The sequence below is a fragment of the Paracoccus endophyticus genome (assembly GCF_003286075.1).
GTDB classification, from domain to species: Bacteria; Pseudomonadota; Alphaproteobacteria; order Rhodobacterales; family Rhodobacteraceae; genus Paracoccus; species Paracoccus endophyticus.
Genome location: NZ_QLUV01000005.1, coordinates 1 through 112,496 on the forward strand (window position 1 = coordinate 1; position 112,496 = coordinate 112,496).

Consider the following 112,496-nt stretch of genomic DNA (forward strand, 5'->3'; position numbering starts at 1 on the left):
ACACCGCCCTCGGCATGCCTGTCACTGAAGCTGTGGGATAGCTCTGACCGGGAGAAGGGCAACCTCGGCCATCACCCGATTTGTGCAACAGAGCCCTTGGAAACACGAAAATCCCAGTTGCTTCTGCGCTACCAAAGTATGTAACTCGGATGAAAGACCAGGCAGAGCGTAGACATGCTGATTTCCACAATTCTCGAATATATCGACAATCGGAATTATCCCGCTGACACATCAGCCCCTAAATCTTGTGTCTGCGCGGACTTCGTTTCCCTGACGGATCGCCAATGTGGGTGGTCATGAGCCAGGTCCATCGCCCCGTCCGCCGCAATCCGCATGATATCACCTTCGCCGCGATCAAGATGATCGTGTCGGACGAGGCGGCATGCCTCACGTTTTTCAAGGCCATTCGCTTTCCGAGTGGTCTGACCTGCGACAGCTGCGGCGCCGATGAGGCCGAGGGCGCGCATTTCACTCACCATCGCTCCCGCCCTGGCCTCTATACCTGCGCCAGCTGCCGACGGCAGTTCTCCATCAGCTCCGGCACCGCCATGCATCGCACACGGTTTCCGCTCGGACAATGGTTGCGGGCGATCTGGTTCCTTGCGTCTTCCAGCAAGGGCATCTCGGCGCGCAAGCTGGGAGAGATGCTCGGCCTCAGCTACAAGGGCCCGTTGGGCCTTGCCTTATCTCGAAACGCTCCACTGCGCCCCGGCGATTGCGACCCAGCAGTGGCGCCTGTTCTTCGAGACCGGCCTCTTCAACAAGTACACCCCAGCGGCGGCCGATCTCGCGGCGCCCGCGCTCATGGGCGCGAAGGCCATCCTCGGTGCCCAACGTCTGCAGATGCTGCGCTTCCAGGTGGTGTGCCGGCTCGGGAGCTTCATGAGCAACCGGGCCAACGACTTCGCGGACAGGGTGCTGGGTTCGTCCCGGGACGAGACCACCCGCCACCAGCTGCTGACGATCAACTGCGTCGAGGCCTGGTTCTCGCGCGAGCCCGTCTCCATGATGTCGGGCCCGCTGCAAGGCCAGGTCATCCCGGAAGAGATCCGGAAGCTGGCCCGCTTCATCATGCGCGCCGTGCTGGCTCGGCACCGCAGGCCGCGCTTTCATCGGATGAACCCCAACATCGACGAAGCAGGTGAGCGTTGCGCTGGGCCAGGCGACCAGCCATGGCGATCTGTGGATCAGCATTGCCGCGCTGGCGCCCCTCGACGGCAAGACCGCCCGCTGGCTTACGGCGCAGGTCGAGGCCCGCGCCATCCGCCAAGGGCGGGAGGCGGAGGCGTTCCGGTCGGGCAGCCACCGGATGATCCACCTGCCCGTGAAGAGCCACGGCCGTTTCCGGAGCCGCAGCGGTGATCTGGCGAAGACCATCCAGCTGATCGAGCGCCCCGCAGGCCCGCGCAGCATCAAGCTCGGCCGCTGGACCCACCGCCTGGCGGACGGCCGTCCGGGCGAGCTGGTCATCGGGCTGGTGTCGGACATGAAGGCGGCCTTCAGGGAAGGCCGCAAGGCCTATGCCCCGCGCTGCAAGGAGCTGTGTGTCGACTTCGGGCTTCGCACGATGCTGGCGACGGACCAAGGCGATCTGCTGGGCCGCGCCTGGATCGAGCAGCTGATGTGGCATGATGCCCGCATCTCCGGGCTGGCGGCGGAGCTGCAGGCCCGGAGCATCCGACCGAACCGGTCCCCGCGCTACCGCGCCATGGTGGAAAGCCTGCGGGGATACATCGAGACATCTGTTGGCCAGGCGCTGAACCGGCTCGTCGCCATCCGGGCGCCCGCGCATCTGGTGCTGGAACGGCTCGACTTCCGCGGCGCGGATCTGTCGCGCCGGATGAACCGGCTACTGACCAACTGCGACCGCTCGGTGCTGCGCGCAAAGCTCAAGGATCTGAAGGAGCGCTTCGGGATCACCTCCGCCGAGGTGAACCCGGCCTGGTCCTCGCAGACCTGCTCGTGCTGCGGCTATGTGAGCAAGGCCAACTGCAAGGCGCAGGACAGGTTCGTCTGCGGCGCCTGCGGCACAACCATCCATGCCGATGTCAATGGGTCCCGGAACCTCGGGGGCGGACGTTCCGCCTTCGATCGGGCCGCCCGCATGACAAGGGCGGAAAGCCTCCAGGCGACGGTGATCCGTCATCTGGAGCGCCTTGGGGCGGCAAGGGAGGGGGTCGTGCTCGACCCCGCACTCTGGCGGGCCCGAACCCGGGCTCGGGTGATCCCGGAGCGAAGCGCGTATGTGTCGAACCGATACTTCGGCGAGGCCCTGGGGAGCGTCATCCCCGACCCGGGCCGCATCGTCGAACGGGAGACACCACTGGCGCGGCGCTTGAAGTCCAATCGCGGCGCATCTGAACCGGAAACTGTGGCGGCTCAGCCGACACAACATCTGGCGGCTGATGTGTCAAAGGGATAATCACCATCGGATTGGAGGAGATCCTCTCCGGCCATTACCGCATCTGGGCTCAGGAATACGGGACGCACACGAGGGCTACTGCAAGCCTGCGACATCAAGAAGAATGGAGTCCGTATGGGCTCCCTCGCGGCAGGCATGCCAAAACCGGCCTTCGTTTATATACTGGATCAGTTCCGTGCCCGGACCGGTGCTGCCGAGACATGCCTGAAGGCCCTCAAAGCCGCATGCAAGTGGGGCGAGGATCGGGGTTTCCCGGCGGACTCGCCAGTTCTCCGTGTGACCTCGCCGCACAAGTCGATGGGCGGCGCAACCGCTTGGGATGTCGACGACGACAAAAAGTTTCTTGAGAAACACGGACCGGGCACGATGGCTCGGCGTTGGTTCTATCTCGCCCGCAACACGGCGGGCCGAATCGGCGACATGAACAAGCTGGAAGTGCACAACATCGTCCTGGAGGGCGGCAGGGCGTTTCTCACATGGCAGCCGGCGAAGAAGGGGTCCAAGCCGGTTACACCCCCCATCATGGACGAGCTCGCCGCCGAGTTGGCCGATGACACAGGTGAGAAGGCGACGTTCCTGCGGACGGAGTACGGCCGCCCTTTCGCGTCCTCGGGGTCCCTGGACAACAAAGTCCGGGACTGGATCGTCGCGGCAAAGCCTATCGGTGCAGACGGCAAGGCGGTGCGCTCTCAGCACGGCATTCGGAAAGCGACCGCGCACGAACTTGCCAAGGCTGGCGCGAGCGTGTTCGAGGTTGCCGCGCGTCTCTCGCATTCCGACGTCAAGTCCAGCGCCCTGTACGTGAAAGACGTCGAGCGGGCAGGCCTGGTGCTGTCTGGTTTCGAGCGCGTCGAGAAAGCCCGCAAGGCGGCAGGTGTCCCACAGCCCCAAAAGGGTGGGACCCTTCCCAAGGGAATGTCACTGAAAACCATACTTTCAGGAGGAAGGTGGCAGCCCGTAGGGGAGTCGAACCCCTCTTCCCAGGTTGAAAACCTGGTGTCCTAACCGATAGACGAACGGGCCACCGTCGCATCATCGCGGTCTGTGCCGCGCGGCGTGGGGCGGTGTTTAGGCGAGGGCGCAGCGGGGCGCAAGCGCAAAATGCGCGGCGCGCACGACTTCCTTGTGCAGGCGCCGCTCAGGCCTCGGCAGCGTCGTCCAGGCGCAGCCGGATGCGCTGGCGCCCCCCCCAGACCGACAGCTCGAGCTTGCCGGCCAGGTGGAACCGGCGGCCTTGCGCACCCAGCAGCGAGGGACCCAGCGGGCCTGTCATCGCGCCCCAGCCCACGGCGTCCAGCGGGGGCGCGCCGGCGCTGCGCAGGCGCAGGCGCAGGTGGCCCTCGCCCATGGTCCCGACCTGATCGACGATCTGGTCGGCAAAGGCAAAGCGTGGCGCCGGCGCCCCCGCCCCGAACGGGCCGGCGCGGTCCAGTGCGTCGATCAGATCGACCGAGGCCGCGGCCGGCTCCAGCAGGCCGGAAATGCGCAGGGTGCCCGCCCCCTGCCGCCCGGCCGCCCCGATGGCCAGCAACTCCGACAGCCGCGCCATCGCGGCCGGGATCATCGCCGGATCGACGGTCAGCCCTGCCGCCATCGCGTGGCCGCCGCCCTTGAGGATCAGCCCTTCGGCCGCCAGCCTGCCCATCGCGCGTCCGATGTCCACGCCCGGAACCGAGCGGGCCGAGCCCTTGCCCAGGCCCCCTGCGACACCGATCACCACGGCAGGCAGGCCGGTCGCCTCCTTCAGGCGGGCAGCGACGATGCCGACCACGCCGGGGTGCCACCCGTCGTCGGCGGCCCAGGCCAGAACGGGATCGCCGCGCGCCTCGACCTGGGCCAAGGCGGCCTCGCGCACGCCCGCCTCGATCGCGCGGCGGTCGCGGTTCAGATCGTCCAGTTGCGCGGCCAGTTGCGCCGCCTGCTGCGGGTCCGAGCAGGACAGGCAGCGCGCGCCAAGGTCGGCGCGTCCGACGCGGCCGCCCGCGTTGATCCGCGGCCCCAGCAGATAGCCAAGGTGAAAGGCGGACGGGGCGCTGTCCAGCCGCGCCACGTCGGACAGCGCGACCAGTCCCGGCCGTTGCCGACGCGCCATGATCGCAAGCCCCTGACGGACGAACGCGCGGTTGACGCCCACAAGCGGCGCCACGTCCGCGACCGTCGCCAGCGCGACCAGATCCAGCATCCCGATCAGGTCCGGCTGGGCGCGGCCCTGCCCGCGCAGCACGCGGTTGGCCTGCACCAGCGTCAGGAACACCACGCCTGCGGCGCACAGATGGCCCAGCGTGCCGTCCTCGTCGGCGCGGTTGGGGTTCACGACGGCCAGCGCGGGGGGCAGCGTCTCGCCGCCCTGATGGTGGTCAAGCACCAGCACGTCGGCACGGCCGGTGGCGGCGGCCAGCGCCTCGTGGCTGAGGGTGCCGCAATCGACGCAGACGATCAGGTCATGGTCGGCGGCCAGGCCCGCAATGGCGGGCGCGTTCGGGCCATAGCCCTCGTCGATGCGGTCGGGGACATACAGCGTCGCCTGGCGGCCCAGGGCGGCCAGCCAGCCCAGGATCAGCGCCGCAGACGCGCCGCCGTCCACGTCGTAGTCGGCGAACACCGCGATCCGCTGGCCGCCCAGCGCCGCGGCGACCAGCCGGTCGGCGGCGGCTTCCATGTCGCGCAGGGTCAGCGGGTCGGGCAGCAGGTCGCGCAGGCGGGGTTCCAGAAAGCCCGGCACGTCGGGCGCGGTGACGCCGCGCGCGGCTAGCACCCGCGCCACCGGCAGGGGCAGCCGAGTGTCCTGCGCCAGCGCCTCGGCCAGCCGGTCCTGTGCAGGTTCGGGCCCGACCCAGACGCGCCCGGTCAGCGAGCGTTCGACGTTCAGAAATGCGGCCATGGCAGGGTTCTGGCCAAGGGGCGCGGCCATGGCAAGGGTCTTGATGCGCAGGGCAGCCTTGCCGAAAGCGGGCGTCGCCGGGGCGCCCTGCCCTGCCAGGATGCAAGACCCTGCGCCGGTCGGAACCGGGGCAGCGCCCTTGTCCTGCAGGCACAGGCACGCGCAGGTCCGGCGCCGGGCCAGCGCCCGGCACCGGTCGGTGTCACTTGATCGGGTTGCGATAGAACACCCGGCGGACCGATCCGGTCTTGGACCGCATCAGGATGGTTTCCGTCTCGATGAAGTTCGGCTCGCGCCGCAGGCCCTGCACGATCGAGCCGTTGGTGACGCCGGTCGCCGAAAAGATCACGTCGGCCGTCACCATCTCGTCGCGCGAATAGATGCGGTTCAGGTCGGTGATGCCGGCCTTGGCCGCGCGCGCGCGTTCGTCGTCGTTGCGGAACATCAGCCGGCCCCACATCTGCCCGCCCATGCACTTCAGCGCCGAGGCGGCCAGAACGCCCTCGGGCGCGCCGCCGGACCCCATGTACATGTCGATGCCGGTCTTTTCAGGCTCGGCCACGTGCATGACGCCCGCCACGTCGCCGTCGGTGATCAGGCGGATCGCGGCGCCGGTGGCGCGGACCTCGGCGATCATCGCCTCGTGGCGCGGACGTTCCAGGATGCAGACGGTGATGTCCTCGGGCCGCACGCCGCCCGCCTTGGCCAGCGCGTGGACGCGCTCGCTGGGGGTCATGTCCAGGCTGACCACGTCCTTGTCATAGCCGGGACCCACGGCCAGCTTGTCCATGTAGACGTCGGGGGCGTGCAGCAGCGTGCCGCGCGGGGCCATGGCGATCACGGTCAGGGCGTTCGGCATGTCCTTGGCGGTCAGCGTGGTCCCCTCCAGCGGGTCCAGCGCGATGTCCACCTCGGGTCCCTGGCCGGTGCCGACCTCCTCGCCGATGAACAGCATGGGGGCCTCGTCGCGCTCGCCCTCGCCGATCACCACGACACCGCGGATGTCCAGCATGTTCAGCTGCTCGCGCATGGCGTTGACCGCGGCCTGGTCGGCGGCCTTTTCGTCGCCGCGCCCGATCAGCCGGGCCGAAGCATGGGCCGCGGCCTCACTGACGCGGGCAAGGCCCAGGGACAGCATGCGGTCGTTGAAATCCATGGGGGTGGTCATGGCTGAATGTCCTTGATTGGCCTGCGCTGGCCGGCTTCTAGGCGCGGCACGGGGCAGCGGCAAGACTGGGGGCGCTAACGGCAAGCCGTGAGGACCCCCGGCCCTGCACGCCACCCCGACCCGGTGTCCGCCCTTGGGCGCGACGCTGCGATCACTCTGCCGACAGTTCCAGCGCAAGCGCGTGGATGCGCGGCACGATGTCGCCCAGCGTGCGGTTGACCAGCCGGTGCTGCTCGACCCGGCCGAGCCCCGCGAACGCGGGCGACGCCATGCGGATGCGGTAATGGGTCTGCCCGCCCTCGCGCCAGCCGGAATGGCCGTGATGCTGCTGGCTTTCGTCGATCACCTCAAGGCGCGAGGGCGCAAGCGCCATCAGCCGGTCGTGCATTTCCTCTGCGATCCGCTGCGCCATTGGCCCCGCCCCTCTTTCAAACCCGTGCAAAACCCCTACACTCTCGGTCCCGAGTCGCAAAGAAGGCCCCTGATGTCCAGCAACGACCCGTTCGGTTTCGATATTTCCGCCGCCTCTGACAAGAAGCGGCGGGCGAAGGGCCGTCGCGGGATGTCCGGCGCCTTCGAGACATCGACGCGGCGCTGCGACAAGGCCGGCTGCGATCTGCCGGGCCAGTATCGCGCGCCCAAGTCGCCCAAGCAGCTCGACGATTACTATTGGTTCTGCAAGGACCACGTGCGCGAGTACAACCTGAACTGGAACTATTTCCAGGGCCAGTCCGAGGCCGAGTTCCAGGAGTTCCTGGACAATGCCACCGTCTGGGAACGCCCCACGCGCCCCTTCGGCCGGGCCACGCAGGAACAGGCCTGGGCGCGCCACGGGGTCGAGGACCCGCTGGAGATTCTGGGCCAGAACGGCACCAGCCCCGAGGCGCGGCTGCGCGCCGCGCGCAAGCTGCCGCCCACGGAACGCCGCGCGCTGGACATCCTCGAGGCCAAGGACAGCTGGACCAAGCAGGAAATCCGCAAGCAATACAAGTCGCTGGTCAAGGATCTTCACCCCGACATGAACGGGGGCGACAGGTCCGACGAGGATCGGCTGCAAGAGGTTGTCTGGGCCTGGGACCAGATCAAGGACAGCCGCAGCTTCAAGGAATAAGCCTTGGCCCGGCCATGAAAAAGGCCCCCGTCTCCGGGGGCCCCTGGATGCCGTCAGGCGGCGGTCACTCGGTGATCGTGACCTTGGCCATGTAGTCGGGCTTGTCCACCGCGCCGTTCGCCGCAGAGTCGCCCTTTTTCACCGCGTTCAGCACGTCCCAGCCGTCCACAAGCTGGCCCACGACGGTGTATTGCCCGTCCAGGAAGGGCGCCGGGGCCAGGTCGATGAAGAACTGGCTGTTGGCGCTGTTGGGGTCCTGGCTGCGGGCCATGCCGACGGTGCCCGCCTGAAAGCTGACGTCGTTGAACTCGGCCGCCAGGTCGGGAAGGTCGGACCCGCCCATGCCGGCCATGGCGGTGTCGCCGCCCTGCTTGCCGTGCTGCACGTCGCCGGTCTGGGCCATGAACCCGTCGATGACACGGTGAAACACCACCCCGTCATAGGCGCCCGACTTCGCCAGCGAGACCAGCCGCTCGACATGGCCGGGCGCCTTGTCGGCGAACAGGTCCAGCACGATCGTGCCCTTGGGCTGGCCGGCCGCGTCCGCGACCTCGATCACCATGTTGGGGCCGGGACCGTCGGTGATGCCGGGCAGGCCTTCGGCGGATGCGGCCGACGCCGACAGCGCCAGCAGGACGGCGGTCAGGACCTTACGCATCGGCGGCCACCTTGACCGAGATCATGCGGTCGGGGTTCGCCGGCGGCTCGCCCTTGGCGATCTTGTCCACGTGTTCCATCCCCGAGATGACGCGGCCATAGACCGTGTACTGCCCGTTGAGGAAGTCGTTGTCCTTGAAGTTGATGAAGAACTGGCTGTTGGCGCTGTTGGGGTTCTGCGACCGTGCCGCGCCCAGCGTGCCGCGGGAATGCGGCAGCTTCGAGAACTCGGCCGGCAGGTCGGGCATGTCGGACCCGCCCGTGCCCGCGCGCCCGGGGTTGTAGTCCTTTTCCATGTTGGCGTGCTGCACGTCGCCGGTCTGCGCCATGAAGCCGTCGATCACGCGGTGGAACGCCACGTTGTCATAGGCGCCGGCGCGGGCCAGCGCCTTCATGCGCTCGACGTGCCTGGGGGCCACGTCGCTCAGCAGCTCGATCACCACCGGGCCGTCCTTCAGCTCGATGATGATGGTGTTTTCCGGGTCCTTGATCTCGGCCATCCCGCTCTCCTTTTCGGTCGGTGTGACGGGACATAGGCCCCGCCGTTCGCCAGCGCAACGCGCGCGGACCGGCACCGGGTCCACCGCGCGCGGCCAATCCCGCGTCTGGCTGGTTGACGATAATGTCATCATCCCGCAGAACCGCGGAAAGTCGTTCCGACCCGCAAAGGATTGCGCGCATGGCCCGTTTCAACACCATCGACGACCTGGACATGGACGGAAAGGTCGTGCTGACCCGCGTCGACCTGAACGTCCCGGTCGAGGACGGGCGCGTCACGGACGCCACGCGGATCGACAAGGTGGTCCCCACGATCAAGGCGATCCAGGCCAAGGGCGGCATCCCGGTGCTGCTGGCGCATTTCGACCGGCCCAAGGGCCAGCGCGTCGATGCCATGAGCCTGCGCCAGATCGTTCCCGCGCTCGAGGCGGCGCTGGGCCAGCCCGTGCGCTTTGCCGACGAGGCGGTGGGCGGGCCGGCCAAGCGCGCGGTGGCGGACCTGTCCAGGGGCGACGTGCTGCTGCTGGAAAACACCCGGTTCTATCCGGGCGAGGAAGCCAACGACGCGCATTTCGCGGCCTCGCTGGCGGCGCTGGGGCAGGTCTATGTCAACGACGCGTTCTCGGCCGCCCACCGGGCCCACGGCTCGACCGAGGGGCTGGCGCGGCTGATGCCCTCGGCCGCCGGCCGGCTGATGGAGGCCGAACTGAACGCGCTGGACGCGGCGCTGGGCACGCCCGAGCGCCCGGTCGTGGCGGTCGTCGGCGGGGCCAAGGTCTCGACCAAGCTGGCGCTGCTGTCGAACCTGATCACCAAGGTCGATCACCTGGTGATCGGCGGGGGCATGGCCAACACCTTCCTGGTGGCCCAGGGGGTCGAGGTCGGCACAAGCCTGGCCGAGCGCGACATGGCCGACACCGCCCGCGACATCCTGGCCCGCGCGCAGGGGGCGGGCTGCACCATCCACCTGCCCCTGGACGTGGTCGTCGCGCGCGAGTTCAAGGCCGGCGCACCCAGCGAGACGGTGGCCGTCACCGCCTGCCCGGCGGACGCGATGATCCTGGACGCCGGGCCACAGACCGTCACGGCCATTACCGATGTCTTTTCAGCGTGCCGCACGCTGATCTGGAACGGCCCGCTGGGCGCGTTCGAGATCGAGCCGTTCGACGCCGCGACGAACGCCGCCGCCAAGGCCGCGGCCGAACTGACCCGCGCCGGCCGGCTCGTGTCGGTGGCGGGGGGCGGCGACACCGTGGCCGCGCTGAACAAGGCGGGGGTCGCGGCGGACTTCACCTTCATCTCGACGGCGGGCGGCGCGTTCCTGGAATGGATGGAGGGCAAGGACCTGCCGGGCGTGGCGGCGCTGGTCGCAGCCAAGCGCTAAGGAACGCCGCCGACCGGGCAAGGGCCGCAGCCCCTGCCCGGTCGCTGCGCGCCTTTGCAGCCGTCAGGGCTTGGCAGGCGTCGGTGCGGCGCCCTCGGGGCTGACCGCCGGGGCATCGCTGGTCGTCGTGCCCACGGCCACGCCCCCTGCTGGGGTGACGGCGTGCTCATCGGATTGCCACGGGACGAACAGGAAAAAGGCCGTCGCGGCCAGCGCCAGGGCGACCAGGATGCCGATGATGGCCGGGCGGTGACGGCGCGCCGACCGCTCGACGTTGTTGTCGTTGTACGACATGTGCGTTTCCTCGCCAAAAACCATCAACGCGGCAGGCCGGGACGCGTTCCGCCGGCACCGGCCCCGCCGTTAGCGCAACCGCACTTTCCTCTGCGCCGCGGTCTGATAAGGCAGGCCATCCCGAACAAGATGCGGAGCCTTCCGATGCAGATGACCGAAACCGTCAAGACGATCCTCGCCAAGTACGAGGGCGAAAACCCCGGCGTCAAAGGCAACCTTGCCCGCATGCTGATGACCGGCAAGCTGGCCGGCACCGGCAAGATGATCATCCTGCCCGTGGACCAGGGGTTCGAGCACGGCCCCGCCCGCAGCTTTGCCAAGAACCCGCTGGGCTATGACCCCCACTATCACTATCAGCTGGCGATCGACGCGGGCCTGAACGCCTATGCGGCCCCCCTGGGCATGATCGAGGCGGGCGCCGACACCTATGCCGGCCAGATCCCGACGATCCTGAAGTGCAACTCGGCCAACTCGCTGATGTCGGACACCGCCGGCAAGAACCAGGCCGTGACCGCGACCGTGCAGGACGCGCTGCGGCTGGGCTGCGCGGCCATCGGCTTCACGATCTATCCCGGTTCGGACATGGCGCTGGACATGTTCGAGGAGATTTCCGAGATGCGCGCCGAGGCCGCATCCGTCGGCATCCCGACGGTGATCTGGTCCTATCCGCGCGGCGAGGCGATCAGCAAGGACGGCGAGACCGCCATCGACATCGCGGCCTATGCCGCGCAGATCGCGGCGCTGCTGGGCGCGCACATCATCAAGATCAAGCTCTCGACCGACCATCTGGAAAACAAGGACGCCAGGAAGGTCTATCAGGAACAGGGCATCGACATCTCGACCCAGGCGGCCCGCGTGCGTCACTGCATGGACGCGGCCTTCGGCGGGCGGCGCATCGTCGTCTTCTCGGGCGGCGCGGCCAAGGGGTCGGATGCCGTGTACGAGGATGCGATCGCAATCCGCGACGGCGGCGGCAACGGCTCGATCATCGGCCGCAACAGCTTCCAGCGGAGCCGCGCCGACGCGCTGGAGATGCTGGGCAAGCTGGTGGACATCTATCTGAACAAGGCCTGACGCATCGCGGGCGCATCCTGCCCGCGACGGATCGGCAGCACGGGGCGGCAGGCGACTGCCGCCCCTTTTCCGTCTGCTGCCTCCGTCTGCTGCAACGGGCGGCCGAACATCGACGGGAACCATGACGCGCCCTTCCTGTTTCCGTTCGGCAACCAGCAGGAAAAACCAGTCATGCGCGCGATCACCTTCCACGGAACGGGCAAAGTCCAGGTCGATACCCATGACGATCCCACCATCAAGGATCCGGGCGACGTCATCCTGCGCGTGACGCGCACGGCGATCTGCGGATCGGACCTGCATCTTTACGACGGCTTTGTTCCCGAGATGCGCAAGGGCGACATCCTGGGCCACGAGTTCATGGGCGAGATCGTCGCTGCGGGCCCCCAGGTCACGCGTCACAAGGTGGGCGACCGCGTGCTGGTGCCCTTCAACATCGCCTGCGGGCACTGCGATTTCTGCCGCGTCGATGCGTTCTCGCTGTGCGACAACACCAACCCCGACCATGAAAAGGTCGAGGCGCTGTACGGCCAGTCCGGCGGCGGGATGTTCGGCTATTCCCACCTGTTCGGCGGCTATGCCGGGGGCCAGGCGGAACTGGTGCGGGTGCCGTTCGCGGACGTGGGCCTGCTGGCCGTCCCCGAGGCGCTGGACGACGACAAGGTCCTGTTCCTGACCGACATCTTTCCCACCGGCTATCAGGCGGTCGAACAGATCGGGACCGGGCCGGGCGATCTGGTCGCCGTCTGGGGCTGCGGCCCGGTGGGCCAGTTCGCCATCCGCTCGGCCCTGATGCTGGGCGCAGAGCGCGTCTTTGCCCTGGACTTCGAGGCGGGCCGGCTGGCGCTGGCACGCGAGGCGGGGGCCGAGACGATCGACCTGTCCACCGAGGACAGCTATGACCGCCTGATGGAACTGACCGGCGGCAAGCTGCCCAACCGCTGCGTCGATGCCGTGGGGATGGAGGCGCACGGCGCATCCGTCATCGGCAACGTCTACGACAAGGTCAAGACGGCCCTGATGCTGGAAACCGACCGCCCCAACGCGCTGCGCGACGCCATCCTGTGCTGCCGCAAGGGCGGCGCGGTGTCGATCCCCGGCGTCTATGCCGGGATGGTGGACAAGTTTCCCATCGGCGCGGCCTTCGGCAAGGGGCTGATGCTGCGCGGCGGGCAGACGCACACCCGCGCCTATATGGACCGCCTGCTCAAGCGCATCGTCGCGGGCGAGATCGACCCCAGCGTCATCATCACCCATCGCGGCACGCTGGACGACGGGCCCGGGTTCTATGACCTGTTCCGCAACAACCGCACGGACTGCTTCAAATGCGTGATGACGCCCTGATGCGGCGCGGGGGCCAGGGGACGGCGCGGGGGGGTCGGCCATGACCCCCAGATGGCCCGAACGGCTGTGGATCGTGCGGCACGGCGAAAGCGCGGGCAACGTCGCCCGCGACGCCGCCTATCAGGCGCAACTGGCGCGCATCGAGCTGACCGGCCGCGACGTGGACGTGCCGCTGTCGGACCTGGGCGAGCGTCAGGCGCGCGCGCTGGGTCACTGGTTCGCGCAGGGGCACGAGGAGGGGCGGCCGAACGTCCTGCTGTCCTCGCCCTATCTGCGGGCGCAGGACACGGCGCGGCTGTTTCGGGACGCCGGCGGCTGTCCGGCCGACACCTGCATCCGGCTGGATGAACGGCTGCGGGAAAAGGAATTCGGCATCCTCGACGGGCTGACGGGGATCGGCATCCGCGCCGAGCATCCCGAACAGGCCGCCCTGCGCGCGACCCTGGGCAAGTTCTATCATCGCCCCCCGGGCGGAGAGAGCTGGTGCGACGTCATCTTCCGCCTGCGGGCGCTGCTGGACACGGTGGGACTGCACCACGGCGGCTGCCGGGTCATGATCGTGGCGCATCAGGTCGTCGTGCTGTGCCTGCGCTACATCATCGAAGGGATGACCGAGGAGCAGGTGCTGGCCATCGACCGCGAACAGGATGTCGCCAACTGCTCGATCACCGAATACCGCTGGGTGGCCGGGGCGGCTGATACCGACGGCGCGATGGAGCTGGTCCGCTATAACGTCACCGCCCCGATGGAGGCCGAAGACACGCCCGTGACCCGCGAGCCCGACCCGATCGTGGGGAGCCGCGGATGAGCCCCCTTGCCCTGGATGCCAAGTGGCTGCGCCACCATCCCCTGCCCCACCACCCCGAGGACACCGACAAGAACAGCCGCGGCCAGGTGATGCTGGTCGGCGGCTCGCGGATGGTGCCGGGCGGCGTCGTCCTGACGGCCGAGGCGGCGTTCCGCGCGGGCGCCGGCAAGGTGCAGATCGCCCTGCCCGAGCCGCTGGCGATCCCGGCCGGATTCTCGCTGCCCGAGGCGGGGTTCTTTCCGCTGCCCGCGACGCTGGATGGCGAGATCGCGGGTCCGGGCGATCTGGCCGAGCGGGTCGGCCGCTGCGGCTGCCTGGCGATCGGGCCGGCCATCGGCTCGACCCCGGCGGCGGGCCTGGTGCTGGACGCACTGCTGCCGGTGGCCGACATGACCGTCATCCTGGACGCGGCGGCGGTCGCGGCGGCCGCAGACCGCCACGGGCAGGTGGCGGCGCTGGATGGGCGTGCGATCCTGACCCCCCATGTGGGCGAGATGGCGCAACTGACCGGGCTTGCGGCCGAGGACATCGAGGCCCGGCGCGACGAGATCGTGGCCGATTACGCCCGTCGCCTGCGCGCGGTGGTGCTGATCAAGGGGGCAACGACCATCATCGCCAACCCCGAGGGCGAGCTGATCGTCTATGCCGGCGGCGGCGTCGGCCTTGCGACCGGCGGGTCAGGGGACGTGCTGACCGGGGCCATCGCCGGGCTGTCGGCGCGCGGCCTGCCGCCGTGGGAGGCGACCTGCTGGGGCGTCTGGCTGCACGGCGAAGCGGGGCGCAGGCTGGCCGAGCGGCTGGGCCCCATGGGCTTCATGGCGCGCGAACTGCCGGCCGAGTTCCCCAGCCTGATGCGGGGCGTCTGACGCGGACCCGGCCGGACTGGCGGGGCCGGCCGGGAAGGCGCGAGGTCAGCCGCACCGCCCCTGACCAGACGGCAAAGCCCTGGCCGTCGGCGGGGCGGTCGCGTCAGGCCACGACGCCGGGCTGCTGACCGCCCTGATCGGACGAGGAGTCGGCCTTGATGACGCTCAGCCGTCCGTCGCCTTCCAGATGCGCGACCTTGACCTGATCGACGCTCTCAAGCCCCTCGAGCCGCAGGTGGGCCTTCAGTTCCCCGTCGGTCAGCGCCTCGCGCCGCAGGTGATCCGGGATCGTCTTGCCGTCGCGGATGACGACCAGCGGCCCATGCTCGACCAGCCTCTCGATCCAGCGGACATGGAACGACAGCTTGTTGATCGCCCAGTTCAGCACCACCATCGTCAGGATCTGCACCGTGCCGTCGGTCAGCGACGAGAAATCCCCCAGCGCGTGCGAGGCCGCCTCGGTGATCAGCAGCAGGAACACCAGGTCCATCGGGCTCATCTCGCTGGCCGTGCGGCGGGGCAGGATGCGGAACAGGACCAGGAACAGCACATACAGGAATGCCCCGCGCATGACGAGTTCGAGGAAGGGGGTTTCAAGCTGGAACATGATGCGTCTCGCCTTGTGTTGCCGGAAGGGGGCCGAACCCCGCGAACCGGCACGTGCCCGGCCCGCCGATGCCCTGCCCTGCGGCCGATGCCGGGAATGCCGCGCGTGGACGCCGTCTGGTCAGCGGACGCGTGATCGGCCCTTGTGCTGCAACGCGCCAGCGCCCCTGCGGGTCCCATTCCGCGGCGCAGGCAGGCCTGCGAAGGGCCGGGCGGGCACGGTGGCGTCCCTTGCGGGTGCGCCGGACCTCAGCGGTTGCTGGTCAGCGACAGGAACACGTCCTGCAGGTCCGGCTGCTCGATCCCCACATCGACGATCGGCACGCCCGCCCCGCGCAGGATGTCGATGATCTGGTCGGCCTGGACCCGGCCCGGCGCATAGGCCAGCGCCAGCCGTCCGTCGGCGCGGCGTTCGGGCGTCACCCCCGGCGGCAGCGGCGGGACGGTCCCCGACCAGGCGCCGGGGTCGATCACCAGCGTCTTGCTGTCGGCATGGGCCAGCAACGCCGTGGTGCGGTCGCGCACGACCAGTTCGCCGTGGTTGATGATGGCGATCTCGTCGCACATCTGCTCGGCTTCCTCGAGGTAATGGGTGGTCAGGATGATCGTCATGCCCTGCGCGTTCAGGGTGCGCACATTGTCCCACAGCATCTGGCGCAGGGCGATGTCCACGCCAGCGGTCGGTTCATCCAGCACCAGGATGCGCGGGCGGTGGACCAGCGCCTTGGCCAGCAGAAGCCGCCGCTTCATCCCGCCGGACAGCTGGCGGGTATAGCTTTCGGCCTGCGCGGTCAGCCCGACCAGCGCCAGGATCTCGTCCGTCCAGCGGTCGCGGGGAGCCACGCCGTACAGGCCCGCCTGCACCTCGAGGCTGGCGCGCGGGGTGAAGAACGGGTCGATGTTCAGTTCCTGCGGCATCACGCCGATGGCGGCGCGCGACTGGCGCGGATTCACGTCCTGGTCATAGCCCCAGATTTCCACCCGGCCGGCCGTCTTGTTCACCAGACCGGCCAGGATGTTGATGATCGTGGACTTGCCCGCCCCGTTCGGGCCCAGCAGCCCGAAGATGGCGCCGCGCGGGATGGTCAGGTCGATGCCCTTCAGCGCGGTCTTGGGCGGAACCTTGCCCGAGGCTGCATAGGTCTTTTGCAACCCGGTCAGGCGGATCGCGGCATCGGGCAAGGCGCTGGGGGAACGAACGGTCATGGCGGCTGTCCTTGGCGGCCCGGCTTGCCGCAGGGCGCGGGATGGCTAGAATGGCAAGGCCTTAATCCATGGCCGTTAAACCGGCCTTTGCCCGCCAGCACAAGAGAGCCACAATGCGCCATGTGATCACCGAAACGCCGCTGTCCACCAATCAGGACAATGACGCCGAGACCCTGCCCCCGCCGGAAACTCAGGTCGTGACACGCTGGAAGGTCCTGTGCGAGGGGGACGAGGCGCGTGGACTGGGCCATCCCCGCGTGTGGCTGGCGATTTCCCCCGCGACCGGCTGGGTGGATTGCGGCTATTGCGACAAGCGTTTCGTGATCGACCGCGACCACGCCGAGGATTCGCACTGACCCTGGCCGCTGCGTCCTGATCAGGGGCGCAGCGCATCGTCGGCACAGCCCGAGCCGGTGGTTTCCAGTTCGATCGTGGCGTGCGCGATGGCGTGATGCGCCCCCAGCGCCGCCTTGACCGCCCGCAGGGTCGCGGCAGGGTTCGCCCCGTCCGACAGCACCAGATGCATGTCGGCCGCCGGCCGGCGTTCGTCGATCTGCCACAGATGCAGGTGATGGACCGACCCGACGCCGGGCACCGCCGTCACGGTCCGCGCCACCGCCTGCGGATCGACGCCGCCGGGCGCGCCCAGCATCAGCAGCCGCAGCACCCGCGCCAGGTCGCCCCGCAGGTGCCACAGGATCACGACCGAGATCCCCAGCGTCAGCAGCGGGTCCGCCATCCGCCAGCCAAAGGCCCAGATCAGCGCGCCCCCGACCAGCACCGCGACCGAAACCCCCGCATCGGCCAGGTTGTGCAGGAACGCCGCCCGGATGTTCAGGCTGTCGCGGGCCAGCCGCATGGTCAGCCCGGCGGTGCCCAGATCCACGACCAGCGCCAGCCCCGCCAGCGCCATCACCAGCCCGGCGGCGACGGGCGGGGGGTCGGCCAGCCGGCCCACCGCCTCGATCATCAGCCACACCGACACGGCGATCAGCGCCAGATAGTTCGCGAACGCCGCGACGATCTCGGCCCGCGACCACCCGAAGCTCATCGTCGGGCTGGCGGGCCGCCGGGCCAGACGGCGGGCGCCGAAGGCCAGCAGCAGCGCCAGCGCGTCCGACAGGTTGTGTACCCCGTCCGCGACCAGCGCCACCGAATCGGCGGCGAGGCCGCCCAGCACCTGCGCCGCGGTCAGCGCCAGGTTGATCGCCACCGCCCAGATCAGCGCCCGCTCGCCCAAGGCGGCGCCGTGGTCATGGCCATGTCCCCCGTGCCCATGACCGCCGCCATGGTCCCCGGTTGCGGGACCGGGATGGCCGTTGCCCGCGGGGTGATCGTGGTGGCGGTCCCGGGGATCGCGGTCGTGCCGATGCGTGACCGGCCCCTGCCCGTCCCGCGGCGCCATCAGTGCGCCTCGGCCCAGGTGACGCCGGACCCGGCATCGACCACCAGCGGCACGGTCAAATGCACCGCGGGGGCGGCGGCGTTTTCCATCACCGCGCGCGCCGCCGCGATCAGCGGCTCGACGGCGGCCTCGTCCGCTTCGAACACCAGCTCGTCGTGGACCTGCAACAGCATGCGCGCATCCAGCCCGGCGATCGCCTGCGGCATGCGGATCATGGCGCGGCGGATGATGTCGGCCGCCGTGCCCTGGATCGGCGCGTTGATCGCCGCGCGCCGCGCGCCGCCCGCCGCCGGACCGCTGGACGAGATGCCGGGCGTGTGGATGCGCCGGCCGAACAGCGTGCGGACGAACCCGTCGCGCCGGGCGTCGCGGACCGTCGCGTCCATGTAGGCGCGGATTTCCGGGAAACGCTGGAAATACGTGTCGATGAAGGCCTGGGCGTCGGCACGCGGTATCCGCAGGTTGCGCGACAGCCCGAACGACGAGATGCCATAGATCACGCCGAAGTTGATCGCCTTGGCCTGCCGCCGGACCATGGGGTCCATCCCCTCGACGGGCACCCCGAACATCTGGCTGGCCGTCATGGCGTGGATGTCGATGCCCTCGGCAAAGGCCCGCTTCAGGGCGGGGATCTCGGCGATATGGGCCAGGATGCGCAGTTCGATCTGGCTATAGTCCAGGCTGACCAGCCGGCGTCCCGGCGGGGCGACGAAGGCTTCGCGGATGCGGCGGCCTTCCTCGGTCCGCACGGGGATGTTCTGCAGGTTCGGGTCGGTCGAGGCCAGCCGCCCGGTGTTCGCCCCGGCGATGGAATAGCTGGTGTGGACGCGCCCGGTGTCGGGGTTCACATAGGTCGGCAGCGCGTCGGTATAGGTCGATTTCATCTTGGAAATCTGCCGCCAGTCCAGGATGACGGCGGGCAGCGCATGCCCCTCGGCGGCCAGATCCTCAAGGATGTCGGCGCTGGTGGACAGGGCGCCCGACTTGCCGGCCTTGCCCGCGGTCAGGCCCATCTGGCCGAACAGGATCTCGCCCAACTGCTTGGGCGAGCCGAGGTTGAACTTGCCGCCCGCCAGTTCGTGCGCCTGATCCTCAAGCTGGGCCATCTTCTGTGCGAAGGTGCCCGACATGCGGTTCAGGTGCTGCGCGTCGATCTGCACGCCCGCCATCTCCATGTCCGCCAGAACCTCGATCAGCGGGCGTTCCAGCCGTTCGTAGACGGTGGTGACGGCGGCGGCAGGCAGTTGCGGGCGAAAGATCTGCCACAGCCGCCAGGTGATCTCGGCGTCCTCGGCCGCATAGCGGGCGGCTGCCTCGATCGGCACCTGGGCAAAGGTGATCTGGCTTTTTCCCGTGCCGATCAGCTCCTTGATGGGCTGGCAACGATGCCCGATGTATTTCTGCGCCAGCTCGTCCATGCCGTGATTGTGCAGGGCGGCGTTCAGCGTATAGCTCATCAGCATCGTGTCATCGACCGGCGTCATGCGGATGCCGTAACGCGCCAGGATCTTCCAGTCGTACTTGGCGTTGTGCAGGATCTTCAGCACCGCCGGGTCCTCGAGCACGGGCTTGAACATCGCCAGCGCCTGGTCGCGGTCGATCTGCCCCGCTGCGCGCTCGCCGCCGCCGAACAGGTCGGCAGCACCCGCGACATGCCCCAGCGGCACATAGGCCGCCATGCCTACTGCCGGACACAGCGAGATGCCGACCAGTTCCGCCTGCATCTCGTCCAGGCTGGTGGTTTCGGTATCCAGCGCAAAGACCCCCTGCTCGCTCGCGGCGGCCAGCCAGCGCCCCAGCGTCTCGGTGTCGGTGATGGTCACATAGGCGCTGCAATCGACCTTGGGAAACGCGGGCGCGGCAGGCGCCTCGGCCTCGGGCGCGGGGGCCACGGGATCGGGCGGCGGCGCGCGGAACCGTTCCGCGACACGGTTGGTCAGCGTGCGGAAGTCCATCGCGTTCAGGAACGCCATCAGCGTCGCCGGGTCGGGATCGCGCACCTCCAGCGAGGCCATGGCAAAGTCGATGGGCGTGTTGCAGTCCAGCTGCACCAGCCGGCGCGAGACGCGGATCTGCTCGGCATGGTCGATCAGCGTCTGGCGGCGCTTGGGCTGCCTGATCTCCTCGGCGCGGGCCAGCAGGCTGTCCAGGTCGCCGAATTCGGCGATCAGCTGCGCGGCGGTCTTGATGCCGATGCCGGGCGCGCCGGGGACGTTGTCGACGCTGTCGCCGGCCAGGGCCTGCACGTCCACCACGCGGTCGGGCCAGACGCCGAACTTTTCGAACACCTCGTCGCGGGTGATGCGTTTCGACTTGATCGGGTCCAGCATCTCGACCCCGTCGCCGACCAGCTGCATCAGGTCCTTGTCGGAACTGATGATCGTCACCCGCCCGCCCAGGTCGCGTGCCTGGCAGGACAGTGTCGCGATGATGTCGTCGGCCTCGTAATCCGCGATCTCGATGCAGGCGACGTTGAAGGCGCGGGTCGCGTCGCGGGTCAGGGGGAACTGCGGCTTCAGCTCGTCCGGCGGGTCGGGGCGGTTGGCCTTGTAATCGGCATAGATCGCATTGCGGAAGGTCTTGGACGAATGGTCGAAGATGACGGCGGCATGGGTCGGGGCGTCGGGACCCTTGGCCTCCTGGATGTATTTCCACAGCATGTTGCAGAAGCCGGCGACCGCGCCGATCGGCAGGCCGTCGGATTTCCGCGTCAGCGGCGGCAGCGCGTGATAGGCGCGAAAGATGAAGGCCGAGCCGTCGATCAGGTGCAGGTGGCTGTTCTTGCCGAACCCCTCGTCCCCCGTGGTGCCGGGGGCGGGCTGCGCGGGGGGCCAGTGTGCCGGAGGCGTGGTGGTGTCGGTCATCGCGGTCCCCTGTCAACCCTGGGGCTGTTCTGCCACGGCCGGACGGGCGGCGCAAACCAGCCCTGCGATCCGGGGCGCGCGCTTGAGGGGCCCCAGGCCCGGCGGACACGGGCCGTCCTGCGGGTGCAAGCGGGCGACCACGACGGGTCGGGGCGACGGGCGGGCGGTGCCGGAAAGCGCGTCGCCGCAGGGCGACGTCCCGCCCTTTACTGCGGAAAGCCTTTCCATACCCTTCGACTTTCCTTAAGTCCCACCTTCAACCTGCCAGGGGCCGGTTCGGCTGACCCCTTTCTTGCCCGCCCGGAGTCGACCCATGCCGCGGACCACCTCGTCGCAACGCCTCAGCACGCTCCAGCTCGGGCGCGCGTTCGCGGCGGTCAGCGTCGTCGTCGGGCACACGCTGCACGAAGCCGCCAAGTGGGAGGGCCTGTCGCCCGCCCTGCGCTGGGCCGATGGCTTCGTGCCCTTCGGCCAGGGGGTGGACGTGTTCTTCGTGATCTCCGGCTTCATCATGTACCACGTCTCGCGCGGGCATCTCGACCGGCCGGGCTACTGGCGCGAGTTCGCGCGCAACCGTGTCGTGCGCATCGTGCCGACCTACTGGTTCTACACTTTCGTCATGGTCGCCCTTCTGGCGATCCTGCCGTCGGCCTTCGACACGGCGAGCCTCGATCTGGGCCAGGTCGTGCGCTCGCTTCTGTTTCTGCCCGGCCTTGACGAGGCGCGAGGCAACCCCATCCTCCAGCTCGGCTGGACGCTGAACTACGAGATGTTCTTCTACGTGCTCTTTGCAGGGGCGATCGCCGCGTTCGGGCGGCGCGCCGTGCCGGCGCTCGCCGTTCTGCTCGTCGCGCTGGCGGCGCTTCACCCCATCCTCGCCGACGCCCCCTATGCGTTGCAGGTGTGGACGCGGCCGATCATCCTCGACTTTGCGGCGGGCCTGGGAATCGGCGCGCTCTGGTCGCGGGGGGTCCGCGTGGGGCGGGGGGCGGGCAAGGCTCTCGTGGCCCTGTCGCTCGCGACCTTCCTCGCCATTCCGGCGCTGGGGCTGACCGTGTCCATGGGCGTCTACGCCGACCTGCCCTTTCTCCTCGCGGCAACGCTCTTTGTCGCGGGGCTGACGCTGGTGCCCGACGCGCCGCCGCGGGGGGCCGTGGGCCGGGCGGGGGTTCTCGTCGGCGACGCGTCCTACAGCCTCTATCTGTCGCATCCCTTCGTGCTGACCGCGATCTTCCTTCTTTGGGACCGCGTGCCGGCGTTGCGCGACCTGGGCGGCTGGGTCTACCTCGGCGTGACGACAATGGCCTGCGTGGTCGCGTCGATTCTCGCCTACTGGTTCATCGAGCGGCCGCTCACCGCGCTGGCCCGCGACGGACGGCTCCATCGCCCCTCCCGCCCCCGTCCCGCGCCCTGACGCCGGCCTACTTGCGCCGTGCGGGCGGTCCGGGGGCCCTGGACGGGGTCAGCCCCGCCGGCAGGACCTGACCCGAGGGGGGGCACGGCCACGCAACGGCGGCGGGTGCTGTTCGGTCGGACCGGCGTGCCGTAGCGTGACCGCGCCGCCCTGCCGCGGAGTCCCGAAAGGCGTTTTCCCATGATCGTCACCCTTTACCACAACCCCAAGTGCAGCACGTCGCGCGCGGTCCTGGACCTGATCCGGGGCGCGGGGGTCGAGCCGACCGTGGTCGAGTATCTCAGGACCCCGCCGTCCCGCGACCAGATCCGCGCCTTGGGCAAGGCCACGGGACTGGGCGTGCGCGGGCTGCTGCGCCACAAGGACAAGGCCTATGCCGAGTTGAACCTGGACCGGCCCGGGCTCTTGGACGACGCGCTGCTCGACGCCATCGAGGCGTGCCCGGCGCTGCTGAACCGTCCGATCCTTGTCACACCCCTGGGCGCGCGTCTTGTCAGGCCGCCCGAGGTGGCGCTGGACATCCTGAACCCCTCGCCGGTTCCCCGGGGACCGGGCGGCGACGACCCCGCCACGTCAGGTGCGGGCCGCGTCGTCAGCGCGGGCGGTCCGCCCAAGGGATAGGATAGGCTTCAGGAGGGCCGCGCCTTGTCCAGACGCCCACCGCACCGGCGGGTATGGCGCGGGACCGCACGGGCCACCTCGGTTGCGCTGCGGGTCGCCGTTGATGCCAGCGCGCCATCCTGCACGGGCGGGCCGTTTCAGACGGGCATGAGGACAGCCGGCGGGAACGGCCCGTGCCCGGGACGCCCCCGCCGCGTGGTCGCCCCGTTACCGGCCGCCCCTGGCCGGGCGCGCCGCCGGCAGGCCGAAGGCCTGGATCGTGGCGGCCTCGAACTCGGCGTCGCTCAGGCTGCGGCGCAGGGGAACGAAGTGATCGGCCTCTTGCCCGACCATCACGGCGATGTCGCTGTCCTCGTTCTCGATGATGTCCTTGACGGCGCGGGCGATCGGCTCGGGGGACGGCCCCTCGTTGATCGCCTTGGCGACGATCGGGACCAGATAGGCGACCAGATCGCGATAGGGGGACGTCTCGCTCGTGGTGGCGGGGTTCGCCACCAGACCCTTCTTGACGAAGTTGGTTCCGAACAGCCCGGCCAGGATGGAATGAACCCGGATGCCGAACGGCCCGACCTCCAGCCGCAGCGAGTCTGTGATCCCCTCGACCGCGTATTTGCTGGCGTTGTAATGCGCCAGCAGCGGCAGACCCATCCGTCCCAGGAACGACGAGATGTTGATGATGACGCCCTGTTCGGCCTGTCGCATGTGCGGCAGCACCTCGCGCGTCATGCGGATCAGGCCCAGGACGTTCACGTCGAACTGCTGGAAGATCTCCTCGTCGGTGCCGTCCTCGACGGTCGAGAGAAGGCCATACCCCGCATTGTTGACCAGCACGTCGATGCTGCCGGCCCTGGTCATCACGTGATCGACCGCCGCGCGGATCGTGGCGGTGTCCTGGACGTCCAGGGGCACCACGGTCTCGATGTCGAGATTGCGGGCCTGCGCTTCGGCCATCAGCTCGTCCGCCGGGCCGCGCACGCCTGCAAAGACGCGATAGCCGTTTTCGGCCAGCATCAGCGCCGTCGCCATGCCCATCCCGGATCGTGCGCCGGTGATCAAGACGTTCTTGGTCATGAAAACATGTTCCTCTCGGCCCCGCTCGGGGGCAGCCATTCCGTCCGGCGTCCCGTCTTCGTTGCGGCCGTGACACGCCGCATCTTGGCGTCCCGGGCCGGGGCGTCAACGGGGATCACGCGGCCCGGCGCCGAAATGGTGATCCGTGCCTGGAATGCAGGGCGCCAAGGGGGGGTACGGCCTTGCGGCCCTGGGCGCGGCCTCGGGCCAGGGTCGCGGCGGCCGCGGTGCCGGGGTCCCCTTGTGACCCGGACGACCCTGGGGCAAGAACGGGGCACCCTTTGCAGCCGGCGGCGCACGACAGATCGCTTCCGGTCGCCCGATGCCTTGTGTTCGCCGGAGCCTGCCGCATGTTCAAGATGCCTGTCGTCGCTGACCGCCGCACCGCCGCCAGCCAAGGCCGCAGACCGTCGCTGGCGGTTCCCGGCCGCCCTATCCTGGCGGGACTGGCGGCGCTGATCCTTGGGCTGGGCGGACCGCAGGGGGCGGCGGCGCAGGGCACCGTCATCCCCAAGGACGCCGTGGGGCTGGCCGTGGGCCTTGACGCCCTGCGCTGGCAGGACAGCCTGGATCTGCGCGCCGAGCTTGCCGACTATGCGGCCATGGGCGTGCGCTGGCTGCGGACCGATCTGAACTGGGGTTCAGTGCAGAAGGACGGGCCGGACAGTTTCGACTGGACCGAGATGGACCGGATCGTCGATCTTGCCGCGGCGGTGGGCATCGGCCTGCTGCCGGTCGTGGGCTCTGCCCCGGAGTGGGCCTGGAGCGACCCCGAAGGCCCCTCGCCCCCGCGCGATCCGGCGGAGTTTGCCCGCTTTGTCGCGGCGGCGGTGGACCGCTATGCCCCGCGCGGGATCAGCACTTGGGAAATCTGGAACGAGCCGAACCTGGATGGCCCCTTTCCGCCCCGACCGGATGCGGCGGCCTATGCGGCGCTGCTGAAGGCGGCGGCGCCGGCGATCCGCGCGGCAGACCCGGACGCGACCATCATCCTGGGGGGGCTTGCCGCGGTCACTGACACCGACAGTGCGGGCGAGGCCATTGCGGCCGTCGAGTTTCTGGAGGCCGTCTATGCCCAGGGCGCGGGCGGTTCCTTCGACGCGGTGGGATTTCATCCCTATACGGGCGAGGACCTGCCGGACCTTGCCGCGCGGGGGAATTCGTGGCGCCTGATGGCCGGGCCGATCCGGGACATCATGGTGGCCCAGGGCGACGCGGCCAAGCCGATCTGGATCACGGAATACGGCGCCCCCACGAACGAGGCCGACGGCGGGGTGTCCGAGGCGCGGCAGGCCGAGCTGTTGACCGCGGGGGTCGCCGTGGCGCGCGCGACGCCGTGGCTGGGGCCGCTGTTCTGGTACAGCTACCGCGACCTGGGCGACGATCCCACTTATCCCGAGGACTGGTTCGGCCTGATGGACGGCGCGGGCCGCGCCAAGCCCGCCCGTGCCGCTCTGGAGCGCGCGGTCCGGCCCGCGGCGCAGGCGGATACGCGATAAGCCAGGGGCCGCAGCCGCCCTCGTCCTTGGCGTCCCGCAGGAGAACGCCTGCACCACGAGACACGAACCCTGCCGTCCCGAGTGTTGCCAAACCGCCATGCCCGCACCGCACCGCAGGGGCCGGCCTTGAGCGGCATCGCGCCAGCCGCTATGGCCCGGATCAGGTGCGGCACGTGTCGCAGTCGCTCGGCCATGCTGGCGGGTGACGTCCGGGGCCATTGTCGCCCAGGCCGCGCCGGAACCGTGATGCGGCACTGAAAAGGGGGAGGCACCCTTCGACCACGCGGGTCCGGCCCGCACATGGCCAGGACGCACAGGCCGTCCGCCGGCCCGCGCGGCGGCGCTCTGTCCTGGGTTGCCGCCGAGGCGCCGGACAAGCTGGCTCTGCCGAGACAACGTGGCACCGGCACGCCGTCTGCAAACCCCTGTCCATGCACCGCACCAGCCCGCCACCCCCAGGACCCGTCAGGGACTGGCCCATCCGTTCAAGACCCAGGAGCATCCGATGTCTCACCCATCGCCGGACCACATGGACCGGTTCCCCGTCCGAACCTATCTGTATGCTGCGGGGCTGCTGGGTTTCGCCGTGGCGGCGCTGCTGGTGGCCGCGCATCTGCGGGGGATACCCATGATCCGCATGCTGCGGGATCCGGCCTCGTTCTATGAATACTCGCCGTTGTCGGGCATCGTGTCCTATGGCGGCATCCTGCTGATGACATCGACGGCCGCAATCTCGGGGTTTGCGGCGTATGTCGGTTTCCGCTGGCGTGGCCTGCTGGTCGCGGTGGCCACGTTTTCAGGCTACTTCGCGCTTGATGACCTGTTCATGCTGCATGATGGGGTCTGGCCGCGCTTTGGCATCCCCGAAGAGGCGATCATGGTCGGGTTCGCCTCGGCCGGGCTGGGCATCCTGCTGGCGGCCCAGACCCATGCACGGCCCTGGCGGACATGGGGCCTGTACCTGGCCCTGGCGCTGATGAGCGGGTCCATCCTGATCGACGTGAGCCTGCAGAGCGACTATGCCACCGTGGCCGAGGACATCCTGAAGTTCCTGTCCATCGGTATATGGGCGCTGTTCTGGACGGGGGTGTCCAGCCGGGCGGTCGGGGTCCAGGCGCGCACCCATGCCGTACAGGCCTGAGAGGAACCCATAGCCCTTTTGACGGTTTTGTGACAGGCTGCCGTCAAGACCACGGGACATCGGAATGCCGCAGGTTGCGCCCGACCGGCTGGACAGATTCACCCCCCGGACCTATCTGCTTGCGGCGGCGTGTCTGGCCGTCGTCGTGGCCGTGCTGCTCGAGGCAGCCTTTCTGCGACAGGTTCCCCTCATGCAGATGCTGGACGACCCGGCGTCCTTCTACGAGGTGTCGCCGCTGTCGGGGATCGTGTCCTATGGCGGCGTCTGGCTGATGAGCTCGGCGGCCGCGGTCTGCGCCTTTGCGGCCCATGTCGGCCTGCGGCATCGCCGCCTGCTGACCGGCGTCGCGGCGTTTTCCCTGTATTTCGCCATGGACGACCTGTTCATGTTTCACGAGGCCGTGTGGCCGCGGGTCGGAATCCCGGAAGAGATCATCATGCTGGCGTTCGCGGCGGCGCTGCTGGCGATCCTTCTGGCGGCGCGGGCGCAGGCCGCGCCCGGCAAGGCCTGGGGATTGTACCTAGCGCTGGCCCTGATGGCCGGTTCGATCCTGATCGACGTGGGGCTGAACCGGGATGCCGCCAGCGACGCCGCTACGGTGCTGGAGGACGTGCTGAAGTTCCTGGGCATCGGGATCTGGGCGCTGTTCTGGACGGGCGTCGCCAGCGGGGCCGTCGCCCGCCCGATCCCGGACGACGCGCGGGCCTGACCTGCCGCGCCGGCGGCGCCCCCCTCAGATCAGCTTCATCCGGCGCAGCCAGCGCATGGCCTGCGTCTCACGATGCAGCTGGCGCATCCCGCGCAGCAGGGTCCGGGCGGCCTGGCGGCGGCTGGGCCTGACCGTGGGCCGGCCCGTGGCCTGCGGAACCTCGATCCAGGCCCCCGCCCCGGCCGGCGCCGTGTCGGCAAGCCGCGTCATGGCGGCGATCCAGTTCGAGACGATCCGCTCGGTTCCCTCGCGGTCCTCGCCGGGCACCCGCTCGGGCGGCTCCAGCCACGGGTTGGTGTTGATCTCGAAGATCTGCGGGCGCCCGCCGACGACGGCATAATCCGCGCGGCCATACTGGATGCGCGCCGCATCAAAGGCCGCCCTCAGCGCCGCGCCGTCGTCGTCGCTGTGCAGGAACGCCAGTTCCCGTTCGGGATCGGGGACGTTGTTGGGATCGCTGTATTCACCCTTGCAGACCCACGCTCTGCTTTGACCCAGACCCGAGGGGAAGAGATGGTCGCCGATCCGCGTATAGGCGCGTCTCTGGTGCAGGCCCTGGTCGTTGCGGGTGTCGATATACTCGGTCACGGCAAAGCGGTCGCGCAGTGCCGGGTCCAGTGCGGCGATTTCCTGCTGCAACGCCGCGGGCGTTTCGATCAGCTGCGACTTGGGCCCCTCGTGATCGTCCAGCCGGCGCAGGAACACCGGATAGCGAAAGCTGTCCGGCGGCGTGTCGACCGGCAGCATGCGGAAATCGTTGACCCCGGCCTCGTGCAGGCGGCGCATGATGTCCTGCCGCGTGCCGATCTGGTCGGGCAGGTTCAGCATGACGCAGTCGGGGCATGCCTTGCGCAACGCCGCGATCCGCGCCGTGACGGCGCGGGCGTCCGCCTGGTTCAGCCGTTCGTGATCGGCGAACACATAGGTCGAACGGGGCAGGCGTGGATAGGCGAGCAGCTCGTCATAGCTGAGAATGACGATCCGCCCGTGCAGCGGATGGTCGCGCGTCTCCAGCACGTCGCGGATCGTGTACTGATGGTCGGCGGTGGTAACGAACGTGATCACAGTCATACTTCCCGGTTGCGCAGTAGAGAGACAAAGCCCCGCAAGCAGGACCGACACGTGACCAGCAGGGCCACGGGATAGACGACAGCGCCGGTCAGGATCATCAGACCCAGCGTGGGCAGCGACAGGATCGGCAAACCGTTGCGGAAAAACAACCCCGCAATGGCGGCGGCCATCGCCAGTGCCGCCAGCCAGATCCGGCCGATCCGGACCGAGGCCGGCCAGGCCGCGCCGGCGGCGAGATGGCGCGCGTAGATCAGGGCCACGACGATCGTCGTGATCTCATAGATCAGAAAGGCGATGGCCGCGGCGGCGTGACCGTCGATCCTGTCCACGACGACGAACCCGACGCTCATGGCCGTCAGGGCGGCCGTGCTGCAGATCAGGCCGTATTCCGGCCGCCCCAGGGCCGAATAGGCGGAGTAGTAGAAGCGATAGGGCACCGCCAGGGCCACCGACAGGCACAGGATCTGCGACAGCGGCACCGCCGGTTCCCAGCCCGGGCCGACCAGCAGGGGCAGCAGCACGGGCGCGATCGCTGCCATGCCGACAAAGGCCGGAACGGCGGCCACGGCCACACCGGCCGCGATGTCGCCAGCGGTGCGGACCAGCCGCGGGGGATCGGCCTGCAGCCGGACCAGCACCGAGAAGGCCAGGTTGTGCCCCACCCCCAGCAGCGCCATGCGAAGCGGCTCGACGATCCGCAGGGCGATGTTCAGCTGCCCCAGGATCGCCCCCCCGAAAAAGGCGTTGACCAGAAAGGCCAGCACCGCCGGGGCCGCCGAGGCCACGCCCACGTCCGCAAGGAACAGCCACGAGAAGCGGAAGATCTCTCGGAACCGCTCGGCGTGCCAGCGGACCCTGATCCAGATCGGCTGCCCCCGCCACATCAGGAACAGGGCTGACAGCATCGGATAAAGGACGTTCGGCAGCAGGCGTTGCAGCAGCAGCGAATAGACCCCCCAGCCCGCCATGGCCGTCACGATCGACACCAGCGAGGCGATGACCGTGCTGGCCGCCTGGCAGGTGGAAATCTCGACAAAGCGCCGGCTGCGCCGCGCCATGGCCCGCGCCACCGCCCCCGGTCCCTGCCACAGCAACAGCAGGCTTGAGACGACGAGATATTCGGTAAAGCCCGGCGCCCTCGCCCCATGCTCGATCAGCGGACCCAGCAGCACCGACACCACGATCGCCACGCCGGTCAGCACCACCGAGACGAACAGCGCCGTTTCCAGGTGCGTGGTCTGCAGCCTTCGGCGCTGGCTCAGCGATTCCTCGAACGGCAGGCCGATGAAGGCGGCCATGACGGTGTTCACGCCCAGCACCAGCGTCGCCATGCCGAATTCGGTCGGGGACAGAAGACGGGCGACGACGACGGTGCTGATCATCTGCGCCGCAAGACGCACAAGGGCGTCCGCCGCCGAAGCCCCGATCCAGATCCTGAACATTGCCATCCTGCGTGCTTCCGACGCGAGTCGGGGTATCGGGTCGAACCCACGGTGTCGGGATCGCCATAGGGGAATAGTGGACGTTTTCAAGGTGGACAGATGCAGACGTTCCCGCCATTGGAGGAAACCCGCCTGCCATTTGCCGTCAGCGTCGCAAGGTCAGGGCACCTCTGCTGCCAGCCGCCGGACAGGGCCAATCACAAACCCGTAAGGACAAGGAACACGCGGTGATGTTGGCAACAATTTTTTCTTTGATATCAATCCTCTGAACGAACTTTTCTGACACAACAACCGCATGGGTTGTATCGCTTACGAATTGCTCAACTTGGCACTCTTGGTTAATGAGATTTTGACCATAGTTAACGACTCATGGTCCTCTTAGTCATCTCAAAAGTGAGCGGTTGTTAGATCAAATGGAAGATGTGGACAATAGGTCGTCTTCTCGTGCCGCTCGGACCCTGAAATCAGCGTCGGGCGACGAATTTGTCGATAGAAAGACGTTGTATCCTCGTCACTTGAAGAGGGTATTCGACATAACATTCTCGCTGATTGTTTCGCCGATCGTTCTTCTGCTCGTGATTGTCCTTGCGGTCCTGATCTATCTGTCGGATCGCCGCAATCCCTTTTTCGCGCACAAGCGTGTCGGCCAGAACGGCCGGATGTTCGGCTGCCTGAAGCTGCGCACTATGGTCGTGGGCGCGGAAACCATGCTGCCCGAACTGCTCGACGCCTCGCCGGAACGGCGCGAGGAATGGACCGAATCCCAGAAGCTGACCGACGATCCCCGCGTGACGCGGTTGGGCGCCATCCTTCGCAAGACCAGCCTTGACGAGATCCCGCAGCTGCTGAACGTGCTGCGCGGCGACATGAGCCTGGTCGGCCCGCGGCCCATCGTCCCGGACGAGCTGCGCCGCTATGGCCCCCATGCCAGCACCTATCTGCGGCTGCGGCCCGGCGTCACCGGCATGTGGCAAACAACGGGGCGCAACGACGTGTCCTATGTCGAGCGGGTCCGCATGGACGTGGAATACGAAAAGACCATCTCGCTGTGGATGGACATCAAGATCATGCTGATGACCATCCTGTCCATGCTCAGCAAGACGGGCCGCTGAGGGCGCCGCGCCGCCCGGATCTCTATCCGGGTTGCGCCGCCGGGCGCCGGGGGGTGCGCCACAGCGCCAGCCCCACCCCCAGGGCGATCCATCCGCCAAAGAACCTGAAGGTGTCGATGCTGGCCCCCAGCATCAGCCACCCGCTGAGCGTCATGGCCACGGCCAGGTGCAGCCGCCCGACATAGCTTGTTCCGTTCGAGCGCCACAGCGACCGCCACAGCAGCGGCACGATCATCGCCAGCCACAGAAGATAGCCCAGCAGTCCCGTTTCGGCCAGCAGCCGCACATGCAGCGAATAGGTGGGCGGCCAGCCCAGCATGGTGTCGCCCGATGTCGCATAGCCCCGGACCTCCCAGCTGCGCAGGTCCTCGGCCCGGATGTGATAGGGATAGTGAAAGCCGTACTGTCCCAGCCCCACGCCCAGCAGGGGGCGTTCCTGAAACATCGAGACGCCGGCCCGGATCGCCGCCAGCCGGGTGACGTTCGAGGCGTTCTCCGACGCGCCCGGCGTCGGGTCGATCAGCCCGTCCATGCTGCCATAGCGGATCAGGTTGCTGCCCTTTTCCAGCACCGATGTCTGCACGCTGGGGATCAGCATCATCGCCAGCACGCCCACGCCCGCCACGGCGGCCCCGTGCAGCAGCCAGTCCTTGCGATGGCGGAAGAAGCCCAGAAGGAACAGCATGAACTGGACCGCGATCACCAGCATCGCCGTGCGCGATTGCAGCAGCACGATCAGCACCGCAACCACCGCGGCGACCAGCGCCACCCGCCGTGGGCTGCCTTGGGTCAGGGCAAAGGGAAAGACAAAGGTCAGCATGCCCGCCGCCCAGGACGCCTCGAACGCGGTCATGCGCAGGCGGGTCCCATAAAAGTCCTGGGTTCCCGCGTGGATGACCAGCGACAGCGCCTGGTACAGGTCGGACAGGCCGGGCAATCCGACCCAGCTTGCCACCTCCAGCACCGCGACGCTGGACATGACCAGAAGCGCCACCCAGGCCCCGCGCGAGATGGCGGGCAGGCCGCCACGCAGCGCAAAGTTAAAAAACAGCAGCGTCACCACAGGCCCCAAGGCCACGGCCATGCCCTGGGTGATGACCCGGCTCATCCCCGAGCGGTCCTTGTACCAGGCCATCGAGATTTCATCGAAGTTGAGGGCGACGCCCAGCACGACCACGACCAGAAAGGCCAGCGTCACCAGGAAAAAGACGCTGGGGATCGCGAACCGGCCGGGGCGGCGCAGGAAATACAGCAGGGCAAAGGGCAGAACATAGACGAAGCCGTCCTTGGACAGCTCGCCTGCCGGCAGCAGCGGCATCAGGTCGTTGAACACCGTCGCCACGACCAGCGCCATGACCAGCGGCACCGACCAGTCGCGCACGGCCGCCAGCCGGCCTGCCTGTGCGTTCACCGCCACGCCTTCTTCTTGATGGCGGTCAGCCAACTGAAGGGGATCGCCATGAACAGCAGCGTGCGCGCGATCCCCGCCCAGGCGTGGGCGTCGGCCGGCGAGAAATTGTCCCGCTGGACCCGGAACCGCGCCACCAGGTTGCGCTTGCGCTTGGCGGCGGTCGTCCCCGTCTCGCTGACGATATACTGGGTCAGAACCTCGGGGATGTTGGCCAGCCGCCAGCGACGGCCCATGCGGACGAACAGGTCGTAATCCTCGGCCGTCTTGTAGCGGTCGGAATACAGCCCCACGTCGCGCAGCGCCTCGGCGCGGATCATGATCGTCGGATGCAGCAGGGCCGGGACATAGCGCTGGCGGCGCAGCATCCTTGGGTGTTCGGTGGGAAAGCGCAGGGTGAACAGGTAGTCGCCCGCGTCGTTGACGCAGCGCGCCCAGGTGCCGACCATGCCGACATCGGGGTGGGCGTCCAGGAACTCCTGTTGCCGCTCGAACCGTCCCGGCAATGGCAGGTCGCCGCAGTCCAGGCGGGCGATGTGGCGATACCCGCGCGACAGGATCGTCTCCAGCCCGGCGTTCAGCGCGTGTTCGATGCCACGGTTGCGGTCCAGCCGCTGCAGGGTGACGTCATGGCTGCCATAGCGGGCCGCGCAGCGGATCGGTTCGGGCGAGCCATCGTCCACCACCACGATGTCGAAAGGATGCGGCTGCCCGCCCAGCACCTCCAGCGTCTCGGTCAGCCCGGCCTGGTCCCTGAACACCGGAATAAGGACGCAAAGATCAGGCCGCAGGTCAGGCATGACCGATCCTGCGGTTTTGGCGGCGACGCCGCCAGGCATTGCGCAGGATGGCCAGCGACGCCCCCATCAGGAACCCCGCCGTCAAACCCAGCGCCAGGATCACCGGCTTGGCGTTGAACCCCGCCGGGCCGAGCGGGACGACCGCAGGCGCAAACAGCTGCACGGCCAGTTCCGGGGCGCCGATCCGGCTTTGGATCTGGCGGTGCTCCAGCAACAGCTGTTCATAGACCGCGGCCGTCGCCTCGACCTCGCGTTCGGCCTCGCGCTGCTGGGCATAGACATTGGCGCTGGCCGCGATGGCCTCGTCCTGCTTCTGCCCGGTCAGCGCCTCGAAGCGCATCGACAGCAGCCGGCCCTCTTCGCGGGTGGTCTGGGCGCGGCGTTCGGCCAGTTCCAGATTGTTGGTCAGCTCCTCGATCTCGCGTTCCAGGTTGACCAGCATCTGCCCGTAGACGTTCAGGCGCAGGTCCGACCGCGACTTGAGATAGCCCATCGCGACCGCGTTCGCGACGGCCGCCGACAGCGTGGGACTTTCCGAGTTGTAGCTGATCTCGATCACATAGGACCGGCCGCTGTGGCTGACCTCGAGGTTGTTGGACATGTGCCGGATCACGCGGGCGCGCCGCAGCGCCTCGTCCGTCCGCGCCTCGGGCGGAAGCTCGATCGCGGCAAGCAACTGGGCGCGCTGTTCGGCGGGCAGGGCGTCCAGCGCGTGCCCGAGGGCCACGGGCGTGTCGATGGTCTCGACGATGGTGGCTGTGGCGGAATCCTCGGCCGTGGACAGCGACTCGGCCCCGCCCAGCGCGATGATGCCCGAGCGGTCCGCATCCGAGATCAGCGTCGCCGTGGCCGTATAGGTCTCGGGCATGACCTTGGCGGCCATGTACGCCCCCCCGCCCCCGATCGCCGTCAGCAGGATCACCAGGAACGGGCTGCGGCGGATCGCGACGAAGACGTCGCCCAGCGTGAAGGCTGCCGCGGGCCTTGCCAACGCAGCCGACTCTGCCGGCCCGCCGGACCGTTCGGTCGGAATGTTCATGTGGTTCATCGGCTGGCCTCTTGCCGCCCCCCGGCCGGACGCTGGTCCACCGCAGCGGGCAGCGCCACAGGCGCGGCCGAGGCCAGGTCGGCCGACTGCGGGACGCCGTAGAAGCTGTCCGGCAGTTCGACCTCGACCAGGTCGCCGGGCTCAAGGACGGTGTCCTCGTCCGCGGCCATGGGCTTTTCCTGCCCGTCCACCATGCGATGCACCGTGATCCTCAGAGGATCGTTCCCGCCCAGGCCGAATTGCGTCAGCTGTGACGTGACCCCCCTGAACCGGGCGTTCAAGGCGGCGATTTCGGTCAGCGCGGTCTGGACCTCGCCCTGCAGCGTGGCGGCCCGGCGCGCGTCGTGGCGCTCAAGCTCGTGCATGGCGGCCTCCCGCGCGCGCCGGACATCGGCGATGTCGGCCTCGACCTGGGCGAGGTTGCCGCGCAGTTCGTTCAGGGTGCGGTATTCCTCGGACACGCGGGTTTGCGGGGTCAGGCCGCGCTCTTGCATGTCGGTATAGCGCGTGACCTCTTCGGTCTGCTGTTCGACAAGCGCCTTCTGGTGCTCGCGCTGCTCGCCCAGCCGCTCGATGCGGTTGTCGATGATGGCGAGGTCACGGCTCAGGAAGGCCTTTTGCGATTCGCTTTCCGCCCGTGCCGCATCCAGCAGGCTGTTGGCGAGCGTCAGGACCGCGGCGCGGTCGTTGCCCGCCAGTTCGGGAAGATCCTCGGGCACAAGGTCCGCGACGTTGTCCAGTTCGGCCTGCGCCCGCGCGCGTGTCGCATGCTTGGCCACAAGCTCGGCGGCAATGGCGTCGCGTTCCGCGCGCAGCTCGGTCACCGCGCCCATGGACGGGCGCAGCGCGCCCAGGCCCCCGCCCAGCGCAATGGCGCGCCGCACCGTCAGGCCCGGCTGGTACGGCAGGGCGCCGGGCTGAGCCACATCCCCCCCGATCACGATCGGACGGACGGCGGTCAGCCCCACCGTCACCTGCGCATCCAGCAGGATTTCCAGTCCGGCCAGCCGCTGCTCGATCGCGGCGGCAATCTGATCGACGGTCTGCCCCGCGACGGCGATCTGCCCCAGCGGCGGAAAGGCGATCTGGCCGTCAACGTCCACGACGGCCTGCCGGGTCAGTTCGGGCACGCGAAAGACGGCGATGTCCAGTGTCTCGCCCGGGGCGACCGTGTGCTGCTGCGCGCTGGCGGGCGCCGCCACAAGCAGCGCGACGAGCCACAGGCCCGCCAGACGAAGGGGCAGGCTCATGACAGGGCCTGACGCACGCGCGACGTGTCGGCGGGCGGGACCGCGGCGACCGGCATGGGGTCCGCGGACCTGTCGTGAGCCGCAGTGCAAAATGCCTTTGCCCGTGCGTCCATCATGCGCCATTCCCTGTCCGCCGCCAGCTGGATGCCGTCCCCCTTCCTGCCAAGGGTCCGCGCCGCGCCTTGATAGGCCCCGCGGACCCATTCGTAAAGCTGCGGGCCGATCAACATGCTGAGTCCCCGGCGCGCCGTTTCGCGCGGGCATACCGGCGGATTGAGACTGCGGGCCAGGGCCGCCACGGCCTCGCGCCGGCGGCCCGCGTTGGCCAGGCGCCAGACGCGGTCCTGCAGGTGATAGCCGCTTTTCGCCCCCGGCGACCAATCCCCTGATTCGCGTTTGTACCACGCATACGAGATGTCGGCCGTTTCGGCCTGGATGCTCAGCCGCCCGGACCGGGGCGTTTCCTCCTTGATGACGCCCGCCACGGGGTCGAGGCGAAACGCGACGCCCGCCCGGTCCATCCGCATCGCCAGGTCGGTGTCCTGGTTGACCCGCAGATCCTCGTTCCAGGGGATGTCGCGGACGACATCGACGGGCATGTTCATCATCGAGGTGTGGACCCGACCATTGTCGCAGTAGACAAAATCGACCAGAGGACGGCCCATGGGCCAATCGGGCTGTCTTGGCGCCCGGATCCGCCCATCGACATGCATCAGCATGCCGCTGAGCAGGACGGTCCGCGCGGTCTGTGGCAAATCATAGAACCGACGGACCCGGTCATGGCGGCCGGGCAGCCAGACATCGTCCGAATCAAGAAAGCTGACGTGCGTCCCCGAGGCCTCGCGCACGCCACGATTGCGCGCTGCACCCCCGCGCCTGTGACGGTCCTGTCGGAAAACATGCACGCCAATGTCACGCAATCGCCCGTATTCTAATGACAGGTCCATATCCGAGCAGTCATCCACCACGATGATCTCGATGTCAGGGCTGTCTTCTCGCACGGAAAGCACCGCCCGAACAACGGATTGCGCCCGATTTCGATTGGGAATGACAACTGAAAGGCGAAATGGAGATGACATGAATTACAATTTCTCAACCCTTGATTGTTTCGATCACCTGTCCGGACAGGACAGATAGTGCTTCTTGCATGAGTGTATCGGCTTCCCCGAGATTGTGACAGTGCCCTTGCCGGTCCATCAACGTTTGTTTGTTCACTATTTAGGCGGATCAGGTGCGCGTCTGGATGATTTGCGGGCAACCCGGGCATGGGCTAAGACAGGCGTCATAGAAAATAATGGAAGAGTCACCGGATGGGCACCCAATCCCAGAATGCGCCGCTTCCCGCATCAGGGCAGACGGACGAGCCGGCCCCCCGTTTCTCGATCGTCATTCCAGCCTATAATCGGGCCGATCAGATCGGTCGAGCCATCGCCTCCTGTCTTGGGCAGACATTCCATGACTTCGAGGTCGTCGTCGTGGATGACGGATCGCGCGACGGCACGGCCGAGGTGGTCGAGGCGGTCGGCGATCCGCGTGTCCGCTGCATCCGGCAGGCCAACGCCGGGGCCTCGGCCGCCCGCAACACCGGCGCGCAGGCCGCGCGCGGGACCCACCTGGCCTTTCTGGACTCGGACGACGAATTCCTGCCCCACAAGCTGGAACGGCTGGACGCGGCGATCGGTGCCGACGACCAGCCAGAGCGGACGGTCTGGTATTCGCCCCTGTTCTTCGACCGCGGCCAGGGAAATCGCATGGTCAAGCCGCCGCGGGCCATCGCGCCCGACGAGCCTGTCGGCGACTATCTGTTCGCGGATGACGGGCTGATGCAAACCTCGACCCTGGTCGTTCCGCGGGCCCTGTTCGCGCGGGTGGGCTTTGACAGCGACCTGCGCTGCCTGGAGGACCTGGACCTGTGCCTGCGGCTTGAGGAGGCGGGCGCCCGCTTTCGGATGCTGCCCGAGCCCGAGGTGATCTGGCACGACGATCGCCCCCAGGGCCGGCTGAGCTATACCACCTCCCCGGCCGAGGTGCGCGACTGGGCCTCCCTTCAGGCGGACCGGCTGTCGGCGCGCGCGATGCACGGCTATCTCGCGCGGTTCCTTGCACCGCAGATCGCCCGCGCCCAGCCGGTCCGCGCCCTGTCGATCCTGCTGGCCGCCGTGCGCCACGGCGCGCTGGCGCCCCGCCGCGCCGCCATGCTGCTGGCGCGGGGCGCGGCGCCCGGGCTTTACGGCCGTGTGCGCGATGCGCTGACGCGGTCGCGCCATGCCTGAGACACGCCGCACCCTGCGCCGTATCGTCCATGTCACCGAAGCGCCCCTTGGGGGGGTCGTGACCTATCTTGACGAGTTGGTGGGCGCGCAGTTGCGCAGCCTGCCGGACGTGCAGATCGACCTCATCACGCCCGAGATCAACAGGGATGCGCTGGCCGGCCTGTCCGGGCCGCGCTTTACCCTGATCGCCTTTCGCCACCGCCGCGGATCACCGCGCGCGCTGCTGTCGATGGCGCTGCGAACGCTGCGCCATGTCCGCGCCACCCGGCCGGACATCCTGCACATCCATTCGACCTTTGCGGGCGCGGCGATCCGTCCCTTTGCCCCGCTGTTCCCCAAACAGACGCGGATCGTCTATTGCCCCCATGGGTGGGCGTTTTCGCGGCAGGGTTCGGGGCGGGCGCAGAAGGCGGCCGGCGCGGTGGAACGCTTTCTGGCGCGAACCAGCGACCGGATCGTCTGCATCTCGGACCATGAGCGGCGCGAGGCGGAGGCGTTCGGCATCCCCGCAGACCGTCTGGTCGTCATCGAAAACGGCATCAGCCCGCCCGCCGCGGCACCGGCCACGGGTCCCGTCACCGGGACGCCCCCCGCCCCGGCGCCCGGCCGCAGGCTGATCGCCTTTGCGGGGCGGTTCGACCGCCAGAAGGGCTTCGACACCTTCCTCGAGGTGATGCGCCAGCTGGGCGCGCAGGCCGACGGCATCGCCATCGGCAGCGCCATCACGTCGGACGAGACGCTGCCGGACTGTCCCGACAATGTCCGGATCCTCGGCTGGCAAAGCCGGGCGGCGGTGTTCGACCTGTATCGCCGGGCGGATCTTCTGCTGGTCCCGTCCCGGTGGGAGGGTTTCGGCCTGGTTGCCGCCGAGGCAATGCAGGCGGGGTGCGCAGTGTTCGCAAGCCGGGTCGGCGGGTTGCAGGACATTGTCGTGGACGGCCAGACGGGGCGGCTGTTCCAGCCCGACGACGTGGCGGGCATCGTCGCCCTGATCCGCGCCACCTCGGATGCCGAGCTGGCCGCCTATGGCAAGGCCGGGCACGATCGCTATCTGGCGCGCTATACGACCGAACGGATGTCGGGAAAGATCACGGCGCTTTACCAGGCGCTGCTGTCGCCGGACGCCGGGCGCTGAGCACCCGGCGTCCGGTCCTTGTTCACAAGCCTGCGGATCAGAAGATGAAGTCGCCCGCATCCACCTGATGGACGCCGCTCAGGACGATGTTGACCTCGAACTCGCGGTCGCCATCGACGTTGGCCTGAACATACGTCTTGTTGTGCGTCCGGTCCACATAGACGCCCAGGTCGCCCGCCTGCTTCAGCCAGTTGGAGCCGATGAACCGGAAGGCCTGGTCGCCGGACTGCCACTGGTTGGCATCGATGCCGCGCAGGTCGATCATGTCGCTGTCGCCCCAATCCTGGATCAGGTCCCACAGGCCGGTTTCCTGGAAGACGAAGGTATCGCGCCCGCCGCCGCCGGTGAACCGGTCCTCACCGCCGTTGCCGCGCAGCACGTCATCGCCGCTGCCGCCCTGCAGCACGTCGTTGCCGCGGGTGCCGTCGATGGTCCTGCCGGTGCCCGGATTGACGGGGGGAACAGTCGGGACCTTGGTGTCGGGCTGCGTCACGGTGCCCGGCCCGTTGTCCTTGTTCGCCAGATCGCGGAACGTGTAATACGCCTCGCGCCGGCTGCCGTTTCCGTCGCGCAGGCCGAAGCCCGGCTCGAAGTTGGAGTCCTGGTAGGAGAACCACATGATCGGCCCTGCCCAGGAATAATCCTGTGCCAGATCGACGGCTTCGCCGAGCATGCGCGCCTGATCGCCCTGGCTGACGGTCAAGCCGCCGCCGGTCGTCTTGGCGCCGAACTCGGTCATCCAGACCTGCTTGTCGCCGTCGCCGTTATCCACCATGGTCTTGCGGATACCGTCTTCCATCATCTGCCAGCCGTTCCACGCTGCCCCGTCACTGGGCATCAGCGGAAAGCTGTAGGGGTGATAGCCGACAGCGTCGAAGTAATCCCCTGCACCGGCCTGATACATCTGCTTCAGGTAATCGACCGCGCCCCACATGCCGTTGCCGGTGGACGGCACGGCTGCGGTGCCGCCGGTGATGACGACATCGTCGCCGTCGACGGCCTTGATGGCGTCATGCGCCTGCTTCAGCATCTGGGTATAGTTCTGGGGGGTGATCCCGGCCTTGTTCTGCTCGTTGAAGATCTCCCAGTGATCGACAACGTCCTTGTAGCGGCTGGCCGCGGCCCCGGCAAAGCGTCCGAACGCCTGATGGTCGGACCAGCTGGACATGTCGCGGTTGACCCAGTTCGGGGTGTTGTTCAGGACCGCCGTGATCTTGATGCCCCGATCCTCGATGGCGTTGAACACCCGGTCGACCAGGGTCCAGTCGAACCCGCCGCCGCCGTTGCGCTGCACGAGGTCCCAGTGGATGTCGATGCGGACCCAGTCCACCCCCATGTCCACATAGTCCTGCAGCTCTGCCTGCATCTCTGCTGTCGAGTTCCCCAGCAACTCTCCGAACGGAGTCGCGATCCCCAGCTGTCCCGGTCTGACGTTGGCTGCCATGTTCAAGCAGTTCCTTTTGTTTGATTAGCCTGCGTTGCGCTACGCGATCACCGGGGCTGCTGTCAGCAGTCACAAAGTAGGACGGGCGGCATTCTGCCATATCGTAGGCGAACTCCCGCTTAAGGCGAGTAAGCGAGGGAACCTTTTGTCATTGAAGTTGAGACGACTGTTGTTGCAGCGCAATCCAGTCCGTCCCGCAGGGCACTTAAGGTGCAGAAGAGCGCGTCAAGCCTGAAGGCAGACGCCCGGCCGCCGCCGGTAACGACCCGCCGGGGCATTTTCGAAAACTGCCGATTCTGCAGACGCCCGCCGGCGCAGGCCTGCATTTTCGGCGGCATTTTCCGCCGGTTCGGCGAAGGGTCTGCGCGAATCCCCGCCGCACCCTGGTGGGGAAGCGTCTGCAGCAGCCCGCTTGCGAACTGCCCCCACGCGCCATGCCTCAGCCTCAGGCGCGCGCCACCCCGGCGACGCTGCAGGGTGCGCCGGCTACAAGCCGGGAACGCAGGGCGGCGTCCACATGCGCGGGCAGGAAAAGATAATCCCAGGTGTATTGCCCCGTGCGGAACAGCCCGTCCAGGTCTGTGACGGTCACCGTGCCGCCGCCGACGGTGCAGATCCCCTCCTCGCGCAGTTCGACGATCATGCGGTTGGCATGCACGGATGTCATGCCGCAGGCCTCGCCGATATCGCTCTGCGTCAGCGGCAGGTCGAACCGGTCAAGTTGACACAGGCCCCTCGCATACTGCCGCACCATCATCTCGCAGAAAAAGCTGGCCACGCGGGCGCGGCCCAACAGGCATCCGACCCGGAAGATCCAGTATCGGTGGATGGCCGCGTCCAGCAGCGACACCCGCCACAGCTTGTGCAGCAGGTGCGGCGCCTCGACGTGAAGCCGGTCCAGCCTGTCATGGGGGATCATGCGCTGGGACACCGGGCTGACCGCGTCGATGTCATGGTCCAGATGACCCAGGACATAGGAGGGCAGGTCCACGAAATCGCCGCCGATGTGCAGGCTTTGCAATTGCCGCCGCCCACTGCGGTCGGACCGATAGCGTCCGGCGAAGCCGGTGTCGAGAAAGGCCGCCGTCGTCAGCCGCACGTTCGCCCGGGCGATCCGGTGGCGGGCCCGAATGTCCTGCGGCGGCCCCATCATCGTGTCGATCAAGACCGCTTCGGTGGGGCCGAACAGGTCGGGATAGGCGCGCCGGACATCCATGGATCAACCCGCTTTCCCTGGCGCCAGCGAGAGAGCGGGTGCAGGGCCAGTGTCGCCCTCTGCCGGACCCGCGTCAACCGCGCTTGTCGGGCAGGGTCCGGCGGGCGGACCTGATCTGAAGACGGCTGCCGCGCCATCGGCCTGCAAAGCGCAAGGGGGTCGCGCCTCCCACGACGGCACGGCGGGCCGCCGGGTGGCGTCACGCGGCCCTCCCCCGAACCCCGACGCGGGCCGGCGCGCTGGGCTGCGGCCCCGATCGCCTTACCCCCCGGCACATTCGCCGCACCGCGGCCGGCCTTGAGCGGCCCTGCGCGATCGGCCACCATCGCCCGGTGCGACGCCGCAATCGGGCGGCCCCGGCACAGGCGCGGATTGAACCATCGTGGACAGGCTTGAATCGGATCGGATGTTCGTCGCGGTGATGGAAGCGGGCAGCTTCACCGCCGCGGCGCAGCGCCTGGGCACCAGTTCGGGGCAGGCATCCAAGCTGGTCTCGCGGCTCGAGTCCGAACTGGGCGTCCGCCTGCTGAACCGCACCACGCGCGCGGTGGCCGCGACCGAGGCCGGCCAAGCCTATTTCGACCGTCTTCGCCCCCTGCTGGACGAGTTCGAGAACCTCGACGCCGCGATCCGCGATGCCTCGCACGCGCCGCGCGGACGGTTGCGGCTGACCGCACCGCTGACCTTCGGCGCCATCGGGCTGGTGCCGGCGCTGAACGCGTTTGCCGCCCGCCATGACGGGATCGAACTGGACGTCAGCTTTTCGGACCGGGTGGTGAACCTCGTGGACGAGGGCTTCGACATGGCGGTGCGCGTCGGATGGCCGGGCGATTCCAGCCTGATTGCCCGCAAGCTGTGCGATGCGCGCATCCTGGTCGTCGCCGCGCCCGACTATCTTGCGCGCCGCGGCCTGCCGCTGACCGTGCAGGACCTGGCCGACCATGACTGCATCATCGACACCAACTATCGCGAACCGGGGCGCTGGCCCTTTCGCGACGCGAACGGCGCGCCCGTCAGCGTGGCCGTCACGGGGCGCATCCGCTATTCCAACGCGCAGGCCTGCCTGTCCGCGGCCGAGGCGGGGCTGGGCCTGGCCTGCGTTCCCGGCTTTGTCGCAGGCGCGGCGATCCGGGCCGGGCGCGTCCGGCAGGTTCTGGGCGGGCATGAACCAGACCCCTTTCCCGTCCACGCGCTGTATCCCCACAGTCGCCATCTTGCCGGCAAGCTGCGGGTGCTGGTGGAGTTCCTGGCCGAGCATTACCGCACGGGGCCCGCATGGGATGAGGGCTGATCCCTTCCGCAACGGATGCAGTCATCTTCCCGCGCGCCCGATTATCAAGCGATCCGACAAGGGCCATCTTTCACGCATCGCCGGTCAGACGGCCGCCCCTGACGGAAGGAACCCTGCCATGACGACCCACGCCGATGCCTTCGACCTTGCCGCGGCACCCTTGCGGATCGGGCGCGTGCGGCTGCGCGTGCGCGATCTGGACAGCGTGGCCGCGTTCTATCGCCGGGTGCTGGGGCTGGACGTGCTGGCATCAGGGCCGGACCGCGTGACGCTGGGCACGGGCACGACGGCGCTGCTGGACCTTGCCGGCGATGCCCGGCTGAAGCCGCGCGACCCGCGCGACGCGGGGCTGTTCCACACCGCCTTTCTGCTGCCCGGCCGGTCCGATCTGGGGCGCTGGCTGCGTTTTGCCATCGACAGCCGCATCCCGCTGCACGGGGCGTCGAACCACATCGTCAGCGAGGCGATCTATCTGGCCGACCCCGAGGGCAACGGGATCGAGATCTATGCCGACCGGCCCCCGTCGGCCTGGCGCGGCAGCGACGGCGAGATCCACATGACGACCGAGGCGCTGGACAGCCAGGGGCTGCTCGCCTCGGCCGACGGCGCCTGGACGGGGTTTCCGCGGGGCGGAACCGTGGGCCATGTCCACCTGCAGGTGGGCGACACGGCGGCGGCCGACCGGTTCTATCGCGACGTGTTGGGCTTTGACATCGCCAGCCGTTATCCGGGGGCCAGCTTTTTCGGCAGCGGCGGCTATCACCACCAGCTGGCCGGCAACGTCTGGAACAGCCGTCGCGCCGGGCCGCGCCCGGACGACGCCGCCGGGCTGGATGCGGTCGAGATCGTGCTGAACGACGCGACCTTGCGCGACCCGATCCTGCGCCGCGCGGAGGCCGCCGGAGTCGCGCTGTCCATGGCCGGCGACGTCCCCGTCCTGCGCGACCCCTGGGGCACGCGCATCGCACTTAGCGCCTGAAGGGGGACCAACCATGCTGATCGACGGGAAATGGGTCGCCGACTGGCAGCCGGTGCAGGCCAGGGACGACAAGGGCGGGTTCGTGCGCCAGACCTCCAGCTTTCGCCACTGGGTCACGCCGGACGGCAGCGCCGGGCCGACCGGCGAGGGCGGTTTTCCGGCAAAGGCCGGGCGCTATCGCCTTTATGTCGCCCTGATCTGCCCGTGGGCATCGCGCACCCTGATCGGGCGCACGCTGAAGGGACTGCGCGACGTGATCCCCGTGTCGGTCGTCCGGCCCGAGCTGGGCGAGCAGGGCTGGCGGTTCGACGACGGCGTGGACGCTGGTGCGCTTTGATGCGGCCTATCACGGGCTGTTCAAGTGCAACCTGCGGCGCATCGCGGACTATCCCGCGATCAGCGGCTATCTGGCCCGCGTGCTGGCGCGGCCGGGCGTGCGCGCGACGGTCAGCATCGACCACATCAAGCGCGGCTACCATTCGATCAAGGCGCTGAACCCCACGGGCATCGTGCCGCTGGGGCCCGCTCTGCCCTGGGCCGAGGCGTGACGCGGCCGATCCAGCGGGTCCGCACGGCCCGCTGATCCGTTGCGGCGGCGGGACTGTCCCGCCGCCGCAACCACGCCGTCCAACTACGTCCCGCCTGTCCGCCGCGGCGGTGTGGGCGCAGGGGCCAAATCAGACCAGCGGCTTCAGCCCCGCCTCGATCTGCGCGCGGCGCGGTTCCAGGAACGGCGGCAGCGACAGCGTCTCGCCCATCGTGTCGAAGGGCTCGTCCACGGCAAAGCCGGGGGTGTCGGACGCGATCTCGAACAGGATGCCGCTCGGCTCTCGGAAGTAGAGCGAGCGGAAATAGAACCGCTCGACTTCGCCCGACGACCGCACCCGCAGCCGGTTCAGGTGCTGCGCCCAGTCGTGGATCGCCGCAGCGTCGGGGACGCGAAACGCCACGTGGTGGACCGCGCCCGCGCCTTGCCGCGCCTTTGGCAGGCCGGGCTGGACCGCGACATGCAGCTCGGCCGAGGGGCCGCCCTCGCCCATCTCGAACACATGAACCTGGCCCTGCCCGTCGGGGCTGGCGTAGTCGCGGACGCGGCGCATGCCCATCACGTGCGTCAGCACGACCTCGGTCGGGCCGAGATCCGGGACGGACAGGGTGATCGGCCCCAATCCGCGGATCTGGTGTTCGGCGGGCACCGGGCTGCGGTCCCAGGGGTGCGCAGCGCCCGGCTGGTCGGCGGTCAGGCGATAGCGCTGCCCCTCGGGGTCCTCGAAGTCCAGCGTCGCCCGGCTGTCCAGCGTGGCGATCTCGCCCACGGTCAGGTTTTCGCCGCGCAGGCGGGCGGCCCACCAGTCAAGGCTCGCCTCGGCCACGCGCAGCCCGGTCCGGCTGATCGAATGCGTGCCGCGACGCGCGCGCGCGACGGGCCAGTCGAAGAACGTCAGGTCCGTTCCCGGCGTCCCCGCCCCGTCGGCAAAGAACAGGTGATAGGCCGAGGTGTCGTCCTGGTTGACGGTCTTCTTGACGCGCCGCATCCCCAGCGTCTGGGTGTGAAAGCGGTTGTTGCCGGGGGCGTCCGCGGTGATGGCCGTCAGGTGGTGAATGCCGGTCAGGGTCATGGGCGTATCCTTTCGTTGACCCCGATATCGGCCTGCCGGGGCGGCGGCGCCAGACGGCGGCGGACGAAGCCGGTGTTCTGCGATTGCGAACGCCCGGCCCGCGCCTATGCTGCGCGCGATGCGCTATTCGCTGGACGAGATCGAGACGTTCCTGACCGTGATGGAGCTTGGCACCATCTCGGCCGCGGCCGCGCGGCTGAACCTGTCCAAGTCGGTGATCAGCAAGCGTGTCTCGGACTTCGAGGCGACGGTCGGGGCGGCGCTGTTCCGGCGCAACGCGGGCCGGATCACCCCGACCGAGGCCGCCAACCGCCTGGCCGAACGGCTGCGACCGGCGCTGGCCGAGCTGGTCGCCGCCACCGAAAGCGCGGCCTGGGGCATGGACGGGGCGGCGCCCCTGCGCGGCACGCTGTCCATCGCCGCGCCGATGAGCTTCGGCACGATGTACCTGTCCCCGATCCTCGCGCGCTTTGCCGCCGACCATCCGGGGCTGGACCTGCGGATCGACTATGACGACCGGGTGCGCGACCTTGCGCGCGAGGGGTTCGACATCGGCATCCGCATCGGCGAGGGCCGCGACGGCGCGCTGAAGGCGCGCAAGCTGTGCGAGGACCGGATGGTCGTCGTGGCCAGCCCCGCCTATCTGGCGCGCGCGGGCACGCCCGACGGTCCCGCCGACCTGAACGGCCATCAGGTGATCGGCTATTCCCATGTGTCGGACACCCTGGCCTGGCAGTTCCGGCAGGGCGGGCGCAGCCTGTCGCCGCAGCTTTCGACGCGGCTGACGCTGAACAACGGCGAGGCGATCCGCGACATGGCCGCGGCCGGGCTGGGGCTGGCGATCCTGCCCGGGTTCCTGGTGGCGGACGCCCTGCGCAACGGCAGGCTGGTCGCGGTGATGCCGGGGGCGGACACCCGCGCCCTGCCGATCCTGGCGGTCTGGCCCCCGGTCGCGCCCTTGCCGGGCAAGCTGCGCGCGCTGATCGACCATCTGGCGGCCGCCCTGTCGGGCGCGCCCTGGCGGCAGCCGGCCGATCCGGCCCGGCCGCCGCCCTGATGCGGCAACGTCTCAGCCGTCCAGCCTGATCCGTGCGTTCTGCGGGTCGAACGGGCTGTCCTCGGTCACGACGGCATCGTACAGGTTGCGCAGCATCCGCACCTGCAGCCGCGTGCCGGGCGCCGCCAGATCGGGGCGGACATAGCCCATGCCGATCTGCTTGCCGAAGGCGACAGAGTATCCGCCCGAGGTCAGCCGCCCGACCTTTTGCCCGTCCAGGAACAGCCCTTCGCGCCCCCAGGGGTCGGCGTCGGCAGGGCCGTCGATCAGCACGGTGACGCACATCGACCGGATGCCCTTGGCGGCCATCGCGTCCTTGCCGCGGAAGTCCTTGTCCATGTCCACGAAACGGTCCAGCCCCGCCTCGAGCGGAGTCGCATCGCGCCCCAGTTCGGTGCCGAAGGCACGATAGGATTTCTCCTGCCGCAACCAGTTCTGCGCCCGCGCGCCGACCAGCCGCAGCCCGTGCCCCTCGCCCGCCTGCACCAGCCGGTCCCACAGATGGCGGCCCATCTCGATCGGATGGTGCAGTTCCCACCCCAGCTCGCCCGTATAGGCCACGCGGATCGCGCGCACCGGCACCATACCCAACTGGATGTCGCGCGTGGACAGCCAGGGAAAGCGCTTGTTGCCCAGCACCGTCGCGGGGTCGGCATCGCGGACCAGTTCGTTCAGGATGGCCCGGCTGTTCGGCCCGGCCAGCGCGAAGACGCCCCAGTGGGTCGTGATGTCCTGCACCTCGATCCGGCCGAAGTCAGCCTCCTTGTCCGCGGCCAGCTTGCGCAGGTTGTCCAGGTCGTAATCCGCCCAGGCGCCGGCGGACACGAGGTAATAGTCATCCTCGGCCAGCCGCACGACGGTGTATTCGGTCCGCGTCGTGCCGGCCTCGGTCAGCGCATAGGTCAGGTTGATCCGGCCGACCTTGGGCAGCTTGTTGGTCGTCAGCCAGTCCAGGAACGCCGTCGCCCCCGGCCCGGCCACGCGGGTCTTGGCGAATGCGCTGGCGTCGATCAGGCCCGCGGTTTCGCGGATGGCACGGGCCTCGGCCTCGGCATGGTGCCACCAGCCGCCGCGGCGGAAACTGCGCGCGGCGTGGTCGTCGAACCCTTGCGGCGCGTAATAGTTCGGCCGCTCCCAGCCGTTGACCTGCCCCATCTGCGCGCCCGCCGCGATCTGGCGGTCATAGGCGGGGGCGGTGCGCAGCGGGCGGCAGGCCGGGCGCTCCTCGTCGGGGTGATGCAGGATGAAGACGTGCTCATACGCCTCCTCGTTCTTTCGGGCGGCGTATTCGGTCGTCATCCACTGGCCGAAGCGGCGGGGATCAAGGCTCGCCATGTCGATCTCGGCCTCGCCCGCCGTCATCATCTGCGCGAGGTAATGGCCGGTGCCCCCCGCCGCGGTGATGCCGAAGGAAAATCCCTCGGCCAGCCACATGTTGCGCAGCCCCGGCGCGGGTCCGACCAGCGGGTTGCCGTCGGGCGTATAGCAGATCGGCCCGTTGTAGTCGTCCTTCAGCCCCACTGACTCCGACGACGGAATCCGGTGGATCATGGACATGTATTCCTCCTCGATCCGCTCCAGATCCAGTGGGAACAGGTCGGCGCGGAAGCTGTCGGGCACGTCGTACAGGAACCGCGCCGGGGCGTTGCGCTCGTAGGGTCCCAGAATCCAGCCGCCGCGTTCCTCGCGCACATACCACTTGGCGTCGGCGTCGCGCAGGACGGGGTGTTCGGGATTGCCCTGCGCCCGCCATGCGACCAGCGCGGGGTCGGGCTCGGTCACGATATACTGATGCTCGACCGGGATCGCGGGGATCCTGATCCCCAGCAGGCGCGCGGTGCGCTGGGCGTGGTTGCCGGTCGCGGTCACGACATGCTCGGCCCGGATCTCGAACGGCTCGCCTGCGGGGACCAGGTTGCCGCCCCGCTCGACCATGCGGTCGCAGGTAACGATCCATTCGTCGCCCGTCCAGCGATAGCCGTTCACCTGCACCTTGCGCTCGATATGCGCGCCCGCCATGCGCGCGCCCTTGGCCATCGCCTGCGTCACATCGGCGGGGTTGATATAGCCGTCGGTCGGGTGGAACAGCGCGCCCTTCAGGTCCTCGGTCCGCACCAGTGGCCAGCGCGCCCCGATCTGCGCGGGGGTCAGGAACTCATGCTCGATGCCCACCGTCTCGGCGGTCGAGGAATAGAGCCTGTATTCGTCCATGCGCGCGTCAGTCTGCGCCATGCGCAGGTTGCCGCAGCGGGTAAAGCCCGCGTTCAGGCCCGTCTGCCCCTCCAGCCCGGCATAAAGCCGCACGGAATAGTCGTGGATATGCGTGGTCGCATAGTTCATGTTGAACAGCGGCAGCAGCCCCGCCGCATGCCACGTCGATCCCGCCGTCAACTCGTCGCGCTCGACCAGCATCGTGTCCCAGCCCGCGCGGGCCAGATGCAGGGCGATGCCGGTGCCGACGGCACCGCCGCCGACGACCAGGGCTTTGACTTGGGTCTTCATGGCGTCTCCTTGCGCGCGTGTCGCGGCCTGTGTGACACGATGACGCAACCCCGCCCCCTGCCGGCGACGACATCGGACGTGCGGAAAGCGACATGACGGCATCCCCGGGGGCTGCCGCTTGACGCGCGAGCGCGGGCGGCATCTGTTCGGGGCAGCGCGACGGCACGATCAGGGGGCGGAATGGCGATCAGCAGGGGCGACAGGGCCACCGCGGCCGACCGAAGGGCAGGGGTGACGCGCGCCAACCCGCCGGTGCCCCTTGACCTGGGCCCGGTGGCGCGCGCGACGGTCAACCGCTCGGCCACCGAACGCCGCGCGGCCCAGATCGGCACGCGGCGCAGCGTCAAGGGGCTGCATCAGGCCGCATGGCTGGTCCATGCCATCCGCTGCATCGACCTGACCACGCTGGCGGGCGACGACACCGCCGATCGTGTGCGCCGCCTGTGCGCCAAGGCCCGCCAGCCACTGCGCCCCGATCTTCAGGCGGCGCTGGGACTGGCGGGGCTGACGACCGGCGCGGTCTGCGTCTATCCGACGATGGTGCCCCACGCCGTGGCCGCGCTGGACGGATCGGGCATCCCGGTCGCCTCGGTCGCCACCGGGTTTCCCGCGGGCCTGATGCCCCTGCCCCTGCGGCTGGCCGAGATCCGCTGGGCCGTCGATCAGGGCGCGGCGGAAATCGACATCGTCATCACCCGCGAACTGGCCCTGCGCGGCGACTGGGCCGCGCTTTACGACGAGATCGCGGCCATGCGCGACGCCTGCGGACCTGCCCACATGAAGGCGATCCTGGCCACGGGCGAGCTGGGCACGCTGACCACCGTCCATCGCGCCGCGACCGTCGCCATGCAGGCGGGCGCGGATTTCATCAAGACCTCGACCGGGAAAGAGCCGCAGAACGCCACCCTGCCCGTCGCGCTGACCATGATCCGGGCGCTGCGCGATCACCAGGACGCGACCGGCCATGTCGTCGGCTTCAAGCCCGCCGGCGGCCTGCGGTCCGCCAGGGAGGCGACGGTCTGGCTGTCCCTGATCCGCGAGGAGCTTGGCCCCCGCGCGATGCAGCCCGACCTGTTCCGCATCGGCGCCAGTTCCATGCTGGGCGACATCGAGCGCCAGCTGGAGCATTTCGTCACCGGGCGCTATGCCGCCCAGTCGCATCATCCGGCGGGGTAGGCCCATGACGATCCACGACATCCTGTCCGCCCTGGACTATGGCCCCTCGCCCGAATCCGCCGCCCCCGCCACCGCGTGGCTGGCCGCCCGCGCCCCCGGCATCGGGCATTTCATCGACGGCGCGTTCGACGCCTTCACCCCCGGCGCGTCGTTCGTCACGGAAAACCCGGCGACCGGCGCGCCGCTGATCGCCGTGTCCCAGGGGACGGGCGCGGACGTGGACCGCGCCGTCGCCGCGGCCCGCGCGGCCTTTCCCGGCTGGTCGGCCCGGCCCGCGGCCGAGCGCGCGCGCCATCTGTATGCGCTGGCCCGCGCGGTGCAGAAGCACGAACGCTTTCTTGCGGTGCTGGAGACGATCGACACCGGCAAGCCCATCCGGGAATCGCGCGACATCGACCTGCCGCTTGTGGCGCGCCATCTGCATCACCACGCCGGATGGGCCGCCGCCCTGCCGATGGAGTTCCCGGGCCATGCCCCCCACGGCGTCTGCGCGCAGGTGATCCCGTGGAACTTTCCGCTGCTGATGCTGGCGTGGAAGGTCGCCCCCGCGCTTGCCGCCGGCAATACGGTGGTGCTGAAACCGGCCGAGCAGACGCCGCTGACCGCCACCGCCTTTGCCGAGATCTGCGCCGAGGCCGGGTTGCCGCCGGGCGTCGTCAACATCGTGCAGGGCGACGGCGACACCGGGGCCGCGCTGGCCGCGCACCCGGACGTGGACAAGGTAGCCTTCACCGGCTCGACCGATGTGGGGCGCGCGATCCGCGCCGCGCTGGCGGGATCGGGCAAGGCGCTGACGCTGGAACTGGGTGGCAAGTCGCCGTTCATCGTGTTCGACAGCGCCGATCTGGACGCCGCAGTCGAGGGGGTGGTGGACGGCCTGTGGCTGAACCAGGGGCAGGTCTGCTGCGCCGGCTCGCGCCTGCTGGTGCAGGAAAGCGTGGCCGAGGCGTTCACCGCCCGGTTGCTGCGGCGCATGGAGACGCTGCGCGTAGGCGATCCGCTGGACAAGGGCACCGACCTGGGCGCGATCATCTCGGCCGGGCAGCGCGCGCGCATCGGCCGCCTGATCGACATCGCCCTGGCCGAGGGGGGAACGCTGGCCACCCCCGACGCCCCCCTGCCCGACAATGGCCACTGGTGCGCGCCGGGCATCCTTGCGGGCGCAGCCCCCGCGGCCACCATCGCACAGGTCGAGGTCTTTGGCCCGATTGGCGTGCTGATGACCTTTCGCACCCCGGCCGAGGCGGTCGAGATGGCCAACAACACCCCCTATGGCCTTGCCGCCTCGATCTGGGCGCAGGACCTGGACACCGCGCTGGACGCGGCGGCGCGCGTCCGCGCGGGCGTGGTCTGGATCAACGGCGCCAACCTGCTGGACGCGGCCGCGCCCTTTGGCGGGACCAGGGAAAGCGGCTTCGGGCGCGAGGGCGGCCGCGCCGGGATGGCCGCGTACCTGCGGCCGGACGGGGCCGCGCCCACCCGCGCCCTGCCCGACCGCCCGGTCGATTTTGCCGCCGCGCCAGCGGCCGCCGCCCCGGCCGGCAACCAGCCCCCCGGCATCGACCGCACGCTGAAGCTTTACATCGGCGGCAAACAGGTCCGGCCCGACGGCGGCGCAAGCTATGGCTTGCGCGGTCCCACGGGCGCGCGGATCGGGGCGGCGGCCACCGGCGGGCGCAAGGACATCCGCAACGCGGTCGAGGCGGCGCACAAGGCCGCGGGATGGGCCGCGCTGTCCGGCCACGCCCGCGCGCAGGTCGTGCATTTCATGGCCGAGACGCTGGCCCAGCGGCGCGAGCAGTTCGCGGCCTCGCTGGCGGCCGGCGGATGCGCCGATCCGGGGGCCGAGGTCGAGGCGACGCTGGACCGGCTGATGCTGATCGGCGGCATGGCCGACAAGCTGGACGGGGCCATCCCGTCTACCCGCGCGCGCCACCTGACGCTGGCGATGCCCGAACCCTGGGGCGTCGTGGGGCTGATCTGCCCCCTTGGCCAGCCGCTGATCGGGATGGTCACGCTGATCGCGGCGCTGATCGCGCAGGGCAACCGGGTCGTCGCGGTGCCGGACCCGGCGCAGGGGCTGGTCGCGGGCGATCTGGCGCAGCTGTGCGACAGTTCGGACGTGCCGGGCGGGGTGGTGAACCTGATCACCGGCGATCCCGCGGTGCTGGGCCCCGTGCTTGCGGCGCATGACGCCGTGGACGCGCTGTGGCACGCGGGCGACGCCGCCCTGCTGGCGCGGCTGGAGGCCGAGGCCGCGGGCAACCTCAAGCCCGTCCGCGTCCACCCTGCCACGCTGGACTGGGCCGCGCTGCCCCTGTCCCTGCTGCGGTCGGTGATCGCGGATGCCGTGCAGATCAAGACGGTCTGGCTGCCCTACGGCGCCTGAGGGGCGGCCCGCCGGTCAGCGCGGGGTGTCCGCGACCAGCGGAAAGGCGATGGTGACGTGCATCCCCTGCGGGCCGAAATCGCGGCTTATCCGGCCGTTCAGGTCGCCTTCGACCATCGCCTCCATCAGATGGGTGCCAAAGCCGCTGCGGGCCGGGTCGGCGGGGGCGGTCGCCTTCGACTCGATCCAGTCGAGTTCCAGCCACTCGCGCCCGGCACGGTCAAGGACCCGCCAGACGATCAGCATCTCGGGAATGCCGTCCGTCGTCTGGCCATATTTCATCGCGTTCGTGGACAGCTCATGAATGACCAGCCCGACGCTTTGGGCCTGACGCGCATCAAGCTGCACCACGGGGCCGTCCATCACCCGGGCGGCCTGTTCGGGCGACATCACCTGCTCGATCTCGCGCCGGATCAGGTCCTGCAGGTTCGCCGTGCCGTACCGGTCGCGGGTCAGCAGGTCCTGGGTGCTGGCCATCGCCGCCAGGCGGCCCGAGAAGATCTTCTCGAACTCGTCCAGGTCTTTCGCGCTGCGCCGGGTGTGGCGGGCGATGGCCTGGATGCGGGCGATGTGGTTCTTGATCCGATGCTTCATCTCCTGCAGCATCAGGTTGCGGTCCTCGGCCATTTCGGCCGACATCCGCGCGGCCTGGCGCGCCCCCGAGATGGCGCGTGCGTTGACCCGCACCAGCGCCGTCGTGGCCAGCGCCAGCAGCAGCGACAGCGCCCCCACGAAGATCGTGGCGATGTGGTCCGAGGGACGGGCGAAGCCCGGCGCCTCGGTCACGGTCATCTGCCAGTTGCGCCCCGCGACATCCAGCCGTCGCACGACCTGCCGCGGGTTCACGACGCTGCCCGGCCCGTCGTCGTCGAACAGCGGCGTGTCGGGCGCGGCCAAATCAATGGTGCGCAGCGTGACGGGCAGCGGCGCCTCGCCGTCGCGGACGGCGGCGGCGTGCAGGTCGCCGGCGCGGAACGGCGCATAGACAAAGCCTGCGACCTGCGCAAAGGGCGCAGGCGCGGTGCCGGGCGCACCCGCCCGCACCGCGAGATAGACCAGGAAACCCGCCTGCTTGCTGTCGGTGATTTCCTGCACCAGCTGCACTGGGCCGCTGGCCTGCGCGCTGCCGGTGCGGGCGGCCTCGGTCATGGCAAGGCGGCGGACAGAGCCGCTGAACATGTCATAGCCCAGCGCCGCGGCGTTGCGGTCGTCCTGCGGTTCCAAAAGCACGATGCCGGCGGCCACGGGCTGGTCTGTCGGCGGGTGCAGCGGAACCGCCTCGCCATAGTTCCGGGCGATCTCGGCCGGGATACCGGCGGTCGCGGCGGCCGTGGTCATCAGCCGGGCGAAACCGATTCCCTGAATCCCGCTGTAATCGTCGCGCAGCCCCAGCCCCGAGACATAGCGCGAGAACGTCGCGGCCTCGACCTGACCCCCGGTCGACTCGAACGCTGCGGCGGTCGCGCGCAACAGCGCGACATGCTGGTTGATGCGTTCATGCAGCCGCCCGGCCACCAGGTCGGCAATGCGGTCGAACCGCGCCGCCGCGGCACGGGATTCCAGTCGCATGATCGTGCCGGTCAAGACCGCGCCGACCCCCAGCGAGATGATCAGCACAAGGGCTGGCAGGCGGCGATTGGTGAGCAATCAGGTCTCCGGCTGGGCCGCCCGCGGTCTCTGGCGAGAGCGATACATACCCCGAAAAGTTGATCTGGCAACCGGGAAGTGCAAAGCATTCAACGCCCCGGCGGGCGCACCGGCCGGGCCGCCACAGGTCTGCGCCCCGGTTCCCCGCGCGGCAGCCGCGGGGACGGTCGCGACCAGCGCCGTCGCAGGGCGGGCGCGTCGTCAGCCCTTTGCCGGATCCCTGACCTGGGGGAATGTCTGGAACGCGACGTTCCACAGTTCGCCGTCGATGCGCTCGACGCGGCGCATCGAGATGTCCTGCACGATGTCGCGGGTGTCCGGGTCGATCAGGATCGGACCGCGCGGCGATTCAAACGCCATCCCCTTCATCGCGTCCACCAGCGCGGGGCCCGCCGCATCCCCGCCCGTCGCCGCCAGCGCCTGAAACAGCAGATGCGCGCCGTCATACGCCGCAACGGCCATGAAGTTCGGCCGCCCCCCGGTGCGGGCCTGAATGTCGCGCACAAAGTCGCGGTTCAGGGGGCTGTCGTGCCAGGCGGTGTAATGGAACCCCGTGACCAGCCCCAGCGCCGCATCCCCCATCTGCGGCAGCACCATGTCGTCGGTGACGCTGCCGTCGGCGACCAGCCGGGTGCCGGACCGGTCCAGCCCGCGTTCCACCCATTGCTTCAGCAGCGGCGCCCCCATCCCCGACGGCACGAAGACGAACAGCACCTGTGGCTTGCGATCGGCCACCCGCTGCAGAAAGGGCGCGAAGTCCGGGTTCTGCATCGGCACCCGAAGGCTGTCGATCACCTGCCCGCCCCCGGCGGTGAAATCCGCCACAAACGTCGCCTCGGCGTCCGCGCCGGGCCCGTAGTCCAGCACAAGCGTCATCGCCGTCGTGACGCCTTCGGCGATCACCCAGGCGGCGATGCGGCTGGTGACCTGCGGCGTCGTATAGCTGGTGCGCACGACATAGGGCGACGCCTCGGTCACGGCCGAGGTCGCGGCGACCATGACGATCTGGGCCACGCGGGCGCGGGTCGCGATCGGGGCCGCGGCCAGCGCCAGCGGGGTCAGGCCGAAGCCGCCCAGCACCTCGACCCCCTCGCGCGTGACCATCGACTGCGCGATGCGCTTGGTGGCATCGGCAATGCCCCCGTCGTCCTCGACCATGACCTCGATCCGACGGCCCGCCACGCGGTCGCCGTGGCGATCCAGATACAGGCGCAGCCCCGCCTGCACCTGCTGCCCATAGGCCGCGAAAGGCCCGGTCAGGGGCAGGACCATCCCCAGCCGCAGAGCCGCGTCCTGGGCCCGCGCGGGCGCCGCCGACAGCGCCGCCGCAGCCCCCGCGCCCACCATCAGTTCACGTCTGTTCATCGCGCCATTCCCACCCTGCCCAAACCGACGTGTCACAGCCGCACCTGGCCGGCCGCCCACACCCGGCGGCTGCCCAGACCCGTCAGCGAAACAGCACCAGCGACCCCGGCGACCAGATGACGCGCGTCCGGGTGCCCACGTCCGGCACCTCGCGCCCGAACAAGTTGCGCATGGACACCCGCACAGGCCGCGCGATCCCGTCATAGCGGGCCGACCCGTCCATCAGGACATCGTAATAGGTCATGTCGCCGTAATACACGACCTCTTCGATGACGCCGCCGGTGACGCGATCCACGGCGCGTTCGGGGCCGCGCCCCACGACCGGGGCCAGGGTCACGGCCTCAGGGCGAAAGCCGACGGTCGGCTCGGCGTCGCCGGGGTTGGCCCGGCTGACGTTCCGGGACGGCACCTCGACGATGCCGAAGCCGGGGGCATCCACGGTCACGGCCTGATCCGTCTCGCCCAGGATGCGGGCGGGCAGGAAGTTCATCACCCCGATGAAATCGGCCACGCGGCGGCTGGCGGGTCGGGCATACAGCGCCTCGGGGCCGTCAAGCTGGGCAATCTCGCCCTCGAACATCACGGCGATGCGGTCGGACATGACCAGCGCCTCCTCCTGGTCATGCGTCACCAGGACAAAGGTGATGCCGACCTGTCGTTGCAGCTTGATCAGCTCGACCTGCATCTGCTCGCGCATCTTGCGGTCCAGCGCGGACAGCGGCTCGTCCAGCAGCAGCACCTTGGGCTTGAGGATCAGCGCGCGGGCCAGCGCGACCCGCTGGCGCTGGCCGCCCGACAGGGCGTGCGCCGCCCGCCGGCCATAGCCGCGCAGGCCCACCATCTCCAGCGCCTCCTCGACGGCGCGGGCCTTGTCGGCGGCGCTGCGCGGATCGCGGCGCAGGCCGAAGCCCACGTTCTCGGCGACGGTCAGATGGGGAAAGATGGCGTAGGACTGAAACACCATGTTCGTCGGCCGCACGTTCGCGGGCACCCCGCGCATGTCACGCCCGTCGATCAGCACCACGCCGGAGCCGATCTCCTCGAACCCCGCGATGGTGCGCAAGAGCGTGGTCTTGCCGCAGCCCGACGGGCCCAGCAGGGAAAAGAACTCGCCCTCGCGGATGGTCAGGTCGATGCCGCGCAGGGCGTGATAGTCGCCATAGTACTTCTGGACCTGCCGACATTCGATCATGGGCTTGCGGTCGGCGATGGGGGTCAAAGAAAGCCTCCGGTGTCCTTGGCGCCGGTCCGGGCGATGCCCCGGCGGCGGAAATACTCGGCGATGCCCAGCAGCACGATCGACGCCAGGACCAGCAGGGTCCCCAGCGCCATGATGACCGGGATCGACTTGGGAAAGCGCAGCTGGCTGAAGATGTAGGTGGGCAGCGTGGGCTCGTTCCCGGCCAGGAAGAACGCGATGATGAACTCGTCCAGGCTGACCGTGAAGCACATCAGCATGGCCGAGATGATCCCCGGCATCACCAGCGGCAGGATCACCAGGCGGAAGGCGCTGAACCTCGTCTCGCCCAGGTCATAGGCCGCCTCCTCCAGCGACTTGTCCAGCGACGAGAACGCCGTCGTCATGATCGCCACCGCATAGGGCATGCAGATCAGCGTGTGGCCCAGGATGACGGTCAGGATCGACAGTTCGATCCCCACGGCCAGCAGCACGACCAGAAGCGACATCGACACGATGATCTCTGGCATGACCAGCGGCATCATGATCAGCCCTATCGCCGCGCCCTTGCCGGGAAACCTGAACCGGGTCGAGGCACGGGCGGCAAAGGTCCCCAGGCAGGTGGACAGGATCGAGGCGCTGAACGCGATGATCAGCGAGTTCGTCAGCGCCTTTCGCAAGGCCGCATTGTCCCACATCTGGACGAACCAGCCGGTGGTGAAGCCCTTGAGCGGAAAGGCGACGATCGTGCCGGCATTGAACGCGAAGATCGGCAGCAGCAGGATCGGGGCGTACAGAAACAGCAGATACAGGATGGCATAGGCCCGCAGGCCCCCGCCCTGGAACCGCCCGTTCATTGCCGCACCCGCAGAAAGCGGCGGTTCGCCAGCAGGAACAGCAGCGAGGCGATGGCCACCACCAGCATCGCGGTCACGGCCATGGCGGACCCCAGGGGCTTGTTGTCGATGTCCAGCATCTGCGCCTGGATCATGTTGGCGACCATCGGAATCTTGCCGCCGCCGATCAGGGTGGGCGTCACGTAGTCGCCGATCACGGGGATGAACACGATCAGGACCGCCGCCAGCACCCCCGGCATCGCCAGGGGCAGCGTGACGCGCCAGAACGTCATCAGCCGGCTTTCGCCCAGGTCGCGCCCGGCCTCCAGCAGCGAGCGGTCGATCTTTTCCAGCGCGACATAGATCGGCAGGATCGCGAACGGGGCATAGGCGTGGGACAGCGTCATGACGATCGAGCCGGTGTTGTAGAGCAGGAACGACAGCGGTTGCTCAATCACGCCCAGGCTTTTCAGGCCCGAGTTGATGACGCCGTTGTAGCCCAGGATCACCTTCCACAGGAAGACGCGGATCAGGTAGCTGGTCCAGAACGGGATCGTGATGAGGAAGATCCACAGCGCCTTGCGGTCCGGCGTCACGACGAAGGACAGGAAGTAGGCCACCGGGAACGCCAGCAGCACCGTCGCCAGCGTCACCATCGCCGCCACCGACAGCGACCGGATCATGATGGTGCGAAAGATCGGGTCGGCCCAGACGGCGCGATAGTTCTCCAGAGTGAACTCGCGCACGATGGTCAGATAGCCGTCCTTGAAGAACGAATAGGCGAGGATCGTCAGCAGCGGGATGCCCAGCATCAGCACCGCATAGGTCAGCGGCGGCGCCACGATCCGCAGGCCCTGCGCGGCCTCTTTCCCGTCGGCTGTCGCCATCCACGTCCCCCTGACCCGCGCCCGGCTGGCCCTGCGCGCCGGCGTGGACATTTCCACAGTCGCGGCCAAAGGAAAAGGGCCGTCATGGCGGCGCGCGCGTGCGGCCGGACGGTGCGGTTTTCGGGGAACGCCGCGTCCGATCAGTGGACAGACCGACGGCCCCCGTGCAATCTGCCCCCTGCCAAGGAAAGGGATCCGGCCAACGATCCGCGGTCCCGCAAGCGGAGGATGAAGATGACGAAGAAGACCACGCTGGACCGCCGGTCCTTTCTAAGCCGTGCGGGCATCGGCGGGGCGGCGGCTGCGGCCGGCGCGGCGCTTGCGGCCCCCGCCATCGCGCAGGAGGCGCCGACGATCAACTGGCGCGTCGCGTCGTCCTTTCCCAAGTCGCTGGAAACGATCTACGGCAGCGGCGTGGACGTGTCCGAGCGCGTCAAGGCCATGACCGACGGCAAGTTCAACCTGCAGGTCTTTGCAGCGGGCGAGATCGTGCCCGGCCTGCAGGCGATCGACGCGGCAACGGACGGCACGGTCGAGGCCGCGAACTCGGTCGGCTATTACAGCTGGGGCAAGGACCCGGCCTTCTCGTGCGGGGCCGACCTGCCCTGGACGTTCAACGCGCGGGGCAAGGCCGCCTACAACTATCACGGCGGCGGGATCGACAGCTACAACGAATTCCTGGCCAAGCACAACCTGCTGAGCCTGCCGGTCGGCAACACCGGCGCGCAGATGGGCGGCTGGTATCGCAAGCAGATCAACGGGCTGGCGGACATGCAGGGCCTGAAGATGCGGATTTCTGGGCTTGCGGGCCGGGTCGTCGAAAAGCTGGGGGTCGTGCCGCAGCAGATCGCGGGCGGCGACATCTATCCGGCGCTGGAAAAGGGCACCATCGACGCCGCCGAGTGGGTCGGCCCCTATGACGACGAGAAGCTCGGCTTCCAGAAAGTGGCGCCCTACTATTATTATCCCGGTTTCTGGGAAGGCGGCCCGACGGTGGGGATGTTCTTCAACCTGGCCAAGTGGAACGAACTGCCCGAACTCTACAAGGCGGTCCTGCGGTCGGCCTGCCAGGCGGCCGACCTGAACACGTTGTCCGAATACGACTACAAGAACCCGCCCGCCCTGAAGCGGCTGGCCCAGTCGGGCGCCCAGCCGCTGTCCTTCCCCGAGGACGTGATGGTGGCGAGTTTCGAGGCCTCGCGTCAGGTCTATGATGAGATCGCGGCCGAGAACGCCGAGTTCAAGCGCATGTGGGAGGCGCAGAAGCCGTTCCTGAACGACTGGTATCTCTACACCCAGACGACGGACTACACCTTCGACACGATGATGATGATCCAGCAGCGCAACGGCAAGCTGTAAGCCGCCTGCTGACAGCAAGCGCCGCCGTCCCATTCGGGGCGGCGGTTTTCTTTGACCCGGGCGTGCGCCGGTCCGCAGATGCAAAGGGCGCCGATCAGGCGCCCTTTCGTCGTCAGTTGGCAGCGGCTGGCCCGGCCGGCGTCGGTGCGATCGGGACGGCGGGCGTCTGGGTGGTCGTGGTTGACCCAGCGTCGCCCGGTGCACCGGGCACGGACGCCCCGGCACCCGGTGACGAGCCAGGTCCACCAGCGCCGCCGCTGGCGGGTGCGGCGGGTTCAACCGCAGGGGCCGGTGCGGCGGGCACGGGTGCACCGAAGTTCGGCGCTCCGCCAAGGCCGCCGAGGGCCGGCGCTGCCGGTGCCCCGGCCGCAGGGGCCGCGGGGGCGGCAGGGGCGGCAGGGGCCGCAGGGGCCGCAGGGGTGCCGAAGTCGGGCGGCGCCCCAAGTCCTCCTAGCCCGCCCGCGGGAGGAGTCGCCGGCGCGGGCGTCGCGGGCGCACCGAACGGATTGCCCAGGCCACCAAGCCCCCCCGGCGCGGCGGGCGCGGTCCCCGGCGCGGCGGGCGCCCCGAAGGGGTTGCCGCCGAGGTTGCCCAGGCCACCGCCCAGACCACCGCCAAGCCCCCCGGCCGGGAAGCTGACCTCGACGTTCGACGTGTCCACGATCGGTCCCTTGTAGTGCATGACCATGGCCGGAAACGCCATGACAAGCCCGATCATGACGATCTGGATCACCACGAACGGCACGGCGCCCCAATAGATCTGGCTGGTGCGCACCGGGTCCATCGTCAGGCCGGTCACCTTGTCCTTGTAGGGAGTCTTGGGCGCGACCGATCGCAGGAAGAACAGCGAGAACCCGAACGGCGGGTGCATGAAGCTGGTCTGCATGTTCACGCCCAGCAGCACCCCGAACCAGATCAGGTCGATGCCCAGCTTTTCGGCGGCCGGCGCCAGCAGCGGCACGATGATGAAGGCCAGCTCGAAGAAGTCCAGGAAGAACGCCAGCAGGAACACCAGAATCGAGACGACGATCAGGAACCCGTAGACCCCGCCCGGCAGGCTGGTCAGCAGGTGTTCCACCCACAGATGCCCGTTCACGCCATAGAAGGTCAGCGAGAACACCCGCGCGCCCACCAGGATGAACATCACGAACGACGACAGCCGCGTGGTCGAGGCCAGCGCCTGCGGGATCACGCCGCCGCCCAGCCGGCCCTTCATCCCGGCCAGCACCAGCGCGCCCACGGCCCCCATCGCCCCGCCTTCGGTCGGCGTGGCGATGCCCAGGAAGATCGTCCCCAGCACCAGGAAGATCAGCGCCAGCGGGGGGATCAGCACGATGATGACCTGCTGGGTCAGCCGGCTCATCAGGTTCAGCCGCAGCGCGCGGTCGAGCAGCGCCGCGACATAGATCACGATCACCGCCGCGGCCAGCGCCAGGATGTCGGCGTTGGCCCCCTGGGTGGGGTGCAGCCAGTGCCACACCGCATAGAAGACCCCGCCGCCAGCCGCCAGCGCGACCACCAGCGAGGTCACGCCAGAGCCGAGCGTCCGCGCCTCGACGGGCAGCGCCGGCATCGAGGCGGGCCGCAACAGCGTCATGACGAACACATAGCCCATGTAGAGGCCCGTCAGCACCAGACCGGGGATCATCGCACCCTTGTACATGTCGCCCACCGACCGGCCGAGCTGGTCGGCCAGCACGATCAGCACCAGGCTGGGCGGGATGATCTGCGCCAGCGTTCCCGACGCCGCGATCACCCCCGACGCGATGCGCCGGTCATAGCCATAGCGCAGCATGATCGGCAGCGAGATCAGCCCCATGGCGATCACAGACGCCGCGACGACGCCCGTGGTCGCCGCCAGCAGCGCGCCCACGATGATGACCGCATAGGCCAGGCCCCCGCGGATCGGCCCGAACAGTTGGCCGATGGTGTCCAGCAGGTCCTCGGCCATGCCGGATTTCTCCAGCACGATCCCCATGAAGGTGAAGAACGGGATCGCCAGCAGGGTCTCGTTGCTCAGCAGGCCCCACAACCGTTCGGGCATGGCCTGCAGCAGGTTCCACGACAGGTTGATCTCGCCGCCCGACAGCGGCGCAAGCTCGACCCCCACGACGAAGAACAGCAGCCCGTTCGCAGCCAGCGCGAAGGCGACCGGATAGCCCAGCAGCAGGAACACCACCAGGCTGGCGAACATGATGGGCGCCATGTTGTGCGCGATAAGCTCCATCATTTGCGGGCATCCCGGTCGGTATAGTTGCGGTTGTGGTCAAGCGGATGGTCGATCATCTCGTCGGTGATCGGGTGGTTGGGGCTGGCAAAGCCCGCCTCGGCCACCAGCGTCTGGTCCAGCACGACCTCTCCGTGCGCCGAGAACTGCGCCTGGGTGTCGGGGATCAGCCCCCGCATGACGGCGATCTTCTTCACGATCTCGGACAGGCCCTGCAGGAACAGCAGGATGAAGCCCGCCAGCAGCAGCGCCTTGGCCGGCCACAGGATCAGCCCGCCCGCGTTCATCGAGCGCTCGCCATTTGCGATCGAGCGTTCCAGCCACGGCACCATCAGCCAGATCATCAGGACGACGAAGGGCATCAGGAACAGCAGGTGCCCGATCAGGTCGATCCAGTGCTGGGTGCGGCGCGACCGGCCGCCATAGATGATGTCGATGCGGATATGTTCGTTTTCCAGCAGCGTGTAGGCCGCGGCCAGCAGGAACGCCGCCCCGTAGAGATACCACTGCAGTTCCAGCCATGCGTTGGACGAGATCGACCAGACCTTGCGGATGATGGCGTTGCCGGCGCTGACCAGGACGGCCACGAGGATCAGCCAGCTGACGCTGCGTCCGATCACGGTGTTCATGCGGTCGATGCCGCGGGAAAAGGCCAGCAAGCCGCCCATGTTCACGCTCTCCCTGTCGTGTCGCGGCGCTGTCGGACAGGGGGAATGAACCCTTGAAACGGCCGCATTTTAGGGGTGCCGTATGAACGAGCCACCCTTGTCGGTCAACATTTTTCAAAGCGCCGCGACCCTGCGGAACACCGCGCCGCAGGCCAGCGCGCGACCGGCACGGGGCACGCGCGCCGGCGTTCGGATCGCCGTCCCCGCGCTTTACGCCGGGCGCGAACTGGCGCAGTCTCGCCCGCCGAGGATCGACGCCGCCATGAACCGCTTTTCCTTTCCGGGCCGCCCATGTCACCGCCCCTGAACGCCCGCCAGCCGCCCCGCAGCTTTCGCGACCGCTGGGCCGCGATGCGCAACGTGCCGCCGTTCCTGCGGCTGGTCTGGCGCGCCGGGCCGGGGCTGACGCTGGCCACGCTGGCGCTGCGGCTGTGCCGGGCGTTGATCCCGGTCGCCACGCTGTATGTCGGCAAGCTGATCGTGGACGAGGTGGTGCGCCTGATCGCCCTGCCTGACGGGCCTGCCACCATCGGCGGCTGGTGGGACGCGGGGCTGGCCTCGGGGCTGGGCTGGCTGCTGGCGGCCGAATTCGCGCTGGCCATCGCGCAGGACGGGCTGAGCAGGCTGATCGGACTGGTGGACAGCCTGCTGTCGGAACGGCTGACCAACGGGCTTTCGGTGCGGCTGATGGACCACGCCGCCACGCTGGACCTGAAGGAGTTCGAGGACGCGGTCTTTCAGGACAAGCTGGACCGCGCCCGCCGCCAGACCGCCTTCCGCATGACGCTGCTGGGGCAGTTGCTGAACCAGATCGAAAGCGTCGTCACCATCCTCAGCTTTGCGGGCGGGCTGGTCGCCTATCACCCGTGGCTGGTCGTGCTGCTGATCCTGACCCTGATCCCCGCCTTTCTGGGCGAGGCGCATTTCAACGCGCGCACCTACTCGCTGGACTATGGCCGCACGCCGGAACGGCGCGAGATGGACTATGTGCGCCAGGTCGCCGCCAGCGCCGACACCGCGAAAGAGGTCAAGATCTTCGGCCTGCACCGTTTCCTGACCGACCGCTACATGACGCTGGCGCGTGCGTTCTATGCCCAGAACCGCCGCGTCGCGGTGGACCGCGCCGCCTGGGGGGCGCTGTTCGCGGCGCTGGGGACGCTGGGCTATTACGCGGCGTATGTCTGGATCGTGGCGCAGACGCTGACCGGCGCGCTGAGCCTGGGGGACCTGACCTTTCTTGCGGGGTCGTTCCAGCGGCTGCGGACCCTGATGGAAACGCTGCTGACCTCGTTCGGGCAGACCGCCGCGCAGGCGATGTACCTGGACGACCTGTTCGGGTTCTTCCGGGTGCGGCCCGACATCGTCTCGCCCCCCGACCCCCGGCCCGTGCCGCGCCCGCTCGCGCAGGGATTCCGGTTCGAGAACGTGGGCTTTCGCTATCCCGGCAGCGACCGCTGGGCGGTGCGGCACCTGACGTTCGATCTGCACGCGGGCGAGACGCTGGCGCTGGTGGGCGAGAACGGCGCGGGCAAGACCACGCTGGTCAAGCTGCTGGCGCGGCTTTACGACCCGGACGAGGGGCGCATCCTGCTGGATGGGCGCGACCTGCGGGACTATGACCTGGACGGGCTGCGCGCGACGATGGGGGTCATCTTCCAGGATTTCGTCCGCTTCAACCTGACGGCGGGCGACAACATCGCGGTCGGCCGGATCGACGCCCGCGACGACGCCGCCCGCATCCGCGCCGCCGCCGACCGCGCCATGGCCGCCCCGGTGATCGAGCGCCTGCCCGCCGGATACGGCCAGATGATCGGCAAGCGCTTTGCCAACGGGGTCGAGCTGTCGGGCGGCGAATGGCAGAAGATCGCGATTGCGCGCGCCTACATGCGCGACGCGCAGGTCCTGATTCTGGACGAGCCCACCGCCGCGCTGGATGCGCGGTCGGAATACGAGGTGTTCCAGCGGTTCAAGGACCTGTCGGCGGGGCGGACGGCGGTGCTGATCTCGCATCGGTTCTCGTCCGTGCGGATGGCTGACCGCATCCTGGTGCTGGCGGACGGCCGGGTCGAGGCGCAGGGCACGCACGCAGAGCTGCTGGCCCGGCCCGGCCGCTATCGCGAGCTGTTCGAACTGCAGGCCGAGGGTTATCGCTAGGGTTGCGGCGGGCGCAGTTCATCCTATGTTCCCGCCATGGACGGATCATTTCACTCTCTCGACTGGCCCCGCGTGGCGACGGCGGACCCACCGCTGCTGGCCGGCTTCGAATGCGGGCGGCTGCACTGGAACGGGCATGACCTGCTGCATTCCACCGGGCATCTGCCGGACGGGCGCATGCAGCATCACCACGCCACGGCCATGGCCGAGGGCGCGACGGGCGCGCGCGACGGGCTGTCGTGGCGCCACGACATCGTGGCCCGCGTGCAGGCGGTGCCCGCGGGCTTTCCGGTCATCTGGGACATGGCGCATTTCGACCTGCCGCGCCGGCCGGCGCAGCACGCCGTCGCCTGTTCCATGGCCCTGCCCGACGGCGCCTGGGCCATCGCCGTCAACGAGCCGTCGGTGGGCCGCCGGGTCGCCGGGGTCGTGCGGTCGCGCGCCGTCGAGGCGGCGGTAAAGATGATGACCACGGCCGCCATGCTGCCGCGGCGGCCGCGCTTTGCCACCTGCGATCCCTTTCACCACCTGCACCCCGAGGTGTTTCGCGCCACCGACCGGCTGGTCGCCACCGGGCTGATCGAGATGGTCGGCGTGAACTATTACCCCCATCACGCGATCGAGCCGCTGCACCATGTCCTGCGCGTGGTGGCCGACCGCTGGCGCCTGCCCGTGATGATCACGGAAACGGGCTGGCATCAGGGTCTGCCGGCCGCGCATCGGCGGTTTCCCCATATCCACGACCGCTGGGGATGGCTGGCCCATGTCCGGGCCGAGGTCGAACGATCCGGCGTGCCGGTCGCGGGGATCTGCTGGTATCCGTGGCTGGACATGCCCGACTGGGGCGATCCGAACCGCGGGCGCTGGCCCTGCGGCTGGCCCGGACGGCAGGCCTGAGGCGGCGGCAGGGTGATGGGCGCGGGACGGCGCCGGTGTTCGGCGGTGCGGCGGTGCCGCAGGGGTGCCTTGCGGCGCATCCCGCAGCCGGCGCATCGCCGGTCGCCCCGCAGGCGGCGCCCGCAGCCGCCGCGATGCCCTAGCCTCGTGCAGCGCCGTGGCGCTCGACCCAGGCGATCAGCTGCGGCAGGCAGGTCCGCTTCAGGTCATAGCCGTCCAGGATCGTCTGCCGGGCCGCCGCCTTGATCGCCGCGGCGTCAGGGTCGCCCGCCAGCGCACGGGTCAGCGCGCCTTCCAGCGCGGCGCGGTCGAAGAACGGGACCAGCCGCCCGTTCCGGCCGTCCTGGATCAGTTCGCGCACGGGTTCCGTGTCCGACCCCACCACCAGCGCGCCCGCCGCCATCGCCTCGGTCAGCGACCAGCTGAGCACGAAGGGATAGGTCAGATAGCAATGCACCCGCGTCAGCTGCATCAGCGCGACGAAGGCCGGATAGGGAACGCGGCCGGGGAAATGCACGCGGCTCAGGTCCAGTTGGCTACCCACCTCGGCCAGTAGCCTGGCCTTCCAGCTTTCCGCGTCCCTGGGGCGGGCGCCATAGCTGACGCCGTCGCCGCCCACGATCACCACATGGGCCTGCGGCCGCGCGGCCAGAACGGCGGGCAGCGCGCGCATGAAGACGTGAAAGCCGCGATACGGCTCCAGCGAGCGGCTGACGAAGGTCACGACCTCGTCCGCCGCGGTCAGGCGGCGGCCGTCGGGCGTGGTCCACGCGGCGCCCGGGTCGGGGCGCAGCAGGTCGGTGTCGATGCCGTCATGGATGACGGTGATCTTGCCGCGCAGTTCCGGCGGAAAGCTGTCGGCCTGATAGCGCGTCGGCGCCAGCGCGGCGTCGGCCTGCACGATGCCCTGGATCAGATGGGCCGACCGCGCGGTCGTCGAGACGCGCTGCTCGTCGGTGCCGGGGCTGAGTTCGGGGTCGAACCCCACATCCTGGCCGCGCGTGCGATACATCAGCTCGGCATAGACCAGCAGGCAGGCGTCGGGCCAGATTTCTTTCAGAAACAGCGTCTCGCCCCAGCCGGTGTGACCCACGATGACGTCCGGGGCATAGCTGTGCCGGTCGCGCAGGGCGCGCGCGGCCCGTGCCGCCATCCAGCCGCGCTCGGCGAACTCGGCATAGGGGCGGCCCAGCGGATGGGACAGGGTGACGGCAGGCGGGGCCGCATACTTGACGACCCTGACCGGCGACGGGCGCTGGTTCTTTTCATCGGTCAGCGCCAGCACCTCGTGCCCGCGGGCGGCCAGCGCCGGGGCCAGATGCGGGAACTGGCCGGGAAAGTTCTGGTGGACGAACAGGATGCGCATGGCCCCTATCCGTGGTGGTCGCGGAACGCCGCCGCCAGCAGCGCGCGGGTATAGTCCGTCGCGGGGGCGGAAAACACGCGGGCCGCGTCGCCCTGTTCCACGACCTCGCCCGCGCGCATGACCATGATCTGGTGCGACATCGCGCGCACGACGCGCAGGTCATGGCTGATGAACAGGAAGGCCAGCCCGTGCCTGCGCTGCAACTGCCGCAGCAGGTCCACGATCTGCACCTGCACCGTCATGTCCAGCGCGCTGGTCGGCTCGTCCAGCACGACGACCTTGGGCCGCAGGATCATGGCGCGGGCGATGGCGATGCGCTGGCGCTGGCCGCCGGAAAACTCGTGCGGATAGCGGTCCATCGCCCCCGGGTCCAGCCCCACCTCGGCCATGATGTCGGCGACCATCTGCGGCTTGTCGCGCCCCTTTTCCACGCCGTGGACGCCCAGTCCCTCGGCGATGATCTGGCCCACGGTCATGCGCGGGGACAGGCTGCCGAACGGGTCCTGGAACACGATCTGCATGTCGCGGCGCAACCGGCGCAGGTCGCGCGACGCCGCGGCCGAGATGTCGCGCCCCATGAACACGATGGGTCCGCGGCTTTCGATCAGGCGCATGATCGCCAGCGCCAGCGTCGTCTTGCCCGAGCCGGATTCGCCCACGATGCCCAGCGTCTCGCCGGCGCGCACGCGGATCGTGGCGCCGTTCACGGCCTTGATGTGGCCCACCGTCCGGCGCAGGAAGCCGCGCTTGATCGGAAACCACACCCGCAGGTCGCGGGTCGCCACGATCTCGGCCGCGGCGGGGTCGATGGGGTCGGCCACCCCACGGGGTTCGGCGGCCAGCAGCGTCCGGGTATAGGGATGCTGCGGGTTGGCGAAGATCTCGGCGACGGGTCCCTGCTCGACGATCTCGCCGCCCTGCATCACGCAGACCCGGTCGGCGATGCGGCGCACGATGCCCAGGTCGTGGCTGATGAACAGCATCGACAGCCCCTCGTCGCGCTTGAGGTCCGCCAGCAGGTCCAGGATCTGCGCCTGGATCGTGACGTCCAGCGCGGTGGTGGGCTCGTCCGCGATCAGCAGGTCCGGCCCGTTCGCCAGCGCCATGGCGATCATCACCCGCTGGCGCTGTCCGCCCGACAGCTGGTGGGGGTAATCGGCCAGCCGCGTGTCCGGGTCGCGGATGCCCACGCGGGTCAGCAGGTCGATGATGCGCGCCCGCGCCCTTGCCCCGGTCAGCCCCTGATGCAGGGCCAGGCTTTCGGCCAGTTGCTTTTCGATGGTGTGCAGCGGGTTCAGCGAGGTCATCGGCTCCTGGAAGATGAAGCTGATGTCGTTGCCGCGCACCGCGCGCAGCACAGGCTCGGGCGCGTCGATCATCTCGGCCCCGGCATAGCGGACGCTGCCGGTCACTCGCGCGGCCTCGCCCAGCAGGCGCACGGTGGACAGGGCCGTGACCGACTTGCCCGACCCGGATTCGCCCACCAGCGCCACCGTCTCGCCGCGGTTGACGGTAAAGCTGACGCCGCGCACGGCCGGGGTCACGCGCCCCTCGGTCTGAAAGGCGACGTGCAGGTCGCGGACCTCGAGCACGGGGCCATCCTGCGCGGGACGGCCGGGGGCGCGCGGGTCGGTCATCGAAAGGTCTTTCGCGGATCGAAGGCGTCGCGCACCCCTTCGAAGATGAACACCAGCAGCGACAGCATGATCGCGAAGGTGAAGAACGCGGTGAACCCCAGCCATGGCGCCTGCAGGTTCTGCTTGGCCTGCAACGCCAGTTCGCCCAGCGAGGGGGCCGACGCCGGCAGCCCATAGCCCAGATAGTCCAGCGCGGCGAGGCTGGAGATCGTGCCCGCCACCACAAAGGGCAGCATCGTCAGCGTGGCGACCATGGCGTTGGGCAGGATGTGGCGGAACATGATCGTGCGGTCCCCCACCCCCAGCGCACGGGCGGCGCGGACATATTCAAAGTTGCGCGCCCGCAGGAACTCGGCCCGCACGACGCCGACGAGCGCGGGCCAGCCGAACAGGATCGACACGAACACCAGCAGCCAGAAGCTGCGCCCCAGGATCGCGAACAGGATGATGATGACGTAAAGCGAGGGCGTCGATCCCCAGATTTCCAGCAGGCGCTGGAACACCAGGTCGGTGCGGCCGCCGAAATAGCCCTGCACCGCCCCCGCGGCGATGCCGATCACGGACGAGACCGCCGTCACGATCAGCGTGAACAGGATCGACACCCGGAAGCCATAGATGACGCGGGCGGCCACGTCGCGGGCGGTGTCGTCGGTGCCCAGCCAGTGGTCGGCGTCGGGCGCGCTGGGGGCTGTGCCCACGTCGTTGATGGTGCGATAATGATAGGGGATCAGCGGCCAGACCATCCAGCCGCGGTGGACCGGCTCGCCCGCGACGGTGCCGGTGGCGGCCTCGGCCATGATGCCCTCGGGGTCGTCCCAGCATTCCTGACGCCCGCCGCTGACGATCAGGCATTGCACGGCCGGGTCGGAATAGATCGCCTCGGTCCCGAAATCACCGCCGAAGGCGGTTTCGGGATAGAACCGATAGGCGGGAAAGTGGATCTCGCCCCGATAGCTGACCACGATGGGTCGGTCGTTGGCGATGATCTCGGCAAACAGCGACAGCACGAACAGCGTCGTGAAGATCACCAGCGACCAGAAGGCGCGGCCGTTGCGGCGAAAGTTCCGCCAGCGGCGCTGGTTCAGGGGCGACAGTCTCATCCGGCGCGCCTTTCAAAGTCGATGCGCGGATCGACCAGCACATACATCAGGTCCGACAGGATGCCGACCAGCAGCCCCATCAGGCCAAAGACGTACAGCGTGCCGAAGATCACCGGATAGTCGCGCTGGACCGCCGCCTCGAATCCCAGCCGGCCCAGGCCGTCCAGCGAGAAGATCGTCTCGATCAGGATCGACGAGCCGAAGAACACGCCCAGGAACAGCGACGGAAAGCCTGCGATCACGATCAGCATCGCGTTGCGGAAGACATGGCCGTACAGGACCGCGCGCTCCGTCAGGCCCTTGGCGCGGGCGGTCATCACGTATTGCTTGTTGATCTCGTCCAGAAAGCTGTTCTTGGTCAGCAGCGTCAGCGTGGCAAAGCTGGAAATCGTCGCCGCCGTCACCGGCAGGGTGATGTGCCACAGATAGTCCTTGATCTGCCCCCAGGTGGACAGCTGGTCGAAGTTGTCGCTGACCAGTCCGCGCAGGGGAAAGATCTTCCAGTAGCTGCCGCCCGCGAACAGCACCATCAGCAGGACCGCGAACAGAAAGCCCGGAATCGCATAGCCCACGATCACCGCGCTGGAGGTCCAGGTGTCGAAGGGCGTCCCGTCGCGCACCGCCTTGCGGATGCCCAGCGGGATCGAGATCAGATAGGCCAGCAGCGTGGACCACAGCCCCAGCGTGATCGACACCGGCATCTTTTCCAGCACCAGGTCCACCACGCTGATCGAGCGGAACCAGCTTTCCCCGAAATCAAAGCGTAGATAATCCGCCAGCATCCCCAGGAACCGCTGCACCGGCGGCTTGTCAAAGCCGAACTCTCGTTCCAGCTCGGCGATGAACTCGGGCGGCAGTCCCTGGGCGCCGGCATATTTCTCGGTCGCCCCGCCGCCCTGCCCGGCGTCGCCACCCCCCGCGATGTTGCGGAACACGTCGCCCTCGCCCTGCACGCGGGCGACGATCTGTTCGATGGGGCCGCCGGGGACGAACTGGGTCAGGGTGAAGTTGACCAGCATGATGCCGATCAGCGTGGGCACGATCAGCAGCAGCCGTCGCAGAAGATAAGCGCCCATCGGGTGATCCTGCCCTGCCCGGCGGTGACGCTAGCGCAGCGCCCCGGCCTTTTTCAGCTTTTCCGCCTTATCGGCATCGAACCACCAGAAATCAAGCTCGCCCAGCGCATAGGGCGGCAGCACCTCGGGATGGGCGTACTGGTCCCAGTAGGCGACCGTGTGCATGGCCTTGAACCACTGCGGCACCCAGAAGTGAATGGACCGCAGCGCCCGGTCCAGCGCCCGCACCCGCACCGTCAGGTCGGCCTGCGTCGTCGCCCCCTCGACCAGCGAGATCAGCCGGTCCACGGCGGGATTGGCCAGCCCCATGGCGTTGAACACGTCGTTGGTCGAGGCGCTGCCGAAATACTGCTGCAGCCCCGACCCGGGGATCAGGTCCTGGCCGAGCTGGACGTTGATCATGTCGAACTGATGGCTGCGGCGGCGGCTTTCCAGCTGCGCGTCGTCCACGCGGGAATGGACCGCGTCGATGCCGGCGGCGCGCAGGTTCTCGACATAAGGGTTGATCACGCGGTCGAAGGTCTGGGATTCGTTCAGGATCTCGACCCGCAGGGTCTGGCCGTCCGCGTTGCGGCGCAGCCCGTCGCGGGCGCCCTGGGGGATGGTCCAGCCCGCCTGCTCCAGCAGGGCCGCGGCCTTGCGCAGGTTGGGCCGGTCAAGCTGGCGGGCCCCGCTGACCGGGGGTTCGGCGGCCGGGTCGGTCAGCACGCCCGGGGGCAGGTCCGCGGCAAGGGGTTCCAGCACCGCCCGCTCCTCGGGCGGGGGCGTGCCGGTCGCCGCCAGCTCGCTGTTGTCCCAGAAGCTGCCGATCCGCTCGTAAAGCCCGTAGAACAGGGTCGAGTTCGCCCATTCGAAGTTGAACATCAGCCCGATGGCCTGGCGGACGCGGATGTCCTGGAACTGCGGCCGGCGCAGGTTGATGGCCCAGGCCTGGCCGTTCGCGACCTCGCCGCTGGGCAGCTGGGCCTTGACCACCCAGCCCGCGTTCATCGCGGGAAAGTCGTAGCGGGTGGCCCAGATGATGCTGCTCGCCTCGTTGCGGAACGTGTATTCGCCGGCCTTGAACGCCTCGAAGGCGGTCTCGTAGTCGCCGAAATACTCGACCCGGATGCGGTCGAAGTTGTAGCGCCCCCGGTTGATCGGCAGGTTCGCCCCCCAGTAATCGGGGTTGCGCCGCCACGCGACGGACCGGCCGATGTCGGCGGCGTCGAACAGGTACGGCCCCGACCCGATGAACGGCTCGCTGGCGCTTTCCGACAGGTCGCGCTGGCCCCGCTGGAAATCGGCCTTCGAGAACACGGGAATGCCGCCGACCTGCTGGATCACGTCGCGGCGCGGATAATCGGGGGTGAAGGTAAAGCGGATGCGGCGGTCGTCCAGCACCTCGGCCCGCGCCACCTGCTGGCCCAGCACCGCGCGATAGGACGACAGTCCCCTGTCGCGCAGCTGCTCATAGGAAAACAGCACGTCCTGCGCCGTCAGGGGCGTGCCGTCGGAAAACCGCACCCCCTCGCGCAGGGTGAACAGCACCCAGTCGCGGCTTTCGGGATACTCGATCGTCTCGCACAGCAGGCAATAGGCGGCCCCGACCTCGTCGGCGGTGCCGGTCATCAGGCTTTCCAGCATGATCGTGGACAGCGCCGCAGCCCGGCCCTTCAGCGTGAACGGGTTGTAGCTGTCAAAGCCGCCGGACGCCCATTCGCTGATTTCGCCCCCCTTGGGCGCGTCGGGGTTCACATAGGGCAGATGGGTGAAATCGACCGGCAGCCTGAGCGTGTCGAAGGTCGCGATGCCGTGGCTGACGATGGTCGCGCCCGCCGGTGCCTGCACCGCATCCGTGCCGCCGGTCCCGGCCACGGGCGCCGCGCCATCCGTTCCGCCCGCGGACTGCGGGGCCGCGGCAGAGGGCGGGACGGCTGCGGGCTGCGAGCGGGCGGTCTGCGCGCCCCCGGACATGGCCGCAAGCCCGACCACCGCCGCCGTCATCCATGCGCGCGCCGTCATCATCGCCGATCTCTCCTGCTGCCGTGCCCGCCAGGGGCGTGCCTGACGCTAGGCGACGGCGGCCCGCGCCCGCAAGACGGCTTGCGCTTTCGTGACCTCGGCCCCGGCCAGACATGCAGACGGCGCGGGATCGACCCGCGCCGCCGGACAGCGTTGCCGTCGTTCAGCCCGTCAGTTGACGGTCTGAAGATAGGCGATGACGTTGGCGCGGTCCTCGGCCTTCTTCAGGCCGGCAAAGCTCATCTTGGTGCCGGGCACGACGCCCTTGGGGTCCGCCAGGAAGGCCTGCAGAGGCTCGGGTTCCCAGGCGCCGCCATGCGCCTTCATCGCGTCGGAATAGGCAAAGCCCTCGGCCGCCGCGACCGCGCGGCCGACCACGCCGTTCAGGTGCGGACCGACGCCGTCGGTGCCGTCCAGCTTGTGGCACGACTTGCACTTGCCGAAGACCTTTTCACCCGCAGCGGCGTCGGCCGACGCCAGCAGCGTGGCAAAATCCGGCCCGTCCTCGGCGGCGGCCTCTTCGCCCTCGGCCGAGGCCGCCTCCTCGACGGGGATGGTATAGGCCTGCGCAGGGGCCTCGCCCTCGGCCACATGACCAGAGGAGCCCACGTGATACAGCGACGAGGCGAACCATGACACCAGCAGCAGGAACAGCAGCGCCCCGATCAGCGCCCCGGCTGCCTTGGTCACCGTCATCGTGTTGAACATGGTGCGCCTTCCCCTGCGGTCCCAGTCTTTGCGTTGCGCGCTATCTATATGCAGTCGCTTTGCCGGTTCAAGGTCTAGTTGGCGGCCGGGGTCCGCGCAGGGGGCGGCATCGGGTCGCGGCGCGGGACCTGGCAGCACGGGACGGCCTGCCCGCGCCGGATGATCGGCGCTTTCATCGACCGCGTCGTGCTGCTAGGTCCGCGCGATAGTCCTGCCAAGGGTGTCCGCCATGTCACAGCCCCCCGTCTCGCCCGATCCGACCGCGCGCACCGCCGGACGCATCGCGTTCCAGGGCGAACCGGGCGCCTATTCGCACCAGGCCTGCCGGCAGGCGCGCCCGGACCTGCAGGCGCTGCCCTGCCCCACCTTCGAGGACACGGTCGAGGCCTGCCGGTCGGGCGCGGCCGACCTGGCGATGCTGCCGGTCGAGAACTCGACCTATGGCCGGGTGGCCGACATCCACCACCTGCTGCCGGAATCCGGGCTGCACATCATCGGCGAGACCTTCGTGCGGGTGCACATCAGCCTGATGGGGCTGCCCGGCACCCGGCTGGCCGACATCACCGAGGCGATGAGCCACACCGTCCTGCTGGGCCAGTGCCGCAACTTCCTGCGCGCCCATTCGATCCGCACCGTCACCGGCCCCGACACCGCGGGCAGCGCCATGATGGTGGCGCAGGCGGGGCTGCGCCACCGGGCCGCGCTGGCAAGCCCCCTGGCCGCCGAGATCTATGGGCTGGACCGGCTGGCCGACGAGGTCGAGGACCGCCAGAACAACACCACCCGCTTCCTGATCATGGCACGCACGCCCGACACCACGCGCCGCCCGAACGCGGCGGGGCGCGCGGACATGATGACCACCTTTGTCTTTCGGGTCCGCAACATCCCGGCGGCGCTCTACAAGGCGATGGGGGGATTTGCGACGAACGGCGTCAACATGACCAAGCTGGAAAGCTACATGGTGGACGGCGTGTTCACCGCGACCCAGTTCTATGCCGATGTCGAGGGGCACCCCGACGATCCGGCGCTGGCCCGCGCGCTGGACGAGCTGCGCTATTTCACCAGCGCGCTGACGATCCTGGGGGTCTATCCGGCCGATCCGCTGCGCGCCGACCAGCGCCGCCAGGCCTGAGCGGACCCCGCATCAGGCTGCGCGGCGCGCGGCCAGGTCCGTCACCAGCTCTGCGATGCGCTTGGCGAACTTGCGGTCAAGCTGCGCCTTGCCCAGCTTGGCGGTCTGCAGCATCAGCCGCGCGCGCATGTTGCGCGGCTTGGCGATCAGCTCGAAGATCAGGCGCGACTTGGTGCGGGTCAGCCCGATCACCGACATGTCGATGGTCAGCTCCAGCGGCTCGGATTCGCCCAGGATCACGATCCGTTCGGGGCGATCGAACTGCGCCACGTCAAGCCGCAGCGCCCGCCGCTTGCCGCGCCAGTCGAACGCAACCGCCCAGGCAATGCCCGCGCCGGGTTCCTGGGCAGGGTCCAGACGCCGCACCTCGGCGCCCCGCCGGACCAGCACACGCTCGATCCGGTCGAAATCGGCAATGGCCGCGAACAGCGCCGCGGCCGGCAGATCGGTATCCTGACGGGTCGAGAATTTCATGGCAGTCCCGGGCAGATCGGCTCGCCTGCGGTCTATCGGCCACAACGGGGCGTTGCAAGCAAGCCGCGCCCTCATGGACCCTCGACACCGCACGAAAACGGCGGGGGTTGCGCAGTCGGCCGAAATCCGCTCAACCACAGCGAGAACGATTGACCGGGCCGGGGCGTCATGAACGAAAGCAGCGCGCTGCCCGACCACCGAATGGCCGCTGCGGCCGTCCCGCCATTCCCTCTGCCGAGCCGCGCGGTGCCCGCGCCCCGCGTCGGGCTGCGGGTCATGGCCACGACCGACCTGCACATGCATCTGCTGGGCTACGACTATCTGCGCGACGAGCCGTCGTCCGGGGTGGGCCTTCACGGGCTTGCGCGCCTGATCGCCTGCGGCCGGGCGGGGGCCGACAACAGCCTGCTGCTGGACAACGGCGATTTCCTGCAGGGAACGCCGCTGGGCGATTTTCTGGCGACCCCCGCCGAGATGAGCCGCCGCCGCATCCACCCCGCGATCGCGGCCATGAACGCGATGCGCTATGACGCCGCGACGCTGGGCAACCACGATTTCCATCATGGCACGGCGGTCCTGTTGCAGGCGCTGGCGGGGGCGCGATTCGGCCTGACCTGCGCCAATGCCCGCATCCGCGGCGACGGCGGGCGTGTCGCGCCGGGGCTGATCCTGCGCCGGACTGTCCGCGACACAGAGGGCGCGCGCCATCCCATCGCCATCGGCATCCTGGGCCTGACCCCGCCCGGCTCGCTTGCCGTGGACAGGGCCGTGGCGCGGCGGGTGACGACCGAATGCATGGTCGTGGCGGCCGCGCGCGAATCTGCGCGGCTGCGCGCCGCAGGGGCCGATCTGGTGATCGCCCTGTGCCACAGCGGCATCCACAGCGGCACCGCGGCCCCCCTGGCGGAAAACGCCGCCACCTCGGTCGCGGCCCTGCCGGACGTGGACTGCATCGTGACCGGCCACACCCACATGGTGTTCCCGGGCCCGGGCTTTCCCGACGACCCGGCCATCGACCCCCTGCGCGGGACACTGCACGGCAAGCCCGCGGTCATGGCCGGGTTCCGGGGGTCGCACCTGGGCGTGATCGACCTGGACCTGGCCCGCGACACGGGCGGCTGGCGCATCACCGGGTTCGACGCCCGCGCCGTGGCGGCAAGCGACCCGCGGCAGGGCGCCGAGCAGCTTGGCGCGCGCCGGTCGCCGCGCCGGGGGGCGGGGACGCCCCCGCTTCGGCCGGTCGGGACCGCGGGCGGCGCGGCGGACGCCTGCGCCGACGGGACCGTGCTCGCCCCGATCCTCGAGGCCCACCGCCAGACGCTGCGCCGCTTTCGCAGGCGCGTCGCGCACACCGAATCGCCACTGCAAAGCTATTTCTGGCTGCTGGGCGAGGATCGGTCGCTGTCGCTTGTCGCCATGGCCCAGCGCTGGTTCCTGCGACGGACGCTGGGGCGGGGCGGGCTGCCGATCCTGTCGGCGGCGGCCCCCTATCGCGCCGGGGGGCGGGGCGGGCCGCAGCATTACACCGACGTGCCCTGCGGCCCCCTGACGGCGCGCGACCTGGCCAGCATGTATCATTTCCGCAATCGGCTGGCCGCGGTGGTCATCACCGGCGCGCAACTGGCCAAGTGGCTGGAGCGCGCGGCCAGCGTCTTTCGCACCCTGCGGCCAGGGGCGGACGCGGGCGACCAGATGCTGATCGACCCGGATTTCCCCAGCTATTACTTCGACGTGATCGATGGCCTGACCTGGCAGATCGACGTGACCCGGCCGGCCGGCTTTGACGCCGAAGGGCGGGTCCTGCCCGGCGGCGGGCGTGTCGGGGACCTGCGCCATGGCGGACGCCCGGTCGCCCCCGATGCGCAGTTCCTGCTGGCGACGAACAGCTATCGCCTGTCGGGTTGCCCGCTGTTCCGGCCTCTGGCCCGCGACCTGCCCGTCGTCTTCGACAGCGGCGTGGCGGTGCCCGATGTGCTGCACCGCTATGTTGCCGCGCGCCGCAGGGTGGTCGTGCCCAACCGGACCGGCTGGCGCTTTGCCCCCCTGCCCGGCACCACGGCGCTGTTTGACACGGCGCCCGAGGCGCTGGCGCACCTGCCGGGCCTGCGGCGCGCGCGGGTCGAGGCCACCGGCGAGACCCCGTCGGGCTTTGCGCGGCTGCGGCTGCACCTGTGACGCAGCCCGACCCTTGCATCCCGCCGCAGGACGGCCTATCTGAGGGGCGAGAGGTTGGCGCGGGCGAGCGCCTCGCCAACCCGGTCAGGTCCGGAAGGAAGCAGCCGTAACGAGCCCCGCTTGGGTCGTTGTCCAGCCTCTCACCCCCCCTCTCCCGTCGTGTTCTGATGGCCGCTTGCGGCGGCGCGGCGCGCTTTCTATAAGCGCGGCGATGCATTTCGCGGGCCGGGGCCATCCGACACGGCGCCCCGCGGCGCAGGCGTCCCTGCCGCCGGCAGGACGCCTGTCCCGACCGCCAGCCGAGGAGTCCGCCACCGATGACCGCGCCCGACACGATCGCCGACGCCCCGCGGACGGACAGCACGCCCGACTATCGCCCCACGGTGTTCCTGCCGGAAACGGGCTTTCCGATGCGGGCGGGCCTGCCCCAGCGCGAACCCGAATGGCTGGCCCGATGGGAGCGTCTGGGCGTCTATGACCGGCTGCGGACGCAGGCCGCGGGGCGGGCGCCCTTCATCCTGCACGACGGCCCCCCCTATGCGAACGGGCATCTGCACATCGGCCACGCGCTGAACAAGGTGCTCAAGGATTTCATCGTCCGCAGCCAGCAGATGATGGGCCGCGATGCCCGCTATGTTCCCGGCTGGGACTGCCACGGCCTGCCGATCGAATGGAAGATCGAGGAGGACTATCGCAAGCGCGGCCAGGACAAGGACGAGGTGGATGTCGTCGAGTTCCGGCAGGAATGCCGCCGCTTTGCCGAAGGCTGGGTCGCCATCCAGCGCGAGGAGTTCAAGCGGCTGGGCATCACCGGCAAGTGGGACGACCCCTACCTGACCATGGACTATCACGCCGAGGCGGTGATCGCGGCCGAGTTCATGAAGCTGCTGATGAACGGCAGCCTGTACCAGGGGTCCAAGCCCGTGATGTGGTCGCCCGTGGAACAGACCGCGCTGGCCGAGGCCGAGGTGGAATACCACGACCAGACCAGCCACATGATCTGGGTCCCCTTCCGGGTGGTGTCCCAGCACGCGTTCCCGGGTCTGGACGGCTGCATGACGACGGACCTGCTGGGCGCGTCCGTCGTGATCTGGACGACGACCCCCTGGACGATCCCGCAGAACCGGGCCGTGGCCTTTGGGCCGGGGATCGCCTACGGGCTCTACGAGGCCTCGGGCGACAAGGCCGGACACTATCTTCTGGCCGACGCGCTGGCCCCTGAGGTGTTCCGCGCCGCAAAGCTGGAACCCGAGGCCTGGCGCCGGGTGCGCGACGTGGGCGCGGACGAACTGGCCTCGCTGGTGCTTGCCCATCCCTATCGCGGGATCGAGGGGGGCGCGGGCGAATGGGACCATGACGTGCCGATGCTGCCCGGCGACCACGTGACCGAGGACGCGGGCACCGGCTTTGTCCACACCGCCCCCAGCCACGGCGACGACGACTATCAACTGGCGCTGCGCCACGGGCTGGCGATGACGCACAACGTGCTGCCGGACGGCCGGTATCGCGCCGACCTGCCGGTCTTCGGCGGTCAGGCGATCATCCAGCCGGACGGCAAGGAAGGGCCGGCGAACGTCAGCAACATCAAGGCGCTGGCGGCGCAATCTGCGCTGCTGGCCAAGGGCAAGCTCAAGCACAGCTATCCGCACAGCTGGCGGTCCAAGGCGCCGCTGATCTATCGCAACACGCCGCAGTGGTTCGCGGCCATCGACAAGCCGCTGGCCGACGGGCTGGGCGCGCATGGCGACACGATCCGCGCCCGCGCGCTGACCTCGATCGACCGGCTGGTGGACTGGACGCCGCCCTCGGGCCGCAACCGCATCTTTTCCATGGTCGAGAACCGCCCCGACTGGGTGCTGTCGCGCCAGCGCGCCTGGGGGGTGCCGCTGACCTGCTTCACCAGGCGGGGTGCCCGGCCGGACGACGCCGATTTCCTGCTGCGCAACGAGACGGTCAACGCCCGCATCCTTGCCGCGTTCGAGCAGGATGGCGCAGACGTCTGGTATCAAACGGGTTTCAAGGAACGGGTCCTGGACGGGATCGTGAACCCCGACGACTATGACCAGGTGACCGACGTGCTGGACGTGTGGTTCGACAGCGGCTCGACCCACGCCTTCGTGCTGCGCGACCGCGCCGACGGCAGCCCCGACGGCATCGCGGACCTCTACCTGGAGGGCACCGACCAGCATCGCGGCTGGTTCCAGTCCTCGCTGCTGCAGGCCTGCGCGACGACCGGCCGCGCGCCCTATCGGGGCGTGCTGACCCACGGCTTCACCCTGGACGAAAAGGGCATGAAGATGTCCAAGTCCCTGGGCAACACCATCGTCCCGGCCGAGGTCATCGGCCAGTATGGCGCTGACATCCTGCGCCTGTGGGTGGCGCAGGCCGACTATACCGCCGACCAGCGCATCGGCCCCGAGATCCTGAAGGGCACCGCCGACAGCTATCGCCGGCTGCGCAACACGATGCGCTACATGCTGGGCGCGCTCGACGGGTTCTCGGACGCCGAGCGGATCGAGCCTGCGGCGATGCCGGAACTGGATCGCTGGGTCCTGCACCGGCTGGCGGAACTGGACGCGCGCGTGCGGTCCGGCTATGGCGCCTATGATTTCCAGGGCGTGTTCCGGTCCCTGTTCGATTTCGCCACCGTCGATCTGTCGGCGTTCTACTTCGACATCCGCAAGGACGCGCTGTATTGCGACGATCCCGCCAGCCCGCGCCGCCGCGCGGCGCGCACGGTCCTGGACGCGCTGTTTGCGCGCCTGACCACCTGGCTTGCCCCCATGCTGCCCTTCACGACCGAGGACGTGTGGCTGGCCCGCCACCCGTCCGACGAGGACAGCGTGCACCTGCATGATTTCCCCGCCACGCCGGACGAATGGTTCGACGATCAGCTTGCGGCGAAATGGGACGCGGTGCGCCGCGTGCGCCGGGCGGTCACGGCCGCGCTGGAGCTGAAGCGCACCGACAAGACCATCGGCGCCAGCCTCGAGGCCGCGCCCGTCGTCCATGTCGAGGACGCGGCCACGCTGGCGGCGCTTCGGTCCGTGGACTTTGCCGATGTCATCATCACCAGCGCCGTCTCGCTGACCGCCGACCCTGCCCCGCCCGAGGCGTTCCGCCTGCCGGAAGTGCCCGGCATCGGCGTCGTGTTCGAGCAGGCGGCGGGCCAGAAATGCGAACGCTGCTGGAAGATCCTGCCCGACGTGGGCGAACACCCGCACCCCGCGACCTGCGCGCGCTGCGATGCCGCCCTGACGCGCGCGGGGCTGTAAAGGCCCGCGCCGTCCGCCCTGGAAGCCCCGCCCCCGAAAGGAGCCCGCCATGCTGGCCACCGTGCTGATCGTCGTGACCCTGGGCCACGCGGACGCGCCACATCTGGCGGTGACGCCCGCCGATGACGCGGCGGCCTGCGCCGCCAAGGCTGGCGCTGTGACGGCGGTGCTGGACAAGGCAGGGTTCGCCGTGGCCGCGGCGCGCTGCGTGCAGACCGAGCAGCGGTTCTCGGCCTATCGGCATGGGCCGGACGCCCCTGCGCCGGTTCACCCCTTTCGCGTGACCCTGCCGGCCCAGGGCGGCGCCACGGTCGAGGCGCTGGCCCGGCTGTCGGACTGTGACGCCGCGCCCGACGCCGATCCGGCGGTGTTCTGCGCCCTGTCCGCCCAGACCCTGATCGACTGACCGGACCGCCCGCCTGACGTCAGGCGCGCAGCCCGGCAAAGATCATCGGGTCGAGGCTGACCTGCGCGAATGTCGGCCCCTCGGTCAGCAGGCTGACGGCATCGTGAGAGTGCAGGGATTCCTGGTGGCTGGCCACGATGCGGAAATCCCCGATGCGCGGCTCGGCCAGCAGCTGCTGGGCAAAGGCCCGCACGGCATCCTCGACAAAGATCGGGTTGGCGGCGTTCAGTTCGGCAAAGGCCTGCTCGTCCTCGCGCTTGACCATGACCTGCGTCTCGGTCGCGACAGCCCGGCGGCACAGCGCGACCATGTCCTCGAACCACAGCTTCTCCTCGCCCTGCATCACGACCGAGAGGCGCGCGATCGACCGTTGCGAATGCGGCGTCGCCAGCTGCCCCCGGCTTTCGCGCGCGTGTTCGGACAGTTCCAGCGAGCAGGGGCAGGTCGAGGAATAGACATAGTCGAAATGCATCATCCGCAGGCGCTGTCCGGCCTGGTCCACCAGCTCCAGCGCGATATCGTAATACTGCCAGCCGCTCAGCCCCGACCGCAGCGAGGCGACCCGGACGGGATAGCTGAGCCGCATCTGGATGCGGGCATCGAAGGCGTCCAGATGCTGCTTGTAGTCATGGACCGCCGCCGCCAGCACCCCCAGCGAGAACTGCTTTTCCGCATGGGCATAGAACGACCGCATGATGCGCGACATGTTGATGCCCTTGCGGTCGGCGTCCAGGCTGACCGTGCCGGTCACGCTGGTTTCCAGCACGATCTCTCCGCCGTCGCGGGTGTGATAGCGGATCGGCAGGCGAAAGTTCGAGATGCCGACATGCTGGATCGCCGTCCGGGCGCCCACGATCAGGCTGGCCGGTCCGTTCTGCAGGTCGGGCAGGCTGTCCCTGTACTGGTCCGAGACGGTGAACTCGGCCGGATAGGCCCGGCTGAGCGCCGGATAGACGGGGGTCAGCGGGCGGTTCTGGGTCATGCGCGCGTCCTGTCGTCCTGGCGGGCCGCCGTCGGCACCGCGCACAATATGGGGCGGGCAGGCGGTCGGGGAAAGGTGCCGCGCCTCAGTTCCCCAGGGCCTGACGCAGATCGGCGATCAGGTCGTCCGGATGCTCCAGCCCGACCGACAGCCGCACCAGCCCGGGGGTGATTCCCAGCGCCGCCTGATCCTCGGGCGACAGGCGCTGGTGGGTGGTCGTGGCGGGATGGGTGGCGATGGATTTCGCGTCGCCCAGGTTGTTCGAGATCGAGATCAGCGCCAGCCGGTCCAGCGCCGCGAACGCCGCCTGCTTGGACCCGAGGTCGAAGGCGATCATCGTGCCGCCCGTGCCCATCTGGGCCATGGCCAGCGCGTGCTGGGGATGATCAGCGCGGCCGGGAAAGATCACCCGCACGCCCGCGTCCGCCAGCGCATCGGCCACCAGCGCCGCGCTGTCAGCCATCGCGCGCACGCGCAGGTCCATGCTGGCCAACCCGTTCAGCATGATCCACGCGTTGAACGGGCTGATCGCGCCCCCCGTGTGCTTGAGATACGGCTCGGCCACCTCGCGCACGAACTGGCGCGTGCCGCAGATGACCCCGCCGAGGCACCGCCCGCCGCCGTCCACGTGCTTGGTCGTCGAATAGATGACCACGTCAGCCCCCTGCTCGACCGCGCGGGAAAACACCGGCGTCGCGAAGACGTTGTCCACCACGACCAGGGCGCCGGCCGCATGGGCGATGGCGCTGATGGCCGCGATGTCCATCACCTCGAGCGTGGGGTTCGACACCGATTCGAAGAACACCGCCCGCGTGCCGGGCGTCACCGCCGCCTGCCACTGCGCCGCGTCAGTGCCGTCCACCAGCACCACCTCGACCCCGAAGCGCCTGAGGATGTCCAGCACATACAGGCAGGAGCCGAACAGCTGCCGCGCCGCCACGACCCGGTCCCCCGGGCGCGTCATCGCCATCAGGGCGCCGTTCACGGCCGCCATGCCCGATGCGGTGGCGAATGCGTCCTCGGTCCCCTCGAGGTCGGCGATCCGGTCCTCGAACATGCGGCTGGTGGGGTTGCCGTAGCGGGCATAGATGAACTCGTCCGGCCCGACCGACGTGAACCGCCCCTCGGCCTGGGCGGCGGTGTCGTAGACGAACCCCTGCGTCAGGAACAGGGCCTCGGCCATCTCGCCATACTGGCTGCGGCGGATCCCATGGTGGACGGCGCGGGTGCGGGGATGCGGCATGCGTGTCATGGCGCGGGGTTACTGCCGCAGCGCCCGCAACGCAACGGCGCAGCGTGGTGCAAGTCGGCTTCTGGGCGTGGTTTTCTTCCTTTCGATCCTTGATCCGATGGTCCGGCAGGCCATATGTCACGCAACCGGGCCCCTCTGGCGATCCTGCAGGGTCGTGATGTCGGTTGTTCAGATCATCCGAGGGGGCGACGGCTATGGACTTTTTCATGCAGCTTTTCCTGGGCCAGCCGGTCTGGATGTGGACGGGGTTCGTCACCCTGGTCCTTGCGCTTCTGGCGCTGGACCTGGGTGTGCTGAACCGCGGCGCGCACGAGATCGGCGTCCGGCAGAGCCTGCTGACATCGGCGTTCTACATCGCCGTGGGCGTGACCTTCGGCGGCTTTGTCTGGTGGCAGATGGGCGCGCAGTCGGCGGCCGAGTACCTGACGGGCTTTGTCGTCGAGAAATCGCTGGCGATGGACAACGTCTTCGTCATCGCAATGATCTTCGGCTATTTCGCCATTCCCCGCGCCTATCAGCACCGGGTCCTGTTCTGGGGCATCCTGGGCGTCATCGTCCTGCGCGCGATCATGATCGGGCTGGGCGCGGCGCTGGTGCAGCAATACGGCTGGGTGCTGTACGTGTTCGCGGCGTTCCTGGTGCTGACCGGCGTCAAGATGCTGGTTTCGGGCGAAGGGCACGGCGATCTGGCCGAGAATCGCTGGCTGGCGTGGCTGACGCGGCGCGCGCGGGTCACGTCCACGCTGCACGGCGAGCGGTTCTTCGTCCGCCAGGCCGACACGCGCGGTCGGCTGCGCCTGTACATGACGCCGCTGTTTCTGGCGCTGATCGTGATCGAGATCGCGGACCTGATCTTTGCCGTGGACAGCGTGCCCGCCATCTTCGCCATCACCACCGACCCGTTCCTGGTCTATACCTCCAACATCTTTGCGATCCTGGGCCTGAGGGCGCTGTACTTCGCCCTGGCGGCGGTTCTGCACCGGTTCGCCTATCTCAAGCCGGCGCTGGCGATCCTGCTGATCTTCATCGGCAGCAAGGTGTTCGTGGCCGACCTGCTGGGCATGGGCAAGTTCCCGCCCGCCTGGTCGCTGGGCATCACCGCGCTGATCCTGGGGGGCGGCATCGCGCTGTCGCTGATCAAGACGCGCAACGTGGACGGCAAGCTGCCCCATGCCTGACACCGGCCGGCGCCGGCGGGTGTATCCGCCGGCGCACGCCCTTCGTTGCGCCGGCCGTCCCGGGCGCTATGCTGAGCCATCCCGCGCCCGCCCCGGGCGCGCGCCCTGCCTGACCCGGAGCTTTGCATGCGCCCCGTTTCCCCCGTGCTGAAATCGACCCTGGAATACGGCCCGCTGCTGGTGTTCTTCGCGGTGTTCATGCTGCTTCGCGATCGCACGGTGGCGGTGGCGGGGCGCGAGCTGTCGGGGTTCGTCTTTGCGACGCTGGTGTTCGTTCCGATGCTTGTCGCGTCCACGCTGGCGCTGTGGGCGCTGACCCGGCGCCTGTCGGTGATGCAGGTCATGACGCTGGTTCTGGTGGTGGTCTTCGGCGGCCTCAGCGTCTGGCTGAACGATCCGCGCTTTTTCAAGATGAAGCCGACGATGATCTATCTGCTGTTCGCAGGGCTTCTGGGGCTCAGCCTCGGATTGCGGCGCAACTGGCTGGGCGCGGTGCTGGGCGACGCGGTGCCCCTGCGCCCCGAGGGGTGGCGCGCGCTGACCCTGCGGCTGACGGGGCTGTTCGTCGCGCTGGCCGTGGTGAACGAGGTGGTGTGGCGCACCCAGTCGGACAGCGTCTGGGTCAGCTTCAAGACCTTTGGCCTGCCGGTGCTGATGGTGCTGTTCTTCGTGGCGAACGCGGGGCTGTTCACGCGCTATGCCGCCGGCGACAGCGAAACGGGCGCCGGCCGCGACTGAGCGCGCGCGCCCAGCAGCCGCGACCAGCGCGGCGCCGGGTGGTCGGGCAGCGTGGCCCGCAACACCCGCAGCGGCAGCCGGTCGGGCCCCGCCAGCGCCGCGCGATACAGCTCGAACACTCCGGGCGCCATATAGGGCGACCAGTGACAGGCCCGGCTGGGCCGGTGGTCGATGGTGAAGCCCAGCGCCGCCAGACCCGCCCGCGTCGCGGGGTCGTCGATCTGCACATCCACCCAGTTGCGCCGCGGCTGCGACAGGCCGAACCCCAGCGCCCGGCCCCGGCCCGCCGTCAGGATCAGCTCGAACCCAAGATCGAAAGGGTCGTTCTCGCGCGAGGTCACGTTGATGACCTCGGCCAGCAGGCCGGCCGGGCTGGCGATGGCCGCGTCCGCGCGGTCGCGCAGCTCTGCGGCCGCCAGCAGGACCAGCCGCCCGACCGTGCCCGGCGCCGCACGGCACAGCGCGGCCAGCGCAACGCGCGCGCCCAGCGAATGCCCGATCAGCGCCACCGGCCGCCGGGCGGTGACGGCCAGCCGGTCGATCAGCGACGCAAGCTCTGCCCCCACGTCCGAGGCGCGCGCATAGGCCGACCGTAGCCCGCCATCGGACGGCCACCCCAGGGCCACGGCCAGCCCCTCGGGCCCGTCCGCCGTGAACCCCAGGCCCGCCGGCCACGAGACCACGCGACGGGTGTGGGGGTCGGGCGCAAGGGACAGGATGTGGCGGTGGGGATCGCGGTCGCGGGCGCCGGGGCGATAGCGATAGCCGTGGATCATCACCACGATCGGCGCCCCGGCCGGCAGCGCCGCCGCCTGTGCCAGCAGGCCGTCCCGGTCCTGCGCGTCGTTCACTGCCATCAGCGCCATCGCGCCCCCGCAATCCCGCCCCTTGTGGCGTCTGTGGGCCAGTGTGGCGACGAGGACGTGACGGCGGCGTGAGGGTTGTGTGAAGGATGGCGGCGGCCGTCAGGGCGCCGGCCCGGCGGGGGGCAGCGCCGTCCGGGTCACGAGGCCCTCAGCCCGACGGACCACGCCGCGCGCCCATGCGAAAAAACCGCGCCCGGCGGGCACGGTTCTGCACAAGCCAAGACATCAGCCGAAGGCCGATCCTACTTGATCTTGCCTTCCTTGTACTCGACATGCTTGCGGGCGACCGGGTCGTACTTGTTGACCGTCATCTTCTCGGTCATCGTGCGGGCGTTCTTCTTGGTAACGTAGAAATGCCCGGTCCCGGCGCTCGAGTTCAGACGGATCTTGATCGTCGTCGGTTTCGCCATTGGTCCTGCTCCTCATGGGGCGCGCGACACAGGCCGCGGCGGGTTCACCCCGTCAATTCGTGAAGCCCGCCTTTTACGCGGGCGCGGGCCGAAGTCAACCGGCTTTCTGCAACCCCTGCCCCCCTACGCCCGAAGGACGCACAGGATCTTGGCGACCCGTCCGATCTCGTCCTCGATCGGGGTCAGGGTCGCCGTGGACGACACCGAACGCTTGCAGTTCAGGGTGATCCGCATCGTCTCGCCCGCGGCGGCATCCGCAAGGGCCGCGTGCAGTTCGTCGCGGTTGGCATGGGGCCACAGCTCCCACCAGAACCGCCCGTTCGGGACATCGACCATGCCGGCGGCCAGGCACGCCATGCCCGCCGCGTTGATCTGTGTCACGCGCCCGTCCGGGTCCATCAGGATGACGGGCTGGGTCAGTTGCCGCATCAGCGCCAGCGCCAGGGACGTGTCCACGCCACCGGCGCAAGGAACGGAAGCGGTGTCGAAACCCGTTGGGTCCTGCAGCATCGTCGCCCCCCGCAATCGTTTGGATGCTGAAACTCGGACCAAGGTAGCAGATGGTTCCCGAGCGCGGTAATCTTTTTCAGCATCTTGACAAAGGTTGCACGGACGGCCTGTAAGCCGGGTTCTGTCCGGGGGCGAGCCCCCTGGATGACCATTCCTCTGGCCCCGCCGTTACCGACGGGATCAAGCTGCCAACCCGGATCTGCTGGGGCGCAGGCGGCCCTGCGGGGTTGCCCCCGCGCGCGATCCCTATTCGGCATTGCTCCCGGTGGGGCTTGCCGTGCCGGTCCGGTTGCCCGTCCCGCGGTGGGCTTTTACCCCACCGTTTCACCCGTTCCCCGACGGTGTCCGATTGCTCGGGCCGGGGTGGTCTGTTCTCTGTGGCGCTTTCCCTGGGGTTGCCCCCGCCGGGCGTTACCCGGCACCGTGCCTGCATGGAGCCCGGACTTTCCTCGACGAGGCACGCCCCGCCGCGGTCATCCAGCCGTCCGCGCAGGCCCGCAGATAGGCGGGTGGCGCCACCGGGTCAAGGCGGGCCGCGCCCGCGATCAGAACGGCACGTCGTCGGGCGCCTGTGTCGCCGGCTGCACATAGGCGGCCTTGATGGTCTTGAACCCGGCCGGAAACTCGACCGTCAGCGTGTCCTCGGCGATGCCCCTGATGGTGCCGGTGCCGAACTTCTGGTGGAACACGCGGTCCCCCACGCTGAACCGCGCGCCCGGCGCCGCGTCGATCACGACCGGCGTCCGATGCACCGGCTGCGCGCGCGCGCCGGCGCGGTCCTGCATCCGCTTCCACCCCGGCGAGTTGTACACATCCGCCCGCGCGGCCTTTTCGTGCATGGCCGAGGCGGCAAAGGGTTGCGCCGCCGCCCCATAGCCGCCGCCGTAAAGCCCCGGCGGGGTCAGCACGTCCACATGCGATTCGGGCAGCTCGTCGATGAACCGCGACGGCAGCGAGGATTGCCACTGGCCATACATCCGCCGGTTCCCGGCAAAGCTGATCGTCGCCAGCGTCTCGGCGCGGGTCAGGCCGACATAGGCCAGCCGCCGCTCCTCTTCCAGCCCCTTCAGGCCCGATTCGTCCATGCTGCGCTGGCTGGGAAACAGTCCGTCCTCCCACCCCGGCAGGAACACGATGGGGTATTCCAGCCCCTTGGCGGCGTGCAGCGTCATGATGCTGACCTCGTCGGCCTGCTCGCCCTCGGACGCATCCATCACCAGCGCCACGTGTTCCAGGAACCCCTGAAGGTTGTCGAAGGCCTCCAGCGCCTTGACCAGTTCCTTGAGGTTGTCCAGCCGCCCCGGCGCGTCCGGCGACCGGTCGGCCTGCCACATCGCGGTATAGCCCGATTCGTCCAGGATGCGCTCGGCCAGATCCACATGGCTGACCCTGCTGTCCAGGGCGTCCGCGTGCCAGCGGCGCATCCCCTCGACGAACAGGCGCAGCGCCCCTGCCCCCTTGCCGGTCAGCGCGCCATTGGCGACGGCCGCGGCCGCCCCCTCGATCAGCGACAGGCCGCGCGAGCGGGCTTCGCGCTGGATGGTCTGGACCGCCTTGTCGCCCAGGCCCCGCTTGGGGACGTTCACGATCCGCTCGAACGCCAGATCGTCGGTCGGGCTGACCGCCAGCCGGAAATAGGCCATCGCATCGCGGATTTCCTGGCGTTCATAGAACCGCGGGCCGCCGATCACGCGATAAGGCAGGCCGATCGTCATGAAGCGGTCCTCGAAGGCCCGCATCTGGTGCGTGGCGCGGACCAGAATGGCGATGTCGTTCAGGTCGCGCTTGCCGAGGGCGTGGCGGTGGCCGCCGTGAAAGGCCTCGATCTCCTCTCCGATCCAGCGGGCCTCGGCCTCGCTGTCCCAGTGGCCGATCAGGCGCACCTTTTCGCCGCCCTCGGCCTCGGTCCACAGGGTCTTGCCCAGCCGCCCCTTGTTGGCGGCGATCAGCCCCGAGGCCGCTGCCAGGATGTCGGGGGTCGAGCGATAGTTCTGCTCCAGCCGGATCACCTGGGCGCCGGGAAAGTCGGCCTCGAACCGCAGGATGTTGCCGACCTCGGCCCCGCGCCAGCCATAGATGGACTGGTCGTCGTCGCCCACGCAGCAGATGTTGCGATGCGCCGATGCCAGCAGCCGCAGCCACAGGTACTGGGCCACGTTGGTGTCCTGGTACTCGTCCACCAGGATATAGCGGAATCGGTCCTGCCACTGGGCCAGCACGTCGGGATGGGCCTGAAAGATCGTCACGCAATGCAGCAGCAGGTCGCCGAAATCGACCGCGTTCAGTTCCAGCAGCCGCCGCTGATAGGCGGCGTACAGGCGCGCGCCCTGGCCGTCATAGGCCTGCCCCTCGCCCGCGGGCACGCGGGGCGGGGTCAGGGCGCGGTTTTTCCAGTCGTCGATCAGCCCCGCCAGCATCCGCGCCGGCCAGCGCTTTTCGTCGATGTTGTCGGCGGCGATCAGTTGCTTCAGCAGCCGGATCTGGTCGTCGGTGTCCAGGATGGTGAAGCTGGGCTTCAGGTGCAGCCCGTCCCCGCCGACCAGCTCGGCATGGCGGCGCAGGATCTTGACGCTGATCGAGTGGAACGTGCCCAGCCACGGCATCCCCTCGACCGTCTCGCCCATCAGCCGGGCGACGCGCTGCCGCATCTCGCGCGCGGCCTTGTTGGTGAAGGTCACGGCCAGGATACGGCCCGGCGTGGCGCGGCCCAGCGTCAGCAGATGGGCAATGCGCGCGGTCAGCGCGCGGGTCTTGCCGGTGCCCGCCCCCGCCAGCAGCAGGACAGGGCCGTCCAGCGTCTCGACCGCCTGCCGCTGCGCGGGGTTCAGCCCGTCCAGATAGGGCGTGGGCCGCGTTCCCATGGCCCGCTGCGACAGCGGAACCCGCGCGGTTGCGGCCGCTGCCGCCTGGAATGCGTCGCTGTCGTCAAACTGGCTCATGCCCTGCACCATAGCGGCTGACGGCGGAATCGCAACAATCGCGTTCCCGTTCTGTTCACTATCGCCGAAACGATCCGTCAGTCCAGCCGCACGGCCGCCAGGATCGGGCCGGGCAGCGCGCCCGGCAGGCTTTGCTGTGCAAGGATGGCGTGCCGGGTGCCGGGCGGAAAGCGCCCGTCGGGCTGGGCGCCGGGCGTGACCGTCAGGCGCAGGGGGGTGCGGGCGTCCCACTGGTGCAGGGTCTCGGCCCCCAGCACGATGTTGGCGTAATCGACCGTGCGGCCGCGGTTCTCGCCGGCGCGGATCGTGACGGACCTGTGGTCGGCATAGCGGATCAGCGTCACGGACACTCCGCCCGGGATCGCGGCGCGCGGCATCAGGTCGATGACATACTGCCCGTCCTGCCCGCTGGCGGTGACGCTGACGGCCGGGGGGCGCGCGGCATGCTCGTCGATCAGCGCGACCAGGGTCGCGCGCTGGACGGTGATCAGCGTGTCCTGTCCGTCCACGACGATCTGCGGCGTATAGACGCCATGCTCGCCGGCCACCTCGGCATAGGCCTGCTGGCGGGCGGTGTGTTCGGGGCGGGCGAAATCATCGGCCCAGCCAAGGTAATCCCAGTAATCGACGTGCCAGGCCAGCGGCAGGATATCGGGCCGGTCGGCCAGCGCCGCGACCAGCGCATCCGCGGGCGGGCAGGACGAACAGCCCTGCGCCGTGAACAGCTCGACCACCACCGGCGGCATGCCCGCGGGGCCGCGCGCCTCGGGCGCGGCAAGCGTGGCCGGGTCGGACGGCAGGGCCTGCGGCGCCAGGGACATGTAGCCGCCGACGTCCAGGGTCGAGTCGCCCTCGGGCGCCTGGATGACGGCAATGCCGCCCTCGGTCAGGCCGTCGTCCTGCGCCGACACCGGACCCGCCAGCGCGACCGCGGCCGCCAGCAGCACCGCGCGCCCCGACCCGGCGCGGCGGCGAAGAACGCCGAAGGACGCGCGGGCGAAGAGGGGAAAGGGGATCATCATGACCCTCGGTGTTTAGGCTCGCGGCAGGGGCGGGCCAAATCAACGATGCGTTAGGATGGCGCGATCCGGCAGCCCATGGCCGATGGCCCGTCGAAACCCCGACGCCCCGGCTTGCATCACGGGCCGCCAATGTATACTATGGCATACAATACCGGCGAGCACCCCTGTCTGCCGCAGTCCGCGTCTTGTGCGGGCGCGGAAAACCGGGCAAGCGGGAGGCGTCGTCAGCCCTGTTGCCACCCACCCGAGGAAGCACCGCCATGCCGATCGTCACCGGAACCGATACCGCCAAGACCCGCCGCGACCTGACGGTTGGCGGGCAGACCGTCGCCTATTACTCGATCCCCGCCGCGACCGAGGCGGGCCTGGGCGATTTCTCGCGCCTGCCGGCCGCGCTGAAGGTCGTGCTGGAAAACATGCTGCGGTTCGAGGACGGCGGCTTCACCGTGTCCACCGACGACATCCGCGCCTTCGCCGACTGGGCCGTGAACGGCGGCAAGTCCGCGCGCGAGATCGCCTATCGCCCGGCGCGCGTGCTGATGCAGGACTTCACCGGCGTCCCGGCGGTCGTGGACCTGGCCGCGATGCGCGACGGCATCAAGGCGCTGGGCGGCGACGCGCAGAAGATCAACCCGCTGAACCCCGTCGATCTGGTCATCGACCATTCCGTGATGATCGACGAATTCGGCACCCCCCGCGCCTTTCAGCGCAACGTGGAACTGGAATACCAGCGCAACATGGAACGCTATCAGTTCCTGAAATGGGGCCAGGGCGCGTTCAACAACTTCCGCGTGGTGCCGCCGGGCACCGGCATCTGCCACCAGGTGAACCTGGAATACCTGGCGCAGACCGTCTGGACCGACACCGACCAGACCGGCGCCACCGTCGCCTATCCCGACACGCTGGTCGGCACCGACAGCCACACCACGATGGTCAACGGCCTTGCCGTCCTGGGCTGGGGCGTCGGCGGGATCGAGGCCGAGGCCGCGATGCTGGGCCAGCCGATTTCCATGCTGATCCCCGAGGTCGTGGGCTTCAAGGTCACGGGCGCGCTGCGCGAGGGCGTGACCGCGACCGACCTGGTGCTGAAGGTCACCAAGATGCTGCGCGACCACAAGGTCGTGGGCAAGTTCGTCGAGTTCTACGGCGCGGGCCTGGACAACATGCCGCTGGCAGACCGCGCGACCATCGCCAACATGGCCCCCGAATACGGCGCCACCTGCGGCTTTTTCCCCGTGGACGGGGAAACCCTGCGCTATCTGCGCCAGACCGGCCGCGACGATGACCGCATCGCGCTGGTCGAGGCCTATGCCAAGGCCAATGGCATGTGGCGCGACGACAGCTATGCGCCGGTCTACACCTCGACGCTGGAACTGGACCTGGGCGAGGTGGTGCCCGCGATTTCCGGTCCCAAGCGCCCGCAGGACCATGTCGCGCTGGATGCAGCAGCCCAGACGTTCAAGGAGTATATCCGCAGCCTTCCCCCGGCGCCCACGGCCCCTGCCGCCCAGAAGGCGAAGATGACCGCCGAGGGCGGCGCCCCGGCGCCGGCGCCCGAGGACATCCCCGGCGGCGACCGCGACGGCATGCTGGCGCGTGGCCGGGTCGAGGGGCAGGACTATGTGCTGCGCGACGGCTCGATCGTGATCGCCTCGATCACGTCCTGCACCAACACCTCGAACCCCTATGTACTGATGGCGGCCGGCCTTGTGGCACGCAAGGCGCGCGAACGCGGCCTGACCCGCAAGCCGTGGGTCAAGACCTCGCTCGCGCCGGGATCGCAGGTGGTCGAGGAATACCTCAAGGCCGCGGGCCTGCAGGAGGACCTGGACGCGCTGGGGTTCAACCTGGTCGGGTTCGGCTGCACCACCTGCATCGGCAACTCGGGCCCGCTCGCGCCCGAAATCTCTCGGTCGATCAACGAGAACGACCTGGTCGCCGTGTCGGTGCTGTCGGGCAACCGCAACTTCGAGGGGCGGATCTCGCCCGACGTGCGCGCCAACTACCTCGCCTCGCCGCCGCTGGTCGTGGCCTATGCCATCGCGGGCGACATGAACATCGACATCACCCAAGAGCCGCTGGCCATCGACAAGGACGGCAATCCGGTCTACCTGCGCGACCTGTGGCCCACCTCGCGAGAGGTGTCGGAGCTCGTGGACCGCATCGTGACGCGCGAGATGTTCCAGACCAAGTACGCCGACGTGTTCAAGGGCGACGAGCGCTGGCAGGCGGTCGAGACGACGGACAGCGAGACCTATGACTGGCCGCCGACCTCGACCTATATCCAGAACCCGCCCTATTTCCAGGGCATGGCGCGCGAACCGGGCGTCATCTCGGACCTTGAGGGCGCGCGGGTGCTGGCGGTGCTGGGTGACATGATCACCACCGACCACATCAGCCCGGCGGGCTCGTTCAAGCCCGCCACCCCCGCGGGCCGCTATCTGACCGAGCGCCAGGTCGCGCCCGCCGACTTCAACAGCTATGGCTCTCGCCGCGGCAACCACGAGGTCATGATGCGGGGCACCTTCGCCAACATCCGCATCAAGAACGAGATGCTGGCCGGGACCGAGGGCGGCTACACCAAGGGGCCGGACGGCACGGAAACGTCGATCTATGACGCGGCAATGGCGTGGAAGGAGCGGGGCGTTCCGCTGGTGATCATCGGCGGCGTCGAATACGGCGCAGGCTCCAGCCGCGACTGGGCGGCCAAGGGCACCAACCTGCTGGGCGTCAAGGCCGTGATCGCCGAAAGCTTCGAGCGCATCCACCGCTCGAACCTGGTCGGCATGGGGGTGATCCCGTTCGAGTTCACCGGCGGCGACAACCGCCGCACGCTGAACCTGACGGGTGACGAGGTGATCTCGATCTCGGGCCTGGCCGAGGGCTTCCGCCCGCTGGCGACGGTCCCGGCGACGATCCGCTATGCCGACGGCACTGAAAAGACCATCCCGCTGAAGGCCCGCGTCGATACCGAAGTTGAAATCGACTACCTGAAGAACGGCGGCGTGCTGCACTACGTGCTGCGCAACCTCGCCAAGTCCTGATCGGCCGGCCTTGGGGGCGCCCGGGCGCGCCTGGGCCAGAACCGATGCCACACGGCCCCCTGCGCCCTTGCGCGCAGGGGGCCGTGTCACAGGACAATGATGAAGATCCGGCGCTTGCGGTCTGCCGTCCGCAACGGACGATCCCATCTGCAAGGGGCACGGGCGGGGACAACCTTTGCGGCGGCGACGGCGCCGACGGCTTTGTCTTTACCCGCGGCCGCAACGTGATCCGCGAAACGGCGACGACGATAGCGACGTGCAAAGCTTCACCCTGTCGGGCTGGTCGGCCGTGCGGTCAGACCTGACCCGGCAGGGCGCCGAGGTCGTGTTCCCATATGGCACGCACAGGCTGCGGATCGAGGACACAGCCGTCCCGCGCCGCGACACCGACGACGTCCTGGGGCGAGACGGCCGAGATCATCGACAACGGCGGCGGTCCCGCGGGGCCGCATCCTGCCGGGCCGACCGGCGGTCAGTCGGCCGCGGCCGTGCCCTGGGCCGCCGCCGCGGCCAGTGCCTTGTCCAGTTCCGGGCGGAACCGCTGGCGGTAATCATCCCCGACCAGTGGCCCGGCATGGCGGAACAGCACCCGTCCCTGCCCGTCCAGGATGAAGGTTTCGGGGGGCGCGGTCACGCCCCACTCGATCGCGGTGCGCCCCTGCGGGTCGGTTGCGATCTTGGCAAAGGGGTTGCCGTGCTCGGCCAGGAACCGGCGGGCCTGCGGCTCGGGGTCCTTGAGATCGACGCCCATGACCGGGATTCCCTCGGCCGTCAGGGCGGTCAGCGTCGGGTGCTCGGCCCGGCAGGGCGGGCACCAGCTGGCCCAGAAGTTGACCAGCGTCACCTTGCCGGTCCGCAGATCGGCGTCGGTCAACTGCGCGGTGCCGGGCAGCCCGGTCGTGGGCACCGCCGGCGCCTGCTGTCCGATCAGGGTCGAGGGCAGCGCGGTCGGGTCGTCCCGGTTCATGCCCCACAGGAACATGCCCGCCAGCGCGGCAAAGGCCAGCGGCGGCAGCGCGACCAGGGGCGAGACCCTAGCCACGGTTGCGCTCCACCTGCTCCAGTGCGCGGCGGGCGCGGGCGTCGGCCAGCAGCGTCTGCACCACCATCCCGGCCAGCAGCGCCAGCGACACGCCCCAGGCGGCCAGCACCGGGCCTGCATATTTCCCCAGTTCGATCATCCCCGCACCTCGCGCGCCAGCAGCGCCGCCGTGCGGCGGCGGCGGATTTCCGTGCGCGTGCGGATCAGCAGCAGCGTCACGAACAGCAGAAAGAACCCCAGCATGCACAGATACAGCGGGTATTTGTAGGTGGGGTCCACCCGCTCGCCCGCCTTGACCGACAGCGATGCGCCCTGGTGCAGCCCCTGGTTCCAGAAGTTCACCGCATAGCGCGACAGCACCGCGAAGACCGAGCCGACGAGGCACAGCACGCCGGTCAGATCGGCGGCGCTATCGGGGTTGTCCACCGCCGACCACAGCGCGATATAGCCAAGATAGAACAGGAACAGGATCAGGAAGGCGGTCAGCCGCGGGTCCCATTCCCACCATGTGCCCCACATCGGCTGGCCCCAGATCGCCCCGGTCAGCAGCGCGATCACCGTCATCACCGCGCCCACGGGGGCCGCCGCCTTGGCGGCCAGCGCGCTGACATGGTGCCGCCGGATCAGCCAGATCAGCGAGGCGGCCAGCATCATCACCCAGATGTTGATCGCCATCATGGCGGCGGGGACATGCAGGAACATGATCTTGACCGTCGAGCCCTGCTTGTAGTCCTGCGGCGTCAGGAACCCCCAGACCAGCCCCGCGCCCAGGCACAGCGCCGCGCCCGCGGCGACCCACGGCAGGATCGCGGACGAGGTCCGCATGAACTTGACGGGGTTGGCGTATTCCCAGATCGACATGGTGCTTCCTTAGCCGCAGGCCGGGGCCGCGGAAAGCCCCCTCACCGCAGGTTGACCCGCAGCGCCGCGGCGGCCGCAAAGGGCATCGTGGCCAGCACCGCAAGGGTGATCCCCGACAGAAACACCAGCGGCGTCGCCCCGTCGGCCCCTGCGGCCCCGCGTCGCACCGCCTCGGCCCCGAAGATCAGCGTGGGCACGTACAGCGGCAGGACCAGCAGGGACATCAGCAGCCCGCCCCGGCGCAGCCCCACGGTGATCGCCGCGCCGAACGCCCCCAGCATCGACAGCGCGGGCGTGCCCACGCCCAGCGACACCAGCAGCCAGGGCTGGGCGGCAGCCGGCAGATGCAGCAGCACGCCGAAGACCGGCGCCGCCAGCACCAGCGGCAGTCCGGTGGTGATCCAGTGGGCCGCCGCCTTGACCAGAACCGCGCCCTCCAGCGGCAGGGGGGCGGTGGCCAGCAGGTCGAGACTGCCGTCCTCCCAGTCCAGGGCAAAGATTCGGTCCAGCGACAGCAGGCAGGCCAGCAGCGCGCCCACCCACAGGATGCCCGGCGCGATCCGCGCCAGCGTTCCCCCTTCGGGGCCGACGCCAAAGGGCACCAGCGTGCAGACGATCAGAAAGAACGCCAGCCCCAGCCCGAAGCCGCCCCCCGCCCGCGTGGCAAGCCGCAGGTCGCGCATCAGCAAGGCGATCATCGGCGGCCCCCCGCAGGCGGACGCCGGCGCAGGCGGGTCATGCGAAGGCCTCGTCGAACCCGGCGGGGGCGCGGGTGCGCCCCGGTCCCGTCGGGCCGCCGTCACCCGCACGATGCGGGCCCAGATCCAGCACCCGCGCCTCGGGCAAGGCCAGATCGATATGGGTCGCCATCAGCGCCGAACCGCCGCCCCCGAGATGGGCGCGGATCACCGCCGCAAACAGCGCGACCGAGGCCGTGTCCAGCGAGACGGTCGGCTCGTCCAGCACCCAGACGGGCCGACCCGTGACCAGCAGGCGGGCCAGCCCCAGACGACGCTTCTGCCCCGCCGACAGCATCGCCGCGGGCCGGTCGGACAGCCGCCCCAGGTCCAGCGCCGCAAGCGCCGCGCCCGGGCCCGGCCCGCCGAACACCTGCGACCAGAACGCCAGGTTCTCGGCCACCGTCAGCGCGGATTTCAGCCCGTCGGCATGGCCGGCATAGGCGATTGCATCGGGGTCGGCGGTCACGGTCCCCTGAACGGGCGGCTGCAAACCCGCGACGGTCCGCAGCAGCGTCGTCTTGCCGATCCCGTTCGGGCCGCGCAGGATCAGGGCCTGCCCCGCGTCCAGATCGAACCCGATGCCTTCGGCCACGCGCCGCCCGCCCCGCGCCACCGCCAGGTCGCGGACCGACAGGCGCGTCACACCGGGATCAGCGCGCAGGCCACGCGCCGCCCCTCGGACAGCGTCACGTTATAGGTGCGCGCAGCGGTGGGGCTGGCCATCGCCTCGACGGGGACGCCGGCGTCCTCGAGCGTCCGCATCAGGGCCGCGGGGGGGCGGCCCATCTCGGCGCCCAGGCCCAGGAACAGGACATCCACCTGCCCGGCCAGCGTGGACAGGGCGGCCATGTCGTCCAGCCCCCCCCAGGCCCGCGCGCCCGCCGCAGTGGCGATCACCGGCCCGCGCCAGACCTGGCCCGCAACGCGGAAGAACCCCGGCCCATAGCCGTCGACCGACACCGCGCCGCCGAACTCGGTCGGGGTTATCGCCATGTCAGGGCGCGTCCTGGAACGGTGTGCCGTGCGTGTCGCTCATCTCGGGCTTGTCCTTGGCCGGCTTGGACCAGTCGCGCTTGACGCCAAGCCACAGCACGATGTTCTTGGCGACGTAGATCGTCGAATAGCAGCCGACGAACACGCCCCACAGCATGGCGAAGACAAAGCTGCGGATCACGTCGCCGCCCAGCACCAGCAGGGCGGTCAGCGCGATGGCGGTGGTCACGGCGGTCATCACGGTGCGCGACAGGGTCTCGTTCGTGGTCAGGTTCAGCACGTCGATCAGCGGCATCGTCTTGAACTTGATCAGGTTCTCGCGCAGCCGATCGAACACGACGACGGTGTCGTTGATCGACGTGCCCAGGATCGTCAGCAGCGCCGCGATGGTGGTCAGGTCGAACTTGATCTGGAACAGCGAGAAGATCCCGATTGTCAGCAGCACGTCGTGGATCAGCGCGAAGACGCCGCCCACCGCGAACTGCCATTCAAAGCGCAGCCAGATATACAGCAGGATCCCCAGCGCCGCCGCGCTGACCGCATAGACGGCGGTCATGATCATCTCGCCCGACACCTTGGGGCCCACGGATTCCACCGCGGCAAAGGCGATCTGAGGATCGACCGTCTTCAGCGCCGCCTCGATCCGGTTCAGCTCCTCGGGCGTGACGGACCCCGTCTCGTTGGTGGCGCCGATGCGGATCTGGGCCACGTGCCGGTTCTCGCCAAAGGTGGGGTCGAACACCTCGGTGATCGAGACGTCGCCCACGCCCAGCCCGTCCAGCGCCTGACGATAGTCGGCCACCTCGAACGCGGTCGGGCTTTCGGTGCGGATGGTGGTGCCGCCCTTGAAGTCGATGCCGAAGTTCAACCCCATCGTCATCGTGACGATGATCGAGGCGACCATCAGGGCGCCCGAGATGCCGAAGCTCAGCCACTGCCAGCGGAAGAAGTTGATCCTGGTGTTCGCGGGAACCAGTTTCAGACGGAATGCCATGTCAGGTCCCCTTACAGTTCCAAGGCCGTCGGCCGGCGCCATTGCAGCCAGACCACGATCAGCAGCCGCGTCAGATAGATCGCGGTGAAGACCGAGGTGACAAGGCCGATGGTCAGCGTCACGGCAAAGCCCTTGACCGGGCCCGAGCCCAGGAAGAACATCACGAGGGCCGCGATGAAGGTGGTCACGTTCGCGTCGATGATCGCGCTCATCGCCTCGTTGAAGCCGTCGTCGATGGCACGCACGACGCCCTTGCCCGCGCGCAGTTCGTCGCGGATGCGTTCATAGATGATGACGTTGGCATCGACGGCGGTGCCCACCGTCAGCACGATCCCCGCGATGCCGGGCAGGGTCAGCGTCGCCCCCATCGCCGACATGACGGCCAGGATCAGGATGACGTTGACCGTCACCGCGACGGACGCAAAGACCCCGAACAGCCCGTAGCTGGCGATCATGTAGGCCACGACGCCGATGGTCGCCACGGTCGCGGCGGTCTTGCCGGCATCGATGCTGTCCTGCCCCAGTTCCGGGCCGATGGTGCGTTCCTCCAGGAACGTCATCTCGGCCGGCAGGGCGCCCGCCCGCAGCAGCACGGCCAGCTGGGTCGAGGAATCGACGTCCATCGAGCCGGAAATCTGCCCCGAGCCGGTGGTGATCGCCTGGCGGATCACCGGGGCCGAGATGACCTGGTTGTCCAGCACGATGGCGAAGGGCTGGCCGATGTTGGCCGAGGTATAGGCCCCGAACCGCTTGGCGCCCGAGGGGTTGAACCGGAAATCGACCGCCGGCTGGCCGTTCTGGTCAAAGCTGGGCCGGGCGTCGGTCAGGTCCTCGCCGGTGACGACGGGGGCCTCGGCCAGCGTGTAATAGACGCCCGTCTCGTCCAGCGACGGCAGGATGATATTGCCCAGACCGGGGCTGGCGTTCGGGTCGGTGCCGCGGCCCACGACCGGATTGAAGGTCAGCTTGGCCGTGGTGCCGATCAGCGCCTTCAGTTCCTCGGCCGATCCGATGCCGGGAACCTGGATCAGGATGCGGTCCTTGCCCTGGCGCTGGATGGTGGGCTCGCGGGTGCCGACCTCGTCCACCCGCCTGCGCACGATCTCCAGCGACTGCTGGATGGTGCGGTCGTCGGTTGCGGCCTTTTCGGCCGCGGACAGGCGCACGATCAGGGTGCTGCCGCGGGCGGTGATGTCCAGGTCCGACTGCCCCGCGCCGCTGAGCGACACGACCGGCGTCGCCAGCGTGCGCGCGATCTGCACGGCCTGGGCCATCTGGTCGGGGTTGCCGATCTCGACGTGCAGCTCGTCATCGGGGCCGGGAACGCGGCGCACCGCGCCCACCACGTCGCGCTGCGCGGCCAGCGCCTGGCGCAGCTCGGGCCACAGCGCGGTCATGCGCGACTTGTAGACGTCGGCGACATGGACCTCGCCCAGCAGATGAGCCCCGCCGCGCAGGTCCAGCCCCAGGTTGACCAGCGACGAGGGCAGCCAGTCGGGCCATTGCGCCCGCGCGGCCGCCTGCTCGGGCGTCTCGAACCCCGCGGTTGCGGCGGCGGCGACGGCATCGTTGTGCGCCTCGACCCGCGAATAGAACAGGTTGGGCATCGCATACAGCAGGCCCAGCCCGACCAGCCCCAGGATGACCAGCCGCTTCCAGAACGGGATGTGCAGCATCGCGCCGTCAGCCGTTCGCAGCCACGGGCGTGCCCGGCGTGATGACACTGGCGATCGTGCCGCGCACCACGCGGACACGGACGCCCTGCGCGATCTCGACCTCGATCTCGTCGTCGCGGACGGCCGTGACCTTGCCCAGAAGGCCGCCCTGGGTGACGACCTGATCGCCCTTCTTCAGCGCCGCGACCATCGCCTTGTGCTTGGCGAACTTGCGCTGCTGGGGGCGCAGGATCAGGAAATACATGATCGCGAAGACCAGCAGCAGCGGGATGAACTGGGCGAACGCGGCGGCGCCGCCCGCGGCCGGCGCACCGGCGGCCTGAGCGAAAGCGGGGGAAACGAACATGGGCGATCCTTCACATGGCCTGCGGGCGGCCGCGGCGGCGAAAGGCCCCGCGGCGGATTGCGGCGCAACCTAGTCGCGGGCCGCAGTCTTGTCCAGAAAGCCCCGCGCCGCCGCCGGTCACGCCTGCGCGTGCCATGGGCCGCGCGGGGGGACCATGGGCGGCACCGGCCGCGCCCTGGCCTGCCCGTTGCCCGCGCGCGTCGGTCAGCCCAGCGGCTGCGCGCGCTCGACCAGTCGCGCGAAGAAGCTGGCGCCGATGGGCGCGATCTCGTCGTTGAAGTCATAGGCGGGATGGTGCAGCCCCGCGCCCGGACCCTGCCCCAGGAACAGATAGGCGCCGGGCCGGACCTGCAGCATGTAGCTGAAGTCCTCGGCCCCCATCTCGCGCCCCGCCTCGGCATCCACCTGCGCCTCGCCCGCGACCTCGGCCGCGACCGAGGCCGCCAGCGCCGTCGCCTCGGGGTCGTTGACCGTCGCCGGGTCGCCGATCTTGTAGTCAAGCCGCGCCTCGACGCCATAGGACGCCGCCTGCCCCGCCACGATCTGCTGCATCCGCTGCCTGACCATCGCCTGCACCGCCGGATCGAAGGTGCGGACGGTCCCGTTGATGAACGCCGTGTCGGGGATGACGTTGTGCGCGGTTCCGGCGTGGATCTGGGTGACGGACACGACCAGATCGTCCACGGCCTTGTGGTTTCGGCTGACGATGGTCTGCAACGCCTGCACGATGCCGGCGGCGGCGATCACGGGGTCGGCCGTCTCGTGCGGCATGGCGCCGTGGCCACCGCGCCCCGTGATGTGGATGTCGAAGGCGTCCACCGCCGCCATGATCGGCCCCGGCGTCGTCTGAAAGCGGCCCAGCGGCTGGTTGGGGCTGTTGTGCAGCGCAAACACCTGCGTGATGCCGAACCGGTCCATGATCCCCTCGTCGATCATGACCTTCGCGCCGCGCCCGCCCTCCTCGGCCGGCTGGAAGATCAGCGCCACCCGGCCCGAGAAGTTGCGCGTCTCGGCCAGGTACTTCGCTGCGCCCAGCAGCATCGTGGTGTGTCCATCGTGGCCGCAGGCATGCATCTTGCCCGGCGTGCGCGAGGCATGGGCCGCGCCCGTCGTCTCGGTGATGGGCAGCGCGTCCATGTCGGCCCGCAGCCCGATCGTCGGCCCGCCCGCGGGGTCCAGGCCGCGGCCGTTGATGATCGCCACCATGCCGGTCTGCGCGATGCCCTCGTGCAGCTCGTCCACGCCGATCTCGCGCAGGCGGTCCGCGACAAAGGCCGCGGTCGTGCCAAGGTCGAACTGCAGCTCGGGGTGCTGGTGCAGGTGGCGGCGCCAGGCGGTCATCTCGTCGGCATAGCCGGCGATGCGGTTCAGGACGGGCATGGTGGACAATCTCGCGCGGTTTTTGTCAGGTGAGGCCAGTCCATCCCAGACAGGGCCCGATGTCCATGACCGACGCGCGCGACGAAACCGAACGGCTGATCGCCATCATGGCCGCGCTGCGCGACCCGGCCACGGGCTGTCCCTGGGATGTCGAGCAGGATTTCGCGTCCATCGCCCCCTATACCATCGAGGAGGCGCACGAGGTCGCGGACGCCATCGCGCGGCAGGCCTGGGACGAGCTGCCGGGGGAACTGGGCGACCTGCTGTTGCAGGTGGTGTTCCACGCCCAGATGGCGGCCGAGGCGGGGATGTTCGATTTCGCCGACGTCGCGCGGGCGATTGCCGACAAGCTGGTCGCGCGCCACCCCCATGTCTTCGGCGACGAATCGCGCGACAAGTCGGCCGCGCAGCAGGTCCGCGACTGGGAGGCGATCAAGGCGCAGGAACGGGCGGCCAAGGCCGAGGCGGGCGTGCTGGACGGGGTGGCGCTGGGCCTGCCCGCGCTGACCCGCGCGGTCAAGCTGCAGAACCGGGCGGCGCGCGTGGGCTTTGACTGGCCCGCGACCGATCAGGTGCTGGACAAGCTGGCCGAGGAGACGGCCGAGCTGGTCGCCGCCCGCGACGCGGGCGACCGCGCCCATCTGGCCGAGGAAATGGGCGATCTGCTGTTTGTCGTGGCCAACCTGGCGCGGCACCTGGAGATCGACCCCGAGGAGGCGTTGCGCGCCGCCAACGCCAAGTTCACCCGCCGCTTTCGCGCGATCGAGACGGCGCTGGCCGCGCAGGGCCGCCGCCCCGAGCAGTCGAGCCTGGCCGAGATGGACGCGCTGTGGGACGCGGCAAAGGTCGCCGAGCGCGCCTGGACGGAACGAGCCTAGAACAAGGCCTTGCGCAGCATGTTCAGGGCCACCACGCCCAGGAACAGCGCAAAGATCCGCTTCAGCCGCGCAGGCTCGGTCCGGTGGGCCAGCGTCGCCCCCCAGGGCGCGGTCAGCGTGGTCATGACGATCACCACAAGAAACGCGGGCAGGTTGACCGACCCGATCGTGAACGGCGGGGCCAGGGCCATGGGCACGAACAGGAAGGTCGCGACCGAGGGGATCGCGATCAGCGCCCCAAAGCCCGCGGCCGTGGCCACCGCGTGGTGGATCGGCCGCCCGTGCAGCGTCATAAGCGGCACGCCGAGCGACCCGCCCCCGATGCCCAGCAGCACCGAGACAAAGCCGATCGCCGCGCCGTAAAGGCCGCGGCGGGGGCCGGTCGGCATGACCTCGGCCACGCGCCAGTGCGCCCGGCCAAGCCCCATCCACAGCGCGATCAGGATCACCAGCACGCCGAAGATGGCCTGCAGCGTGGGGGTGCGCAGCTGCGCCACCGCCGCCACGCCGCCCACGGCACCGGCCCCGATCGGCAGCGCCCAGCCGCGCAGGATGTCCCAGTCCACCACGCCGCGGCGGTTGTGCGCCATGACCGACCGCGCCGAGGTGACGATGATCGTCGCCAGCGAGGTCGCAAGGCACATCCGCATCAGCTCGTCCGAGCCATAGCCCGCGGCGCCAAAGAGCGAGACGAAGGCAGGGACCAGCACGATCCCGCCGCCGACGCCCAGCAGCCCCGCCAGGATGCCGGCGAAGGCGCCGACGGCGGCCAGGGTCAGGATCAGGGGGATCAGATCGGTCATCGGCAGGCTCCGCTGGCATGGCGCGGGCTTAGCCCGGCGGTCGCCCGGACGCAAACAGGCGCGCGGGACAGGGGCAAGGCAGGCGGACGGCCGGTAGAGCCGGCACGAGGCCATGCGGGGCGGCGCGCTGCGATGCCGTCCGGCAGAACGGCGGGGTGCGGATCGCGCGCGGGACCTTGCGCCGTCCGCCCGAGACAGCGCCGCCGGGGTCGGCGCCAAAGGCGCCTGCGCTGGGGCCCCGCCCGACCCCCGCACCACCCCCAGGGCGACCCTCCGTGCGCCCGTGCATCCTGCGCCCGGCCGCAGGCGGCTTTGGGCGGACGACAGGCCCCGCGTCAGGCCCCGCGTCCGCGTGCCCGCGCATGGCCTGGCGCCGGAAGGGTTCGGCGCGGCGGGACGCGCGGTCCGCCTCAGCCCGCCGCCACCGCCGCCAGCGCCGCGTCATAATCGGCCAGCGTTCCGGCGCTGGCGCGTTCGGACAGGATGCGCTTCCACGTCCGCGCGCCGGGGCGGCCGTGAAACAGGCCCAGCATGTGCCGGGTGATCTGATGCATCCGCCCGCCGCCCGACAAATGGCGCGCCAGATCGTCGCGCATGGCGCGCGCGGCCTCGGCGGGGTCGCCAAAGGGCGGCGCGGCGCCCCACAGCGCGTCCGCCCCGCCCAGGATGTCCCAGGGCTGATGATAGGCCGCACGGCCGACCATCACCCCGTCCATCGTCGCAAGCTGGTCGCGCGCCTGCGCCAGCGAGCCGATGCCCCCGTTGATCGACAGGTGCAGATCGGGAAACGCGGCCTTGACCGCGTGAACCAGGGGATAGTCCAGGGGCGGGATCTCGCGATTCTCGCGCGGGGACAGGCCCTGCAGCCAGGCCTTGCGCGCATGGATCGCCATGCGCCGCACGCCCGCGTCGCGCATGGCGGCGACAAAGGCAGGCAGCACCTCGGTCGGGTCCTGGTCATCGACCCCGATACGGCATTTCACCGTGACCGCGACGGGGCTGACGGCCATCATCGCGCCCACGCAGTCGGCGACCAGGGCGGGCGATTTCATCAGAACCGCACCGAAACAGCCCGACTGCACCCGGTCGCTGGGGCAGCCGACGTTCAGGTTGATCTCGTCATACCCGAAATCGGCCGCGATCCGGGTCGCCTCGCGCAACTCGGCCGGGTCCGACCCGCCCAGTTGCAGGGCGACCGGCCCGTCCGCCCCACGCGCCAGCAGCCGCGCGCGGTCGCCGTGGATCACGGCAGGCGCCGTCACCATCTCGGTGTAAAGCAGGGCGCGGCGCGACAGCAGGCGGTGGAACCGCCGGCAGGCCGCATCGGTCCAGTCCATCATCGGCGCCACCGACAGCCGCGCGGCCTCGCGGACCCCATCAAGGGCCCCGTCGGGGGCCGCAGGGTGGGCCGTCCTTGCGGTCGGGGCCGCCGCCTGCATCCCGTCCTGCATTCCAGTCCCGCCCCTGCCCGCCTGCAAACCCGCCGCAAGACGCCGCGGCCCGTGCGGTCTATACCCCGCGCGGCCCGCCACATTCCAGCCGCAGGAAAACACCGCCCCCGCAGGCCCGCGCCTTGAGCCTGCGGGCCTGCGTCCCTATCTTGGGGTCATCGCGAAAGGCCCCCCATGTTCTCGATCCCCGGCAAGCCACCCGTCACCATCACCCCCGCGGCCGAGGCGCGCATCGCCCGGCTGATGGCCGACCGCAAGGCGCAGGGCCTGCGGATCGGCCTGAAGAAGGGTGGCTGCGCGGGCATGGAATACACGATGGAACTGGCCGACGCCGCGTCCCCCGGCGACGAGGTCGTCGAACAGGGGGCGGCGCGCGTGCTGATCGCGCCCACCGCGCAGATGTTCCTGTTCGGCACGCAGATCGACTATCAGACCGGCCTGCTGGACAGCGGATTCAAGTTCGTGAACCCCAACGTCACCGACACCTGCGGCTGCGGCGAATCGATCCGCTTCGAGCCGATCGCACTGCCGCCCGCCGGCTGACGCCCGCCCCCGGCCCCTTGATCCACCCCGCGCAAGCGCGCTAGGCCGCAATGGCCGCCGCAGGGAAGGGATCATGATGCGCAAGCTTGCCGCCGGAAACTGGAAGATGAACGGGACGCTGGCCGACCTGGCAGAACTGGATGCGCTGGCCTTGGCCTGCGCCGAGGCGACCTGCGACATCCTGATCTGCCCGCCCGCCACGCTGATCCACCCGATGGTCGCGCGCATCGGGGGCGGCGGAATATCGGTGGGCGGCCAGGACTGCCACGCCGCCGAGTCGGGCGCGCACACCGGCGATCTTGCAGCCGGACAGCTGCGCGACGCAGGTGCGGACCACGTGATCGTGGGCCATTCCGAACGCCGCGCCGATCACGGCGAAACCGACGCGGCTGTCGCCGCCAAGGCCGCGGCCGCGCATCGGGCCGGCCTGCGCAGCATCATCTGCGTGGGCGAGACCGAGGCCCAGCGCGACGCGGGCGACACGCTGGACGTAATCGCGCGGCAGCTTGCCGGTTCGGTCCCCGAGTGCGCGACCGCCGACAACAGCGTCATCGCCTATGAACCCGTCTGGGCCATCGGCACCGGGCGCACCCCCACGAACGACCAGATCGCCGAGGTTCACGCCGCCATGCGCCGCGCGCTGGCCGCCCGGTTCGCCGACGGGGCAGAGATGCGCCTGCTGTACGGCGGCTCGGTCAAGCCCTCGAACGCGGCCGCGATCTTTGCCCTGCCCGCCGTCGATGGCGCGCTGGTCGGGGGCGCAAGCCTGAAGGCTGTGGATTTCGCGCAGATCGTGGCGGCGCTGGACGCGGCCTGACGCGACGGCCTGCGCGACCCGGCGGCGATGTCGGGGGCCTGCGACACGACCCGGCGGCGGCGCCCTGCCGCCGCCTATTACTTTGATCGATCAAACTATCTGGACATTTCCACTGCAATCCCCTAAGGACGGCGCCTTGGGACACCCGCTGCGCGGCGGTCCCGGCTTTCCGAAAGGCGCACAGGTGAACACGAACTCGGACACGGCGAGGCTCGAGCGGGCGCTGTCGTCGCTGGTGATGCGCTTTGGCAACAGGCGCATCGCGGCGGACATCGCGGACGCGACCGGGCATCGGCTGCCGGCGGGCTCGTGGGCGCTGCTGGACTATGTTCACCTGCTCGGTCCCATGCGGGTCAGCGACATCGCCGCGCTACACGGGGTCGAGGTGTCCACCGTGACGCCCCGCCTGCAAAGCCTGGAAAGCGCGGGGCTGATCGAACGCCACCGCGACCCTGCCGACGGCCGCGTGTCGATGATCGCCATCGGTCCCGCGGGGCGCGAGGCGCTGGGCGTGATCCATGACGCGCGCGCCGAGCTGATGGCCCGGGCGCTGCCGGCCGAGGATCTTGCCGCACTGCGCCCGCTGGTTCCCATCATCGAACGCCTGTCCGACCAACTGCAAAGCCTGCCGCCGCTGCGCGAGCCCACCGACGAGGAAGAGAGCCACCCATGACCCATGTCCCCCTGCGCGCTGCCCTTGTCGCCGGGCTGATCTGCGGGCTGGCCGCGCCGGCAGGCGCCCAGCCGCGCGAGATGCCGCCCACCCCGGTCAGCGTGCTGACCGTCCAGGCCGAGGCGTTGCCGGTCGTCAACGAACTGCCCGGCCGCGTCTCGGCCACCCGCATCTCGGAGGTGCGGCCCCGCGTGTCGGGCATCCTGGAGGACCGGGTGTTCGAACAGGGCAGCGCGGTCGCCGAGGGCGATGTTCTCTACCGCATCGATTCCGCACCCTTCGAGGTGCAGGTCCGCGCCGCCCAGGCGTCCCTGGCGCGCGCCAAGGCCACGCTGGCCAGCGCGCAGGTCGAACGGAACCGCCAGACCGCGCTGCGCGCCCGCAACGTGTCCGCCCAGGTCGAGCTCGAGCGCGCCGAAACCCTGGTGCTGCAGGGCGAGGCCGACGTGGCCATCGCCGAGGCGGCCCTGGCCGAGGCGCAGCTGAACCTGGACTATACCGAGGTGCGCGCGCCGATCAGCGGCATCATCGGCCGTGCGCTGGTCACGGAAGGCGCGCTTGTCACCAGCGCCGGCCCCCATCTGGCGCTGATCCAGCAGCTTGACCCGGTGTATGCCGATTTCACGCAGTCCACGTCCGAGCTGTTCCGCCTGCGCCGCGCCCTCAATGCCGGGGAACTGGTCGCCACCGCGCCGGGCGAGGCGACGGTGCAGCTGCTGTTCGACGACGGCACCGCCTATGACCATCTGGGAACGCTGCTGTTTTCCGAGGCCGCGGTGGACGAGACGACCGGACAGGTGACGCTGCGCGGCATGTTCCCCAATCCCGACGGGCAGCTGCTGCCGGGCCTTTATGTCCGGGTCCGCATCATCCAGGCGGTGAACGAACGCGCCATCGCCATCCCGCAGCAGGCCGTGCTGCGCGACGGGCGCGGCAACCCGCAGGTCTATATCCTCAAGGACGACAACACCGTCGATCTGCGCCCGCTGCAACTGGGCGCCACGATCGAGAACCGCTGGCTGGTCCAGGGCGGGCTCGAGCCGGGCGAGACGCTGGTCGTCGAGGGCGCGCAGAAGCTGTATCCCGGCGCGACGGTGATCCCCGAGCCGGTCGCCCCGGTCAACCCGGACGGCCAGCCGGCAGCCTCTGCGGCCCCGCCCGCCGGCGCGGTTCCGGCTGCGGCGCCCGCAGACACGAGGCCCGCCGATGCGGCGTCCACGGGCACGGCCGCACCGGCCGGGGCCCCTGCCTCGGCACCCGACGCGGCCGCCAAGCCTGCCCAGGGCGCGGCGCCCGCCGCGGCCGAACCCAGCAACTGAGGATCAGCGCATGGCACAACTGTTCATCGGGCGGCCTGTCCTTGCGTGGGTGATCGCCATCCTGATTTCGCTGGGCGGCATCCTGGCGATCCCCGGCCTGCCGATCAGCCAGTATCCGTCCATCGCGCCGCCCCAGATCACGGTGCGCGCGACCTATGTCGGCGCCTCGCCCGAGGAGATGTACGAGGGCGTGGCCCAGCCGATCGAGGAAGAGCTGAACACCATCGACGGCATCCGCTATTTCGAATCCACCTCGGACGCGTCGGGCACGATCACGATCACCGCCACCTTTGCGGCCGGGACCGACGTCGCGTCCGCCTCTGTCGACGTGCAGAACGCCGTCAGCCGGGTCGAGCCGCGCCTGCCGCGGTCGGTCGTGCAGCGCGGGATCACCGTGCAGCAGGCCGGTGCGGGCTTTCTGATGATTGTCGCGCTGACCTCGTCGGACGGCACGCGCGACGAAGTCGACCTGGGCGACTATCTGACCCGCAACGTCCTGGGCGAGTTGCGCCGGATCGAGGGTGTCGGCAACGCGCAGCTGTTCGCCGCCGGCCGCTCGCTGCGGATCTGGATCGACCCCGGCAAGCTGACCGGCCTGAGCCTGACCAGCAGCGACGTCAGCAACGCCATCACCGCGCAGAATGCGCAGGTGGCCGCCGGCTCGATCGGCGCGGACCCCAACCCCATCGGCCAGCAGCTGACCGCGACCGTGCTGGTCAAGGGCCAGCTGACCACGCCCGATGAATTCCGCAAGATCGTGCTGCGGGCCAATCCCGACGGCTCGACCGTCGTGCTGGGCGATGTGGCGCGCGTCGAACTGGGCAGCGAAAGCTATGGCTTCAGCTCGCGGCTGAATGGCGAACCCAGTGCGGCGGTCGGCATCCAGCTGACCTCCAGCGGCAACGCCCTCGCCGCCTCGAGCGCCGTGCGCGAGAAGATGGCCGAGCTGTCGGCCTTTTTCCCGCCCGGCATCGACTATGCCATCCCCTACGACACCGCGCCCTTTGTCCAGAAGTCCATCTCGAAGGTAGTGATGACGCTGGTCGAGGCGGTGGCGCTGGTCTTCGTCGTCATGTTCATCTTCCTGCAGAACGTGCGGTATACGCTGATCCCGACGCTGGTCGTGCCGGTGGCGCTGCTGGGCACGCTGGCGGTGATGTTCGCGGTCGGATTTTCGGTCAACGTGCTGACCATGTTCGCCATGGTGCTGGCCATCGGCATTCTGGTCGACGACGCCATCGTCGTGGTCGAGAACGTCGAGCGGATCATGGCGACCGAGGGGCTGCCGCCGCGCGAGGCCACCCGCAAGGCGATGACCCAGATCACCGGGGCCATCGTCGGCATCTCGCTGGTGCTGTCGGCGGTCTTCATCCCGATGGCATTCTTTCCGGGATCGTCCGGCATCATCTATCGCCAGTTCTCGCTGACGATGGTGGTGGCGATCCTGTTCTCGTCCTTCCTGGCGCTCAGCCTGACGCCGGCGCTGTGCGCGACCTTCCTCAAGCCGATCGCGGCCGGACATCATGAGAAACGCGGGCCTTACACCCCGTTCGGCCTGTTCAACCGTGGCTTCGACGCGACGACGCGCGGCTATACCGGCGCGGTGCGGCGGCTGACCGGGCGCAGCGGCCTGGTGATGGTGGTCTATCTGGCGATCGTGGGGGCCATGGCCTACGGCTTTGTGGGGCTGCCCAGCTCGTTCCTGCCGAACGAGGACCAGGGCTTCATCATCGTGGACCTGCAGACCCCGCCCGCCGCCTCGGCCAACCGCACCGACGAGGCGATCCGCAAGGCCGAGCAGGTCTTTGCCGGCAACGAGGGCGTGGAAAACGTCGTCGCCATCCGGGGCTTCAGCTTCTCGGGCTCGGGCACCAATGCCGCGCTGATGTTCGTCACCCTCAAGGACTGGGAGGAACGGTCCCAGTCCGCGCAGGAGATTGCCGACTGGGCCAACATGCAGCTGTTCGGAATCAAGGACGTGCGCGCCTTTGCCCTGTCGCCGCCGCCCATCCAGGGGCTTGGCAACGCCGGCGGCTTCAGCTTCCGCCTGCAGGACCGCGGCGGCAATGGCCAGCAGGCGTTGCAGGCGGCAACCCAGCAGCTGATCGAGGAGGTCACGGCCACCGGCCGCGTCGTCGGGGCGCGGGTCGAGGGGCTGCCGGTCGCGGCACAGGTGATCGTCACCATCGACCGTGAGAAGGCGAACACCTTCGGCGTGACGTTTGCCGACATCAACGCGACCATCTCGCAGAACCTCGCGTCGTCCTACATCAACGACTTCCCCAACGAGGGGCGGTTGCAGCGCGTCGTCGTGCAGGCCGACGAGACGGCGAGGATGTCGGCCGAGGACCTGCTGGACCTGACCGTGCGCAACATGAACGGCGGGATGGTGCCGCTGTCGTCGTTTGCGACGGTCCACTGGCAGAACGGGCCGACGCAGGTCGTGGGCTACAACGGCTATCCGTCGAACCGCATCTCGGGCAACGCCGCGCCCGGCTACACCACGGGCGAGGCCATGGCCGAGATCGAGCGTATCGCCCAGGGACTGCCGCAGGGATTCGGCTATGAATGGACCGGGCAATCGCTGGAGGAGATCGAGGCCGGCGCGCAGGAGGGCCTTCTCTACGGCCTCAGCATCGTGCTGGTGTTCCTGCTGCTGGCGGGGCTTTACGAAAGCTGGTCGATCCCCCTGTCGGTCATGCTGGCGGTGCCGCTTGGCGTCGCCGGCAGCGTGGCGGCGGCGTGGATCGCGGGCCTGCCCAACGACATCTACTTCAAGGTCGGACTGATCACGATCATGGGCCTGTCGGCCAAGAACGCCATCCTGATCGTCGAGTTCGCCAAGGAGCTTTGGGAACAGGGCAAGCCGCTGCGCGAGGCGGCGCTGGAGGCCGCGAAGCTGCGGTTCCGGCCGATCCTGATGACCTCGCTGGCCTTCACGCTGGGCGTGGTGCCCCTGGCCACGGCGACGGGGGCAAGCTCGGCCAGCCAGAACGCGATCGGCATCGGGGTGATCGGGGGCATGATCGCGGCCACGGTGTTTTCGGTGTTCTTCGTGCCGGTGTTCTTCGTGTTCGTGCTGTCGCTGGTCCGCCGCCGCAAGGCGCCGCCCGCGCCAACCGCTGCGGCCCCGGCCCCGGGAACGCCCCCCCCTGCATCGGCCACCGTGCCGCACTGACAGCGGAAAGGCGCGCCACCCGGCGCGTCTTTTCCGTTCCGCGCCGGGTCGGCCGACGCGCCGCCGGGTGGTGCAAGGCCGCGGCAACGGGTCGGTCGCTCGCATCGGCCCGCGTCCAGGCGAACCCGCGGCCGTTCGATCCGGGATGCGTCGCGTGAACCGGCCCGCGCCGTTGCACGGCATCCATCCGGCCGTCGCCTCGTGTGGCGAAGGGTGGGGACCGGCTGTGATGGGAAAGGACTGGTCGGGGCGAGAGGATTCGAACCTCCGGCCTACGGTACCCAAAACCGTCGCGCTACCAGGCTGCGCCACACCCCGAACCACCGCCCTTTTAGGCGCGCCGCGCGCCAGCGGAAAGCGAAAACATCAGTGGCAGGGCGCGGCAGCGGTCGCTTGCGGAACCGCCGGGTGCGCCAGCCGCGCGCCGGGGGTCAGCGACAGCCGCGCGGCCTCGCCCCCCGCCAGTTCCAGCACCAGCAGCCGGTCGGGGTCGGGGTCGCCGGGCGCGGCGCCCGGCACCGGGGTCAGGTCGTGGGGCCGTGCATCGGGGTGAACGTGGCGCAGCCGGCCCGACGCATCGAAGAACAGCATGTCCAGCGGGATCAGCGTGTTCTTCATCCAGAACGCCGTCGGCTGCGGCGTCTCGTAGACGAACAGCATCCCCTGCCCCTGCGGCAGCACCTCGCGCCCCATCAGCCCTTGCGCCCGGCTTTGGGGCGTGTCGGCAATCTCGACCGCGATCCGCGCCAGGGGGGTGTCGCCCGTCGCGGCAAGGATCGTCGCCGTGCCCGGCGCGCAGGTCGCAGCGGCCGCGGGCGTGGCCAACGCCAGCGCCGTCAGGGCAAGGGCCGCCCCGCGGCGGGTGGTGGCGGTCATGGTCATCGGCGCGTCCCCTTGCCTGCTGCGTCGCGCTGAACCGTGACGGCCCGCGCGCGCGAACGCAACGGCCTCATGGCTGAAGGCGGGTCACGGTCCACGGCGCACCCGCGCCCGCGCGCCGCCACTGGAAGCGGTCGTGCAGGCGAAAGGCCCCGTCGGC

Annotated in this window: 95 protein-coding genes, 2 tRNA genes, 2 other RNA genes and 3 pseudogenes (1 of these 102 running past the window's edge); 42 read left to right on the forward strand and 60 right to left on the reverse strand. The window is 69.4% G+C overall.

Annotated features, from left to right (window positions below; translation table 11 throughout):
• Window positions 1–359: 359 nt before the first annotated feature.
• The 4 genes and pseudogenes from DPQ23_RS16175 to DPQ23_RS16180 form a co-directional block, all read left to right on the forward strand.
• A pseudogene (locus DPQ23_RS16175) lies at window positions 360–512 on the forward strand (transposase); the annotation flags it as partial.
• A 166-nt stretch (window positions 513–678) separates the two neighbouring features.
• Window positions 679–1,362: a hypothetical protein gene (locus DPQ23_RS15915; protein ID WP_240602569.1), complete on the forward strand. Its 684-nt coding sequence runs from the start codon at window positions 679–681 to the stop codon at window positions 1,360–1,362.
• On the forward strand, window positions 1,310–2,422 hold the full coding sequence (locus DPQ23_RS07670; RefSeq protein WP_240602570.1) for a transposase: 1,113 nt from the start codon (window positions 1,310–1,312) through the stop codon (window positions 2,420–2,422). The genes DPQ23_RS15915 and DPQ23_RS07670 overlap by 53 nt, the downstream gene beginning before the upstream one ends.
• Before the next feature lie 366 nt (window positions 2,423–2,788).
• A pseudogene (locus DPQ23_RS16180) lies at window positions 2,789–3,217 on the forward strand (tyrosine-type recombinase/integrase); the annotation flags it as partial.
• 153 nt (window positions 3,218–3,370) lie between these two features.
• Here DPQ23_RS16180 and DPQ23_RS07680 read toward each other — a convergent pair.
• The 4 genes from DPQ23_RS07680 to DPQ23_RS07695 all read right to left on the reverse strand — a co-directional run bounded on the left by DPQ23_RS07680 (window position 3,371) and on the right by DPQ23_RS07695 (window position 6,883).
• A tRNA-Glu gene (locus DPQ23_RS07680) sits at window positions 3,371–3,445 on the reverse strand.
• A 115-nt stretch (window positions 3,446–3,560) separates the two neighbouring features.
• A complete protein-coding gene (gene recJ, locus DPQ23_RS07685; RefSeq protein WP_240602571.1) occupies window positions 3,561–5,333 on the reverse strand; it encodes a single-stranded-DNA-specific exonuclease RecJ in 1,773 nt (590 codons plus the stop codon).
• A gap of 172 nt (window positions 5,334–5,505) precedes the next feature.
• Window positions 5,506–6,471 carry a class II fructose-bisphosphatase gene (gene glpX, locus DPQ23_RS07690; RefSeq protein ID WP_112874127.1) on the reverse strand — a complete coding sequence of 322 codons (966 nt, stop codon included), beginning with the start codon at window positions 6,469–6,471 and terminating at the stop codon, window positions 5,506–5,508.
• 151 nt (window positions 6,472–6,622) lie between these two features.
• Window positions 6,623–6,883, reverse strand: a complete 261-nt coding sequence (locus DPQ23_RS07695) for a BolA family protein (RefSeq protein ID WP_112874128.1) — start codon at window positions 6,881–6,883, stop codon at window positions 6,623–6,625.
• A 72-nt stretch (window positions 6,884–6,955) separates the two neighbouring features.
• On the opposite strand from DPQ23_RS07695, the gene DPQ23_RS07700 reads away from it, so the two are divergent.
• Window positions 6,956–7,582, forward strand: a complete 627-nt coding sequence (locus tag DPQ23_RS07700; protein ID WP_112874129.1) for a DnaJ domain-containing protein — start codon at window positions 6,956–6,958, stop codon at window positions 7,580–7,582.
• Window positions 7,583–7,646: 64 nt separating this feature from the next.
• Here the strand turns inward: DPQ23_RS07700 and DPQ23_RS07705 are convergent, their stop codons facing one another.
• Together DPQ23_RS07705 and DPQ23_RS07710 are read right to left on the reverse strand one after the other, a co-directional pair.
• Window positions 7,647–8,240, reverse strand: a complete 594-nt coding sequence (locus DPQ23_RS07705) for a peptidylprolyl isomerase (protein ID WP_112874130.1) — start codon at window positions 8,238–8,240, stop codon at window positions 7,647–7,649.
• Window positions 8,233–8,739 carry a peptidylprolyl isomerase gene (locus tag DPQ23_RS07710; protein ID WP_112874131.1) on the reverse strand — a complete coding sequence of 169 codons (507 nt, stop codon included), beginning with the start codon at window positions 8,737–8,739 and terminating at the stop codon, window positions 8,233–8,235. Before DPQ23_RS07710 ends, DPQ23_RS07705 begins: the two co-directional genes overlap by 8 nt.
• A gap of 179 nt (window positions 8,740–8,918) precedes the next feature.
• Here DPQ23_RS07710 and DPQ23_RS07715 point away from each other — a divergent pair, with 179 nt between their 5' ends.
• On the forward strand, window positions 8,919–10,121 hold the full coding sequence (locus DPQ23_RS07715; protein WP_112874132.1) for a phosphoglycerate kinase: 1,203 nt from the start codon (window positions 8,919–8,921) through the stop codon (window positions 10,119–10,121).
• Window positions 10,122–10,184: 63 nt separating this feature from the next.
• Here DPQ23_RS07715 and DPQ23_RS07720 read toward each other — a convergent pair whose 3' ends face one another.
• Entirely contained in the window at window positions 10,185–10,415 is a 231-nt protein-coding gene (locus DPQ23_RS07720; protein WP_162630677.1) for a hypothetical protein, read from the reverse strand.
• Window positions 10,416–10,559: 144 nt separating this feature from the next.
• Here DPQ23_RS07720 and DPQ23_RS07725 point away from each other — a divergent pair, with 144 nt between their 5' ends.
• The 4 genes from DPQ23_RS07725 (at window position 10,560) to DPQ23_RS07740 (ending at window position 14,504) form a co-directional block, all read left to right on the forward strand.
• Window positions 10,560–11,489: a class I fructose-bisphosphate aldolase gene (locus DPQ23_RS07725; RefSeq protein WP_112874134.1), complete on the forward strand. Its 930-nt coding sequence runs from the start codon at window positions 10,560–10,562 to the stop codon at window positions 11,487–11,489.
• Window positions 11,490–11,660: 171 nt separating this feature from the next.
• On the forward strand, window positions 11,661–12,830 hold the full coding sequence (locus DPQ23_RS07730; protein ID WP_112874135.1) for a zinc-dependent alcohol dehydrogenase: 1,170 nt from the start codon (window positions 11,661–11,663) through the stop codon (window positions 12,828–12,830).
• Window positions 12,831–12,870: 40 nt separating this feature from the next.
• Window positions 12,871–13,638: a histidine phosphatase family protein gene (locus tag DPQ23_RS07735; protein ID WP_112874136.1), complete on the forward strand. Its 768-nt coding sequence runs from the start codon at window positions 12,871–12,873 to the stop codon at window positions 13,636–13,638.
• Window positions 13,635–14,504, forward strand: a complete 870-nt coding sequence (locus DPQ23_RS07740) for an NAD(P)H-hydrate dehydratase (protein ID WP_112874137.1) — start codon at window positions 13,635–13,637, stop codon at window positions 14,502–14,504. Before DPQ23_RS07735 ends, DPQ23_RS07740 begins: the two co-directional genes overlap by 4 nt.
• 103 nt (window positions 14,505–14,607) lie before the next feature.
• Here the strand turns inward: DPQ23_RS07740 and DPQ23_RS07745 are convergent, their stop codons facing one another.
• Together DPQ23_RS07745 and DPQ23_RS07750 are read right to left on the reverse strand one after the other, a co-directional pair.
• A complete protein-coding gene (locus DPQ23_RS07745) occupies window positions 14,608–15,111 on the reverse strand; it encodes a DUF421 domain-containing protein (protein ID WP_112874138.1) in 504 nt (167 codons plus the stop codon).
• Window positions 15,112–15,359: 248 nt separating this feature from the next.
• Window positions 15,360–16,316 carry an ABC transporter ATP-binding protein gene (locus DPQ23_RS07750; protein ID WP_240602572.1) on the reverse strand — a complete coding sequence of 319 codons (957 nt, stop codon included), beginning with the start codon at window positions 16,314–16,316 and terminating at the stop codon, window positions 15,360–15,362.
• Window positions 16,317–16,384: 68 nt separating this feature from the next.
• Between DPQ23_RS07750 and DPQ23_RS07755 the strand changes: the two genes are divergently transcribed.
• A complete protein-coding gene (locus DPQ23_RS07755; RefSeq protein WP_420818572.1) occupies window positions 16,385–16,672 on the forward strand; it encodes a zinc-finger domain-containing protein in 288 nt (95 codons plus the stop codon).
• A gap of 20 nt (window positions 16,673–16,692) precedes the next feature.
• Here DPQ23_RS07755 and DPQ23_RS07760 read toward each other — a convergent pair whose 3' ends face one another.
• Entirely contained in the window at window positions 16,693–17,721 is a 1,029-nt protein-coding gene (locus tag DPQ23_RS07760; RefSeq protein ID WP_112874140.1) for a cation diffusion facilitator family transporter, read from the reverse strand.
• Complete coding sequence (gene polA, locus DPQ23_RS07765; RefSeq protein WP_112874141.1) at window positions 17,721–20,585, reverse strand: DNA polymerase I; 2,865 nt, start codon at window positions 20,583–20,585, stop codon at window positions 17,721–17,723. Before polA ends, DPQ23_RS07760 begins: the two co-directional genes overlap by 1 nt.
• Before the next feature lie 313 nt (window positions 20,586–20,898).
• Between polA and DPQ23_RS07770 the strand changes: the two genes are divergently transcribed.
• Window positions 20,899–21,999 carry an acyltransferase family protein gene (locus DPQ23_RS07770; RefSeq protein ID WP_112874142.1) on the forward strand — a complete coding sequence of 367 codons (1,101 nt, stop codon included), beginning with the start codon at window positions 20,899–20,901 and terminating at the stop codon, window positions 21,997–21,999.
• 180 nt (window positions 22,000–22,179) lie between these two features.
• Window positions 22,180–22,620 carry an arsenate reductase (glutaredoxin) gene (gene arsC / locus DPQ23_RS07775; RefSeq protein WP_112874143.1) on the forward strand — a complete coding sequence of 147 codons (441 nt, stop codon included), beginning with the start codon at window positions 22,180–22,182 and terminating at the stop codon, window positions 22,618–22,620.
• 207 nt (window positions 22,621–22,827) lie between these two features.
• Here the strand turns inward: arsC and DPQ23_RS07780 are convergent, their stop codons facing one another.
• Window positions 22,828–23,691: an SDR family oxidoreductase gene (locus DPQ23_RS07780; protein WP_112874144.1), complete on the reverse strand. Its 864-nt coding sequence runs from the start codon at window positions 23,689–23,691 to the stop codon at window positions 22,828–22,830.
• A 350-nt stretch (window positions 23,692–24,041) separates the two neighbouring features.
• On the opposite strand from DPQ23_RS07780, the gene DPQ23_RS07785 reads away from it, so the two are divergent.
• The 3 genes from DPQ23_RS07785 (at window position 24,042) to DPQ23_RS07795 (ending at window position 27,040) form a co-directional block, all read left to right on the forward strand.
• Window positions 24,042–25,190, forward strand: a complete 1,149-nt coding sequence (locus DPQ23_RS07785; RefSeq protein ID WP_112874145.1) for a cellulase family glycosylhydrolase — start codon at window positions 24,042–24,044, stop codon at window positions 25,188–25,190.
• 505 nt (window positions 25,191–25,695) lie between these two features.
• The gene (locus DPQ23_RS07790) at window positions 25,696–26,331 is read left to right on the forward strand and encodes a hypothetical protein (protein WP_162630678.1); all 636 of its coding nucleotides are present in this window, start codon (window positions 25,696–25,698) and stop codon (window positions 26,329–26,331) included.
• Window positions 26,332–26,395: 64 nt separating this feature from the next.
• Window positions 26,396–27,040 carry a hypothetical protein gene (locus DPQ23_RS07795; protein ID WP_112874147.1) on the forward strand — a complete coding sequence of 215 codons (645 nt, stop codon included), beginning with the start codon at window positions 26,396–26,398 and terminating at the stop codon, window positions 27,038–27,040.
• 24 nt (window positions 27,041–27,064) lie between these two features.
• Here DPQ23_RS07795 and DPQ23_RS07800 read toward each other — a convergent pair whose 3' ends face one another.
• The gene (locus DPQ23_RS07800) at window positions 27,065–28,111 is read right to left on the reverse strand and encodes a hypothetical protein (RefSeq protein WP_112874148.1); all 1,047 of its coding nucleotides are present in this window, start codon (window positions 28,109–28,111) and stop codon (window positions 27,065–27,067) included.
• Window positions 28,108–29,553 (reverse strand): oligosaccharide flippase family protein, encoded by a 1,446-nt coding sequence (locus DPQ23_RS07805; protein WP_162630679.1) that lies wholly within the window; start codon window positions 29,551–29,553, stop codon window positions 28,108–28,110. The genes DPQ23_RS07800 and DPQ23_RS07805 overlap by 4 nt, the downstream gene beginning before the upstream one ends.
• Window positions 29,554–30,068: 515 nt before the next feature.
• Here DPQ23_RS07805 and DPQ23_RS07810 point away from each other — a divergent pair.
• Complete coding sequence (locus DPQ23_RS07810) at window positions 30,069–30,665, forward strand: sugar transferase (protein ID WP_240602573.1); 597 nt, start codon at window positions 30,069–30,071, stop codon at window positions 30,663–30,665.
• 22 nt (window positions 30,666–30,687) lie between these two features.
• Here DPQ23_RS07810 and DPQ23_RS07815 read toward each other — a convergent pair whose 3' ends face one another.
• From DPQ23_RS07815 to DPQ23_RS07835, 5 genes are read right to left on the reverse strand one after another with little or no spacing between them, the layout of a single operon-like run.
• Window positions 30,688–32,076 (reverse strand): O-antigen ligase family protein, encoded by a 1,389-nt coding sequence (locus DPQ23_RS07815; RefSeq protein WP_162630680.1) that lies wholly within the window; start codon window positions 32,074–32,076, stop codon window positions 30,688–30,690.
• On the reverse strand, window positions 32,073–32,873 hold the full coding sequence (locus DPQ23_RS07820; protein WP_162630681.1) for a glycosyltransferase: 801 nt from the start codon (window positions 32,871–32,873) through the stop codon (window positions 32,073–32,075). Before DPQ23_RS07820 ends, DPQ23_RS07815 begins: the two co-directional genes overlap by 4 nt.
• Entirely contained in the window at window positions 32,866–33,921 is a 1,056-nt protein-coding gene (locus DPQ23_RS07825) for a GumC domain-containing protein (RefSeq protein WP_112874153.1), read from the reverse strand. Before DPQ23_RS07825 ends, DPQ23_RS07820 begins: the two co-directional genes overlap by 8 nt.
• Window positions 33,918–35,171 (reverse strand): polysaccharide biosynthesis/export family protein, encoded by a 1,254-nt coding sequence (locus tag DPQ23_RS07830; RefSeq protein WP_162630682.1) that lies wholly within the window; start codon window positions 35,169–35,171, stop codon window positions 33,918–33,920. Before DPQ23_RS07830 ends, DPQ23_RS07825 begins: the two co-directional genes overlap by 4 nt.
• Window positions 35,168–36,250, reverse strand: a complete 1,083-nt coding sequence (locus DPQ23_RS07835; RefSeq protein WP_112874155.1) for a glycosyltransferase family 2 protein — start codon at window positions 36,248–36,250, stop codon at window positions 35,168–35,170. The genes DPQ23_RS07830 and DPQ23_RS07835 overlap by 4 nt, the downstream gene beginning before the upstream one ends.
• Window positions 36,251–36,481: 231 nt before the next feature.
• Between DPQ23_RS07835 and DPQ23_RS07840 the strand changes: the two genes are divergently transcribed.
• Window positions 36,482–37,444 carry a glycosyltransferase family 2 protein gene (locus DPQ23_RS07840; protein ID WP_112874156.1) on the forward strand — a complete coding sequence of 321 codons (963 nt, stop codon included), beginning with the start codon at window positions 36,482–36,484 and terminating at the stop codon, window positions 37,442–37,444.
• Window positions 37,437–38,579, forward strand: coding sequence for a glycosyltransferase family 4 protein (locus DPQ23_RS07845; protein ID WP_112874157.1), 1,143 nt, complete (start codon window positions 37,437–37,439; stop codon window positions 38,577–38,579). Before DPQ23_RS07840 ends, DPQ23_RS07845 begins: the two co-directional genes overlap by 8 nt.
• A 37-nt stretch (window positions 38,580–38,616) precedes the next feature.
• Here DPQ23_RS07845 and DPQ23_RS16070 read toward each other — a convergent pair whose 3' ends face one another.
• Both DPQ23_RS16070 and DPQ23_RS07855 read right to left on the reverse strand, forming a co-directional pair.
• A complete protein-coding gene (locus DPQ23_RS16070; protein ID WP_112874158.1) occupies window positions 38,617–40,023 on the reverse strand; it encodes a cellulase family glycosylhydrolase in 1,407 nt (468 codons plus the stop codon).
• A gap of 445 nt (window positions 40,024–40,468) precedes the next feature.
• Window positions 40,469–41,239, reverse strand: a complete 771-nt coding sequence (locus DPQ23_RS07855) for a Crp/Fnr family transcriptional regulator (protein ID WP_112874159.1) — start codon at window positions 41,237–41,239, stop codon at window positions 40,469–40,471.
• A gap of 382 nt (window positions 41,240–41,621) precedes the next feature.
• Between DPQ23_RS07855 and DPQ23_RS07860 the strand changes: the two genes are divergently transcribed.
• The 3 genes and pseudogenes from DPQ23_RS07860 to DPQ23_RS07870 all read left to right on the forward strand — a co-directional run bounded on the left by DPQ23_RS07860 (window position 41,622) and on the right by DPQ23_RS07870 (window position 44,057).
• Window positions 41,622–42,530 (forward strand): LysR family transcriptional regulator, encoded by a 909-nt coding sequence (locus DPQ23_RS07860; RefSeq protein WP_205961424.1) that lies wholly within the window; start codon window positions 41,622–41,624, stop codon window positions 42,528–42,530.
• Between the two features lie 118 nt (window positions 42,531–42,648).
• Window positions 42,649–43,509, forward strand: coding sequence for a VOC family protein (locus tag DPQ23_RS07865; protein ID WP_112874161.1), 861 nt, complete (start codon window positions 42,649–42,651; stop codon window positions 43,507–43,509).
• A 13-nt stretch (window positions 43,510–43,522) separates the two neighbouring features.
• A pseudogene (locus tag DPQ23_RS07870) lies at window positions 43,523–44,057 on the forward strand (glutathione S-transferase family protein).
• A gap of 129 nt (window positions 44,058–44,186) precedes the next feature.
• Here the strand turns inward: DPQ23_RS07870 and DPQ23_RS07875 are convergent.
• Window positions 44,187–45,128, reverse strand: a complete 942-nt coding sequence (locus DPQ23_RS07875) for a ring-cleaving dioxygenase (RefSeq protein ID WP_112874162.1) — start codon at window positions 45,126–45,128, stop codon at window positions 44,187–44,189.
• A gap of 106 nt (window positions 45,129–45,234) precedes the next feature.
• Between DPQ23_RS07875 and DPQ23_RS07880 the strand changes: the two genes are divergently transcribed.
• The gene (locus DPQ23_RS07880; RefSeq protein WP_240602574.1) at window positions 45,235–46,185 is read left to right on the forward strand and encodes a LysR family transcriptional regulator; all 951 of its coding nucleotides are present in this window, start codon (window positions 45,235–45,237) and stop codon (window positions 46,183–46,185) included.
• Between the two features lie 12 nt (window positions 46,186–46,197).
• Here the strand turns inward: DPQ23_RS07880 and DPQ23_RS07885 are convergent, their stop codons facing one another.
• Complete coding sequence (locus DPQ23_RS07885) at window positions 46,198–48,687, reverse strand: GcvT family protein (protein ID WP_112874163.1); 2,490 nt, start codon at window positions 48,685–48,687, stop codon at window positions 46,198–46,200.
• Between the two features lie 180 nt (window positions 48,688–48,867).
• Here DPQ23_RS07885 and deoC point away from each other — a divergent pair, with 180 nt between their 5' ends.
• On the forward strand, window positions 48,868–49,863 hold the full coding sequence (gene deoC, locus DPQ23_RS07890; RefSeq protein ID WP_112874164.1) for a deoxyribose-phosphate aldolase: 996 nt from the start codon (window positions 48,868–48,870) through the stop codon (window positions 49,861–49,863).
• Window positions 49,864–49,867: 4 nt separating this feature from the next.
• Window positions 49,868–52,252: an aldehyde dehydrogenase family protein gene (locus DPQ23_RS07895; RefSeq protein WP_112874165.1), complete on the forward strand. Its 2,385-nt coding sequence runs from the start codon at window positions 49,868–49,870 to the stop codon at window positions 52,250–52,252.
• A 15-nt stretch (window positions 52,253–52,267) separates the two neighbouring features.
• Here DPQ23_RS07895 and DPQ23_RS07900 read toward each other — a convergent pair whose 3' ends face one another.
• The 5 genes from DPQ23_RS07900 to DPQ23_RS07920 form a co-directional block, all read right to left on the reverse strand.
• Complete coding sequence (locus DPQ23_RS07900; protein ID WP_112874166.1) at window positions 52,268–53,899, reverse strand: CHASE domain-containing protein; 1,632 nt, start codon at window positions 53,897–53,899, stop codon at window positions 52,268–52,270.
• A gap of 201 nt (window positions 53,900–54,100) precedes the next feature.
• Complete coding sequence (locus DPQ23_RS07905) at window positions 54,101–55,264, reverse strand: ABC transporter substrate-binding protein (RefSeq protein WP_112874167.1); 1,164 nt, start codon at window positions 55,262–55,264, stop codon at window positions 54,101–54,103.
• A gap of 82 nt (window positions 55,265–55,346) precedes the next feature.
• Window positions 55,347–56,456, reverse strand: coding sequence for an ABC transporter ATP-binding protein (locus tag DPQ23_RS07910; protein WP_112874293.1), 1,110 nt, complete (start codon window positions 56,454–56,456; stop codon window positions 55,347–55,349).
• 23 nt (window positions 56,457–56,479) lie between these two features.
• Entirely contained in the window at window positions 56,480–57,298 is an 819-nt protein-coding gene (locus tag DPQ23_RS07915; RefSeq protein ID WP_112874168.1) for an ABC transporter permease, read from the reverse strand.
• Complete coding sequence (locus DPQ23_RS07920; protein ID WP_112874169.1) at window positions 57,295–58,164, reverse strand: ABC transporter permease; 870 nt, start codon at window positions 58,162–58,164, stop codon at window positions 57,295–57,297. Before DPQ23_RS07920 ends, DPQ23_RS07915 begins: the two co-directional genes overlap by 4 nt.
• Window positions 58,165–58,416: 252 nt before the next feature.
• On the opposite strand from DPQ23_RS07920, the gene DPQ23_RS07925 reads away from it, so the two are divergent.
• On the forward strand, window positions 58,417–59,523 hold the full coding sequence (locus DPQ23_RS07925) for a TRAP transporter substrate-binding protein (RefSeq protein WP_112874294.1): 1,107 nt from the start codon (window positions 58,417–58,419) through the stop codon (window positions 59,521–59,523).
• A gap of 112 nt (window positions 59,524–59,635) precedes the next feature.
• Here DPQ23_RS07925 and DPQ23_RS07930 read toward each other — a convergent pair whose 3' ends face one another.
• Both DPQ23_RS07930 and DPQ23_RS07935 read right to left on the reverse strand, forming a co-directional pair.
• Window positions 59,636–61,753 carry a TRAP transporter large permease gene (locus DPQ23_RS07930; protein ID WP_112874170.1) on the reverse strand — a complete coding sequence of 706 codons (2,118 nt, stop codon included), beginning with the start codon at window positions 61,751–61,753 and terminating at the stop codon, window positions 59,636–59,638.
• Complete coding sequence (locus DPQ23_RS07935) at window positions 61,750–62,418, reverse strand: TRAP transporter small permease subunit (RefSeq protein WP_112874171.1); 669 nt, start codon at window positions 62,416–62,418, stop codon at window positions 61,750–61,752. The genes DPQ23_RS07930 and DPQ23_RS07935 overlap by 4 nt, the downstream gene beginning before the upstream one ends.
• Window positions 62,419–62,709: 291 nt before the next feature.
• Between DPQ23_RS07935 and DPQ23_RS07945 the strand changes: the two genes are divergently transcribed.
• Window positions 62,710–64,572, forward strand: coding sequence for an ABC transporter ATP-binding protein (locus DPQ23_RS07945; RefSeq protein ID WP_112874173.1), 1,863 nt, complete (start codon window positions 62,710–62,712; stop codon window positions 64,570–64,572).
• A gap of 36 nt (window positions 64,573–64,608) precedes the next feature.
• Complete coding sequence (locus tag DPQ23_RS07950) at window positions 64,609–65,469, forward strand: hypothetical protein (RefSeq protein WP_162630683.1); 861 nt, start codon at window positions 64,609–64,611, stop codon at window positions 65,467–65,469.
• A gap of 139 nt (window positions 65,470–65,608) precedes the next feature.
• On the opposite strand, the gene DPQ23_RS07955 is transcribed toward DPQ23_RS07950, so the two are convergent.
• From DPQ23_RS07955 to DPQ23_RS07980, 6 genes are all read right to left on the reverse strand, one after another.
• Window positions 65,609–66,835, reverse strand: a complete 1,227-nt coding sequence (locus DPQ23_RS07955) for a glycosyltransferase (RefSeq protein WP_112874175.1) — start codon at window positions 66,833–66,835, stop codon at window positions 65,609–65,611.
• A gap of 5 nt (window positions 66,836–66,840) precedes the next feature.
• Window positions 66,841–68,472 carry an ABC transporter ATP-binding protein gene (locus tag DPQ23_RS07960; RefSeq protein ID WP_112874176.1) on the reverse strand — a complete coding sequence of 544 codons (1,632 nt, stop codon included), beginning with the start codon at window positions 68,470–68,472 and terminating at the stop codon, window positions 66,841–66,843.
• Window positions 68,469–69,572 (reverse strand): ABC transporter permease, encoded by a 1,104-nt coding sequence (locus DPQ23_RS07965; RefSeq protein ID WP_112874177.1) that lies wholly within the window; start codon window positions 69,570–69,572, stop codon window positions 68,469–68,471. The genes DPQ23_RS07960 and DPQ23_RS07965 overlap by 4 nt, the downstream gene beginning before the upstream one ends.
• A complete protein-coding gene (locus DPQ23_RS07970) occupies window positions 69,569–70,648 on the reverse strand; it encodes a microcin C ABC transporter permease YejB (RefSeq protein ID WP_112874178.1) in 1,080 nt (359 codons plus the stop codon). The genes DPQ23_RS07965 and DPQ23_RS07970 overlap by 4 nt, the downstream gene beginning before the upstream one ends.
• A gap of 30 nt (window positions 70,649–70,678) precedes the next feature.
• Complete coding sequence (locus DPQ23_RS07975) at window positions 70,679–72,652, reverse strand: extracellular solute-binding protein (RefSeq protein ID WP_420818575.1); 1,974 nt, start codon at window positions 72,650–72,652, stop codon at window positions 70,679–70,681.
• A gap of 171 nt (window positions 72,653–72,823) precedes the next feature.
• Window positions 72,824–73,360, reverse strand: coding sequence for a c-type cytochrome (locus tag DPQ23_RS07980; protein WP_112874179.1), 537 nt, complete (start codon window positions 73,358–73,360; stop codon window positions 72,824–72,826).
• Window positions 73,361–73,589: 229 nt separating this feature from the next.
• Here DPQ23_RS07980 and DPQ23_RS07985 point away from each other — a divergent pair, with 229 nt between their 5' ends.
• Complete coding sequence (locus DPQ23_RS07985) at window positions 73,590–74,492, forward strand: prephenate dehydratase (protein WP_112874180.1); 903 nt, start codon at window positions 73,590–73,592, stop codon at window positions 74,490–74,492.
• Window positions 74,493–74,504: 12 nt separating this feature from the next.
• On the opposite strand, the gene DPQ23_RS07990 is transcribed toward DPQ23_RS07985, so the two are convergent.
• On the reverse strand, window positions 74,505–74,966 hold the full coding sequence (locus DPQ23_RS07990) for a hypothetical protein (protein WP_112874181.1): 462 nt from the start codon (window positions 74,964–74,966) through the stop codon (window positions 74,505–74,507).
• 168 nt (window positions 74,967–75,134) lie between these two features.
• Between DPQ23_RS07990 and DPQ23_RS07995 the strand changes: the two genes are divergently transcribed.
• From DPQ23_RS07995 to DPQ23_RS08010, 4 genes are all read left to right on the forward strand, one after another.
• On the forward strand, window positions 75,135–77,141 hold the full coding sequence (locus DPQ23_RS07995; RefSeq protein WP_112874182.1) for a 5'-nucleotidase C-terminal domain-containing protein: 2,007 nt from the start codon (window positions 75,135–75,137) through the stop codon (window positions 77,139–77,141).
• Between the two features lie 48 nt (window positions 77,142–77,189).
• An RNA gene (gene ffs, locus DPQ23_RS08000) (signal recognition particle sRNA small type) lies at window positions 77,190–77,286 on the forward strand.
• A gap of 172 nt (window positions 77,287–77,458) precedes the next feature.
• Window positions 77,459–80,416, forward strand: coding sequence for an isoleucine--tRNA ligase (ileS, locus tag DPQ23_RS08005; RefSeq protein WP_112874183.1), 2,958 nt, complete (start codon window positions 77,459–77,461; stop codon window positions 80,414–80,416).
• A gap of 49 nt (window positions 80,417–80,465) precedes the next feature.
• Window positions 80,466–80,822 carry a hypothetical protein gene (locus DPQ23_RS08010; protein ID WP_112874184.1) on the forward strand — a complete coding sequence of 119 codons (357 nt, stop codon included), beginning with the start codon at window positions 80,466–80,468 and terminating at the stop codon, window positions 80,820–80,822.
• Between the two features lie 19 nt (window positions 80,823–80,841).
• On the opposite strand, the gene folE2 is transcribed toward DPQ23_RS08010, so the two are convergent.
• Together folE2 and DPQ23_RS08020 are read right to left on the reverse strand one after the other, a co-directional pair.
• The gene (gene folE2, locus DPQ23_RS08015) at window positions 80,842–81,804 is read right to left on the reverse strand and encodes a GTP cyclohydrolase FolE2 (protein WP_112874185.1); all 963 of its coding nucleotides are present in this window, start codon (window positions 81,802–81,804) and stop codon (window positions 80,842–80,844) included.
• An 85-nt stretch (window positions 81,805–81,889) separates the two neighbouring features.
• Entirely contained in the window at window positions 81,890–83,056 is a 1,167-nt protein-coding gene (locus DPQ23_RS08020) for an aminotransferase class I/II-fold pyridoxal phosphate-dependent enzyme (RefSeq protein WP_112874186.1), read from the reverse strand.
• A 206-nt stretch (window positions 83,057–83,262) separates the two neighbouring features.
• On the opposite strand from DPQ23_RS08020, the gene DPQ23_RS08025 reads away from it, so the two are divergent.
• Together DPQ23_RS08025 and DPQ23_RS08030 are read left to right on the forward strand one after the other, a co-directional pair.
• A complete protein-coding gene (locus tag DPQ23_RS08025) occupies window positions 83,263–84,234 on the forward strand; it encodes a TerC family protein (RefSeq protein WP_240602576.1) in 972 nt (323 codons plus the stop codon).
• 126 nt (window positions 84,235–84,360) lie between these two features.
• Window positions 84,361–84,972, forward strand: a complete 612-nt coding sequence (locus tag DPQ23_RS08030) for an inner membrane-spanning protein YciB (RefSeq protein WP_112874188.1) — start codon at window positions 84,361–84,363, stop codon at window positions 84,970–84,972.
• Here DPQ23_RS08030 and DPQ23_RS08035 read toward each other — a convergent pair.
• The 6 genes from DPQ23_RS08035 to DPQ23_RS08060 form a co-directional block, all read right to left on the reverse strand.
• Window positions 84,930–85,838, reverse strand: coding sequence for a DUF726 domain-containing protein (locus DPQ23_RS08035; RefSeq protein ID WP_112874189.1), 909 nt, complete (start codon window positions 85,836–85,838; stop codon window positions 84,930–84,932). The genes DPQ23_RS08030 and DPQ23_RS08035 overlap by 43 nt on opposite strands.
• Window positions 85,839–86,080: 242 nt before the next feature.
• Window positions 86,081–86,248, reverse strand: coding sequence for a 50S ribosomal protein L33 (rpmG, locus tag DPQ23_RS08040; protein WP_017999830.1), 168 nt, complete (start codon window positions 86,246–86,248; stop codon window positions 86,081–86,083).
• Between the two features lie 123 nt (window positions 86,249–86,371).
• Entirely contained in the window at window positions 86,372–86,704 is a 333-nt protein-coding gene (locus DPQ23_RS08045) for a PAS domain-containing protein (RefSeq protein ID WP_162630684.1), read from the reverse strand.
• Between the two features lie 148 nt (window positions 86,705–86,852).
• Window positions 86,853–87,247, reverse strand: an RNA gene (gene rnpB, locus DPQ23_RS08050) — RNase P RNA component class A.
• Between the two features lie 56 nt (window positions 87,248–87,303).
• Window positions 87,304–89,697: an ATP-dependent helicase gene (locus DPQ23_RS08055; protein WP_112874296.1), complete on the reverse strand. Its 2,394-nt coding sequence runs from the start codon at window positions 89,695–89,697 to the stop codon at window positions 87,304–87,306.
• 77 nt (window positions 89,698–89,774) lie between these two features.
• Window positions 89,775–90,716 carry a DUF1223 domain-containing protein gene (locus DPQ23_RS08060; protein WP_162630685.1) on the reverse strand — a complete coding sequence of 314 codons (942 nt, stop codon included), beginning with the start codon at window positions 90,714–90,716 and terminating at the stop codon, window positions 89,775–89,777.
• 263 nt (window positions 90,717–90,979) lie between these two features.
• Between DPQ23_RS08060 and acnA the strand changes: the two genes are divergently transcribed.
• The gene (gene acnA / locus DPQ23_RS08065; RefSeq protein ID WP_112874192.1) at window positions 90,980–93,763 is read left to right on the forward strand and encodes an aconitate hydratase AcnA; all 2,784 of its coding nucleotides are present in this window, start codon (window positions 90,980–90,982) and stop codon (window positions 93,761–93,763) included.
• Window positions 93,764–94,235: 472 nt separating this feature from the next.
• Here acnA and DPQ23_RS08070 read toward each other — a convergent pair whose 3' ends face one another.
• The 10 genes from DPQ23_RS08070 to DPQ23_RS08110 form a co-directional block, all read right to left on the reverse strand.
• Window positions 94,236–94,805: a DsbE family thiol:disulfide interchange protein gene (locus tag DPQ23_RS08070; RefSeq protein ID WP_240602577.1), complete on the reverse strand. Its 570-nt coding sequence runs from the start codon at window positions 94,803–94,805 to the stop codon at window positions 94,236–94,238.
• Complete coding sequence (ccmD, locus tag DPQ23_RS15930) at window positions 94,798–94,944, reverse strand: heme exporter protein CcmD (RefSeq protein WP_240602578.1); 147 nt, start codon at window positions 94,942–94,944, stop codon at window positions 94,798–94,800. The genes DPQ23_RS08070 and ccmD overlap by 8 nt, the downstream gene beginning before the upstream one ends.
• Window positions 94,941–95,666, reverse strand: coding sequence for a heme ABC transporter permease (locus tag DPQ23_RS08075; RefSeq protein WP_112874194.1), 726 nt, complete (start codon window positions 95,664–95,666; stop codon window positions 94,941–94,943). The genes ccmD and DPQ23_RS08075 overlap by 4 nt, the downstream gene beginning before the upstream one ends.
• A 41-nt stretch (window positions 95,667–95,707) precedes the next feature.
• Window positions 95,708–96,364: a heme exporter protein CcmB gene (gene ccmB, locus DPQ23_RS08080; RefSeq protein WP_112874195.1), complete on the reverse strand. Its 657-nt coding sequence runs from the start codon at window positions 96,362–96,364 to the stop codon at window positions 95,708–95,710.
• 37 nt (window positions 96,365–96,401) lie between these two features.
• Window positions 96,402–97,049, reverse strand: coding sequence for a heme ABC exporter ATP-binding protein CcmA (ccmA, locus tag DPQ23_RS08085; RefSeq protein ID WP_112874196.1), 648 nt, complete (start codon window positions 97,047–97,049; stop codon window positions 96,402–96,404).
• The gene (locus DPQ23_RS08090) at window positions 97,046–97,399 is read right to left on the reverse strand and encodes an Mth938-like domain-containing protein (RefSeq protein ID WP_112874197.1); all 354 of its coding nucleotides are present in this window, start codon (window positions 97,397–97,399) and stop codon (window positions 97,046–97,048) included. Before DPQ23_RS08090 ends, ccmA begins: the two co-directional genes overlap by 4 nt.
• 1 nt (window position 97,400) lies before the next feature.
• Window positions 97,401–98,393, reverse strand: coding sequence for a protein translocase subunit SecF (gene secF, locus DPQ23_RS08095; RefSeq protein WP_112874198.1), 993 nt, complete (start codon window positions 98,391–98,393; stop codon window positions 97,401–97,403).
• A gap of 11 nt (window positions 98,394–98,404) precedes the next feature.
• Entirely contained in the window at window positions 98,405–100,069 is a 1,665-nt protein-coding gene (gene secD / locus DPQ23_RS08100; protein WP_112874199.1) for a protein translocase subunit SecD, read from the reverse strand.
• 7 nt (window positions 100,070–100,076) lie between these two features.
• The gene (gene yajC, locus DPQ23_RS08105; protein ID WP_112874200.1) at window positions 100,077–100,415 is read right to left on the reverse strand and encodes a preprotein translocase subunit YajC; all 339 of its coding nucleotides are present in this window, start codon (window positions 100,413–100,415) and stop codon (window positions 100,077–100,079) included.
• 204 nt (window positions 100,416–100,619) lie between these two features.
• The gene (locus DPQ23_RS08110; RefSeq protein ID WP_112874201.1) at window positions 100,620–101,795 is read right to left on the reverse strand and encodes a M20 aminoacylase family protein; all 1,176 of its coding nucleotides are present in this window, start codon (window positions 101,793–101,795) and stop codon (window positions 100,620–100,622) included.
• Between the two features lie 59 nt (window positions 101,796–101,854).
• Here DPQ23_RS08110 and mazG point away from each other — a divergent pair, with 59 nt between their 5' ends.
• Complete coding sequence (mazG, locus tag DPQ23_RS08115) at window positions 101,855–102,673, forward strand: nucleoside triphosphate pyrophosphohydrolase (protein WP_112874202.1); 819 nt, start codon at window positions 101,855–101,857, stop codon at window positions 102,671–102,673.
• Here mazG and DPQ23_RS08120 read toward each other — a convergent pair.
• Entirely contained in the window at window positions 102,670–103,476 is an 807-nt protein-coding gene (locus DPQ23_RS08120; RefSeq protein WP_112874203.1) for a sulfite exporter TauE/SafE family protein, read from the reverse strand. The genes mazG and DPQ23_RS08120 overlap by 4 nt on opposite strands.
• A 410-nt stretch (window positions 103,477–103,886) precedes the next feature.
• Window positions 103,887–104,927, reverse strand: a complete 1,041-nt coding sequence (gene dusA, locus DPQ23_RS08125; RefSeq protein ID WP_276310555.1) for a tRNA dihydrouridine(20/20a) synthase DusA — start codon at window positions 104,925–104,927, stop codon at window positions 103,887–103,889.
• A gap of 174 nt (window positions 104,928–105,101) precedes the next feature.
• Here dusA and DPQ23_RS08130 point away from each other — a divergent pair, with 174 nt between their 5' ends.
• From DPQ23_RS08130 to DPQ23_RS08150, 5 genes are all read left to right on the forward strand, one after another.
• A complete protein-coding gene (locus DPQ23_RS08130; RefSeq protein WP_112874204.1) occupies window positions 105,102–105,470 on the forward strand; it encodes a HesB/IscA family protein in 369 nt (122 codons plus the stop codon).
• Between the two features lie 76 nt (window positions 105,471–105,546).
• Window positions 105,547–106,287, forward strand: a complete 741-nt coding sequence (gene tpiA, locus DPQ23_RS08135; RefSeq protein ID WP_112874298.1) for a triose-phosphate isomerase — start codon at window positions 105,547–105,549, stop codon at window positions 106,285–106,287.
• A gap of 136 nt (window positions 106,288–106,423) precedes the next feature.
• Window positions 106,424–106,960 carry a MarR family winged helix-turn-helix transcriptional regulator gene (locus DPQ23_RS08140; protein WP_112874205.1) on the forward strand — a complete coding sequence of 179 codons (537 nt, stop codon included), beginning with the start codon at window positions 106,424–106,426 and terminating at the stop codon, window positions 106,958–106,960.
• Window positions 106,957–108,279: an efflux RND transporter periplasmic adaptor subunit gene (locus tag DPQ23_RS08145; protein WP_112874206.1), complete on the forward strand. Its 1,323-nt coding sequence runs from the start codon at window positions 106,957–106,959 to the stop codon at window positions 108,277–108,279. The genes DPQ23_RS08140 and DPQ23_RS08145 overlap by 4 nt, the downstream gene beginning before the upstream one ends.
• A gap of 10 nt (window positions 108,280–108,289) precedes the next feature.
• The gene (locus DPQ23_RS08150; RefSeq protein ID WP_112874207.1) at window positions 108,290–111,457 is read left to right on the forward strand and encodes a multidrug efflux RND transporter permease subunit; all 3,168 of its coding nucleotides are present in this window, start codon (window positions 108,290–108,292) and stop codon (window positions 111,455–111,457) included.
• A 241-nt stretch (window positions 111,458–111,698) separates the two neighbouring features.
• Here the strand turns inward: DPQ23_RS08150 and DPQ23_RS08155 are convergent.
• From DPQ23_RS08155 to pdxH, 3 genes are all read right to left on the reverse strand, one after another.
• Window positions 111,699–111,775, reverse strand: a tRNA-Pro gene (locus DPQ23_RS08155).
• A 48-nt stretch (window positions 111,776–111,823) separates the two neighbouring features.
• Window positions 111,824–112,339 (reverse strand): DUF192 domain-containing protein, encoded by a 516-nt coding sequence (locus DPQ23_RS08160; RefSeq protein ID WP_240602579.1) that lies wholly within the window; start codon window positions 112,337–112,339, stop codon window positions 111,824–111,826.
• Between the two features lie 67 nt (window positions 112,340–112,406).
• Window positions 112,407–112,496, reverse strand: partial view of a pyridoxamine 5'-phosphate oxidase gene (pdxH, locus tag DPQ23_RS08165; RefSeq protein ID WP_112874208.1) — the end only. 516 nt of this gene lie beyond the right edge of the window; only the last 90 of its 606 coding nucleotides appear in the window; its start codon lies beyond the right edge, outside the window; its stop codon occupies window positions 112,407–112,409.

Excerpts from the sequence above, each read along its gene's own strand:
- DPQ23_RS08160 (WP_240602579.1), bottom strand. The coding sequence starts at position 112,339 with ATGACCATGACCGCCACCACCCGCCGCGGGGCGGCCCTTGCCCTGACG.
- DPQ23_RS07710 (WP_112874131.1), bottom strand. The coding sequence starts at position 8,739 with ATGGCCGAGATCAAGGACCCGGAAAACACCATCATCATCGAGCTGAAG.
- glpX (WP_112874127.1), bottom strand. The coding sequence starts at position 6,471 with ATGACCACCCCCATGGATTTCAACGACCGCATGCTGTCCCTGGGCCTT.
- DPQ23_RS07950 (WP_162630683.1), top strand. The coding sequence starts at position 64,609 with ATGGACGGATCATTTCACTCTCTCGACTGGCCCCGCGTGGCGACGGCG.
- acnA (WP_112874192.1), top strand. The coding sequence starts at position 90,980 with ATGCCGATCGTCACCGGAACCGATACCGCCAAGACCCGCCGCGACCTG.
- DPQ23_RS07975 (WP_420818575.1), bottom strand. The coding sequence starts at position 72,652 with ATGACGGCGCGCGCATGGATGACGGCGGCGGTGGTCGGGCTTGCGGCC.
- DPQ23_RS07760 (WP_112874140.1), bottom strand. The coding sequence starts at position 17,721 with ATGGCGCCGCGGGACGGGCAGGGGCCGGTCACGCATCGGCACGACCGC.
- DPQ23_RS07865 (WP_112874161.1), top strand. The coding sequence starts at position 42,649 with ATGACGACCCACGCCGATGCCTTCGACCTTGCCGCGGCACCCTTGCGG.
- DPQ23_RS07735 (WP_112874136.1), top strand. The coding sequence starts at position 12,871 with ATGACCCCCAGATGGCCCGAACGGCTGTGGATCGTGCGGCACGGCGAA.
- DPQ23_RS08010 (WP_112874184.1), top strand. The coding sequence starts at position 80,466 with ATGCTGGCCACCGTGCTGATCGTCGTGACCCTGGGCCACGCGGACGCG.
- DPQ23_RS07880 (WP_240602574.1), top strand. The coding sequence starts at position 45,235 with ATGCTGCGCGCGATGCGCTATTCGCTGGACGAGATCGAGACGTTCCTG.
- DPQ23_RS07930 (WP_112874170.1), bottom strand. The coding sequence starts at position 61,753 with ATGATGGAGCTTATCGCGCACAACATGGCGCCCATCATGTTCGCCAGC.
- DPQ23_RS07730 (WP_112874135.1), top strand. The coding sequence starts at position 11,661 with ATGCGCGCGATCACCTTCCACGGAACGGGCAAAGTCCAGGTCGATACC.
- DPQ23_RS08145 (WP_112874206.1), top strand. The coding sequence starts at position 106,957 with ATGACCCATGTCCCCCTGCGCGCTGCCCTTGTCGCCGGGCTGATCTGC.
- DPQ23_RS07935 (WP_112874171.1), bottom strand. The coding sequence starts at position 62,418 with ATGGGCGGCTTGCTGGCCTTTTCCCGCGGCATCGACCGCATGAACACC.
- DPQ23_RS08055 (WP_112874296.1), bottom strand. The coding sequence starts at position 89,697 with ATGAGCCAGTTTGACGACAGCGACGCATTCCAGGCGGCAGCGGCCGCA.
- DPQ23_RS08025 (WP_240602576.1), top strand. The coding sequence starts at position 83,263 with ATGCAGCTTTTCCTGGGCCAGCCGGTCTGGATGTGGACGGGGTTCGTC.
- DPQ23_RS07720 (WP_162630677.1), bottom strand. The coding sequence starts at position 10,415 with ATGTCGTACAACGACAACAACGTCGAGCGGTCGGCGCGCCGTCACCGC.
- DPQ23_RS07885 (WP_112874163.1), bottom strand. The coding sequence starts at position 48,687 with ATGAAGACCCAAGTCAAAGCCCTGGTCGTCGGCGGCGGTGCCGTCGGC.
- polA (WP_112874141.1), bottom strand. The coding sequence starts at position 20,585 with ATGACCGACACCACCACGCCTCCGGCACACTGGCCCCCCGCGCAGCCC.
- DPQ23_RS07845 (WP_112874157.1), top strand. The coding sequence starts at position 37,437 with ATGCCTGAGACACGCCGCACCCTGCGCCGTATCGTCCATGTCACCGAA.
- DPQ23_RS07905 (WP_112874167.1), bottom strand. The coding sequence starts at position 55,264 with ATGAACAGACGTGAACTGATGGTGGGCGCGGGGGCTGCGGCGGCGCTG.
- DPQ23_RS07800 (WP_112874148.1), bottom strand. The coding sequence starts at position 28,111 with ATGACTGTGATCACGTTCGTTACCACCGCCGACCATCAGTACACGATC.
- DPQ23_RS08120 (WP_112874203.1), bottom strand. The coding sequence starts at position 103,476 with ATGACCGATCTGATCCCCCTGATCCTGACCCTGGCCGCCGTCGGCGCC.
- DPQ23_RS07795 (WP_112874147.1), top strand. The coding sequence starts at position 26,396 with ATGCCGCAGGTTGCGCCCGACCGGCTGGACAGATTCACCCCCCGGACC.
- DPQ23_RS07910 (WP_112874293.1), bottom strand. The coding sequence starts at position 56,456 with ATGATCGAATGTCGGCAGGTCCAGAAGTACTATGGCGACTATCACGCC.
- secF (WP_112874198.1), bottom strand. The coding sequence starts at position 98,393 with ATGGCATTCCGTCTGAAACTGGTTCCCGCGAACACCAGGATCAACTTC.
- DPQ23_RS07755 (WP_420818572.1), top strand. The coding sequence starts at position 16,385 with ATGGCCGTTAAACCGGCCTTTGCCCGCCAGCACAAGAGAGCCACAATG.
- rpmG (WP_017999830.1), bottom strand. The coding sequence starts at position 86,248 with ATGGCGAAACCGACGACGATCAAGATCCGTCTGAACTCGAGCGCCGGG.
- DPQ23_RS07780 (WP_112874144.1), bottom strand. The coding sequence starts at position 23,691 with ATGACCAAGAACGTCTTGATCACCGGCGCACGATCCGGGATGGGCATG.
- DPQ23_RS07875 (WP_112874162.1), bottom strand. The coding sequence starts at position 45,128 with ATGACCCTGACCGGCATTCACCACCTGACGGCCATCACCGCGGACGCC.
- DPQ23_RS07670 (WP_240602570.1), top strand. The coding sequence starts at position 1,310 with ATGATCCACCTGCCCGTGAAGAGCCACGGCCGTTTCCGGAGCCGCAGC.
- DPQ23_RS07990 (WP_112874181.1), bottom strand. The coding sequence starts at position 74,966 with ATGAAATTCTCGACCCGTCAGGATACCGATCTGCCGGCCGCGGCGCTG.
- DPQ23_RS07895 (WP_112874165.1), top strand. The coding sequence starts at position 49,868 with ATGACGATCCACGACATCCTGTCCGCCCTGGACTATGGCCCCTCGCCC.
- DPQ23_RS07695 (WP_112874128.1), bottom strand. The coding sequence starts at position 6,883 with ATGGCGCAGCGGATCGCAGAGGAAATGCACGACCGGCTGATGGCGCTT.
- DPQ23_RS08060 (WP_162630685.1), bottom strand. The coding sequence starts at position 90,716 with ATGATCCCCTTTCCCCTCTTCGCCCGCGCGTCCTTCGGCGTTCTTCGC.
- DPQ23_RS07835 (WP_112874155.1), bottom strand. The coding sequence starts at position 36,250 with ATGTCATCTCCATTTCGCCTTTCAGTTGTCATTCCCAATCGAAATCGG.
- DPQ23_RS07785 (WP_112874145.1), top strand. The coding sequence starts at position 24,042 with ATGTTCAAGATGCCTGTCGTCGCTGACCGCCGCACCGCCGCCAGCCAA.
- DPQ23_RS07700 (WP_112874129.1), top strand. The coding sequence starts at position 6,956 with ATGTCCAGCAACGACCCGTTCGGTTTCGATATTTCCGCCGCCTCTGAC.
- DPQ23_RS07985 (WP_112874180.1), top strand. The coding sequence starts at position 73,590 with ATGTCACAGCCCCCCGTCTCGCCCGATCCGACCGCGCGCACCGCCGGA.
- DPQ23_RS08035 (WP_112874189.1), bottom strand. The coding sequence starts at position 85,838 with ATGGCGCTGATGGCAGTGAACGACGCGCAGGACCGGGACGGCCTGCTG.
- DPQ23_RS08020 (WP_112874186.1), bottom strand. The coding sequence starts at position 83,056 with ATGACACGCATGCCGCATCCCCGCACCCGCGCCGTCCACCATGGGATC.
- DPQ23_RS07750 (WP_240602572.1), bottom strand. The coding sequence starts at position 16,316 with ATGACCGTTCGTTCCCCCAGCGCCTTGCCCGATGCCGCGATCCGCCTG.
- DPQ23_RS07945 (WP_112874173.1), top strand. The coding sequence starts at position 62,710 with ATGTCACCGCCCCTGAACGCCCGCCAGCCGCCCCGCAGCTTTCGCGAC.
- DPQ23_RS07825 (WP_112874153.1), bottom strand. The coding sequence starts at position 33,921 with ATGAACCACATGAACATTCCGACCGAACGGTCCGGCGGGCCGGCAGAG.
- DPQ23_RS07840 (WP_112874156.1), top strand. The coding sequence starts at position 36,482 with ATGGGCACCCAATCCCAGAATGCGCCGCTTCCCGCATCAGGGCAGACG.
- DPQ23_RS07805 (WP_162630679.1), bottom strand. The coding sequence starts at position 29,553 with ATGTTCAGGATCTGGATCGGGGCTTCGGCGGCGGACGCCCTTGTGCGT.
- arsC (WP_112874143.1), top strand. The coding sequence starts at position 22,180 with ATGATCGTCACCCTTTACCACAACCCCAAGTGCAGCACGTCGCGCGCG.
- DPQ23_RS08110 (WP_112874201.1), bottom strand. The coding sequence starts at position 101,795 with ATGCCCGTCCTGAACCGCATCGCCGGCTATGCCGACGAGATGACCGCC.
- dusA (WP_276310555.1), bottom strand. The coding sequence starts at position 104,927 with ATGCAGGACGGGATGCAGGCGGCGGCCCCGACCGCAAGGACGGCCCAC.
- yajC (WP_112874200.1), bottom strand. The coding sequence starts at position 100,415 with ATGTTCGTTTCCCCCGCTTTCGCTCAGGCCGCCGGTGCGCCGGCCGCG.
- DPQ23_RS07920 (WP_112874169.1), bottom strand. The coding sequence starts at position 58,164 with ATGGCGACAGCCGACGGGAAAGAGGCCGCGCAGGGCCTGCGGATCGTG.
- DPQ23_RS07705 (WP_112874130.1), bottom strand. The coding sequence starts at position 8,240 with ATGCGTAAGGTCCTGACCGCCGTCCTGCTGGCGCTGTCGGCGTCGGCC.
- DPQ23_RS07980 (WP_112874179.1), bottom strand. The coding sequence starts at position 73,360 with ATGTTCAACACGATGACGGTGACCAAGGCAGCCGGGGCGCTGATCGGG.
- DPQ23_RS08030 (WP_112874188.1), top strand. The coding sequence starts at position 84,361 with ATGCGCCCCGTTTCCCCCGTGCTGAAATCGACCCTGGAATACGGCCCG.
- DPQ23_RS07960 (WP_112874176.1), bottom strand. The coding sequence starts at position 68,472 with ATGACCGACCCGCGCGCCCCCGGCCGTCCCGCGCAGGATGGCCCCGTG.
- DPQ23_RS07790 (WP_162630678.1), top strand. The coding sequence starts at position 25,696 with ATGTCTCACCCATCGCCGGACCACATGGACCGGTTCCCCGTCCGAACC.
- secD (WP_112874199.1), bottom strand. The coding sequence starts at position 100,069 with ATGCTGCACATCCCGTTCTGGAAGCGGCTGGTCATCCTGGGGCTGGTC.
- ileS (WP_112874183.1), top strand. The coding sequence starts at position 77,459 with ATGACCGCGCCCGACACGATCGCCGACGCCCCGCGGACGGACAGCACG.
- deoC (WP_112874164.1), top strand. The coding sequence starts at position 48,868 with ATGGCGATCAGCAGGGGCGACAGGGCCACCGCGGCCGACCGAAGGGCA.
- DPQ23_RS07725 (WP_112874134.1), top strand. The coding sequence starts at position 10,560 with ATGCAGATGACCGAAACCGTCAAGACGATCCTCGCCAAGTACGAGGGC.
- mazG (WP_112874202.1), top strand. The coding sequence starts at position 101,855 with ATGTCCATGACCGACGCGCGCGACGAAACCGAACGGCTGATCGCCATC.
- recJ (WP_240602571.1), bottom strand. The coding sequence starts at position 5,333 with ATGGCCGCGCCCCTTGGCCAGAACCCTGCCATGGCCGCATTTCTGAAC.
- DPQ23_RS07740 (WP_112874137.1), top strand. The coding sequence starts at position 13,635 with ATGAGCCCCCTTGCCCTGGATGCCAAGTGGCTGCGCCACCATCCCCTG.
- DPQ23_RS07965 (WP_112874177.1), bottom strand. The coding sequence starts at position 69,572 with ATGAGACTGTCGCCCCTGAACCAGCGCCGCTGGCGGAACTTTCGCCGC.
- DPQ23_RS08150 (WP_112874207.1), top strand. The coding sequence starts at position 108,290 with ATGGCACAACTGTTCATCGGGCGGCCTGTCCTTGCGTGGGTGATCGCC.
- tpiA (WP_112874298.1), top strand. The coding sequence starts at position 105,547 with ATGCGCAAGCTTGCCGCCGGAAACTGGAAGATGAACGGGACGCTGGCC.
- folE2 (WP_112874185.1), bottom strand. The coding sequence starts at position 81,804 with ATGACCCAGAACCGCCCGCTGACCCCCGTCTATCCGGCGCTCAGCCGG.
- DPQ23_RS07770 (WP_112874142.1), top strand. The coding sequence starts at position 20,899 with ATGCCGCGGACCACCTCGTCGCAACGCCTCAGCACGCTCCAGCTCGGG.
- DPQ23_RS07970 (WP_112874178.1), bottom strand. The coding sequence starts at position 70,648 with ATGGGCGCTTATCTTCTGCGACGGCTGCTGCTGATCGTGCCCACGCTG.
- DPQ23_RS16070 (WP_112874158.1), bottom strand. The coding sequence starts at position 40,023 with ATGGCAGCCAACGTCAGACCGGGACAGCTGGGGATCGCGACTCCGTTC.
- DPQ23_RS07855 (WP_112874159.1), bottom strand. The coding sequence starts at position 41,239 with ATGGATGTCCGGCGCGCCTATCCCGACCTGTTCGGCCCCACCGAAGCG.
- DPQ23_RS07745 (WP_112874138.1), bottom strand. The coding sequence starts at position 15,111 with ATGTTCCAGCTTGAAACCCCCTTCCTCGAACTCGTCATGCGCGGGGCA.
- DPQ23_RS07915 (WP_112874168.1), bottom strand. The coding sequence starts at position 57,298 with ATGAACGGGCGGTTCCAGGGCGGGGGCCTGCGGGCCTATGCCATCCTG.
- ccmD (WP_240602578.1), bottom strand. The coding sequence starts at position 94,944 with ATGATCGAACTGGGGAAATATGCAGGCCCGGTGCTGGCCGCCTGGGGC.
- DPQ23_RS08130 (WP_112874204.1), top strand. The coding sequence starts at position 105,102 with ATGTTCTCGATCCCCGGCAAGCCACCCGTCACCATCACCCCCGCGGCC.
- DPQ23_RS08075 (WP_112874194.1), bottom strand. The coding sequence starts at position 95,666 with ATGTCGATCTGGGAATACGCCAACCCCGTCAAGTTCATGCGGACCTCG.
- DPQ23_RS08090 (WP_112874197.1), bottom strand. The coding sequence starts at position 97,399 with ATGGCGATAACCCCGACCGAGTTCGGCGGCGCGGTGTCGGTCGACGGC.
- DPQ23_RS07820 (WP_162630681.1), bottom strand. The coding sequence starts at position 32,873 with ATGCCTGACCTGCGGCCTGATCTTTGCGTCCTTATTCCGGTGTTCAGG.
- DPQ23_RS07715 (WP_112874132.1), top strand. The coding sequence starts at position 8,919 with ATGGCCCGTTTCAACACCATCGACGACCTGGACATGGACGGAAAGGTC.
- DPQ23_RS07955 (WP_112874175.1), bottom strand. The coding sequence starts at position 66,835 with ATGCGCATCCTGTTCGTCCACCAGAACTTTCCCGGCCAGTTCCCGCAT.
- DPQ23_RS07830 (WP_162630682.1), bottom strand. The coding sequence starts at position 35,171 with ATGAGCCTGCCCCTTCGTCTGGCGGGCCTGTGGCTCGTCGCGCTGCTT.
- ccmB (WP_112874195.1), bottom strand. The coding sequence starts at position 96,364 with ATGATCGCCTTGCTGATGCGCGACCTGCGGCTTGCCACGCGGGCGGGG.
- DPQ23_RS07995 (WP_112874182.1), top strand. The coding sequence starts at position 75,135 with ATGAACGAAAGCAGCGCGCTGCCCGACCACCGAATGGCCGCTGCGGCC.